This is a genomic window from Enterobacter sp. B79-1 (genome assembly GCF_057444735.1).
Genome location: NZ_JBYAZJ010000005.1, coordinates 227433 through 341344 on the forward strand (window position 1 = coordinate 227433; position 113912 = coordinate 341344).

General features: G+C 54.9%; 112 protein-coding genes, 1 tRNA gene, 1 other RNA gene and 1 pseudogene (2 of these 115 cut by a window edge). 48 read left to right on the plus strand and 67 right to left on the minus strand.

The window, feature by feature from the left end; genetic code table 11:
• From recC to rppH, 9 genes are all read right to left on the minus strand, one after another.
• Positions 1–671 carry the start of an exodeoxyribonuclease V subunit gamma gene (gene recC / locus AC2T6E_RS15845; RefSeq protein WP_454539403.1) on the minus strand. The gene continues 2704 nt to the left of window position 1, outside the view, so 671 of the gene's 3375 nt are visible here — the first part of the coding sequence; its start codon is at positions 669–671; its stop codon lies off the left edge, out of view.
• A gap of 12 nt (positions 672–683) precedes the next feature.
• Positions 684–1007, minus strand: coding sequence for a prepilin-type N-terminal cleavage/methylation domain-containing protein (locus AC2T6E_RS15850; RefSeq protein ID WP_126815952.1), 324 nt, complete (start codon positions 1005–1007; stop codon positions 684–686).
• Positions 992–1393 carry a DUF2509 family protein gene (locus AC2T6E_RS15855; RefSeq protein ID WP_416719616.1) on the minus strand — a complete coding sequence of 134 codons (402 nt, stop codon included), beginning with the start codon at positions 1391–1393 and terminating at the stop codon, positions 992–994. The genes AC2T6E_RS15850 and AC2T6E_RS15855 overlap by 16 nt, the downstream gene beginning before the upstream one ends.
• On the minus strand, positions 1390–1950 hold the full coding sequence (locus AC2T6E_RS15860; protein WP_174340188.1) for a prepilin peptidase-dependent protein: 561 nt from the start codon (positions 1948–1950) through the stop codon (positions 1390–1392). Before AC2T6E_RS15860 ends, AC2T6E_RS15855 begins: the two co-directional genes overlap by 4 nt.
• On the minus strand, positions 1941–2405 hold the full coding sequence (locus AC2T6E_RS15865) for a prepilin peptidase-dependent protein (protein WP_348572956.1): 465 nt from the start codon (positions 2403–2405) through the stop codon (positions 1941–1943). The genes AC2T6E_RS15860 and AC2T6E_RS15865 overlap by 10 nt, the downstream gene beginning before the upstream one ends.
• 184 nt (positions 2406–2589) lie before the next feature.
• Positions 2590–3384, minus strand: coding sequence for a thymidylate synthase (thyA, locus tag AC2T6E_RS15870; RefSeq protein ID WP_316467901.1), 795 nt, complete (start codon positions 3382–3384; stop codon positions 2590–2592).
• A 6-nt stretch (positions 3385–3390) separates the two neighbouring features.
• Positions 3391–4266: a prolipoprotein diacylglyceryl transferase gene (gene lgt / locus AC2T6E_RS15875; RefSeq protein WP_010435139.1), complete on the minus strand. Its 876-nt coding sequence runs from the start codon at positions 4264–4266 to the stop codon at positions 3391–3393.
• Positions 4267–4471: 205 nt separating this feature from the next.
• On the minus strand, positions 4472–6718 hold the full coding sequence (gene ptsP / locus AC2T6E_RS15880; protein WP_211450014.1) for a phosphoenolpyruvate--protein phosphotransferase: 2247 nt from the start codon (positions 6716–6718) through the stop codon (positions 4472–4474).
• Positions 6719–6730: 12 nt separating this feature from the next.
• Positions 6731–7261, minus strand: a complete 531-nt coding sequence (gene rppH / locus AC2T6E_RS15885) for an RNA pyrophosphohydrolase (protein ID WP_089601146.1) — start codon at positions 7259–7261, stop codon at positions 6731–6733.
• Between the two features lie 454 nt (positions 7262–7715).
• Here rppH and AC2T6E_RS15890 point away from each other — a divergent pair.
• From AC2T6E_RS15890 to AC2T6E_RS15905, 4 genes and pseudogenes are all read left to right on the plus strand, one after another.
• Positions 7716–7790, plus strand: a pseudogene (locus tag AC2T6E_RS15890) (hypothetical protein); the annotation flags it as partial.
• A gap of 154 nt (positions 7791–7944) precedes the next feature.
• Positions 7945–8637, plus strand: coding sequence for a DNA mismatch repair endonuclease MutH (gene mutH / locus AC2T6E_RS15895; RefSeq protein ID WP_486692449.1), 693 nt, complete (start codon positions 7945–7947; stop codon positions 8635–8637).
• 129 nt (positions 8638–8766) lie between these two features.
• Complete coding sequence (locus AC2T6E_RS15900; protein ID WP_010435144.1) at positions 8767–8985, plus strand: YgdI/YgdR family lipoprotein; 219 nt, start codon at positions 8767–8769, stop codon at positions 8983–8985.
• 132 nt (positions 8986–9117) lie between these two features.
• A complete protein-coding gene (locus AC2T6E_RS15905; RefSeq protein ID WP_148400634.1) occupies positions 9118–10158 on the plus strand; it encodes an NADP(H)-dependent aldo-keto reductase in 1041 nt (346 codons plus the stop codon).
• A 95-nt stretch (positions 10159–10253) separates the two neighbouring features.
• On the opposite strand, the gene lplT is transcribed toward AC2T6E_RS15905, so the two are convergent.
• Together lplT and aas are read right to left on the minus strand one after the other, a co-directional pair.
• Positions 10254–11447, minus strand: a complete 1194-nt coding sequence (gene lplT, locus AC2T6E_RS15910) for a lysophospholipid transporter LplT (RefSeq protein ID WP_108416345.1) — start codon at positions 11445–11447, stop codon at positions 10254–10256.
• Positions 11440–13599 (minus strand): bifunctional acyl-ACP--phospholipid O-acyltransferase/long-chain-fatty-acid--ACP ligase, encoded by a 2160-nt coding sequence (gene aas / locus AC2T6E_RS15915; RefSeq protein ID WP_486692452.1) that lies wholly within the window; start codon positions 13597–13599, stop codon positions 11440–11442. Before aas ends, lplT begins: the two co-directional genes overlap by 8 nt.
• Before the next feature lie 623 nt (positions 13600–14222).
• Between aas and galR the strand changes: the two genes are divergently transcribed.
• Positions 14223–15239: an HTH-type transcriptional regulator GalR gene (gene galR / locus AC2T6E_RS15920; protein WP_010435148.1), complete on the plus strand. Its 1017-nt coding sequence runs from the start codon at positions 14223–14225 to the stop codon at positions 15237–15239.
• On the opposite strand, the gene AC2T6E_RS15925 is transcribed toward galR, so the two are convergent.
• From AC2T6E_RS15925 to AC2T6E_RS15940, 4 genes are all read right to left on the minus strand, one after another.
• Positions 15200–15676, minus strand: a complete 477-nt coding sequence (locus tag AC2T6E_RS15925; protein ID WP_454539404.1) for a GNAT family N-acetyltransferase — start codon at positions 15674–15676, stop codon at positions 15200–15202. The genes galR and AC2T6E_RS15925 overlap by 40 nt on opposite strands.
• On the minus strand, positions 15673–16446 hold the full coding sequence (locus AC2T6E_RS15930) for a GntR family transcriptional regulator (protein WP_010435154.1): 774 nt from the start codon (positions 16444–16446) through the stop codon (positions 15673–15675). Before AC2T6E_RS15930 ends, AC2T6E_RS15925 begins: the two co-directional genes overlap by 4 nt.
• A gap of 77 nt (positions 16447–16523) precedes the next feature.
• The gene (locus AC2T6E_RS15935; protein ID WP_454539405.1) at positions 16524–17951 is read right to left on the minus strand and encodes a glycoside hydrolase family 1 protein; all 1428 of its coding nucleotides are present in this window, start codon (positions 17949–17951) and stop codon (positions 16524–16526) included.
• 7 nt (positions 17952–17958) lie between these two features.
• Positions 17959–19284, minus strand: a complete 1326-nt coding sequence (locus AC2T6E_RS15940; protein WP_454539406.1) for a PTS sugar transporter subunit IIC — start codon at positions 19282–19284, stop codon at positions 17959–17961.
• 300 nt (positions 19285–19584) lie between these two features.
• On the opposite strand from AC2T6E_RS15940, the gene AC2T6E_RS15945 reads away from it, so the two are divergent.
• Complete coding sequence (locus tag AC2T6E_RS15945) at positions 19585–20622, plus strand: LacI family DNA-binding transcriptional regulator (RefSeq protein WP_089601134.1); 1038 nt, start codon at positions 19585–19587, stop codon at positions 20620–20622.
• On the opposite strand, the gene lysA is transcribed toward AC2T6E_RS15945, so the two are convergent.
• Entirely contained in the window at positions 20592–21854 is a 1263-nt protein-coding gene (gene lysA, locus AC2T6E_RS15950) for a diaminopimelate decarboxylase (protein WP_214594581.1), read from the minus strand. The genes AC2T6E_RS15945 and lysA overlap by 31 nt on opposite strands.
• Before the next feature lie 125 nt (positions 21855–21979).
• Here lysA and AC2T6E_RS15955 point away from each other — a divergent pair, with 125 nt between their 5' ends.
• Positions 21980–22906: a LysR family transcriptional regulator gene (locus AC2T6E_RS15955; RefSeq protein WP_108416340.1), complete on the plus strand. Its 927-nt coding sequence runs from the start codon at positions 21980–21982 to the stop codon at positions 22904–22906.
• Here the strand turns inward: AC2T6E_RS15955 and AC2T6E_RS15960 are convergent.
• Complete coding sequence (locus tag AC2T6E_RS15960; RefSeq protein ID WP_010435169.1) at positions 22901–23593, minus strand: aspartate/glutamate racemase; 693 nt, start codon at positions 23591–23593, stop codon at positions 22901–22903. The two genes, AC2T6E_RS15955 and AC2T6E_RS15960, sit on opposite strands and share 6 nt — an antisense overlap.
• 137 nt (positions 23594–23730) lie before the next feature.
• On the opposite strand from AC2T6E_RS15960, the gene AC2T6E_RS15965 reads away from it, so the two are divergent.
• Positions 23731–24054, plus strand: a complete 324-nt coding sequence (locus AC2T6E_RS15965; RefSeq protein ID WP_108416339.1) for a cupin domain-containing protein — start codon at positions 23731–23733, stop codon at positions 24052–24054.
• Positions 24055–24091: 37 nt separating this feature from the next.
• On the opposite strand, the gene wzz(fepE) is transcribed toward AC2T6E_RS15965, so the two are convergent.
• Entirely contained in the window at positions 24092–25234 is a 1143-nt protein-coding gene (gene wzz(fepE) / locus AC2T6E_RS15970) for an LPS O-antigen length regulator Wzz(fepE) (protein WP_108416338.1), read from the minus strand.
• A gap of 539 nt (positions 25235–25773) precedes the next feature.
• On the opposite strand from wzz(fepE), the gene AC2T6E_RS15975 reads away from it, so the two are divergent.
• From AC2T6E_RS15975 to AC2T6E_RS15990, 4 genes are read left to right on the plus strand one after another with little or no spacing between them, the layout of a single operon-like run.
• Positions 25774–26664 (plus strand): carbohydrate ABC transporter permease, encoded by an 891-nt coding sequence (locus tag AC2T6E_RS15975; RefSeq protein WP_486692459.1) that lies wholly within the window; start codon positions 25774–25776, stop codon positions 26662–26664.
• The gene (locus AC2T6E_RS15980; RefSeq protein WP_089601124.1) at positions 26657–27559 is read left to right on the plus strand and encodes a carbohydrate ABC transporter permease; all 903 of its coding nucleotides are present in this window, start codon (positions 26657–26659) and stop codon (positions 27557–27559) included. The genes AC2T6E_RS15975 and AC2T6E_RS15980 overlap by 8 nt, the downstream gene beginning before the upstream one ends.
• Positions 27560–27571: 12 nt before the next feature.
• Entirely contained in the window at positions 27572–28690 is a 1119-nt protein-coding gene (locus tag AC2T6E_RS15985; protein WP_460212700.1) for an ABC transporter ATP-binding protein, read from the plus strand.
• Between the two features lie 13 nt (positions 28691–28703).
• The gene (locus tag AC2T6E_RS15990; RefSeq protein ID WP_010435180.1) at positions 28704–29990 is read left to right on the plus strand and encodes an ABC transporter substrate-binding protein; all 1287 of its coding nucleotides are present in this window, start codon (positions 28704–28706) and stop codon (positions 29988–29990) included.
• 85 nt (positions 29991–30075) lie between these two features.
• On the opposite strand, the gene AC2T6E_RS15995 is transcribed toward AC2T6E_RS15990, so the two are convergent.
• Together AC2T6E_RS15995 and AC2T6E_RS16000 are read right to left on the minus strand one after the other, a co-directional pair.
• The gene (locus tag AC2T6E_RS15995; RefSeq protein WP_416719608.1) at positions 30076–31509 is read right to left on the minus strand and encodes a glycoside hydrolase family 32 protein; all 1434 of its coding nucleotides are present in this window, start codon (positions 31507–31509) and stop codon (positions 30076–30078) included.
• Between the two features lie 19 nt (positions 31510–31528).
• Positions 31529–32770 carry an MFS transporter gene (locus AC2T6E_RS16000; RefSeq protein WP_010435183.1) on the minus strand — a complete coding sequence of 414 codons (1242 nt, stop codon included), beginning with the start codon at positions 32768–32770 and terminating at the stop codon, positions 31529–31531.
• A gap of 221 nt (positions 32771–32991) precedes the next feature.
• Here AC2T6E_RS16000 and AC2T6E_RS16005 point away from each other — a divergent pair, with 221 nt between their 5' ends.
• On the plus strand, positions 32992–33987 hold the full coding sequence (locus AC2T6E_RS16005) for a LacI family DNA-binding transcriptional regulator (RefSeq protein WP_010435186.1): 996 nt from the start codon (positions 32992–32994) through the stop codon (positions 33985–33987).
• On the opposite strand, the gene araE is transcribed toward AC2T6E_RS16005, so the two are convergent.
• From araE to kduI, 3 genes are all read right to left on the minus strand, one after another.
• Entirely contained in the window at positions 33988–35403 is a 1416-nt protein-coding gene (araE, locus tag AC2T6E_RS16010; RefSeq protein WP_108416333.1) for an arabinose-proton symporter AraE, read from the minus strand.
• A 313-nt stretch (positions 35404–35716) separates the two neighbouring features.
• Positions 35717–36478 (minus strand): 2-dehydro-3-deoxy-D-gluconate 5-dehydrogenase KduD, encoded by a 762-nt coding sequence (gene kduD, locus AC2T6E_RS16015; RefSeq protein ID WP_042717044.1) that lies wholly within the window; start codon positions 36476–36478, stop codon positions 35717–35719.
• Positions 36479–36541: 63 nt separating this feature from the next.
• Positions 36542–37378 (minus strand): 5-dehydro-4-deoxy-D-glucuronate isomerase, encoded by an 837-nt coding sequence (gene kduI, locus AC2T6E_RS16020; RefSeq protein ID WP_211446541.1) that lies wholly within the window; start codon positions 37376–37378, stop codon positions 36542–36544.
• Between the two features lie 297 nt (positions 37379–37675).
• On the opposite strand from kduI, the gene AC2T6E_RS16025 reads away from it, so the two are divergent.
• Positions 37676–38851 carry an oligogalacturonate lyase family protein gene (locus AC2T6E_RS16025; RefSeq protein ID WP_148400627.1) on the plus strand — a complete coding sequence of 392 codons (1176 nt, stop codon included), beginning with the start codon at positions 37676–37678 and terminating at the stop codon, positions 38849–38851.
• Between the two features lie 185 nt (positions 38852–39036).
• On the opposite strand, the gene AC2T6E_RS16030 is transcribed toward AC2T6E_RS16025, so the two are convergent.
• The 3 genes from AC2T6E_RS16030 to AC2T6E_RS16040 all read right to left on the minus strand — a co-directional run bounded on the left by AC2T6E_RS16030 (position 39037) and on the right by AC2T6E_RS16040 (position 42176).
• Complete coding sequence (locus tag AC2T6E_RS16030) at positions 39037–39720, minus strand: oligogalacturonate-specific porin KdgM family protein (protein WP_010435198.1); 684 nt, start codon at positions 39718–39720, stop codon at positions 39037–39039.
• A gap of 317 nt (positions 39721–40037) precedes the next feature.
• Positions 40038–41216, minus strand: a complete 1179-nt coding sequence (locus tag AC2T6E_RS16035; RefSeq protein WP_089600353.1) for an acetyl-CoA C-acetyltransferase — start codon at positions 41214–41216, stop codon at positions 40038–40040.
• Positions 41217–41309: 93 nt separating this feature from the next.
• Positions 41310–42176: a LysR family transcriptional regulator gene (locus AC2T6E_RS16040; RefSeq protein ID WP_042718446.1), complete on the minus strand. Its 867-nt coding sequence runs from the start codon at positions 42174–42176 to the stop codon at positions 41310–41312.
• Between the two features lie 101 nt (positions 42177–42277).
• Here AC2T6E_RS16040 and AC2T6E_RS16045 point away from each other — a divergent pair, with 101 nt between their 5' ends.
• Together AC2T6E_RS16045 and AC2T6E_RS16050 are read left to right on the plus strand one after the other, a co-directional pair.
• On the plus strand, positions 42278–42739 hold the full coding sequence (locus tag AC2T6E_RS16045; RefSeq protein WP_042718447.1) for a multidrug/biocide efflux PACE transporter: 462 nt from the start codon (positions 42278–42280) through the stop codon (positions 42737–42739).
• 119 nt (positions 42740–42858) lie between these two features.
• On the plus strand, positions 42859–44088 hold the full coding sequence (locus AC2T6E_RS16050; RefSeq protein WP_010435209.1) for an amino acid permease: 1230 nt from the start codon (positions 42859–42861) through the stop codon (positions 44086–44088).
• 35 nt (positions 44089–44123) lie between these two features.
• Here the strand turns inward: AC2T6E_RS16050 and AC2T6E_RS16055 are convergent, their stop codons facing one another.
• The 6 genes from AC2T6E_RS16055 to AC2T6E_RS16080 form a co-directional block, all read right to left on the minus strand.
• A complete protein-coding gene (locus AC2T6E_RS16055; protein WP_010435212.1) occupies positions 44124–44396 on the minus strand; it encodes a GNAT family N-acetyltransferase in 273 nt (90 codons plus the stop codon).
• Positions 44397–44406: 10 nt separating this feature from the next.
• A complete protein-coding gene (yjdI, locus tag AC2T6E_RS16060; protein WP_010435213.1) occupies positions 44407–44637 on the minus strand; it encodes a 4Fe-4S mono-cluster protein YjdI in 231 nt (76 codons plus the stop codon).
• 62 nt (positions 44638–44699) lie between these two features.
• The gene (locus AC2T6E_RS16065; protein WP_089600363.1) at positions 44700–45368 is read right to left on the minus strand and encodes a methionine ABC transporter permease; all 669 of its coding nucleotides are present in this window, start codon (positions 45366–45368) and stop codon (positions 44700–44702) included.
• Positions 45356–46144 (minus strand): methionine ABC transporter ATP-binding protein, encoded by a 789-nt coding sequence (locus AC2T6E_RS16070; protein ID WP_120158710.1) that lies wholly within the window; start codon positions 46142–46144, stop codon positions 45356–45358. Before AC2T6E_RS16070 ends, AC2T6E_RS16065 begins: the two co-directional genes overlap by 13 nt.
• Positions 46137–46940 (minus strand): MetQ/NlpA family ABC transporter substrate-binding protein, encoded by an 804-nt coding sequence (locus tag AC2T6E_RS16075; RefSeq protein ID WP_407718927.1) that lies wholly within the window; start codon positions 46938–46940, stop codon positions 46137–46139. The genes AC2T6E_RS16070 and AC2T6E_RS16075 overlap by 8 nt, the downstream gene beginning before the upstream one ends.
• 24 nt (positions 46941–46964) lie before the next feature.
• Positions 46965–47993, minus strand: coding sequence for an isopenicillin N synthase family dioxygenase (locus tag AC2T6E_RS16080; RefSeq protein ID WP_486692470.1), 1029 nt, complete (start codon positions 47991–47993; stop codon positions 46965–46967).
• Positions 47994–48552: 559 nt separating this feature from the next.
• Here AC2T6E_RS16080 and AC2T6E_RS16085 point away from each other — a divergent pair.
• From AC2T6E_RS16085 to AC2T6E_RS16115, 7 genes are all read left to right on the plus strand, one after another.
• Positions 48553–48738 (plus strand): con-10 family general stress protein, encoded by a 186-nt coding sequence (locus AC2T6E_RS16085; RefSeq protein ID WP_004136767.1) that lies wholly within the window; start codon positions 48553–48555, stop codon positions 48736–48738.
• A gap of 89 nt (positions 48739–48827) precedes the next feature.
• Positions 48828–49325, plus strand: coding sequence for a YciE/YciF ferroxidase family protein (locus AC2T6E_RS16090; protein ID WP_108416327.1), 498 nt, complete (start codon positions 48828–48830; stop codon positions 49323–49325).
• Between the two features lie 59 nt (positions 49326–49384).
• On the plus strand, positions 49385–49891 hold the full coding sequence (locus tag AC2T6E_RS16095; protein ID WP_214605867.1) for a ferritin-like domain-containing protein: 507 nt from the start codon (positions 49385–49387) through the stop codon (positions 49889–49891).
• Between the two features lie 17 nt (positions 49892–49908).
• Positions 49909–50781: a manganese catalase family protein gene (locus tag AC2T6E_RS16100; RefSeq protein WP_010435239.1), complete on the plus strand. Its 873-nt coding sequence runs from the start codon at positions 49909–49911 to the stop codon at positions 50779–50781.
• 69 nt (positions 50782–50850) lie between these two features.
• Positions 50851–52254 (plus strand): cytochrome ubiquinol oxidase subunit I, encoded by a 1404-nt coding sequence (locus AC2T6E_RS16105; RefSeq protein ID WP_010435240.1) that lies wholly within the window; start codon positions 50851–50853, stop codon positions 52252–52254.
• Positions 52254–53264: a cytochrome d ubiquinol oxidase subunit II gene (cydB, locus tag AC2T6E_RS16110; protein WP_108416326.1), complete on the plus strand. Its 1011-nt coding sequence runs from the start codon at positions 52254–52256 to the stop codon at positions 53262–53264. Before AC2T6E_RS16105 ends, cydB begins: the two co-directional genes overlap by 1 nt.
• Before the next feature lie 8 nt (positions 53265–53272).
• A complete protein-coding gene (locus tag AC2T6E_RS16115; RefSeq protein ID WP_486692477.1) occupies positions 53273–54898 on the plus strand; it encodes an alpha-amylase family protein in 1626 nt (541 codons plus the stop codon).
• Here AC2T6E_RS16115 and AC2T6E_RS16120 read toward each other — a convergent pair whose 3' ends face one another.
• From AC2T6E_RS16120 to AC2T6E_RS16135, 4 genes are read right to left on the minus strand one after another with little or no spacing between them, the layout of a single operon-like run.
• Positions 54899–55885 (minus strand): SDR family oxidoreductase, encoded by a 987-nt coding sequence (locus tag AC2T6E_RS16120; protein WP_486692479.1) that lies wholly within the window; start codon positions 55883–55885, stop codon positions 54899–54901.
• Positions 55886–55898: 13 nt separating this feature from the next.
• Positions 55899–56411, minus strand: a complete 513-nt coding sequence (locus AC2T6E_RS16125) for a 2-oxo-tetronate isomerase (protein ID WP_126815930.1) — start codon at positions 56409–56411, stop codon at positions 55899–55901.
• Between the two features lie 11 nt (positions 56412–56422).
• Positions 56423–56869, minus strand: coding sequence for a DUF421 domain-containing protein (locus AC2T6E_RS16130; RefSeq protein ID WP_174340172.1), 447 nt, complete (start codon positions 56867–56869; stop codon positions 56423–56425).
• Between the two features lie 9 nt (positions 56870–56878).
• On the minus strand, positions 56879–57382 hold the full coding sequence (locus tag AC2T6E_RS16135; protein WP_174340212.1) for a hypothetical protein: 504 nt from the start codon (positions 57380–57382) through the stop codon (positions 56879–56881).
• 139 nt (positions 57383–57521) lie between these two features.
• Here AC2T6E_RS16135 and AC2T6E_RS16140 point away from each other — a divergent pair, with 139 nt between their 5' ends.
• Both AC2T6E_RS16140 and AC2T6E_RS16145 read left to right on the plus strand, forming a co-directional pair.
• Positions 57522–57911 (plus strand): YdeI family stress tolerance OB fold protein, encoded by a 390-nt coding sequence (locus AC2T6E_RS16140; RefSeq protein ID WP_042714533.1) that lies wholly within the window; start codon positions 57522–57524, stop codon positions 57909–57911.
• 67 nt (positions 57912–57978) lie between these two features.
• Positions 57979–58863 carry an SDR family oxidoreductase gene (locus tag AC2T6E_RS16145; RefSeq protein ID WP_108416320.1) on the plus strand — a complete coding sequence of 295 codons (885 nt, stop codon included), beginning with the start codon at positions 57979–57981 and terminating at the stop codon, positions 58861–58863.
• 35 nt (positions 58864–58898) lie between these two features.
• Here the strand turns inward: AC2T6E_RS16145 and AC2T6E_RS16150 are convergent, their stop codons facing one another.
• Positions 58899–60881, minus strand: coding sequence for an alkyl/aryl-sulfatase (locus AC2T6E_RS16150; RefSeq protein WP_486692483.1), 1983 nt, complete (start codon positions 60879–60881; stop codon positions 58899–58901).
• Positions 60882–61052: 171 nt separating this feature from the next.
• On the opposite strand from AC2T6E_RS16150, the gene AC2T6E_RS16155 reads away from it, so the two are divergent.
• The gene (locus tag AC2T6E_RS16155; RefSeq protein WP_486692485.1) at positions 61053–61451 is read left to right on the plus strand and encodes a hypothetical protein; all 399 of its coding nucleotides are present in this window, start codon (positions 61053–61055) and stop codon (positions 61449–61451) included.
• A 61-nt stretch (positions 61452–61512) separates the two neighbouring features.
• Here the strand turns inward: AC2T6E_RS16155 and AC2T6E_RS16160 are convergent, their stop codons facing one another.
• The 3 genes from AC2T6E_RS16160 to AC2T6E_RS16170 form a co-directional block, all read right to left on the minus strand.
• On the minus strand, positions 61513–62127 hold the full coding sequence (locus tag AC2T6E_RS16160; protein ID WP_316383099.1) for an outer membrane beta-barrel protein: 615 nt from the start codon (positions 62125–62127) through the stop codon (positions 61513–61515).
• Between the two features lie 100 nt (positions 62128–62227).
• Complete coding sequence (locus tag AC2T6E_RS16165; RefSeq protein WP_089600329.1) at positions 62228–62857, minus strand: winged helix-turn-helix transcriptional regulator; 630 nt, start codon at positions 62855–62857, stop codon at positions 62228–62230.
• Positions 62858–62920: 63 nt separating this feature from the next.
• Positions 62921–64096 carry an OmpP1/FadL family transporter gene (locus AC2T6E_RS16170; RefSeq protein ID WP_486692488.1) on the minus strand — a complete coding sequence of 392 codons (1176 nt, stop codon included), beginning with the start codon at positions 64094–64096 and terminating at the stop codon, positions 62921–62923.
• 549 nt (positions 64097–64645) lie between these two features.
• Here AC2T6E_RS16170 and AC2T6E_RS16175 point away from each other — a divergent pair.
• The 8 genes from AC2T6E_RS16175 to AC2T6E_RS16210 all read left to right on the plus strand — a co-directional run bounded on the left by AC2T6E_RS16175 (position 64646) and on the right by AC2T6E_RS16210 (position 72938).
• On the plus strand, positions 64646–65206 hold the full coding sequence (locus AC2T6E_RS16175) for a fimbrial protein (protein WP_042714551.1): 561 nt from the start codon (positions 64646–64648) through the stop codon (positions 65204–65206).
• 38 nt (positions 65207–65244) lie between these two features.
• Positions 65245–65952: a fimbrial biogenesis chaperone gene (locus AC2T6E_RS16180; RefSeq protein ID WP_267477438.1), complete on the plus strand. Its 708-nt coding sequence runs from the start codon at positions 65245–65247 to the stop codon at positions 65950–65952.
• 32 nt (positions 65953–65984) lie between these two features.
• A complete protein-coding gene (locus tag AC2T6E_RS16185) occupies positions 65985–68489 on the plus strand; it encodes a fimbria/pilus outer membrane usher protein (RefSeq protein WP_228864692.1) in 2505 nt (834 codons plus the stop codon).
• 24 nt (positions 68490–68513) lie between these two features.
• Positions 68514–69686 carry a fimbrial protein gene (locus tag AC2T6E_RS16190; RefSeq protein ID WP_330753088.1) on the plus strand — a complete coding sequence of 391 codons (1173 nt, stop codon included), beginning with the start codon at positions 68514–68516 and terminating at the stop codon, positions 69684–69686.
• A gap of 54 nt (positions 69687–69740) precedes the next feature.
• A complete protein-coding gene (locus AC2T6E_RS16195; RefSeq protein WP_174340163.1) occupies positions 69741–70928 on the plus strand; it encodes an HD-GYP domain-containing protein in 1188 nt (395 codons plus the stop codon).
• A 17-nt stretch (positions 70929–70945) separates the two neighbouring features.
• A complete protein-coding gene (locus tag AC2T6E_RS16200) occupies positions 70946–71725 on the plus strand; it encodes a winged helix-turn-helix domain-containing protein (protein ID WP_108416309.1) in 780 nt (259 codons plus the stop codon).
• Positions 71722–72201, plus strand: a complete 480-nt coding sequence (locus tag AC2T6E_RS16205; protein WP_108416308.1) for a hypothetical protein — start codon at positions 71722–71724, stop codon at positions 72199–72201. The genes AC2T6E_RS16200 and AC2T6E_RS16205 overlap by 4 nt, the downstream gene beginning before the upstream one ends.
• A 107-nt stretch (positions 72202–72308) precedes the next feature.
• Complete coding sequence (locus AC2T6E_RS16210; protein ID WP_260662614.1) at positions 72309–72938, plus strand: Crp/Fnr family transcriptional regulator; 630 nt, start codon at positions 72309–72311, stop codon at positions 72936–72938.
• Here AC2T6E_RS16210 and AC2T6E_RS16215 read toward each other — a convergent pair.
• Positions 72905–72978 (minus strand) — tRNA-Gly (locus AC2T6E_RS16215). The genes AC2T6E_RS16210 and AC2T6E_RS16215 overlap by 34 nt on opposite strands.
• An 80-nt stretch (positions 72979–73058) precedes the next feature.
• Positions 73059–73784, minus strand: coding sequence for an amidase activator ActS (gene actS / locus AC2T6E_RS16220; protein ID WP_262182630.1), 726 nt, complete (start codon positions 73782–73784; stop codon positions 73059–73061).
• A 160-nt stretch (positions 73785–73944) separates the two neighbouring features.
• Here actS and idi point away from each other — a divergent pair, with 160 nt between their 5' ends.
• Complete coding sequence (idi, locus tag AC2T6E_RS16225; RefSeq protein ID WP_148400612.1) at positions 73945–74487, plus strand: isopentenyl-diphosphate Delta-isomerase; 543 nt, start codon at positions 73945–73947, stop codon at positions 74485–74487.
• 38 nt (positions 74488–74525) lie between these two features.
• On the opposite strand, the gene lysS is transcribed toward idi, so the two are convergent.
• The 5 genes from lysS to xerD all read right to left on the minus strand — a co-directional run bounded on the left by lysS (position 74526) and on the right by xerD (position 80618).
• Positions 74526–76043, minus strand: coding sequence for a lysine--tRNA ligase (lysS, locus tag AC2T6E_RS16230; RefSeq protein ID WP_010435299.1), 1518 nt, complete (start codon positions 76041–76043; stop codon positions 74526–74528).
• A gap of 9 nt (positions 76044–76052) precedes the next feature.
• Positions 76053–77151, minus strand: a protein-coding gene (gene prfB, locus AC2T6E_RS16235) for a peptide chain release factor 2 (protein WP_108416304.1) whose coding sequence is annotated in 2 segments (ribosomal slippage) — positions 76053–77075 and positions 77077–77151 — 1098 coding nt in all. Because the reading frame shifts where the segments join, the coding sequence is not laid out codon by codon here.
• 89 nt (positions 77152–77240) lie between these two features.
• Positions 77241–78974 (minus strand): single-stranded-DNA-specific exonuclease RecJ, encoded by a 1734-nt coding sequence (recJ, locus tag AC2T6E_RS16240; protein WP_486692495.1) that lies wholly within the window; start codon positions 78972–78974, stop codon positions 77241–77243.
• 5 nt (positions 78975–78979) lie between these two features.
• On the minus strand, positions 78980–79693 hold the full coding sequence (gene dsbC, locus AC2T6E_RS16245) for a bifunctional protein-disulfide isomerase/oxidoreductase DsbC (RefSeq protein ID WP_010435313.1): 714 nt from the start codon (positions 79691–79693) through the stop codon (positions 78980–78982).
• Between the two features lie 28 nt (positions 79694–79721).
• A complete protein-coding gene (xerD, locus tag AC2T6E_RS16250; protein ID WP_089600303.1) occupies positions 79722–80618 on the minus strand; it encodes a site-specific tyrosine recombinase XerD in 897 nt (298 codons plus the stop codon).
• 101 nt (positions 80619–80719) lie between these two features.
• On the opposite strand from xerD, the gene fldB reads away from it, so the two are divergent.
• On the plus strand, positions 80720–81241 hold the full coding sequence (fldB, locus tag AC2T6E_RS16255; protein ID WP_042716099.1) for a flavodoxin FldB: 522 nt from the start codon (positions 80720–80722) through the stop codon (positions 81239–81241).
• Positions 81242–81248: 7 nt separating this feature from the next.
• Here fldB and AC2T6E_RS16260 read toward each other — a convergent pair whose 3' ends face one another.
• Together AC2T6E_RS16260 and sdhE are read right to left on the minus strand one after the other, a co-directional pair.
• The gene (locus tag AC2T6E_RS16260; protein WP_010435320.1) at positions 81249–81659 is read right to left on the minus strand and encodes a protein YgfX; all 411 of its coding nucleotides are present in this window, start codon (positions 81657–81659) and stop codon (positions 81249–81251) included.
• The gene (gene sdhE, locus AC2T6E_RS16265) at positions 81640–81906 is read right to left on the minus strand and encodes an FAD assembly factor SdhE (protein WP_010435322.1); all 267 of its coding nucleotides are present in this window, start codon (positions 81904–81906) and stop codon (positions 81640–81642) included. The genes AC2T6E_RS16260 and sdhE overlap by 20 nt, the downstream gene beginning before the upstream one ends.
• Before the next feature lie 294 nt (positions 81907–82200).
• On the opposite strand from sdhE, the gene ygfZ reads away from it, so the two are divergent.
• Positions 82201–83181: a tRNA-modifying protein YgfZ gene (gene ygfZ / locus AC2T6E_RS16270; RefSeq protein WP_108416301.1), complete on the plus strand. Its 981-nt coding sequence runs from the start codon at positions 82201–82203 to the stop codon at positions 83179–83181.
• Positions 83182–83265: 84 nt separating this feature from the next.
• Here ygfZ and trhA read toward each other — a convergent pair whose 3' ends face one another.
• A complete protein-coding gene (gene trhA / locus AC2T6E_RS16275; RefSeq protein ID WP_108416300.1) occupies positions 83266–83925 on the minus strand; it encodes a PAQR family membrane homeostasis protein TrhA in 660 nt (219 codons plus the stop codon).
• 265 nt (positions 83926–84190) lie between these two features.
• On the opposite strand from trhA, the gene AC2T6E_RS16280 reads away from it, so the two are divergent.
• The 6 genes from AC2T6E_RS16280 (at position 84191) to AC2T6E_RS16305 (ending at position 90110) form a co-directional block, all read left to right on the plus strand.
• Positions 84191–84922, plus strand: coding sequence for a MurR/RpiR family transcriptional regulator (locus AC2T6E_RS16280; protein WP_010435329.1), 732 nt, complete (start codon positions 84191–84193; stop codon positions 84920–84922).
• A gap of 117 nt (positions 84923–85039) precedes the next feature.
• A complete protein-coding gene (gene bglA / locus AC2T6E_RS16285) occupies positions 85040–86473 on the plus strand; it encodes a 6-phospho-beta-glucosidase BglA (protein ID WP_120158687.1) in 1434 nt (477 codons plus the stop codon).
• A gap of 125 nt (positions 86474–86598) precedes the next feature.
• On the plus strand, positions 86599–86958 hold the full coding sequence (locus AC2T6E_RS16290) for a hypothetical protein (RefSeq protein ID WP_010435334.1): 360 nt from the start codon (positions 86599–86601) through the stop codon (positions 86956–86958).
• 48 nt (positions 86959–87006) lie between these two features.
• Positions 87007–89016 (plus strand): protein-disulfide reductase DsbD family protein, encoded by a 2010-nt coding sequence (locus tag AC2T6E_RS16295; RefSeq protein ID WP_486692501.1) that lies wholly within the window; start codon positions 87007–87009, stop codon positions 89014–89016.
• A 1-nt stretch (position 89017) separates the two neighbouring features.
• Positions 89018–89620 carry a DsbA family protein gene (locus AC2T6E_RS16300; protein ID WP_486692503.1) on the plus strand — a complete coding sequence of 201 codons (603 nt, stop codon included), beginning with the start codon at positions 89018–89020 and terminating at the stop codon, positions 89618–89620.
• Positions 89610–90110 (plus strand): protein disulfide oxidoreductase, encoded by a 501-nt coding sequence (locus AC2T6E_RS16305; protein WP_214594598.1) that lies wholly within the window; start codon positions 89610–89612, stop codon positions 90108–90110. The genes AC2T6E_RS16300 and AC2T6E_RS16305 overlap by 11 nt, the downstream gene beginning before the upstream one ends.
• Positions 90111–90113: 3 nt before the next feature.
• On the opposite strand, the gene AC2T6E_RS16310 is transcribed toward AC2T6E_RS16305, so the two are convergent.
• The 8 genes from AC2T6E_RS16310 to AC2T6E_RS16345 form a co-directional block, all read right to left on the minus strand.
• Positions 90114–90857, minus strand: coding sequence for an SDR family oxidoreductase (locus tag AC2T6E_RS16310; protein ID WP_120158683.1), 744 nt, complete (start codon positions 90855–90857; stop codon positions 90114–90116).
• A gap of 70 nt (positions 90858–90927) precedes the next feature.
• Complete coding sequence (gene gcvP / locus AC2T6E_RS16315; RefSeq protein WP_486692505.1) at positions 90928–93801, minus strand: aminomethyl-transferring glycine dehydrogenase; 2874 nt, start codon at positions 93799–93801, stop codon at positions 90928–90930.
• Positions 93802–93925: 124 nt separating this feature from the next.
• Complete coding sequence (gene gcvH / locus AC2T6E_RS16320) at positions 93926–94315, minus strand: glycine cleavage system protein GcvH (protein ID WP_008499718.1); 390 nt, start codon at positions 94313–94315, stop codon at positions 93926–93928.
• Positions 94316–94338: 23 nt separating this feature from the next.
• Positions 94339–95433, minus strand: a complete 1095-nt coding sequence (gene gcvT, locus AC2T6E_RS16325) for a glycine cleavage system aminomethyltransferase GcvT (RefSeq protein WP_182401440.1) — start codon at positions 95431–95433, stop codon at positions 94339–94341.
• 397 nt (positions 95434–95830) lie between these two features.
• Positions 95831–97033 carry an FAD-dependent 2-octaprenylphenol hydroxylase gene (ubiI, locus tag AC2T6E_RS16330; RefSeq protein ID WP_253179009.1) on the minus strand — a complete coding sequence of 401 codons (1203 nt, stop codon included), beginning with the start codon at positions 97031–97033 and terminating at the stop codon, positions 95831–95833.
• A gap of 12 nt (positions 97034–97045) precedes the next feature.
• Positions 97046–98224, minus strand: a complete 1179-nt coding sequence (ubiH, locus tag AC2T6E_RS16335) for a 2-octaprenyl-6-methoxyphenyl hydroxylase (protein WP_348553252.1) — start codon at positions 98222–98224, stop codon at positions 97046–97048.
• Positions 98221–99534 (minus strand): Xaa-Pro aminopeptidase, encoded by a 1314-nt coding sequence (gene pepP, locus AC2T6E_RS16340; RefSeq protein WP_348553283.1) that lies wholly within the window; start codon positions 99532–99534, stop codon positions 98221–98223. Before pepP ends, ubiH begins: the two co-directional genes overlap by 4 nt.
• Positions 99535–99565: 31 nt before the next feature.
• Entirely contained in the window at positions 99566–100144 is a 579-nt protein-coding gene (locus tag AC2T6E_RS16345) for a YecA/YgfB family protein (RefSeq protein WP_125914856.1), read from the minus strand.
• A 166-nt stretch (positions 100145–100310) separates the two neighbouring features.
• Here AC2T6E_RS16345 and zapA point away from each other — a divergent pair, with 166 nt between their 5' ends.
• The 3 genes from zapA to AC2T6E_RS16360 all read left to right on the plus strand — a co-directional run bounded on the left by zapA (position 100311) and on the right by AC2T6E_RS16360 (position 101486).
• Complete coding sequence (gene zapA / locus AC2T6E_RS16350; RefSeq protein ID WP_006811891.1) at positions 100311–100640, plus strand: cell division protein ZapA; 330 nt, start codon at positions 100311–100313, stop codon at positions 100638–100640.
• Between the two features lie 41 nt (positions 100641–100681).
• Positions 100682–100865: non-coding RNA, 6S RNA (gene ssrS / locus AC2T6E_RS16355), on the plus strand.
• A gap of 24 nt (positions 100866–100889) precedes the next feature.
• Positions 100890–101486 carry a 5-formyltetrahydrofolate cyclo-ligase gene (locus tag AC2T6E_RS16360; RefSeq protein WP_486692510.1) on the plus strand — a complete coding sequence of 199 codons (597 nt, stop codon included), beginning with the start codon at positions 100890–100892 and terminating at the stop codon, positions 101484–101486.
• Between the two features lie 95 nt (positions 101487–101581).
• On the opposite strand, the gene serA is transcribed toward AC2T6E_RS16360, so the two are convergent.
• Positions 101582–102814: a phosphoglycerate dehydrogenase gene (serA, locus tag AC2T6E_RS16365; protein WP_010435363.1), complete on the minus strand. Its 1233-nt coding sequence runs from the start codon at positions 102812–102814 to the stop codon at positions 101582–101584.
• A gap of 266 nt (positions 102815–103080) precedes the next feature.
• Complete coding sequence (rpiA, locus tag AC2T6E_RS16370; protein WP_108416289.1) at positions 103081–103740, minus strand: ribose-5-phosphate isomerase RpiA; 660 nt, start codon at positions 103738–103740, stop codon at positions 103081–103083.
• A gap of 127 nt (positions 103741–103867) precedes the next feature.
• Here rpiA and argP point away from each other — a divergent pair, with 127 nt between their 5' ends.
• Positions 103868–104761: a DNA-binding transcriptional regulator ArgP gene (argP, locus tag AC2T6E_RS16375; RefSeq protein WP_006178395.1), complete on the plus strand. Its 894-nt coding sequence runs from the start codon at positions 103868–103870 to the stop codon at positions 104759–104761.
• A gap of 41 nt (positions 104762–104802) precedes the next feature.
• On the opposite strand, the gene AC2T6E_RS16380 is transcribed toward argP, so the two are convergent.
• The 7 genes from AC2T6E_RS16380 to tkt all read right to left on the minus strand — a co-directional run bounded on the left by AC2T6E_RS16380 (position 104803) and on the right by tkt (position 113171).
• A complete protein-coding gene (locus AC2T6E_RS16380) occupies positions 104803–105534 on the minus strand; it encodes an oxidative stress defense protein (protein WP_108416288.1) in 732 nt (243 codons plus the stop codon).
• Between the two features lie 93 nt (positions 105535–105627).
• A complete protein-coding gene (gene argO, locus AC2T6E_RS16385; RefSeq protein ID WP_486692513.1) occupies positions 105628–106263 on the minus strand; it encodes an arginine exporter ArgO in 636 nt (211 codons plus the stop codon).
• A gap of 145 nt (positions 106264–106408) precedes the next feature.
• Positions 106409–107263, minus strand: coding sequence for a small-conductance mechanosensitive channel MscS (locus AC2T6E_RS16390; protein ID WP_010435377.1), 855 nt, complete (start codon positions 107261–107263; stop codon positions 106409–106411).
• A gap of 186 nt (positions 107264–107449) precedes the next feature.
• The gene (fbaA, locus tag AC2T6E_RS16395) at positions 107450–108529 is read right to left on the minus strand and encodes a class II fructose-bisphosphate aldolase (protein ID WP_010435379.1); all 1080 of its coding nucleotides are present in this window, start codon (positions 108527–108529) and stop codon (positions 107450–107452) included.
• 92 nt (positions 108530–108621) lie between these two features.
• Positions 108622–109785 (minus strand): phosphoglycerate kinase, encoded by a 1164-nt coding sequence (gene pgk / locus AC2T6E_RS16400; RefSeq protein ID WP_253179012.1) that lies wholly within the window; start codon positions 109783–109785, stop codon positions 108622–108624.
• Between the two features lie 49 nt (positions 109786–109834).
• A complete protein-coding gene (epd, locus tag AC2T6E_RS16405) occupies positions 109835–110854 on the minus strand; it encodes an erythrose-4-phosphate dehydrogenase (RefSeq protein WP_010435383.1) in 1020 nt (339 codons plus the stop codon).
• A 325-nt stretch (positions 110855–111179) separates the two neighbouring features.
• On the minus strand, positions 111180–113171 hold the full coding sequence (gene tkt / locus AC2T6E_RS16410; protein WP_486692517.1) for a transketolase: 1992 nt from the start codon (positions 113169–113171) through the stop codon (positions 111180–111182).
• A gap of 272 nt (positions 113172–113443) precedes the next feature.
• Between tkt and loiP the strand changes: the two genes are divergently transcribed.
• On the plus strand, positions 113444–113912 hold the 5' portion of the coding sequence (gene loiP / locus AC2T6E_RS16415) for a metalloprotease LoiP (RefSeq protein ID WP_010435388.1). 290 nt of this gene lie beyond the right edge of the window; only the first 469 of its 759 coding nucleotides appear in the window; its start codon is at positions 113444–113446; its stop codon lies off the right edge, out of view.

A 113912-nucleotide genomic window follows, 5' to 3' on the forward strand; every position in this document is an offset into this window, starting at 1 on the left:
AGATAGACCGGCGGCAAAGCCGAAATACCGCAGATAAACACGCGTGACGGCAGACGAGCCGGTCGCTCCGACGCATTTTCGAGTATCGAGATAAACCGTTGGTAGAGGTTTGCACGGTGCCACTTTGGTTGACCGAGCGCCTCAGTATGTTCCACCAGTGCTTTCCATAACGGTGCCTGCCAGACTTGTGCTTCCGGCAAGCCCTCCACCCGTTCACCCGCTTCCCAGGCTGTCAGCCATTCAGGCCGGTACACTAAATACTGGTCGTAGAGATCGGCCGTGCGCGACGCCAGCTGGAACAGCTTGCGCTTATCGGTATCGTCATTAAGGTAGTGGCGCAGCATGGCGAACGCATCGCCTGACAGCATATCGGGCAGCAGGGCCATCAGCTTCCAGCTCATGCTCTGCTTGTTGAAGGCGCTCTGTTCAGGGATGTCGGGCAGTACGCGCACAAACATCTCCCAGATAAAACTCGCGGGCAGCGGGAAATCAATGTTTGCCGCTATGCCAAATTTCCGGGAAAGCGACATTTGCAGCCACTGCGCCATACCGGTGCTCTGCACCAGCACCATTTCAGGCTCAAAAGGATCGTCAAGCCGCTCGCGCTCAACGATAAATTCCATCAGTGCTTCCAGCACATCCAGACGATTTGAGTGGTAGACCCTTAACATAGACGCTCCCGACTACTGGCTAACCGGGCAATGCAGACGCGTCATCGCGCCGCGCCGCCCCAGAGGAGAAATAAGTGTAACCGTGATGCTGACACATCTGGCGTGCGTTGTCTGCACCCGACTGGCCTGCCAGCCTTCGGGGAGTATGGGTGTTGAGAGCTGAGCCTGATTCCAGGCATGATGCCAGAGCTGACGATACTGGTTAAACAGGATAAATCGCGCCGCCAGTGCCCGATGATAACCCGACAGTGCCGTGACGATTATCACCAGCAGCATCATCGCAAGTAGAACCTCAACCAGGCTAAATCCTTTTTCTCTGTTTACGGCAACTGGCATAGCGCCTTCTCCTTAAGTGGACAAAAATCACTCCAGCCGTGTGGCAAAAAGTGAATCTTCCCATCGACGATCTCTCCTGCGCGCCAGAGCAAAAGGTCATTGTTTCCGGCAATGAGCAAAACACGCGACTCGCTCAGCCGCCGCAAGCATGCTCGCCACGTCGACACCTTTTTGCATTGAACCCCTGGGGAGACCAGCCAATCCTGAACGCGCCCCCACTCAAGCGCTGATTGCACAGATGCCTGCTGCTGGAGTGAACGGCTCTCGCCGCCAACGAGTGCGCTAAATGTAGTCAGTTGCTGATTAAGTCCCGTGAGGATCAGCGTGCCTAACACCAGTAAAAGCAGTACCAGCGCCAGCGAAGATATCCCGCGCTGACGGTTCACAAGTTATACCCCGTGACGCCATAAACAGCCTGGAAGGGCTCACCCTTTTCACCCTGGCGAATGGCGGCCAGTTCGATATTCAGCTCAGGCGCGAAACCGGCGTGTTCCACCTTATCCACCCTAAAGTGCTGGATCACCAGCCTGTTCGGGTCAGTGAGCTTTTCCCATCCTTTTCCTTCACAGGATGTCGCCCCACGCAGCGTTTCTAGCGCACCAGACTCAAGACGAAACCCTGTGCTGTCGTTTTCTGCTGCAGAGGCATCCCAGATGCCGTTACTGTTTGCATCCCACTGCACAATGACGCAGCTCCCCTGCCTTGCCGTCACCAGACCTTGCCCTGGACAGTTACCCGCGCAATATCCCGCTCTCTGCAGCTGTTTGCCGAGGGCAAAAAGCCTTTGCCAGACCTCTTCTTCCACCTCCCGCTGACCGGACTGCAGTAATACCGCCCGCTGTAAACCCGGTAAAAAACGCGATGCGCTTATGAGCAAAAGGCTACTGATAGCCGTGGCAATCAAGACCTCTGTAAGTGAGAAACCGTGCTGGTTCATTGACATCCCCCTCCCTCTGAGGCATTGCACATCCTGATGCGCCCTCCATTTGAGACAATAATCAGCCATTCTCCTGCACGGCTTTTCACACGTATCCGCCCTGCCCACGCTGTATCTCTTAATCCATAGAACCCTAATGAGGGTGTTAACTCACTTATGGTGACGTCAGCCCAAAGCGGAATCAGCACAAAGTCACTCTCCTTCACACAACCTTGTACGACAGAACTCAACAGACAGACGCCAGCTTCATCTCGCTGAAGCGTGATGTGGTGGTCGCGATTGTGCCGATTCGCATCGTTGCGAAGAAACACCAGGTAGTCGCGTATCTGTAGGGCGGTTTGCCAGAGCCGCTGCTGTCGTTGCCAACTGTCCCAGCCGTATAAACCCGTTGTGCTCAGGATCACGACCAGCGAAATGGCCACCAGGGTTTCGATAAGCGTAAAGCCATTCTCTTTTTTCATGCCGGGAGTGTGGCGAAATGCGGGAAAAGCAGCGAGGGGCAAATCAGGTTTTTACGAGCCGTCATCCAGTGAATGTCGACTGTTGCAGGACGTTGCAGCGTCTCTGGAAAACGGCTCGTAAAACAAATCGAGAACGAAAAAAAACCGGCGCTAAAAAGCACCGGTTGTGTGAGTATCTGCCGTATCAGATAGCGACGGGTGCTTTGATGCCGGGATGCGGGTCGTAACCCTCAATCTCAAAATCATCAAAGCGGTAATCGAAGATCGAGTCTGGTTTACGTTTGATAATCAGCTTCGGCAACGCACGCGGTTCGCGAGTCAGCTGGAGCTCCGTCTGCTCCATGTGGTTGCTGTAGAGATGGGTATCCCCACCCGTCCAGACGAAATCGCCCACGTCGAGATCGCACTGCTGCGCCATCATGTGAACTAACAGCGCATAGCTGGCGATGTTAAACGGCAGACCGAGGAACACGTCGCAAGAACGCTGATAAAGCTGGCAGGAGAGCTTGCCATCCGCCACATAGAACTGGAAGAACGCGTGGCAGGGTGCCAGCGCCATTTTGTCCAGTTCACCCACGTTCCAGGCGGAAACGATGATTCGGCGCGAATCCGGGTCGTTTTTCAGCTGGTTCATCACGGTGCTGATCTGGTCAATATGGCGACCGTCAGGCGTTGGCCATGCACGCCACTGCTTACCATAAACCGGGCCCAGGTTGCCGTTTTCATCTGCCCATTCGTCCCAGATAGAGACGTTGTTTTCATGCAGATAGGCAACGTTGGTATCGCCTTGCAGGAACCAGAGCAGTTCATGAATGATCGAGCGCAGATGGCAGCGCTTCGTCGTCACCAGAGGGAAGCCTTCTTGCAGATTAAAGCGCATCTGGTGGCCAAAAATGGAGAGCGTACCGGTACCGGTGCGGTCATTTTTCGGCGTGCCCTCATCGAGCACTTTTTTCATCAATTCAAGATACTGTTTCATGGTTCCTCAGGAAATTTGTTGCTGTGGACGACGACGATACGCCCAAATCATCATAATGGCACCCGCGACAATCATCGGAATGGAGAGGATCTGCCCCATGCTGATGTACTGCACCCACTCGCCGGTGAACTGTGCATCCGGCTGACGGAAGAATTCAACGATGATGCGGAACGCACCGTAGCCGATCAGGAACAGACCGGAGACAGCCCCCATAGGACGCGGCTTGCGGATGAAGAGGTTCAGGATGATAAACAGCACCACACCTTCCAGCGCCAGCTCATAAAGCTGGGACATATGGCGCGGAAGAACGCCGTAGGTATCGAAAATGGATTGCCACTCCGGATGCGATGGCAGCAGCGCGATATCCTCTGCACGAGAGCCGGGGAAGAGCATCGTATACGGCACGCTCGGGTCAACGCGGCCCCACAGTTCGCCGTTAATAAAGTTACCCAGACGCCCCGCTCCCAGCCCGAATGGGATCAGTGGAGCAATAAAATCAGCCACCTGGAAGAAGTTGCGTTTGGTGCGTTTGGCGAAGATCACCATCACCAGGATCACACCAATCAGGCCACCGTGGAAGGACATTCCCCCATCCCAGACGCGGAACAGATAGAGCGGATCGTTGAGGAATACCGGGAAGTTATAGAACAGGACATAGCCAATACGCCCGCCCAGGAATACACCGAGGAAGCCAGCATACAGCAGGTTCTCAACTTCGTTCTTCGTCCAGCCACTGCCGGGACGCCCCGCGCGACGGCCCGCAAGCCACATCGCAAAAATGAAGCCCACCAGGTACATCAAACCGTACCAGTGCAGCGCGACAGGTCCTACTGAGAAAATAACCGGATCAAATTCCGGAAAATGCAGATAACCACTGTTCATCTGTCACCACAAGATGTTGTTATTCCGCTGAAAGTGGACAGCGGTAGAAATGCGCTTCTGCGTGTCGCAGAGGCTCCAAAGTTGCGAATCATAGCATAAGGCAGGCATGGAGGATGCGCCTGAGATGTAAAAGATGTGTATAGGGTATTGTGCGCGTAGATGCCCTCACCCCGGCCCTCTCCCACAGGGAGAGGGGGAAAAGGCTTCAGCGGCCGCCGCGGATTAGGCCACCCATGCCGCGTCGTTCCATAAACGCCGCAACCTGATGCCGTACTTCGGTTGCCATCTGTGCGTCCAGACTGCGTTCCGCCAACTCGCGGGCATCTTCTATTTCAATATGACGTAACAGATACTTCACGCGCGCGACAGAACGGCCGTTCATGGACAGGTGACGGAAGCCCAGGCCAATCAGGATGGCGACGCACATCGAATCGCCCGCCATTTCACCACACAGACGCAAATCAAGACCGTGCTGCTCCGCTTCACGGGCAATCATGGCGAGTGCCCGGAGCATTGCCGGATGCAGGCTGTCATAGATACTCGCGACGCGCGTGTTATTTCGATCAACGGCCAGTATGTACTGCGTTAAATCGTTGGTCCCGACGGAGATAAAATCAACGCGGTTTGCCAGCTGCGGCAGCATAAAGACCATCGACGGCACTTCGAGCATCACGCCAATACGTGGTTTAGGGATCGCATAGCCGATCATCTCTTCCACTTCGCGGCCCGCACGTTCGATCAAGCGTTTTGCTTCGTCGATCTCGTCAATACTGGTGACCATCGGCAATAAAATGCTGAGGTTGCCCGTTGCCGCATTTGCACGCAGCATGGCACGAACCTGGATCAGGAAGATCTCCGGTTGGTCGAGCGTGATGCGGATCCCGCGCCAGCCCAGACACGGGTTTTCTTCACTGATTGGCATGTACGGCAGCTGTTTATCCGCCCCGACGTCCAGCGTGCGCAGCGTGACCGGTTTGTCATTAAACATCTGCAGCATCCCCTGATACTGCGCCACCTGCTCCTCTTCTGACGGGAAGCCGCTTTGCAGCATGAACGGGATTTCAGTGCGGTATAAGCCGATACCGTCGATGCGGCTGCCGAGCTTCTCTTCGTGCTCGGGGCTTAATCCGGCGTTGAGCATGACTTTGATCCGCTCACCGCTTTTGAGCTGCGCGGGCAGGTTGACGTCATCTTCTGCCAGCTTACTTAATTCATTCTCTTCACTAATGAGACGCTGGTATTCCTGCAACAGTACGGGCTCAGGATCGACCAGCAGTTCACCGCGATAGCCATCCACCACCAGCGTGCGGCGGTGTAGCACCGAGGGCTGGATATCGGCCCCCATGACAGTTGGAATACCGAGCGCGCGCACCATGATCGCAGCATGGGAGTTGGCGGCACCATCGCGCACCACTACCCCGGCGAGCCTGTCCTGCGGTAGCTCTGCCAGCGTCGTCGCTGAAAGTTCATCTGCTACCAGCACAAACCGTTTTGGCCAGGCATTCGCGCCCTGAATGGTGTCATCAAGATGGAACAGCAAACGCTGCCCCAGCGCGCGTAAATCCCCGGCACGCTCCTTCAAATAACCATCGGTCAGTGCCGCAAACTGCTCGGCAAATTTTTCAATGACTTTTTTAACGGCCCATTCGGCCACCGAACCTTTATCCACTTCCGCGAAAAGCTCACGGCGCAGACGCGCATCAGAAAGCAGGTGTGAATAGAGGTCAAAGATCGCCGCCGTCTCTTTTTGCGCACCCGCAGCAAAGCGTTTGCTGTAACGGCGAAATTCGTTGGAAGCCTCTTCCAGTGCAGCGGTAAGACGCTCGCGCTCGAGCGCTTCATCAAGCGTCGAGGCCTCGTAAACCTGCTCCATCAGCGGCAACGTGGCATCCATCCAGCCTTCGGCGATTGCCACACCCGGTGACGCCGGGAGCGCACGAATGCGCGTGTGACGATACTGGCCAAACAGGGCGGCAAGCTGAGACTGAGAGAGGATGGCGGCCATCTGCGTGGCAAGCGTCACAAGGAATGACTCTTCGCTTTCATCGTACTGGCGCAGTTCCCGCTGCTGAACAACGAGAACGCCAAGCAGCTGACGACGCTGGATAATCGGCACGCCCAGGAAGGCGCGGAAGCGTTCTTCTTTTACGGAAGGAATATATTTGAAGCTAGGGTGTTTTTGCGCATCAGCAAGGTTAATGGGTTCGGCCAGACGACCAACCAGCCCAACAATACCTTCATCAAAAGCGAGCGTAACGGTGCGGCCTCGTGGTTTTTTCAAACCACGAGTCGCCATCAGGTAATAGCAACGCCGGTCATGGTCGGCCAGATACACCGAACAAACTTCGGTTTCCATCGCCAGACAGATATCAGTCACCAGAATATTCAGCGCCTCGTTCAGGCGAGGCGCACTGGCGACCTTCTCGACTATTTCGCGCAAGCGGGTGAGCATGATTTGCGTAGCTTAACCTCTTTTACGTCGCCAGGCAGGTGCGCTTTGCGGCTTAGGCGGGATCTCCTGAAGCTGCATGACAACACTTGCGAACTCTTTCATCACCCTACGGTAAACATCGCGCTTAAATGACACGACCTGACGAACAGGATACCAATAGCTCACCCAACGCCAGCCATCAAACTCCGGCGTACTGCTGGTTTGCATATTGATATCTGAATCGTTGCCCACCAACTGCAGAAGAAACCACTTCTGTTTCTGGCCGATACAAACCGGCTTTGTGTCCCAACGCACCAAACGTTTCGGTAACTTGTAACGCAACCAGTTGCGGGTCGAAGCCAGGATGCGAACATCTTTTCGGCTTAAACCGACCTCTTCAAACAGCTCCCGGTACATCGCTTGTTCTGGGGACTCTCCTGGATTGATCCCGCCTTGCGGGAATTGCCAGGAGTGCTGACCATATCGACGGGCCCACATGACCTGACCCAGACGATTACAAATTACTATTCCTACGTTCGGGCGGTAGCCATCGTCATCAATCACCGGACTACCCCAAACTAAACCTTATATATGAATGATTGTTTCACACTACAGGGAGGCGGTAAACCACTCTCTTACGGGCTTGCAACCTAATAACATTTGAATAACTCACAAATATGTGGGGAGTTATAAACAGATGAAGGACCGTAAGGGCAATTTTATTCACCTTTTCTGTGGATATAGTTGTGAAGAAGTATGGAATTACCGATGAACAACCTGAATCGTCGTTTAGAGCCGCTTACACCGCTCATTATAAAAAATGCTATATTTCATTAGGTTATACCTTTAATTATTGATACCAGACCTGATAACGTGACGATCATCACATCAGCGATCGTTGTACTGATGAAAGATCGAACAGCGTCGGTTTTATCCACAGATTGTGCCAATAAGTTAGGCACAATTTGTCTGAAAATTCGATTTTCGTCGCACGTCAAGGCTGTAAATCGAAACAGTAGTGTGGGTTATTCCCAGTTATCCCACTTTTCTGTGGATAACAGGGTGTAAGATCCTGTTTATTGTCAGTGACCAGATTTGAACAACCTGTTTTTAGCCGCAGACATAATAATTTTTCAGTTGTAAAAAAACCTATAAATCATACACATGGATTATCCGTACAGAAAACGGTAGACTCTATCCACAAGGGATAATTTCTTAGTTTATTTTTTAATCAAAAGGTTACCGTCATGCTTCCGCTTGCTCCCTTGCTTACTCCCCCTTCCAGCGAAACCGAGTTGCTGACTCAGGCGCAGCGCCTGGCAGGCTATGCACTTGGCGATCTGGCGGCAATGGCGGGTCTACCGATCCCTGACGATCTGAAAAGAGACAAGGGCTGGATCGGCATGCTGCTGGAACTGTGGTTAGGTGCCAGCGCGGGCAGTAAGCCAGAACAAGATTTCGCCGCACTGGGCGTGGAGTTAAAAACGATCCCCATCGACAGGCAGGGAAGACCGCTGGAAACCACGTTTGTCTGCGTGGCGCCGTTGACCGGCAATACCGGCGTAACCTGGGAAACCAGCCACGTACGTCATAAACTGAAACGCGTACTGTGGGTTCCGGTGGAAGGTGAACGGCAGATCCCGCTAGCCGAACGGCGGGTGGGCGCGCCGCTGCTCTGGAGCCCTGATGAAGACGAAGAGCAGCAGTTGCGTCTGGACTGGGAAGAGTTAATGGACATGATCGTCCTTGGGCAGGTTGAGCGTATCACCGCCCGTCATGGTGAGGTGTTGCAGCTGCGTCCAAAGGCGGCCAACAGCAAGGCCCTTACCGAAGCGATCGGCGCTCATGGCGAGCCGATCCTGACGTTGCCTCGCGGCTTTTATCTCAAAAAGAATTTCACTGGCACGCTGCTCGCACGCCATTTCTTACTAAAAACGTAGGTTTTTAACGAATTTTGCGAGCTAACAAACATAATCACCTGGTTTTTAAGATTTTACTACTTCCTGCTTTCGTCATATCAGGTTATTACTACACTATGATTTAATACAAGCCAGGTGAGGACGATAACGATGAAAAAATGGGCAGTGTTAATTTCTGCAGTCGGGTTGGCGTTTGCGGTATCGGGCTGTAGCAGTGATTATGTTATGTCTACAAAAGATGGTCGGATGATCCTGACCGATGGTAAACCCGAAGTCGACGACGATACCGGGCTGGTGAGTTACCGCGACCCGGCAGGGAATAAAATGCAGATTAACCGCGACGAAGTCTCGCAAATTATCGAGCGCTAAACCCGTTAAAGGTCAGTCGCTTGCTGGCCTTTTTGATTTTTCCCTTCCCCTTTTGCTTCCCCTCTGCCATGTTTATATTCCTTTGTCGGGAAGTTCCTGACGCGTCTGTATGTTTAATGAAGGAAGCCGGCTATGCATTATCACCGTATCCCCCATAGCGCTCTGGAGATAAGCCAACTGGGGTTGGGCACGATGACATTTGGTGAACAAAACAGCGAAGCCGATGCCCATGCACAACTCGATTACGCCGTCAGCCAGGGTATTAACCTGATTGACGTCGCAGAGATGTACCCTGTTCCTCCCCGCCCGGAAACGCAGGGGCTGACTGAAACTTATGTCGGAAACTGGCTGGCAAAACGCGGCAATCGCGAAAAGCTCGTTATCGCCTCAAAAGTCAGCGGCCCCTCACGTAATAACGATGCCGGGATCCGCCCAAACCAGATCCTCGATCGTAAGAATATTCGCGCCGCGCTGGATGCCAGCCTGAAGCGTCTGCAAACCGACTATCTCGATCTCTACCAGGTACACTGGCCGCAGCGTCCGACTAACTGCTTTGGCAAGCTCGGCTACAGCTGGAACGAGAGCGCGCCCGCCGTTACGCTGCTGGAAACGCTGGAAGCGCTGACCGAGTGCCAGCGCGCGGGGAAAATCCGCTACATCGGCGTGTCTAACGAAACGGCATTTGGCGTGATGCGTTATCTGCACCTTGCCGATAAACACGATCTCCCGCGCATCGTCACCATCCAGAACCCGTACAGCCTGCTTAACCGCAGCTATGAGGTCGGTCTGGCGGAAGTGACGCAGTATGAAGAGGTGGAGCTGCTGGCCTATTCCTGTCTCGGCTTTGGCACGCTGACGGGCAAATACCTGAACGGCGCGAAGCCTGCCGGGGCGCGTAACACGCTCTTTAGCCGCTTTACCCGCTACAGCGGTGAGCAAACGCAGAAAGCCGTTGCGGCCTATGTGGATATCGCGAAGCGTCACGGTCTTGACCCTGCCCAGATGGCGCTGGCCTTCGTGCGACGTCAGCCGTTTGTTGCCAGCACCCTGCTGGGCGCGACCACGATGGAACAGTTGAAAACCAATATTGAGAGTTTCAATCTGAACCTGAGTGACGAGGTGTTAGCGGAGATTGAAGCGGTGCATCAGGTTTATACTTATCCTGCACCGTAGCCTGATGCTTTTTGCCCGGTGGCGCTACGCTTACCGGGCCTACAGGTACTCAAACGTAGGCCGGGTCAGGCGAAGCCGCCACCCGGCTATACTTATCAACGCCGACGTTGCCAGACCCATAGCCCGGTAATCGCCAGCGCAAACAGCGCGCCAAACCCGACGCCAATGGCCACCACCGGTACACCCACTTTGACCGCCAGCGAATAAAGGCCCAGCATCAGCAGCATCGCCACGTTTTCGCCAAGGTTTTGCACGGCAATGGCATTTCCGGCCCCCACGGTCTGCTTTCCGCGCTCCTGCAAAAGCGCATTCAGCGGCACCACAAAGAAACCACCCAGTATACCAATCAGGATAAGCAGCACGTACGCTGGCAACAACGCATGCTGAAGCGAGAAGAACAGCACGCCGACACCGATTAAAATCCCTGCAGGCATACAGCGCGCAACGGTCTCAAGCGTGACCAGTTTCGCCGCCGCCCCTGCCCCGACGACAATCCCAACGGCGACCATTGCATTCAGGTAGGTTGGCGTTGCGTTGTCGGTGATCCCCAGCGCCATCGGTACCCACAGCACCAGCAGGAAACGTAGCGTGACGCCCGCCCCCCAGAACATGCTGGTTCCCATCAATGAGAAACGCGTTTCACCGTTGCGCCACAGTACGCGGCAGGCGTTAAAGAAGCTGCCGGTCATCGGCCCGAAACGCCAGGACTGACCCGGACGCGCCACCGGCAGTCTGGGAATAAACAGGTTCGCGACAACCGCCCCGCCGTACACCACCGCACAAACGCCCAGAGCCGCCAGCACATGCCAGTCCGCCAGTACACCGCCCGCCACGGACCCGAGCAAAATCGCCGCGATGGTAGAGGACTCCATCAGACCGTTGGCTTTCACCAGCTTATCGCCCGTCGTCAGCTCGCCCAGGATGCCATACTTCGCCGGAGAGTAAGATGCCGCGCCAATGCCTACCAGCGTATAGCCGATAAACGGGTTGATACCAAAGCAGATGCTTGCCGCACCCAACAGCTTCAGGCCGTTGGCGAACATCATCACCCTACCTTTAGGGAAGCTGTCCGCCACCTGCCCCACAAACGGCGCGAAAATAATGTAAGCACCCACAAACACCATCTGCAGGATCGGCTGGCTCCAGTCGGGGTAAAACTCGGCCTTGAGCAACGCCAGCGTGGCAAACAGCAGCGCGTTATCACCGAACGCAGAAAGAAACTGCGCGGCGATAACCGCCATCATGCCCTTCGACCGGAGTGAGTTGTTAGCCTGTGCTGACTCATGCATTTTGCTGTTCCGCCTCTTCCACCATGCCCTTGAGGGTCACGAAATCGGGCTTACCGCTGCCCAGCACCGGAAGCTGTTTGAGGTAGCGAATATCACGCGGCACGGCCAGTTCAGGGATACCATGCTCGCGCGCATGCTTAAGCAACGCGTCACGCTTAAGCTCACTGTCCGTGGTGAAGAGCACCAGCGCCTCACCTTTATTCGCATCGCTCTTCACAACCGTGGCGTGCAGTTTGTCAGCGGAAACCGCTGTTGCCAGCATCTCCACCATTTCAAGGGAGACCATTTCGCCCGCAATTTTAGCGAAGCGTTTTGCACGTCCCTGGATCTGCACAAAGCCCTGCTCGTCGAAGCGAACAATATCACCCGTGTCGTACCAGCCGGTCTCAACGTCCCCGTTGACGTTTTCCGCCGTTGGCGCTTCGAGCACGCCTGGGTTTTCTACGCGAAGATAGCCGTTCATCACGTTGGGTCCTTTCAGCTGCAGGCGCCCCCCCTCTTCAATCCCCGGTACGGCCAGCAGGCGCGCATCCATCCCCGGCAGAATGCGGCCAACCGTCCCCGGTTTCGCCGCCATCGGCACGTTGATAGAGACCACCGGCGCGCACTCCGTGACGCCGTAGCCTTCCAGAATGCGCAGGCCAAACTTGTCCTGCCAAATCTGCCGCGTGCTGTCCTGCAGTTTTTCCGCACCGGCAACCACATAGCGCACGCGGAAGAAATCATACGGATTGGCAAAGCGCGCATAGTTGCCAAGGAACGTTGAAGTGCCGAACAGCACGGTACAGTTACGGTCATAAACCAGCTCCGGCACAATGCGGTAGTGCAGCGGGCTTGGGTAGAGGAATACTTCAGCACCGGTGAGCAGCGGCGTAAAGAGACCGACGGTCAGGCCGAAAGAGTGGAACAGCGGCAGCGCGGACATAAAGCGATCGTTAGCGGTAAAGTCGGCAATCGTTTTGATCTGCTCAACGTTCGCCAGAATGCTTTTGTGGCTGTGGACGACGCCTTTCGGGTTGCCCTCAGATCCAGAGGTGAAAAGGATAATCGCATCATCTTCCGGCTGCTGTTTGACCTGCGCCAGGCGAGGCGCGAGCAGGTGAGCAAAAATCCATAGCTTGTCGAGCGTCGTGACGTCCGCTTTCAGATCTTCCAGGAAGACCCAGCGTACCTGGGTAAGCTGCTCCGGCAGGTGCCAGAGCTTGCCTTTTTCCAGGAACTGACGGGAAGTAAAGACGGTATTAATCTGGGCGGCAGTGATGGCGCTGGTAAGCCCTTTCACACCCGCCGTGTAGTTCATCATCGCCGGAATACGCCCGCGAGAAACGGCACCAAAAATCACCGCCGCGCTGATCCCGGCGTTAGGCAGCATCAGGCCAATTTTTTCGCCCCGCTTGCTGTACTTCTCAAGAATACGGCCCACGAACAGGGTTTTGGTCAGCAGTTTGCGATAGGTGTCCGGGGTGAAGTTGATGTCTTCAATGCAGTTTTTCTTCGCGCCGTAGCGGTACTGCGCCGACAGCAGAGATTCGTACAACGTCTCGCGCGGACGGACGGCCATGCGCGCTTCCATCATTATCTGATGGAGCATTTCACCGGCGATTTTACGACGATCGCGCGCGCGCGGCGCTTCCGGCATAGGGAGCGTTGTGGGCGGCAGAATATGCAGGGTAATTTTGGGGAACAGGCGCTGCTTCACTAACCCTTTCAGGCGGCTGAAATAGGTCAGTTCTGCTCCATCAATGCGCAGCGGCACCACGGTGGCCAGTGACTTCGCCGCGACAAAACCGGCCCCGTCATAAATTTTCATCAGCGAACCGGTCACGGAAATTCTCCCCTCGGGGAAAATGACCACCGGACGCCCCTGCTCAACCAGACGCACCAGATGTTTGATCATCATCGGTTTTGTTGGGTCGAGCGGGACAAAATCAATCAGCGGCGCCAGCCAGCGCATGTACCATTTTTGGCTGATGGAGCTATAGACCGCAAAGACTGGCCGCACGGGTAAAAACAGCGCCAGCAATATGCCATCAAGAAAAGAAACGTGGTTCGGCGTGATAAGAACACGTTCGCCATAAAGTGCCTGCGCATCGCCCGTGACGCGGAGACGGAAGAGAATACGGAACAGTGTGCGGAAGAACCCAAAAAGCATTTCAACTCCCTTTGCCAGCCAGAATGAAGGGTTGATAGTAAATGGTGGCAGATTACACGAGAAGTGGGGAGGGAGCGACAGCAAAAACGGAGGCGAAAAAAAACCTGCGCATCCGCGCAGGTTGGTGCAAGAGATGAGTACGAAACCGTACTAAGAATTCTCACCAATCAATACCTCTGGGATCTTGATTGTGGCTGTTCACCCGGCGCTTCGCCAGTGAGAAAACGCAAGTGAATGAGCCTAAGTGCAACCAGGTGTGTATATTCTCTTTTGCTGTTACAGGTTGAACTTACAGGCAAAAAAAACCTGCGTATAAACGCAGGTTGGTGTAAATCGTGTTAATCAACCGGAGTTGATTCCACCTATCAATACCTCTGGGATCTCGACTCTATCAACCCCGACATTGTCCTCGCTACCGGACAATCGCAACAGCCTGAGGCAAAGTGTAACTAAAGGTTCGGATTAACATTATTTTGACACGTCTTCCCGTGTAACGATTACACGACCAGGGGTGTTCTGCGTCACGTTTGGCGAGGGTGTTACCCCGCTCCCCTTGAATGCGTGCCGCTTTTCCGTAACACTAGTTAGTGTGTAAACGCTTACCCCTAATAAGAAGGTAATAAATGGCGACAATTAAGGATGTGGCTCGTCTGGCTGGTGTTTCTGTCGCGACCGTCTCCCGCGTGATCAATAACTCTCCTAAAGCCAGTGACGCATCACGCCAGGCCGTGCAGGACGCCATGGAAAACCTGAATTATCACCCCAACGCCAATGCGCGCGCCCTTGCGCAGCAATCTACCGAAACCATCGGGCTGGTCGTGGGCGATGTGTCCGATCCGTTTTTCGGGGCGATGGTTAAAGCAGTTGAGCAGGTTTCTTACCAGACGGGTAATTTTCTGCTGATCGGCAACGGCTATCATAATGAACTCAAAGAGCGCCAGGCCATTGAACAGCTGATTCGTCACCGCTGTGCCGCCCTGGTGGTTCACGCGAAAATGATCCCCGATGCCGAACTCATTCATTTGATGAAGCAAATGCCCGGTATGGTGATCATCAACCGCATCATTCCCGGTTTCGAAAAGCGCTGCGTGGCGCTGGATGACCGCTACGGCGCCTGGCTTGCCACGCGACACCTGATTCAGCAAGGTCATACCCGAATTGGCTACCTGTGCTCAAACCACCCTATTTCCGACGCGGAAGATCGTTTGCAGGGCTATTACGACGCGCTACGTGAAAATGGTTTGCCGTGTAACGACCGGCTGGTGGCGTATGGTGAACCCGATGAAAGCGGTGGCGAGCAGGCCATGACGGAACTGTTAGGTCGCGGACGAAATTTCACGGCGGTGGCCAGCTATAACGACTCGATGGCCGCAGGGGCAATGGGCGTGTTAAATGACAACGGCATCGAGGTTCCGGCAGAAATTTCGCTGATTGGCTTCGATGATGTGCTGGTGTCTCGCTACGTGCGCCCGCGTCTGACGACAGTGCGTTACCCCATTATCACCATGGCGACGCAGGCCGCCGAGCTGGCGTTAGCGCTGGCTGAACAGCGCCAGCCGCCGGATATTACGCATCTGTTCAGCCCGACGCTGGTGCGCCGTCATTCCGTTGCGTCTCTTGCAGAAGCACAGAGCGAATAACGGTAGAGGTGAACCTGCGTATTCGGGTATTCCAGCCCATCGCCAATGTACTGCCAGCCGAAGCGTTCGTAGAAGTCGCGGCATGCAGACCACAGATGTAGCTCGGTGTACCCGGCCTGCGCGGCATACGCAATAACATGCTCCTGAAGCTTCCCCGCGAGTCCTTTTCCTCGCGCCGCCTCATCCACGTACAGCGCCGCCAGCCAGGGATAAAGATCCTGACGCGTGATGAGATCGCAGCGCCATAATCCGACGGTGCCCAGAAGCCGTTCATCCTCAACGGCAATAAACGTCAGCGGCAGCGCGCCGGGTGTCTGGCTGTGATCGATAACGCTCTGGAAAAATTCACGCGGCAGGCCGTCACCGAAGGCCCGCCAAATCCAGTCGATCGCCTGCTCCGCAAACTGCGGCGCGGCGTACAGCGGCAGGATCGTCATACCAGTTTCCCCTGGAACAGCGGAACAGATTCAAACAAATAGCCGTCGAAATCCGGCGCATCTTCATCCGACAGCTCCAGCAAACTCTTTTTCACGTTTTCCAGATGCTGGAACATGGCCTGCCACGCGCCCATGACGTCGCGACGGCGCAGGGCTGCAAGGATGGTCTGCCGGTCGCCCAGCCATTTAAGGCGATACGCGCGGCTGGCGATGTGGACGTTAAACTGCTGCCACAGCGGGCTGCTGTCCATGTGATGCCAGATGCTCTCGACGGTCGCCAGCAGCATCTGGTTTTGCGTCGCCCCTGCCAGTACCAGGTGGAACATCTTGTTGTTGTCCTGGCTGCGATCGTCCGCGGCGATGGCCCGCTGCTCCTGCTCGATAATGCGGCGCAGGTTATCGATATCCGCGCGCGTTGCCATTTTGGCGGCAAAGGCGGCGATGTTGCTTTCGAGGAGCTGGCGCGCCTGTAAGATCTCAAACGGGCCAACGTCGCTATTGAGGAAGCGTTCTTCCTCGTTTTCATGTTCTTCAGGAATACGCATCACGTAGACGCCGGACCCCTGGCGAATATCCACCGTGCCCTGTAACTCCAGCATCAGCAGCGCCTCACGCACGATAGTGCGGCTTACGCCGTAGGTCTCGGCAATGTTGCGCTCCGGCGGCAGGCGCGACCCAACGGGATAATGCCCCTGGATAATTTGCGCCCGTAAATCCTCGCCAATTTCCTGGTACTGTTTTTTTTCCGGCAGGATGACAGCCTTATCCACGTTTTCACCTGTGTTTTTCAGTTAAGCGCAGGCCGGGCGTCCTCCCGGCCAGTTTGTGCGCTATTTTATCAGAATGCCTACTTCCATTCATCGTCAACGCTGAGCGTCAGCACGCGCTCATCGCGCAGCTGACGGAACCAGGTGGCCGATGTTTTCGCGCGGCGGGCGCGGTTGTTTTCGAGGTCGATTTCAATTAACCCATAGCGGTTTTTGAAGGCGTTCATCGGCGAGACGTTATCGGTAAAGGCCCAGAGCATATAGCCGTGGCAGTTTGCCCCCTCCTCGCGCGCCAGCAGCGCGTAGTAGAGGTGCTCGCTGATAAAATCGATGCGGTACGTATCGTCGATAACGCCGTCACGATTGCGGAACTGGGCTTCGTTTTCAACCCCCATACCGCTCTCCGCCACGAACCAGTCGATATTGCGGTACTCCTTTTTAATCCGCATCGCCATGTCATAGATAATGCGCGGATAAATCTCCCAGCCGCGGGATCTGTTCATCCGCCGCCCCGGCAGCTCGAACGGCTCGTAGTAGTACGCCGGGTGGAACGGCGTCTCCGGGTGCCAGGCGCGGGAAGGCGCTTTCACCCGGTGCGGGTAATAGAGGTTGATGCCCAGCTCGTCCACGGTGTTGTCAGCAATCAGCGCCAGCTCTTCCGCCGTGTAGTCCCATTCAACCTGATGCTGCTCAAGCAGGGTAACGAGTTCCTGCGGGTAGCGGCCGTGCACCAGCGGGTCGAGGAACACGCGGTTATAAAACAGATCGTAGATCTCCGCCGCCCGCACGTCGTGTGGCGCGCGGGAACGCGGGTAGGTCACTTCCGGGTTGAGAATACAGCCGACGGAGCCGTCATATCCCTTTTCCCGGAATAGCTTCACGACCTTCGCCGTCGCCAGCACCTTGTGGTGATTCCACTGCATCCACGTACCGGTGTTCTGCTCGTACGGCCAGCGCAGCGCGTCCAGGTAAACGCGGGTCTGCACCACGATCGGCTCGTTGAAGCTAAACCAGCGGGTGACTTTGCCGTGGTAGCGGTCAAACACCTTTTCCGCGTAGCGGACAAACAGCTCAACCACATGCTTCGACGCCCAGCCGCCGTATTTTTCAAGCAGCGCGCCAGGGAGCTCGTAATGCTCCAGGCAGATCATCGGTTCGATGCCCTGACGAAGCATCTCATCGAACAGCGCGTCGTAATACGCGGCGTACTCTTCATCCACCGTCGCGTTTTCATAGTCGGTCAAAAAACGCGACCAGTTGATGGAGGTGCGGTAGTGCGTCAGCCCCGCCTGCTTCATCAGGGCCACGTCCTCGCGAAAGCGGTTGATAAAATCGGTCGCCACCGCCGGGCCGTAGCCGTTATGCCAGACGTGACGATCGTTCTTGTACCAGAGATCGATCCACGAATCCTGACCCGGTTTTTTACCGCTCCAGCCCTCGGTTTGCCAGGCTGATGCCGCTGCGCCCAGAATGAAATCCTGCGGTATCGTAATCTGTTTTGTGCTCATCACGTCCTCATACGTTATCGGTGGCTTGCTTCAACGCGGACTGCTCCGCACGGCGTGAGGCAATTTTCACAAACGGCAGATAGATAATCACCGCCGTCACAATGCAGATAAGCTGGGTGATCACCGCCCCCATCGAGCCTGCAGTAGAGAGCCAGGCGTTAATCAGCGGCGGCGTGGTCCACGGCACCATCACCACGGCTTTGCCGGCAAAACCGGTTACCGTCGCAAAGTAACCGATGGAGCCCGTCACCAGCGGGGTAATAATGAACGGAATGGCAAGGATCGGGTTGAGCATGATTGGCATACCGAAAATCACCGGCTCGTTGATGTTAAACAGGCCAGGACCGATGGAAAGCTTGGCGATCTCCTTCATCTCTTTGCGTTTGGTGGCAATCATCACCGCGATCAGCAGACCGATAGTGAGCCCTGAACCGCCAATGCTCATATACACATCCCAGAACGGCATGGTGATGATGTTTGGCACCTCTTTGCCCTGCTCGAACGCGCTCATGTTGACAGTGATCGCCCCCAGCAGCAGCGGCTCGCGGATCGGCTTGATCATCTGGTTGCCGTGAATGCCGATCACCCAGAACAGCTGGGCGACAAACATCAGCAGCAGAATGCCCGGCAGGCTTTGCACAACGCGCTCAAGCGGCTGCTGCACCACCTGATAAACCGCGTCGTAGAGGTACATGCCGGTAAGCTGGTGGAATACGAAGCCAAAGGTGGCAATGGCGGTGGTGGTGATAATGGCTGGGATCAGCGCGGAGAACGACGCCGCCACGTTAGGCGGCACGGTGTCCGGCATTCTGATTTTCAGCCCCTTACGGTTCTCCAGCCAGCAGTAAATCTCAACCGACAGAATGGCGATAAACATGCCGAGGAACAGGCTGCGCGTATCGGAGAACTGGCGCAGCAGCACGTCTTTCACCACATGCATTTCGCCGTCCACCAGCATCTCTACGGTGGTCGGCGTGACGCAGATAAAGCAAATCACCGCCAGCAGGCCGGGGAACAGCGATTTAATGCCGTTAATGCGCCCCAGCTCAATACCAATCAGGAACACTGCGCCGATATTGAGGAAGTTCAGCGTGGCGTAATTGAGCGCGCTGGTAATCGGTTTTAGCGCAGCGAGAAATGACAAAGACTCAAAGCTCGCCAGGCCATTTTTCGGATCCAGCACCATGTTGGAAATAAGCACAGAAAATGCCCCAACGATGATGACCGGCATTAAGGTAATAAAGGCAGACTTGATCGCCATGATATAGCGATAGCTGTTGAATTTGGTGGCAAAACTGCCCAGAGCGTCAATCAGTTTTTCCTGTAATGCCATAGGGTAATACCTCAGTAAAAGGGCTTTTATTGAATAAGGTGTACAGCCGGATACTATTGGCATACCAAAAATAGCTTCACGCCCCGATTTGTTCTGTGATTAAGCTCTCAACGCGACGTCCGGTATTCCAGATTATGATTTATGACTGATTTGGCATACCACTTACAGCCATTTGTCCTGACCTGATGGATCGTTACTGAAAAGCGTGATCCTGGTGGGCGTTTTGCCCTTCCCGCGTCGCTTATGCGCCGGATGGTCTGTGTTAAACTGCATGCCATTACGTGGAAGCAGGAATTTCGAATGGCAACAATGCTGGATGTCTCACTGCGTGCGGGCGTGTCAAAGGCCACCGTCTCGCGCGTGCTGAACGGCACGGGTCAGGTTAAAGAGAGTACGCGTCAGCAGGTGTTCGCGGCGATGGAAGAGCTGGGCTATCGCCCAAACTTTCTCGCGCGTTCGCTCGCCAACCAGACCAGCAACAGCATTGGTCTGGTGGTCTCCACCTTCGACGGATTTTACTTCGGCCGCCTGCTGCAGCAGGCCTCCCGACAAACAGAAACGCACGGTAAACAGCTGATCGTGACCGACGGTCACGACGCGCCGGAGCAGGAAGAGCAGGCGGTACAGATGCTGGCGGATCGCCAGTGCGATGCCATCGTGCTGTACACCCGCTACATGAGCGAAAAGGCGATCATCAAGCTGATGAACAGAGTGCAGACCCCGCTGGTGGTAATCAACCGGGAGGTCAGCCAGGCGGCGGATCGCTGCGTCTTCTTCGAACAACAGGATGCGGCATTCAAAGCGGTAGATTACCTGATAAGCCAGGGCCACCGGGAGATCGCCTGCATCACCGTTCCTATCCACACCCCAACCGGAAAAGCGCGTCTGATGGGCTACCGCAAGGCGCTGGAAAAGCACGGTATTCGGCTGGACGAGCGGCGGATTAAATACGGCGATGCGGGAATGACGCGCGGATATGAGCTGTGCAAAGCGTTGATTGAGGAAAAGGTACCGTTCAGTGCGCTGTTTGCCTGTAACGATGATATGGCACTGGGCGCGTCCAAAGCATTACACCAGGCCGGGCTGAAGATCCCGCAGGATATTTCGCTGTTTGGGTTTGACGATGCGCCAAGTGCAAAATGGCTGGAGCCTGCGCTCTCATCGGTGTATCTGCCGATTGACAACATGATCGTCACGGCCATCGATCAGGCGATCCGGCTGGCAAAAAACCAGCCGGTCGAAGCGATCCCGCCGTTTACCGGCACGCTGGTATTGCGGGACTCGGTGACAACGGGGCCGTATTTTACTCAGACGAGTTCTAACGCCAGCAGTTCCTGAATGGTCTGGCGGCGGCGAATCAGTCGCGCCACGCCGTTATCAAACAGCACTTCCGGCAGCAGCGGGCGGCTGTTGTAGTTTGAGGACATCGACGCGCCGTACGCCCCGGTGTCGTGCAGCACCAGATAATCACCCGGCTTCACTTCTGGCAGCGCGCGCGTTTCCACTTTGCCGCCCTCCTGCTGGGTAAACACGTCGCCGGATTCGCACAGCGGTCCCGCCACGACGGTGTCTACGCGCGGCGCGTTAATCAGATCGCGACCGTCCGCAGCGAGCGCCGTGATGTGGTGATAGCTGCCGTACATAGACGGACGCATCAGATCGTTAAAGCCTGCATCAATCAGCACAAAGTGACGGCTTCCCATCTCTTTCACGCTACGCACCTGTGCCACCAGCACACCGGCTTCCGCCACCAGGAAACGCCCCGGTTCGATCTCCAGTTTTACCGGATGGCCCAGATGGGCAGCAATTTTGTCGCGCGCCGCACTCCACAGTCCGTAATAGTGATCGGTATCGATCGCCTCTTCCCCTTCACGGTAAGGAATGGACAACCCGCCGCCTGCGGAGATCGCCTCCAGATCCTGCCCGAAGTCGAGCACCTGGCGCACCATCGCACCGCACACCTGCTCAAGGTGACCATAATCCACGCCTGACCCAATGTGCATATGGATCCCCACCAGCTTCAGGTTATAACGCTGCAATACCTCCAGCGCGGCAGGCATATCGGCATACCAGATGCCGTGCTTGCTGTTTTCGCCGCCGGTATTGGTTTTTTGGCTATGACCGTGGCCAAAACCGGGGTTCACGCGCAGCCAGACGCGGTGGCCGGGAGACACCTGACCCAACTGTTCCAGCATATCCACAGAACCGGCGTTGACCGGGATCTGCAGCTCATGCACGCGCGCAAGCGTCGCGTCGTCGATCACGTCGGCGGTAAAGACAATTGCGTCACCGTCGGCTTTCGGATCAAACCCGGCCGCCAGCGCGCGCTCAATTTCGCCAAGAGAAACGGAGTCAACCTTTACCCCCAGCTCGCGCATCAGGCGCAGAATATGAATATTCGAGCAGGCTTTCTGGGCAAAACGCACCACGTCGAACTGATGCAGCGCGGCGATCTTCTCGCGAACGATCTGCGCGTCGTAGACCCACACCGGGCAGCCGAATTCGGCAGGCAGGCGCAGCAGGTTATCGGCGTTCAAATCAGTGTCTGTCTGGTTCAGCGGGCGTGGCATGGTTATCTCCGGGGTATGAATCAATTTTTATGATTACGCCACAAAACGAAGGGAATAAAAAATATCGTTTTATCCCGACTCTATGCAAAAATGATATGGAACCCTCACCCGCTTTCAGGTGCCCTATGCCCGCCGTTAACCTACGCCACATCGAGATTTTTCACGCCGTGATGACCGCCGGTAATCTCACGGAAGCCGCACAGATGCTGCACACTTCGCAGCCAACGGTCAGCCGTGAGCTGGCGCGTTTTGAAAAGGTGCTGGGGCTTAAGCTTTTTGAACGCGCGCGCGGCAGGCTCCACCCGACGGTGCAGGGATTACGTCTGTTCGAAGAAGTCCAGCGCTCGTGGTACGGGCTGGACAGGATCGTCAGCGCGGCGGAGAGTTTGCGGGAGTTTCGTCAGGGCGAGCTTTCCATCGTCTGCCTGCCCGTCTTTTCCCAGTCGTTTCTGCCGACGCTGCTGCAGCCGTTTCTGGCCCGCTATCCTGAGGTCAATCTCACCATTGTTCCGCAGGAGTCACCCCTGCTTGAAGAGTGGCTTTCCGCCCAGCGCCACGATTTGGGCCTGACGGAAACGCTCGCCACACCCGCAGGCACCGAGCGCACGGAGCTGCTCTCGCTGGATGAAGTTTGCGTCTTGCCCGCCGGGCATCGGCTCGCCTGTAAGGCCGTGCTGACGCCTGCAGATTTTCACGGGGAAAACTACATCAGCCTGTCCCAGACCGACAGCTACCGTCAGCTGTTGGATACGCTGTTTGCCGAACATCAGGTGAAACGGCGGATGGTAGTGGAAACGCACAGCGCGGCGTCAATATGCGCCATGGTGCGCGCGGGCGTGGGCGTAGCGGTCGTCAATCCCCTCACGGCGCTGGACTATGCCGGAAGCGGGATCGTCATCCGCCGGTTTAGCGTGTCGGTTCCCTTCACCGTGAGCCTTATTCGCCCCCTGCATCGTCCGGCTTCGGCGCTGGTGGACGCTTTCACCGGGCATTTGACCGAGCACGCGCGTCAGGTGGCGCTTCGCTTACCTGACCTACAAAACGCCCTATGACAGCATAAACTCGACGGCATCGGCGGCGTGAATGGCCGCGGTGTCGAACACCGGAATGGCGCTACGCTCGGCCGGCACCAGCAAACCGATTTCCGTGCAGCCGAAGATCACCCCTTCCGCTCCCTGCTGCGCAAGCCTCTCGATGACGCTGAGGTAGTACGCGCGGGACGCTTCGCTGAAGGTGCCGAGACATAGCTCGTCGAAGATGATCTGATTGATGCGCGCCCGGTCAGCCTCGTCCGGGATCAGGCTTTCAATGCCGAACTCACTGCTCAGACGGCCGCGATAAAAATCCTGCTCCATCGTATAGCGTGTGCCCAGCAGCGCCACGCGCGACATCCCGGATGCACGAATCGCGCGCCCGGTCGCATCCGCGATATGCAGGAACGGCAGCGAACTGCGGTCTTCGATATGAGATGCCACTTTATGCATGGTGTTGGTACAGAGCAAAATGCCTTCCGCCCCCGCACGCTCCAGCCCCAGCGCCGCCTGCGCCAGGATCTCCCCGGCTTTATCCCACTCGCCGCTCGACTGGCAGGCTTCGATTTCATGGAAATCGACGCTGTGCAGCAGCAGGCTCGCGGAGTGCAGGCCACCCAGACGCTGTTTCACCCCTTCATTAATCAGGCGGTAATAGGGGATGGTCGATTCCCAGCTCATCCCACCCAACAGGCCGATCGTTTTCATGCATCCCTCCTAATGTGTTTCTGCCAGTGAAGCAAACTTGTGATCCTCTTTCCACTTCTTTGTCGCGTCATTTCTTTTTATCGCAGGGTGAGATAAGTTAAATGAAACATTGTTTCATTACATAACGGAGCGGAGAGATGTTTATTTTCCACAAAGAGACCACGCTTGAGGATCTGGGCAATGGCGTGACGCGGCGTATTCTGGCGCACGATGGAAAGATGATGGCGGTGGAGGTCAATTTTGAGCAGGGTGCGATTGGCCCGATGCACAATCACCCGCATGAACAGCTTACCTATGTGCTCTCCGGGGAGTTCGAGTTTACGATAGGTGCAGAAAAGCAGATCGTGACGGCGGGCGATACGCTCTATAAAGCGCCGCACGTGATGCACGGCTGCGTTTGCCTGAAGCCCGGTACCCTTCTGGATACCTTTACGCCGGTGCGCGACGATTTCCTGAAATAAAAAAAGGCGCTGAATCAGCGCCTTTTTAATATCGTCGTTACTCTGTTGCTGGCGTTACGGCCGTTATCGGTTCTGGCAGCGGATTACGCGAGAGCATTGCCTCACGCAGCAGCACGCTGCCGCAGGCAAACAGGCCGCCCAGAATCCCTGCCAGCAGCACAATCAGGGCTTTGCCCGGACCGTCTTTTTTCACCGGCAGTGACGGTGAAAGCTGATACCTGAAGGGCTCGAGCTTCACGTCTTCCACTGACAGTTTTTGCAGCTGAGCCAGATAAAATTCACGGTTCTGGAAATCCGCATTCAGCTCGGCCACGTCCTTCAGATTCTTTTCAATCTGCAGCTTTTGCGCAATGCCGTCAGCCCCCAGCGCCACGGAGTAGTCAGGATCGTCTTTTACCGCCTGCCCGTTGCTGTAAACCGGCTTCTTAATGCCTGCCGCGTTTGCCACTTCCAGCGAATAGTTAAGGCGCTGCAGGTTGGTGTTGTGGATATTGGTCAGACGCACGCGATCCAGCTCCAGCTGCTGCTGAACGACTTTCGTTTTCAGCGTGATCTGGTTACGGATATTTTCCATGGTCTCCTGCTCAACGATGCGGGAGATATAGTTGATGTAACCTTCCAGAACCGTCTGCGCGTCTCCCGCCGTCGGGGCGGTAAAGCTCAGCGTCCATGAGGTGTACGGCGCTTTGTCTGCGTCTTTAACCTGCGTGTTATCTGTCGCTTTCATTTTCTCAGCAATATTCACCACCGCGCGATGCAGCTCCAGCGGGTCTACCTCGGTGCCTTCCAGCTGAGACATCACGTACGGGGAGGTTTTCATGTACTCTTCGAGCAGCGACTGCGACTGAAACTTTTTGATGAACAGGTTAAACACGTCTCCATGGCTCACCTTCGCGTCGACGTCCAGCACCTGCAGCGTCACCATCATCTGGCGCAGCGTGTTCCACTGCGTCTGCTCGGCCGGCGTGATCACGGCTTTACTGGTCCATTTTTGCGGGATTAAAAACGCAATGGCCAACCCTACCACGGCGAACGCCAGGACGATCGTCACAATACGTTTTTTGGCTGCCAGAAGTACGTCTAACAACCCCAGGAGATCTATCTCTTTAGTGCTTACCGCCGGAGTGGCATAACGGGGAAAATCGAGGTCCGTGTTTTTCTTGAAATCCATCGCTGACATAACCGTTCTTCTTTTTGGAGTGCAGTAAATTTCTGCCTGATTGGTTGCAGTGGTCGGATGATACAAGAAAGTAAGAATAATCTGAACGCCAGATTGATCTATCTGTAGACCGACTATCAGATTTAGTAGGAAGTTTCTAAGCGGTATTGTTCTTATTAATCATTCGGTTTCTTCCCCCTCCTTTCCTTACTGTCGGGTGCGATTGTGTGAAATAGCGCAAAAATGCCACTCTCATCACCTTATTGAAACAGCGTTTCGACGCCGATCACATTTCCATCATTAAGCGAATGACGCAGAAATAAATAGCAATAATATAAAATAAAACGTTGTTTTAGTATTCAAGAACACCGGTTCGTAAGTTTTGAAACCTGACCGTGACGCATTAAGGCAATGCCCATAAAAGGCTTAAAAAACATAATGTAAAAAGAAAAGACCAACACATCACCTGACATATTTCCTCTCATGCTGAGCAGGGCAAGCGCGAGAAAGTTGTAACAAACCAGATTCCGTTTTAACCATTGATCGCCAGGTAGGTATGTATGAATGAAAACAAGCTGCTGGGGTTAGCGTGGATATCTCCCTACATCATCGGGTTGATACTCTTTACCGCCTTCCCCTTTGTTTCATCGTTTTTCCTCAGTTTTACGGATTACGATTTAATGAGTCCGCCGGTGTTTAACGGCATTGAGAACTATCGCTACATGTTTACCGAAGACACGCTCTTCTGGACATCCATGGGCGTGACCTTTGCTTACGTATTTTTGACCATCCCGTTAAAGCTCGCGTTCGCATTAGGGATTGCGTTTGTTCTGAACTTTAAATTACGCGGCATCGGCTTCTTCCGTACGGCCTACTATATTCCGTCCATCCTCGGCAGCTCCGTGGCTATTGCCGTTCTGTGGCGCGCGCTGTTTGCCATTGATGGCCTGCTGAACAGCTTTATCGGCGTGTTTGGTTTCGACCCGGTGAACTGGCTCGGCGAGCCGTCGCTGGCGCTGATGTCCGTTACCCTGCTGCGCGTCTGGCAGTTCGGCTCTGCGATGGTCATCTTCCTGGCCGCGCTGCAAAACGTTCCGCAGTCGCAGTATGAAGCGGCGATGATCGACGGTGCATCCAAATGGCAAATGTTCACAAAAGTGACGGTGCCGCTGATTACGCCGGTGATCTTCTTCAACTTCATCATGCAGACCACCCAGGCGTTCCAGGAATTTACCGGACCGTACGTGATCACCGGCGGCGGGCCAACCTACTCGACCTATCTGTTCTCGCTCTACATCTACGACACCGCGTTCAAATACTTCGATATGGGCTATGGCGCGGCGCTGGCGTGGATCCTGTTCCTGGTGGTGGCCGTCTTTGCCAGTATCGCCTTTAAGTCGTCGAAATACTGGGTGTTCTACTCCGCCGATAAAGGAGGCAAAAATGGCTGATATTCAGGAACTCTCCACGGCAAGAAGCGTTGCAGAGCGCGAAGTCGCCCGTACGCTGCGCAGAGAGAAAATCAACGCCAGCATTCGCTACGCGATCCTGCTGATTGTCGGCCTGCTGATGCTCTACCCGCTGGTGTGGATGTTCTCGGCCTCGTTCAAACCGAACCACGAGATCTTCACCACCCTGAGCCTGTGGCCTGCCCATGCCACCTGGGACGGCTTTGTGAACGGCTGGAAAACCGGGACCGAATACAACTTCGGCCATTACATGCTCAACACCTTTAAGTATGTGATCCCGAAAGTGATCCTGACCATTATCTCGTCTACCATCGTGGCGTACGGTTTTGCCCGCTTCGAGATCCCGTGGAAGAAATTCTGGTTCGCCACGCTCATCACCACCATGCTGCTGCCCAGCACCGTGCTGCTGATCCCGCAGTACCTGATGTTCCGTGAAATGGGCATGCTTAACAGCTATATGCCGCTGTACTTGCCGCTGGCCTTCGCCACGCAGGGGTTCTTCGTCTTTATGCTGATCCAGTTCCTGCGCGGCGTGCCGCGTGACATGGAGGAAGCGGCGCAAATTGACGGCTGTAACTCCTTCCAGGTGCTGTGGTACGTGGTGGTGCCGATCCTGAAACCGGCCATTATCTCCGTCGCCCTGTTCCAGTTCATGTGGTCGATGAACGACTTTATTGGGCCGCTGATTTACGTCTACAGCGTGGATAAATACCCGATTGCACTGGCGCTGAAAATGTCCATCGACGTCACCGAAGGTGCGCCGTGGAACGAAATTCTGGCAATGGCGAGCATCTCCATTCTGCCATCCATCATTGTCTTCTTCCTGGCACAGCGCTACTTCGTACAGGGCGTCACCAGCAGCGGAATTAAAGGTTAAGAGGGAAATATCATGGCTGAAGTAATCTTCAACAAACTGGAAAAGGTCTACTCCAACGGCTTCAAAGCGGTACATGCTATCGACCTTTCCATCTCCGAAGGGGAGTTTATGGTGATTGTCGGGCCGTCCGGCTGCGCCAAATCCACTACCCTGCGCATGCTGGCCGGACTGGAAACCATCAGCGGCGGCGAAGTGCGTATTGGCAATAAGATTGTGAACAACCTCGCGCCAAAGGAGCGCGGGATTGCGATGGTGTTCCAGAACTACGCGCTCTATCCGCACATGACGGTGCGCGAGAACCTGGCCTTCGGCCTGAAGCTGAGCAAGCTGCCGAAAGATCAGATTGAGTCTCAGGTGAACGAAGCGGCGAAAATCCTGGAGCTGGAAGAGCTGCTCGACCGCCTGCCGCGCCAGCTTTCCGGCGGCCAGGCGCAGCGCGTGGCGGTAGGCCGCGCGATTGTGAAAAAGCCGGACGTGTTCCTGTTCGACGAGCCGTTATCCAACCTCGACGCCAAGCTTCGCGCCTCAATGCGCATCCGTATTTCTGACCTGCACAAGCAGCTGAAAGCCTCCGGCAAACCGGCCACCACCGTCTACGTCACCCACGACCAGACCGAAGCCATGACCATGGGCGACCGCATCTGCGTGATGAAGCTCGGCCACATCATGCAGGTGGATACGCCGGATAACCTCTACCACAAGCCGAAGAACATGTTCGTGGCGGGCTTTATCGGCGCGCCTGAAATGAACATTCGTAAAAGCCTGCTGGTAGAAAAAGCAGGGAAGCTACACATCGCCATCGGCAATGAAACCATGCCGCTGAACGCGGAAAAGCAGGAGAAGGTTTCCGCTTACGCCGGTCAGGAGGTCTTCTACGGCGTGCGCCCGGAGTTCGTGTCCCTCTCTGACGAGCCCGGCGGCTGCAGCGGCGAGATGGTGCGCGTCGAGAACATGGGCCACGAATTCTTTGTATATCTGAAAGTCGCGGACTACGAACTGACCGCCCGAATTCCTTCCGATGAAGCTAAACCTATGATTGATAAAGGCCTTCACCGTAAGGTGTATTTCACGTTTGATATGAACAAGTGTCATATTTTTGACGCAAAAACTGAACAGAACCTCTCTCTCTGATGGAGTGATAAAAATGAAAAAAGTGCTTTTAAGCGCAGCAATCTCCGCGACTCTGGGCCTTACCGCTTTGCCATCGATGGCGCAAGATGTTGATTTACGTATGTCCTGGTGGGGCGGCAACGGTCGTCACCAGGTCACCCTGAAAGCCCTGGAGGCGTTCCACAAGCAGAACCCGGACATCAACGTGAAGGCGGAGTACACCGGCTGGGACGGTCATCTCTCCCGCCTGACCACCCAGATTGCGGGCGGTACCGAGCCGGACGTGATGCAGACCAACTGGAACTGGCTGCCGATCTTCTCCAAAACCGGCGACGGCTTTTACGATCTGAATAAGATGAAGGACGTCATCGACTTAACGCAGTTCGATCCGAAAGAGCTGCAGTCCACCACCGTTAACGGCAAGCTGAACGGCATTCCGATTTCCGTAACCGCGCGCGTGTTCTACTTCAACGACGAGACCTGGAAAAAAGCAGGCGTTGAATACCCGAAAACCTGGGACGAGCTGATGGCGGCGGGCAAGACATTCGAGAGCAAGCTCGGCAAGCAGTATTACCCGGTCGTGCTGGAGCATCAGGACACGCTGGCGCTGCTGAACTCGTACATGATCCAGAAATACAACATCCCTGCGGTGGACGAGAAAACCAAAAAATTCAGCTACTCCAAAGAGCAGTGGGTGGAGTTCTTCCAGACCTACAAAAAGCTGGTGGATAGCCACGTGATGCCGGATACCAAATACTACGCGTCGTTTGGTAAGAGCAACATGTATGAGATGAAGCCGTGGATCCAGGGCGAATGGGGCGGCACTTACATGTGGAACTCGACCATCAACAAGTATTCCGACAACCTGAAGCCACCGGCGAAGCTGGAACTGGGCAGCTACCCTATGCTGCCGGGCGCCACCGATGCGGGACTGTTCTTCAAACCGGCGCAGATGCTGTCGATTGGTAAATCCACCAAAAACCCGGAAGCGGCGGCGAAGCTGATTAACTTCCTGCTGAACAGCAAAGAGGGAGTGGATACGCTGGGTCTGGAGCGCGGCGTGCCGCTGAGCAAAGCGGCGGTGCAGTTCCTGACCGAAGACGGCACCATCAAGGAGAACGACCCGTCCGTTGCGGGCCTGCGCCTGGCGCAGTCGCTGCCAGCGAAGCTTACCGTGTCGCCTTACTTTGATGACCCGCAGATTGTGGCCCAGTTCGGGACCTCGCTGCAGTATATCGATTACGGTCAGAAAACCGTGGAAGAGACGGCGGCTGACTTCCAGCGTCAGGCAGAGCGTATTTTGAAACGCGCGATGCGGTAATAGTCTCCTCCCTGCCCGTCCTGCGCTTAGCAGGGCGGCAAACTGTGCCTTTCCGCGATCCGGAAAGGCACAGCGGTAGTAGAGATTACTCAAGTTGCCAGGCACCAGCCTCGGTTAAAACGGCCAAACCACTCCAGGCGAATAACGCTAAATCCCTATGGTCGGCATCCGGATAAATACGGCTGCTCAGGCAAGCCTCACCGTCGTTAACAAAAACTTCCACTGACGAACTATCGAAGAACAGCCGTAGCCTCAGCGCCTTCCCGGCGGTTAATGGCACGCTGCGCACGCCGCACAGTCCATACTGCGGATAATGACGCTCCAGCACCAGCCGCTGCATCTGCGCATCAATATACACGCGCAGGCCATTACCGAAACGGAGTCCATACTGTTCTGCACTGCTGTTTGCGCAGTCCCAGTGAAGGATAACCTCCAGCGCCTCGCCGTTTTCCATCATAACGCTTTGCTGGTTTTTAACGGTGGTGATCGGCCATGGGAACCAGGCCCCGCGCATTCCCTCAACCTCTTTGGCTGGACGCATTTGCAGGCGATTGTCCGCACTCAGACTCAGCTCGCGCGGCAGTGAAAGCATGCCCGACCACCCGTCCCGTTGCTCCGGCAATGGCGATTCCCACATGTCCAGCCAGCCAATGACAATGCGTCGGCCATCTGGCGTCAGGAAACTTTGCGGCGCATAAAAGTCGTGACCGTGATCCATTTCAACAAAGTCGTCCTCGCGGGCAAACGCCTGCCCTGGCTGCCATTCGCCGAGCAGATACCCGCTCTGAAAAAGATTGCGGTTCTGGTAGCCGTTTGCCTCCAGTCCCTGGGGAGAGAACATCAGAACGCGCTTGCCGTTGAGGGTGAAAAAATCCGGGCACTCCCACATATAACCCATCTCTTTTTCCGCTTCATCAAGCACACCCGCGTCCTGCCACTGGCGGAGATCGGCCGATCGATATAGCCGCACCTGCCCGGTATCACCGTCGCGAGCGCCAACGATCATGTACCAGTCATCCCCTTCACGCCACACTTTCGGATCGCGGAAATGATGTATCCCTGCCGGGGTGTCCACCACAATACCCTGACGTTCAAAGTGAATACCGTCGCGGCTGGTCGCCAGACACTGGACCTGATAGAGGTTAGACTCATCACTGGGATCGCCATGAAATTTATGCCCGGTGTAAATCAGCGCCAGCGTATCGCCATCGACCACCGCCGAACCGGAGAAGCAACCGTCTTTGTCCTCCGGGCCTTCCGGGGCCAGCGCCACCGGCAAATGTTCCCAGTGCACCAGATCTTTACTGCGCGCATGCCCCCAATGCATTGGTCCCCATTCGGTTGAATACGGGTGATGCTGGTAAAACGCGTGGTACCAGCCATCGAACCAAACCAGCCCATTCGGGTCATTCATCCAGCCCGCACGGGCGGCCAGGTGGTAGCGCGGATACCAGCGCAGGTTCAGCGCCTCGCGTTTAGCCTGGAGTTCCTGTTCTGCGTTAGAAATGGTGTACATCATAGTCTTCACTCTTTTTGATTCAGATAGCGGAGGGTTGCGAGACCAGCGGGTCTGAGGACGACCGCGAGGAGCGCAGCAAGAAAATGGAGATAAAGGTGGTACTAAACACCAGCAGCCCCATAATCAGATAGGACTGGGCGAAGCCGTACTTCTCGTAGCTATAGCCTGCCAGCGGCGAAAGTACCGTGGCGATGACCGAACTGGTGCACGCAAAGCCCACCAGATACAGCGTGGATGAAAGTCGTTTATCGAAGTTAAGGCTGTTGTATTTGAAGATGGCCACCAGCAGAACCGGCAACTCTAGCGCGTGCAGCAGCTTGGTGATAGAGATAAGCAGCGGGCCTTCCACCAGCCCGGAGGCGACCATGCGGCTCGCCATTACCATTCCGGCGAAGATGAGGCCGTTTTTCGCGCCGATGCGGTTAACCAGCCATGGCGCGCAAAACATGCCAGCCGCCTCAAGGAAAACCTGGAATGAGTTCAGATAGCCATACATGGCGTTCCCTTCCTGGAGGGTCGGGAACTGAGAAGAGAAGTAAACCGGAAACTGCTGGTCGTAAACGCCGTAAATGCAAGTGCCGATCACGAAGAACACGAGCGCCCAAAAGCGCGGTAGGGTGAGCAGGCGCAGCGCATCTTCCAGCGTCACCTTACCGCCCGCCACCGCTTCTTCCATCGCCTGCGAGGCGGAGAAAACCCGCAGCCGCGCCAGCAAAATGAAAAATACCAGCCCTGAGCAACTGGCCACCGCAAAGTTGAGTTTTGGGTTGATGTTGAAGAGTAAACCGGCAAAGAACGTCGCGACTGCCCAGCCCAGCGAGCCCCACATCCGCGCCTTGCCAAATTCAAACTGGCTCTGTCGTGCCACACGCTCGGTATAGGACTCTAAAACACCGATACCGCCGTTAAAGGTCAAGCCGATGTAAATCCCACCGAAAATGCTGCCAAGCAATACGTTAATCTTCAGCAGATAGCCAAACAGTAAAAAGGCCGGGCCAGAGAGGATCAGCAGTACGGTGATGTACCAGAGTAGATTTTTACGCAGGCCGAGCTTGTCCTGAATAAAACCGTAGCAGACCTGTGCAAACAGCGCGGAGACGGAGAGCACCGCGTAGATAATGCCGGTATCCCCCGGCTTGAGCCCTACCTCCTGGTGCAGCCAGATAGAAAGCAGCGATCCGGAAGAGGACCAGCAGACAAAAAAGAAAAACAGTAACGCACTGAGTAACGGGTAGCTGTGAGAGTGATGTTTCTTCATCATGACATTCTCATCGTGGAGGAATGTCGAAAATGGTAACGTTAACAAATGGGGTAACTCATGTCATTTTGCTGAGATTCATGATGTTAATCACAAAAGTTAACGTTAACATTAATGGAGTGCGATCGCGATCAACTATTTCTTACCTGCGCGCGCGTCACGCGTAAGATAGAATATCGAACGATCTTTTACATCAGCAGCTTAGCAAGGGCGGAGTAATCAACATGGCATCGCTTAAGGATGTGGCAAAGCTGGCCAATGTGTCACTGATGACGGTATCCCGCGCGCTAAACAGCCCGGAAAGGCTAAAACCGGAGACGCTGGCCCGGGTTCAGGCCGCTATTGAACAGACCCATTACGTGCCCGACCTGTCAGCGAAAAAAATTCGCGGGGCTCACGCCATGCCGAACACCATCGGGGTGCTGGCGCTGGATACGGTGACCACGCCCTTTTCGGTAGACATCACGCTGTCGATTGAAGAAACCGCGCGGGCGCACGGCTGGAACAGCTTTGTGGTTAACATGTTTACCGACGATAGCCCTGAGACCATGGTAGACCTTCTGCTCTCTCATCGCCCGGACGGGATCATCTACACGACCATGGGGCTGCGCAAGGTGCCGCTCCCGTCCAAGCTGCTCACCCTTCCCTGCGTGCTGGCAAACTGCGAAAGTTTGCACGATCCGGTGGCCAGCTACATACCCGATGACGAGCAGGGCCAGTTCTCTGCGGTTCAGGCTCTGCTGGCTGCGGGCTACCGCCGCCCCCTTTGCCTGCATCTGCCAGCTAACCATCTGGCTACCCTTCGCCGTCGCCAGGGGCTGGAGCGCGCCTGTCGGGAAGCGGGAATCGACCCAAATACCCTGGTTCACTGCTATATGGAATATGGCGATGAGCACTATCGCGATATTCCGGCACGCGTTCTGGCGCATATTCAGCAGCAAACGCCGCTGTTCGACTCCGTGATTTGCGGCAACGACCGCATTGCGTTTATGGTTTATCAAACGCTGCTGGGACATGGGTTGCGCATTCCGCAGGATGTGGCCGTGGTGGGGTACGATAACATGGTGGGGATCGGCGATTTGTTCTTACCGCCCCTCTCAACGGTGCAGTTACCTCATTATGAAATCGGGCGCCTGAGCGCCCTGCATATTATCAACGGTGACAGCCATCGTGAGACGGTTCGGGTCGCCAGCCCGTGGCTCCCCCGAGAGTCGCTATAATTAGATGCCGATGTTCCGCAATTTCTCCCCCGCCATCAGCTTGCGTTCAATATGCTCCAGCGTCACGCCTTTGGTTTCAGGGATCAGCCAGAAGGTGACACCGATAAACGCCACGTTCAGCACCGTATAGAGCCAGAAGGTTCCCGCTGCGCCAATCGCATCCAGCAGTGTCAGGAAGGTCGCGCCGATGATCATGTTTGACACCCAGTTGGTGGTGGTGGAACAGGTGATACCAAAGTCACGGCACTTCAGCGGCTGAATTTCAGAGCACAGGATCCACACCACCGGTGCGGCGCTCATCGCATAACCGGCGATGCACATCATGGTCATGCCGACGGAGAGCCAGGACAACCCGCTTGAGGCCGTGCCGTTATCAAACTGCATCAGGCAGTAGCCGAGGATCAGCGTACCGAGGGCCATCACGCTAAAGCCAATCTTCAGCGCCGGTTTACGTCCGGCTTTATCCACGGTGAATACCGCAATAAAAGTCGCGAACATAAAGGTCAGCCCCACCACCAGCGTGGCAATCATCTGCTGTTCAGTGGTCGTGAACCCGGCCATTTTGAAAATGCGCGGCGCGTAATACATGATGATGTTCATCCCGGTGAACTGCTGCATCGCCTGGAGCAGCATGCCGAGAAACACCGCGCGGCGCACGTTGCGGTTAACCTTAAACAGCGCCCAGCCGCCCTGCTTCAGCTTCAGGCTTTCGCGGATTTCATTCAGCTCTTCACGCGCTTTTTCCGAGGTGTCGCGCAGCATACGCAGCACCTCTTCCGCCTCCACGTGACGCCCTTTTTGCGCCAGCCAGCGCGGGCTGTTCGGCAGGAAAATCACCAGCACGATCAGCAGCAGCGCAGGCATTGCCAGTACGCCCAGCATCGCGCGCCAGTTTCCGCTGTAGCTGAAGTACGTATCGGACAGGAACGCCAGCACGATGCCGAGCGTCACCATCAGCTGGTACATGCTGATCATCTTCCCGCGCACGTTCTCGCTCGCCATTTCGGAGAGGTACAGCGGCGCGGTATAAGACGCAATCCCCACCGCCACGCCCAGCAGCACGCGGGAGAGCAGCAGCACCTCCACGTTCGTGGCAAACGCCGAGCCAATCGACCCCGCGACGAACAGGATCGCCCCGACCATCAGGCTGTATTTGCGCCCGAGGCGGAACGAGAGCCAGCCGTTAAACAGCGCCCCGATAGCCGCGCCGAGCATCATGCTGCTCACCACCCACTCCTGCAGGCGGTTACTCAGCGTAAAGTGATCGGTAATAAACGGCAGCGCCCCGGCAATGACGCCGATATCCAGACCAAACAGCAAACCGGCCACCGCTGCCGCAATAGAGACGAACTGATTCATGCGTCGGGTATCGCGCAACGCGGCGGGCATCAGGGTAGAGTCATTTATAGATGTCATATTTTTCCTGCCTCAACAGCAAAATTCGTTAAGTGAAATTACGAGATAGTGAAGAAAAGTGTCAGGCGGGAATTCGTGAAGATATGGATTATTTCGCTATGGCATAGCGTTCTGTGATGGACATTACAATTTCAACTAATGCTGAAATAGCACCGTTTTTTATTAATCACCTAATATTTAAGCAATAAAACTGTGATGCGCATCATTTATGAATTTTCAGTATGGATTTTTCATCTTATGCCATATGGATAATGGCAATTTTTAGCCAAAAAAAACCTCCACCCGGGGGCAGAGGTTCGTCATGCAGGCGGAATTAACGCGCCAGCCAGCCGCCGTCAACGGCCACGGTGTAGCCGTTGATATAGTCAGAAGCCGGGGATGCCAGGAACACAATCGGCCCCATCAGATCGCTCGGCAGACCCCAACGTCCCGCAGGGATACGCTCCAGGATTGCCGCGCTGCGCTCTTCATCCGCACGCAGCTGCTGGGTGTTATTGGTAGCCATGTAGCCTGGCGCAATCGCGTTAACGTTGATGTTATGCTGCGCCCACTCGTTGGCCAGCAGACGGGTAACGCCCATCACCGCACTTTTCGACGCGGTATAAGACGGCACGCGGATACCGCCCTGGAAGGAGAGCATGGAGGCGATGTTGATGATCTTGCCGCCTTTGCCCTGGGCGATAAAGTGCTTCGCCGCTGCCTGAGACATAAAGAACACGCTCTTAATGTTCAGGTTCATTACGTCGTCCCAGTCGCGCTCGCTGAAGTTGATCGCGTCTTCACGACGGATCAGACCCGCGTTGTTCACCAGGATATCGATATGACCGAATTCCGCCACCGCGCGATCCAGCAGTTCAGGGATCGCGTCGATTTTACGCAGGTCGGCGGTCAGGCTCAGGAATCGGCGGCCCAGCGCGGTGACGCGCTCGATGGTTTCGGTAGGCTCAACAATGTTGATACCGACAATGTCGCAGCCCGCTTCCGCCAGACCCAGAGCCATACCCTGACCCAGCCCGGTGTCACACCCGGAAACCACAGCCACTTTACCCTGCAGAGAAAATGCATCCAGAATCATGTTTGTTCCTTAATCGTTCAGCGCCTGTCACCAACAGGCAGGTTTATGCTTCACTGCCTGCGACTAGCGCAGATCCTTAACAGCGACATGGTCCATGTCATCAAAGACCTGGTTTTCACCGACCATTCCCCAGATGAAGGTATAGGCTTTCGTCCCCACGCCTGAGTGAATGGACCAGCTTGGCGAAATCACCGCCTGCTCGTTGTGCATCACGATATGGCGGGTTTCCTGAGGCTGTCCCATCATGTGGAATACGCAGGCGTCTTCATCCATGTTGAAGTAGAAATAGACTTCCATGCGGCGCTCGTGGGTATGGCACGGCATGGTGTTCCACAGGTTGCCCGGCGCGAGCTCGGTCAGCCCCATGCTGAGCTGGCAGGTTTCCAGCACGTCCGGAACGAAGTATTTGTTGATGGTGCGGCGGTTGCTGGTGAGGTTATCGCCCAGCGTGACCGGCGCGACGTCCGCTGGCGTCACTTTTTTGGTTGGGTAGGAGGTATGCGCCGGGGCGCAGTTGTAGTAGAACTTCGCTGGCTTACCGCCGTCAATGCTGGCAAAGACCACCTCTTTCGCCCCTTTTCCGACGTACAGCGCGTCGCGGTGGCCAATCTCATAGCACTGGCCGTCGACGGTAACGGTGCCCGGCCCGCCGATGTTGATCACGCCCAGCTCACGACGCTCAAGGAAATAGCTCACGCCCAGCTGTTTACCCACTTCTCCACCCACGGAGACGGTTTTCGCCACGGGCATAATCCCACCCACAATGATGCGGTCGATGTGGCTGTAGACCATGGTGTACTTGTCGGCTTCAAAAACCTGTTCCACCAAAAATTCATTACGCAATCCCTGCGTATCCAGCGCCTTAGCATGCGCACTGTGGATGCTTTGTCTGATGTCCACGTTGACCTCCAGAAATGATCGTGCCCAAGGGCAAAGATGATTAACGAAACGACGTTCCGTTTTCTTGATGAGCACATAGTATCCGCTGAGATTTGGCTTTTCAATTGCATTTAAAACAACGTTTCACTTTTTCTGCATCTTAATACCGAAAATGATGTTTCGATCACGATAATGTCAGAACATCCTTATCTATCCCGATGATTCTTACGAATTGCGCCACCAGTCACACATAATGAAACAACGTTTTGATAATTTAACACCCAGTTTTTAACTCAACCTCATTCAAAGGAGTGCATTATGGCTAAAGGTATGCGGGTCAAGCTGAACTACGAGGTCAGCCGCGATCCGGATACAGGCGTGGAAGTCACCCGCCTGACCCCCCCGGAAGTCACCTGTCATCGCAACTACTTTTACCAGAAGTGCTTCTTTAACGACGGCAGCCATCTGCTGTTTGCAGGGGCGTTCGACGGTCACTGGAACTACTACCTGCTGGATCTGAAAAAGGCTGAAGCGGTGCAGCTGACGGAAGGCGCGGGGGATAACACCTTTGGTGGTTTCCTTTCGCCGGATGACAGCGCTTTCTACTATGTGAAGAACGATCGCACCCTGCTGGAAGTGGATTTGCAGACGCTGGAAGAACGCGAAGTGTATCGCGTCTCTGACGACTGGGTCGGTTACGGCACCTGGGTTGCCAACAGCGACTGCACCAAACTGGTGGGTATTGAGATCGCCAAAAGCGACTGGACGCCGCTGAACGACTGGAAGATTTTCCACGATTTCTTCCACAAGGGGCCGCACTGCCGCCTGCTGCGCGTGGATCTGAAAACGGGCGCAAGCGCCACTATCCTTGAAGAGAAGAACTGGCTGGGCCATCCTATTTACCGTCCGTTCGACGACAACACGGTGGCCTTCTGCCACGAAGGCCCGCACGACCTGGTCGACGCGCGTATGTGGCTGGTTAACGAAGACGGCAGCAACGTGCGTAAGGTGAAAACGCATGCAGAAGGCGAAAGCTGCACGCACGAATTCTGGGTGCCGAACGGATCTGCGCTGGTGTACGTCTCGTATCTGAAGGGTCAGCAGGGTCGCACCATCTCCCGTTTTAACCCGGAAACCGGCGTTAACGAGGCAGTGATGCAGATGCCCGCCTGCTCGCATCTGATGAGTAATTTTGACGGCACGCTGCTGGTAGGCGACGGTTCCGGCACGCCGGTCGACGTGAAGGACACGGGGGGTTACACCATCGATAACGACCCGTACCTGTATGCCTTCGACGTCGCGAAAAAAGCGTATTTCCGCGTCGCGCGTCACGACACCTCCTGGGCGACGGTGGCAAACAGCCGCCAGGTCACCCACCCGCATCCATCCTTTACCCCGGATGATAAAGCGGTGCTGTACAGTTCCGATAAAGACGGCAAACCGGCGCTCTATATCGCGAAACTCCCCGAGCAACCTGAAATGTTGCATGCATGATTTGAGTTAGTGTTTCTGTAACTGGCCTTGCCCTCCCCTAAGGAGGGCTTTTTTTTGGGCCTGGTGCGCGCGTTTTGCCCGGTGGCGCTAACGCTTACCGGGCCTACAGAGTGAAATGGGAGGGATCAAAGTAGGCCGGGTCAGCGCAGCGCCACCCGGCGGTTTTTAGAAAAGGAGCAGGATTATCAGAAGGAGTACGCCACGCCTAAACGGAAGCGGGTCTGGCGCTCGTCGGTGTCTTTTACGCCCACGTTGCCCACCTCAACATACGGTGCCCAGTTTTGATCCCATTTATAGGCCAGCTTGGCGTTATATTCGTTAGAATAATCTTTATTATTATTACGAATCATACCCTCGGTGCTTTTCGCATAAACGTAATTCAGCTCGGTACGCCAGTCTCCCATGACCCAACCCACCCAGGCATCGCCACGGTTAACTTTATCATCGTCTTTATTTGAGCTGGATGGATAACGGGTATATTCGTAGCGGTAACGTGCCGCCACGTAAAAACCATTATCGAAGCTGTATTGCAGGTGCAGGTTCGGTTTATAAATGGTACGGCTGTCATTACTCTCAATGGTGAATGCAGGCGTCAGCGCAATATTGTCGGTTGCTTTCCAGCGCCAGCTAATTTGGTCTTCATGACCGTTACCCACAACATCGGCAAACGGCTGGTCGGCCTTGTCGCCACCGGATTTCCATTTCGCTTCAACAGAGAAGCCGAAGCCGTTAGCAAAGCGATGCGAGACCGCAACCCGGTCTGCGTTCGCGCCGTTATCAATATATTCATGGCGCAGATCGACGGTAACCGCCTGAGCCGCAAAAGACGCACCAATAAGAGAGGCAAGGACCAGAGATTTATTAAACATGAAAAAACCCTCAAATAAAATAGCGTTTCGTTTTTATGGAACTGCAGTTTATTTTTTAATAAACGTTATTTTAGTGATCGGGATCGTAATTATTTGTTTCATTTTTTTTGGCAAAGATGGACGTGATGTCAGTCAACAAAAGGGGATTATTAACCTTAAATTTCAGGGGAGAGATCACAGTAAGACCTTAGCGGGGAGAATAATACAGCGCGTAATTATTCCACTCTGCATTGAGATTGAACTGATAATCGTAAAAACGTCACGCTATGTGTAAAAAAAACCTCCCAAGGGGAGGTTTGCTTTTTGAAAGGAAAGGATCACCGCTCAATCGCCAGCGCCACCCCTTGCCCACCGCCAATACAGAGCGTGGCAATGCCTTTACGGGCGTTACGCTTTTTCATTTCATGCACTAAGGAGACCAGTATACGGCAGCCGGACGCGCCGATAGGGTGGCCCAGCGCGATAGCGCCACCGTTGACGTTGACCCGCAGCGGATCCCACTCCAGCATTTTGCCCACCGAGATCGCCTGCGCGGCAAAGGCTTCGTTGACTTCAATCAGATCCACGTCGCTAAGCTGCCAGCCTGCGCGCTCCAGACAGCGGCGTGTCGCATAGACGGGGGCGATCCCCATCAACGCCGGATCCACCCCCACGCTGGCAAAGGCTTTAATACGTGCGAGCACGGGAAGATCCAGCTCCTGCGCTTTGCTTTCGCTCATCATCATCACGGCCGCAGCGCCATCGTTAATGGAAGAGGCATTCCCTGCGGTCACCGACCCCAGCGTTTCAAAGGCCGGGTTAAGCTTCGCCAGCCCTTCTGCGCTGGCATCGGTGCGCGGCTGCTCGTCGGTATCCACCATCACGGCTTCACCGTTCTGACGCTGGGTGCTGACCGGGACGATCTCATCGCGAAACCGTCCGGAATCAATTGCGGCGCGGGCTTTTTGCTGCGAGCTCAGCGCGTAGGCGTCCTGAAGCTCGCGGCTGATGCCATATTCACGCGCCAGGTTTTCCGCCGTGACGCCCATATGATAATCGTTGAACGCATCCCACAGGCCGTCATGCACCAGGCTGTCGAGCAACTGGCTGTTTCCAAGCTGCGCGCCGGTACGGCTGTCGGTCAGAACGTGTGGCGCGCGACTCATGTTCTCCTGCCCACCGGCAATCACCACATCCGCCTCACCGCACTGAATAGCCTGGGTGGCGAGATGCAGCGCTTTTAAACCGGAACCACAGACGTCGTTGATGGTAATGGCGGAAACCGTGTTTGGCAGCCCGCCTTTCAGCGCCGCCTGTCGGGCAGGGTTTTGCCCGGCTCCGGCGGTCAGCACCTGGCCGAGGATCACCTCATCGACTTCATGGGCGGCAATCCCGCTGCGTTCCACCAGCGCTTTCACCACCACGCTACCCAGATCGACAGCCGAGTGGCGCGCTAATGCCCCCTGAAAACAGCCGATAGCTGTACGCAACGCACCCACTATAACGACATCTTTCATCACGACCTCAGTGTTAAATGACCTGACGATAGTAGAGTATTGTTATCAACAATTATCGCGATTGTTTAAAATTAGTGAGTTAAATCACAAGGATCAGCGCGCGTCCTGCAAATACTGTCGCAGCCAGCTTCCGGCGACGCCAGGGGGAGATCGTTTGTTCCAGAGCAGATCGACACCAATCGCGCGTGGCCAGCCGGGGACATTGAGTTGCACCAGCGATTTCGCCGCCGCAAATTCATCGACCAGCGCACAGGGCAGTACACACCAGCCAAATCCCTGAACCGCCATACTCAAGAGTAACAGGTAATTCGGTGCTGACCAGACCGGTCCCCGGGCAAGGGTGGCTTCGCGTTCGAGATAGGTGCTCAGGCGCAGCTCGCGCCAACCCTGTAGCTCATCAGCCCTGGTTTCGTGTTGCCCGGCAAGCGGGTGTTCCGCGCTGACGTAAATCGCCATCCGGGTCTGCAGGGGAAGCCGGGTCACGCCGATATCGGTAGGATAACTGCCGCGCGCTTCCGTCAGGCCAATTTGCGCCCTCTCCTTCTGCAGCAGATCGATGACATCCTCTTCTTCGCCAATCAGACATTCGAATTCCGTATGTGGAAAACGCTGGTCGAACTGTTTCATCAGGTTTTCAAGCACGTCCGGGTTGAGCGTATCGGAGAGCACAAACGTCAGCCGCGCCTCGGTCTGCGCGGTTAACGACACCGCCAGTTCGTCCAGCCGCGCGCTGGCGGCCAGGATCGACTGCACATAGCCCAGCACCTGCTCGCCCTGGACGGTTAACACCGGCTGACGCGCCGAGCGGTCAAACAGATCAAACCCGAGATCGGCTTCCAGGTTGGCAATGGACGTGCTGATCGTGGACTGGCTTTTACGCAGGCGGCGGGCGGCGGCGGAAAAGGAACCTGCGGCAACGGTCTCGACAAACGCGGTGAGGGCTTCAGGGGAATAGCGCATGAACTATCTACTTTATCGATGGATACTATCTTTAATATATCAGCTTTAGCGATAAAAATAGGCCACATCGACGCCCATCCTGGCGAATGAATGAGGTCACTATGCAACATCAAGATGCACTCCACCGTAAACTGCCGGAGCGGATCTTCCATGCCGTCTGCTTTGAAGGGATTGCCACGGCGATCCTCGCCCCAACTGCAGCCTGGCTTATGCAGCGCTCCGTGGTGGAAATGGGGGGGTTAACCATTATCCTGGCGACCACGGCGATGCTGTGGAACATTATCTATAACTTTGGCTTTGACCGTTTCTGGCCCGTTCAGCGGGTCAAACGCACGGCAAAAGTGCGCGCCCTGCACGCCCTGGGCTTCGAATGCGGGTTTATTGTGATTGGCGTGTCGATTGTCGCCGCCGTTCTCGGCGTGACGTTGCTTCAGGCATTCACGCTGGAAATAGGTTTCTTCCTGTTCTTCCTGCCGTACACCATGTTCTATAACTGGGCGTACGATACCCTGCGCGAAAAATTCCTTAAGCGTCGCCAGCAACGACGCGCCCTGGCTGGTTAAACGCCCTCTGGCCGGACGCCCGTTCCGGCCAAACTCCTTCGAAGCAACTGCGCCCTCCACGCATAATTATGGTAAATTGCACGCCATTCTGATGGTTTGATAGTTGAAACGTTGCTCTAATGTCGAAAATTTGGTCAAAAGATGAGACTCTCTGGAGTTTCGCTCTCTATGGCACGGCCGTGGGCGCAGGAACGCTGTTCTTGCCCATTCAGCTGGGCTCCGCAGGCGCCATTGTCCTGTTTATTACCGCCCTCGTGGCCTACCCATTAACCTACTGGCCGCACAGAGCGCTGGCGCAGTTTATTCTGTCATCGAAGACAAAAGGTAATGAGGGGATCACCGGTGCCGTTTCCCACTACTACGGCAGAAAGATTGGGAATCTGATCACCACGCTCTATTTCATCGCCTTTTTTGTGGTGGTGCAGATTTATGCCGTGGCTATCACCAACTCGTTAACCGAGCAGCTGGCAAAACAGATGACCGTGGATACCGCCGTTCGCGTGCTGGTCAGTTTTGGCGTGGTGCTGGTACTGAATCTGATCTTCCTGATGGGACGGCACATCACCATCAAAGTGATGGGATTCCTTGTGTTCCCGCTGATTGCCTATTTTCTGTTTGTCTCGCTGTACCTGACGGGAAGCTGGCAGCCCTCGCTGCTCACCAGCCAGATGGCGTTCGATCGGCATACGTTGCATCAGGTGTGGATCTCGATCCCGGTGATGGTTTTCGCCTTTAGCCATACCCCGATTATCTCGACGTTCGCGGTTGATCGTCGTGAGAAGTTCGGTGATGAGGCCATGGGTAAATGCAAGAAAATCATGAAGGTAGCGTATCTGATTATCTGCCTGAGCGTGCTGTTCTTCGTGTTTAGCTGCCTGCTCTCTATCCCGCCGTCGTACATTGTGTCGGCGAAAGAGCAAGGAGTCACGATCCTGTCAGCACTGTCGATGATGCCCTCTTCACCTGCATGGTTGGGCATTTCCGGGATTATTGTGGCCATTATCGCGATGTCGAAATCGTTCCTCGGCACCTATTTCGGGGTGATTGAAGGGGCGACGGAGATTGTCAAATCGTCGCTGAATCAGGTGGGGGTTAAAAAGAGCCGCGCCTTTAACCGCGCGATTTCAATTCTTGGCGTGTCATTGATCACCTTCGCGGTCTGCTGCATCAATCCGAACGCCATTTCGATGATTTATGCCATTAGCGGCCCGCTTATCGCGATGATCCTGTTTATTATGCCGACGCTGTCGACGTACCTGATCCCGTCGTTGAAGCAGTATCGTTCCATCGGCAACCTGCTGACGCTAATCGTCGGCGTGCTGTGCGTGTCGGTGATGTTTGTAGGATAAGCCCGCGGTGCCCGGCGCAATGCCGGGCACCTCTCTCACGCCCGAATATCGTCATATTCCCGCGTATTATCAAATTCATGTTTGGCAAACGGGCACAGCGGGATAATTTTACGGTTTTCACCGCGCATCTTCTCCACCACTTTCGCCACCAGCTGCTTACCCACGCCCTGCCCTTTCAGGCTCTCGTCCACGTCGGTATGTTCAATAATGCTGAGGTGTTCACCGGTCGGAACAAAGACAATCTCCGCCACCTGGTTCCCGTCTGCATCATTCACATAAAATTTGTTATGGCCTTCCAGAATATCCATGGTTCCTCGCTTATTTTTGGCGATACTTCAGCGCGCCGCTCGGGCAGGTATCAATCACGCGTATGACGGTCTCAACATCGACTTCATCCGGTACGATCCACGGTTTACGTTTCAGGTTGAACAGCTTCGCGCTGCCGCGTACGCAGTTTCCTGAATGTTTGCAGATCCCGGTATTGAAGTAGACGTCGATCTTCTCACCGGTGTAGGCCCGGTATCCCGCTTCCAGTAGCTCTTTATCCACGACATAGCCTCTGTTGTTATTATGTTGGTGAATGGGTTATAGCACAGGAAAGCGGGAGGCGGTTAGCGTCGGTAAGCGAGCGATCGTACCAGTCTGTCGCCGAGTTTCTGGATAGTCTGCACCAGCAGCAGTAATACGATGACCGTGCCGGCAATCAGGGTGTTATCGAAGCGTTGATAGCCATAGCGAATGGCCAGGTCTCCCAACCCGCCGCCGCCGACGACGCCCGCCATGGCGGAAAAGCCGATCAACATCACAATGGTCAGCGTAATTCCCGCCACCAGCGCGGGCAGCGCTTCGGGCAAGAGCACCCGGCTAACAATATGCCAGTGGCTGCCCCCCATCGACTCCACCGCCTCAATGCGCCCCCTATCCACCTCATCCAGCGCGCTTTCAACAATGCGTGCGAAAAAGGGAAAGGCACCAAGCGTAATGGGTACCACGGCGGCGGTGCTGCCAAGCGTGGTGCCGACAATCCACCGGGTGACCGGAATAAGGGCAATGAGCAAAATAACAAAGGGCAAGGCTCGACCAATATTCACGAGGCTATTGAGCACGACAGCCACCGCCCGGTTGGGTAACACACCGTCTTTACGCGTGATAAACAGCAGCACGCCAACGGGTAATCCAATGGCTACCGTAAAGAGCGTCGCCAGCGCCACCATGTAGAGGGTTTCCAGGGTGGCGTTAATCATTAAGTCCTGAAAGCGATCCCAGTTCACGCTACGCATCTCGCCCCCGTCTCTGACGCATATTTTGCCAGGAAAGCACGATCGGTTTCGCCATCCTGCAGCAGCATTTGACGCAGCCGCCCTTCCCGACGCGACATAATTTGCGAAAGCGACCCGCTCTCAATGAGCGCCCCCTGCTCCAGCAGGGCCGCTGCATGGCAGATCTGCTTCACGACCGTCATTTCGTGGGTGATTAGCACAATGGTGATATTGAGCTGCTGTTGAATATCAGCCAGCAGATCGAGAATAGCGCGAGTCGTTTCCGGGTCGAGCGCGCTGGTCGCTTCATCGCACAGCAGGTAGCGAGGCTGTACCGCCAGCGCACGGGCAATGCCCACCCGCTGCTTCTGACCACCTGAGAGCTGCGAGGGCCACGCGTGACCAAAATTTCCCAGCCCCACCAGTTCGAGCAGGGCGGCAACCCGCTGCTGACGCAACGGGCGCGGGACACCGGCAATCTCCAGCGGCAGATCGATATTGTCGTTGACGGTACGCGAGTGCAGCAGATTGAAGTGCTGGAAGATCATGCCCATCTGCTGACGCTGCTGGCGAAGCTGCGCCACGCCCAGCGTGGCGATATCCTGGCCATCGATGAGTACGCGACCCGACGTCGGCTGTTCAAGGCGATTCAGACAGCGCAGCAGGGTGCTTTTTCCCGCCCCGCTGCGCCCGAGAATGCCAAAGATCGTTCCTTCTTCTATCGACAGCGAAATGTCCGTCAAGGCCGGCGCGGTTGCGCCGGGATACTGTTTACTGATGTGCTCGAGTTTAATCATGCTGTGGCGCCGTAATGGGGATCACCGAGCCGTTGTATTTCTCGCGGATAAAGGCTGCCACCTTCGGGGAGGTTAAGTCTTTCGCGAGTTCGGCAATACGCGGGTCCTTCAGCAATTCAGGCGTGGTGACCAGCAGGTTGGCATAAGGATTGTTGCTGGCGGATTCCAGCCCTAAAGCGTCTTTCGCCGGAACCAGCCCCGCCTCAAGGGCATAGTTGCCGTTGATCACCGCAGCGTCCACATCGTCTAACGCACGCGGGATTTGCGGCGATTCAATCTCCACTATCTTGATTTTCTTCGGGTTGTCGCTGATGTCAGCAGGCGTCACCAGCGTAGAGGCCGCGTCGCCGCTGGCCTTCAGTTTCAGCACGCCTTTGCTCTGCAACAGCCACAATGAACGGCTGAGGTTAGTGGCGTTATTCGGCACGGCAATGCTTGCCCCTTCCGGTAATTCATCCAGTGATTTCACCTTACGGGAATAGATACCCAGGGGTTCAATATGAACTTCAGCAGCCACGCTGAAGGTTTTTCCCAGCGCCTTCTCCTGATCTTTCAGGTACGGCAGATGCTGGAAATAGTTGGCATCCACCTCTCCGGAAGCCAGTAACTCATTTGGGTTTATCCCGCCGCTGCTCATCTCGATAATTTTCAGATCGAGTTTAGGATCGATTTTTTTCACATACTCCAGGATTTCCGCATGGGGAATAGGATCGGCGGCGATACGTAACGGTGCGGCGTGCAGCGTTTGTGAAACCAGTAAAGCGAGCCCAGCCAGCGTAAAGAATGCAGATTTCATCATCGTCTTATCTCTTATTGTTTATTAAAACTGTGGTTCGCTGTTGAGGTGATCCGCGTAAAAACGGTTTGCCACATCAGGATGTGAACGCAGTCGGCCTTTCAAATAATTCCAGCCCACTTCGCGTAACAGGGGGTTAAGCGGATCGCTGGTGGGTCCGTGTGCCAACCGCGCGAGGGAGTCGGGCAGTTGAAAGACCGGCACGACCGCATTCAGCTGTGCGCCGAGGAAGAAAGCGTATGACAGGCGCTCCCGGCCAGCCTGCGGGGAGACGACGCGGTGTACGGTAGCGCGCAGATAGCCATTGGTTGCCAGTTCGAGCAGTTCGCCGATATTAACCACGAATGCGCCAGGCAGCGGCACCGCGTCCACCCATTCATTCGGCGAGACCTCAACCTGCAAACCGCCCTGCTCGTCCTGCAATAACAACGTCAGGAAACCCGAATCTTTATGCGCGCCAACGCCCTGGCGGGATTCATTTTCACTGCGCCCCGGATAGCGGATCAGCTTGATGTGCTCGTTGGGATAGTCGCCGTAAAGGTCATCGAAGGCGTTTCTCGGCAGGGACAGCGCTTCGGCAAAAGCCCGCAGAAGTTCAAGCGCCACGTCGGTCATTTTCTGCTGCCAGAGGGTGATCACATCACGCATTTCCGGCAGCGCTTCGGGCCACTGATTGGGTCCCTGCATGCGTTGCCATACCGGGCCAGTGCTGCTTTCGATGGCAGAGCGTTCAGCGCCAATATCAAATTGCTCGCGGTAGTCCGGCTGGCTGCGGGTAATTTCCGATCCCGCGCGGTTATAGCCGCGAAAATGCGGTGAATTGGCCATCCTGACCTTCAGCTTCTCCTGCTCCGGGAGGGCAAAAAATTCACGCGAGACGCGCTGTACGTCGTCCAACAACGCCTGAGAAATACCGTGCCCGGTAAGATAAAAAAAACCCACCTCGCGGGCTGCTTTCCCCAGGTCTTCAAGAAAGGCTTTACGCTGTTGAGGATCGCCCTGCAACCGGGAGAGTTCAATAACAGGTAAGGAGAGTTTATGCGCTGTGCTCATCGTTTTTTTCCAGCTTATGACAATGCGCTCACCTTGCCATTTCGCCACATAGTGCACTACGAAGTTTTCTGTCTATCGATATCAAAAAGCCAGCAATGGGCTTGCAAGAATAAGGGTTAAATTTTATTTCACTGGTTCTTTCATCAATGACCAATTTTATTTATAAATAACGCACGCACCTACCCCCAAATTATTACCTCCATATATTTATCACCTTGAGACTATTCTCATTGCGCACGTTGCCGTTTCATTCTCTTTCACGCAATTTGTAAACTCATGTAATTCATTTCCGCGGCGGATTTACGGTAAAAAAACCTGCACCTTGCGGCAGGCACCGAAGAATCGAACCTGTAAGCAACAGATATCGTAACCATTTATAGGCACAGACCTGTAAAATAACGAAGCGGTATATTTCTCAGCGGCAACCACCTCGTCCCCAAATAAAGCAAAACTGTAATTTGACTCTTCCAGCATAACGACTAATGTTAATTGCTGAACGACAAATGATACGAATTAAAAATCGTATCTCCTGACATAAACGCAACAAGAGGGTTGATATATGGCAGAACATCGTGGTGGTTCCGGTAATTTCGCTGAAGACCGTGATAAAGCATCAGAAGCTGGACGTAAAGGCGGCCAGCACAGCGGTGGTAATTTCAAAAACGATCCGCAACGCGCGTCTGAAGCAGGTAAGAAAGGGGGACAGAACAGTCACGGCGGAGGCCGTAAATCTGATAATTCCTGATCTTATTTAAGTCTCTTATAAATAACCGAGAGCATGCTGCGGGTCTGGTGGCTCGCAGTACCCTTTACTTATTTAACGGGAACATAAATATGAACATGAAAAGTATCGAAGACGTCTTTATTCACCTCCTGTCGGATACCTACAGCGCTGAGAAGCAGCTGACTCGTGCGCTAAGCAAACTTTCCCGCGCAGCATCAAGCGAACAGCTCAGCGCCGCATTTACGGCACACCTTGAAGAGACGCAGGGACAAATTGAGCGTATAGACCAAATTATTGAGCAGGAATCCGGCATTAAATTAAAGCGCATGAAATGCGTGGCAATGGAAGGCCTGATTGAAGAAGCAAACGAAGTCATTGAGAGCACAGAGAAAAATGAAGTGCGCGATGCGGCATTAATCGCTGCTGCGCAAAAAGTCGAGCATTATGAAATAGCGAGCTACGGTACCCTGGCGACATTAGCAGAACAGCTTGGCTATAAAAAAGCCGTTAAACTTCTCGCCGAAACACTGGAAGAAGAGAAAGAAACCGATCTTAAATTAACCGATCTGGCCGTTGGTAATATTAATCAAAAAGCCCAAAAAGGTTAACCCCGGGAATAAATGAGCATCAGCATTTAATTAAATCAAATAACTCACAGGAGTTTATTATGAATCATGTAGAACACTACCATGATTGGCTGCGCGATGCCCATGCAATGGAAAAGCAAGCCGAATCGATGCTGGAATCCATGGCCAGCCGTATTGAAAACTATCCCGATTTACGCGCTCGTATCGAACAACATAGTAATGAGACAAAACGCCAAATCACATTGCTGGAAGAAATTCTCGATCGCAATGATATTTCACGTTCGGTTTTAAAAGATTCAATGAGCAAAATGGCGGCCCTGGGGCAGTCCATTGGCGGCATGTTCCCCTCCGATGAGATCGTAAAAGGCTCAATCAGCGGCTACGTTTTCGAGCAGTTTGAAATTGCCTGTTATACCTCCCTGCTGGCAGCCGCCAAAAAAGCGGGTGATACCGCCTCGATACCCGCCATTGAGACCATCCTGGCGGAAGAGCGCGAAATGGCCGACTGGCTGATTCGCCATATTCCGCAAACGACGGAACAGTTCCTGCTGCGCTCGGACGCGGACGGCGTTGAAGCGAAAAAATAACTGGAGAGGGAGAGTCTATGTTCCGACACGTAAAACAGCTGCAGTATACGGTTCGCGTGGCCGAACCCAATCCGGGCCTGGCCAATCTGTTACTGGAACAGTTTGGCGGGCCGCAGGGCGAACTTGCCGCCGCCTGTCGCTACTTCACTCAGGGACTGAGCGATGACGATCCTGGCCGCAAAGATATGCTGATGGATATCGCGACCGAGGAGCTGAGCCACCTCGAAATTATCGGCACCCTGGTCGGTATGCTTAACAAAGGGGCCAAAGGCGAGCTGGCGGAAGGTGTTGAAAGTGAAGCGGAACTGTATCGGTCAATGACCGAAAACGGCAACGACAGCCACATCACGTCGCTGCTATACGGCGGGGGTACGCCGCTGACCAACTCGGCGGGCGTGCCGTGGACTGCAGCCTACATTGACACCATCGGCGAACCCACCGCCGACCTGCGTTCAAACGTGGCGGCGGAAGCCAGAGCCAAGATCATTTATGAACGGCTGATCAACGTGACGGACGATCCGGGGGTTAAGGATGCGCTGGCGTTTCTGATGACGCGTGAGGCGGCGCACCAGCTCTCCTTTGAAAAGGCGCTGCAGTCCATCCGCAATAATTTTCCGCCCGGAAAATTGCCGCCAATCGAGGAGTACACCAACAAGTACTACAATATGTCTGAAGGTGGAGAAGTTCGCGGAAGCTGGAACAGCGATAAGCATTTCGACTACGTGGAATCTCCCCAGCCAGCGGTTGATGGAGGAGACGGCAGTGCAAGCGTAACGCTAACGACCGAGCAGGCCACGCTGGTCAAAGCTATGTCTGCACGCACGAAGTCCGATCCAAACGCCGATCCGCTAACCGGCGCCGAGCTTGGCGCAGGGAAGAAAAAACCGTAATCGGTTTTGCCAGGTAGCCTGAGGCTGCCTGGCAATTCTCGTTAGCCCTCCGTTACAGAGGTACGGCCCATGTTCGAACTCGATGCGTTTCATCTGGCCAGAATACAATTCGCCTTTACCGTCTCGTTTCACATCCTTTTTCCCGCCATCACCATCGGGCTTGCCAGCTATCTGGTGGTGCTCGAAGGCATGTGGCTGCGCACCAAAAACGACGTCTGGCGTTCGCTGTACCATTTCTGGCTAAAGATTTTTGCCGTCAACTTTGGCATGGGCGTGGTGTCCGGTCTGGTGATGGCTTACCAGTTCGGTACTAACTGGAGCGGCTTTTCCCAGTTTGCAGGCAGTATCACCGGCCCGCTACTCACCTATGAGGTGCTCACCGCCTTCTTCCTCGAAGCCGGTTTTTTGGGCGTGATGCTGTTCGGCTGGAACAAGGTCGGCCCTGGCCTGCACTTCTTCGCGACCTGCATGGTGGCGCTGGGGACGTTAATGTCCACCTTCTGGATCCTCGCCTCCAACAGCTGGATGCACACCCCGCAGGGCTTCAGTATTCAGAACGGCCAGGTGATCCCCGAGGACTGGCTGGCCATTATCTTTAACCCCTCCTTCCCGTATCGGCTGATCCACATGTCCATCGCCGCCTTCCTGAGCAGCGCGCTGTTTGTGGGCGCGTCGGGCGCGTGGCACCTGCTGCGCGGCAACGACACGCCCGCCGTGCGCAAAATGTTCTCAATGGCGATGTGGATGGCGCTGCTGGTCGCCCCCATCCAGGCGGTGGTCGGCGATATGCACGGCCTGAACACGCTGGAGCACCAGCCCGCCAAGATTGCGGCCATCGAAGGGCACTGGGAGAACCCGCCGGGCGAAGCGACGCCGCTGCTGCTGTTTGGCGTGCCTGATATGGACGAGGAGCGTACCAAATACGGGCTGGAGATCCCCGCGCTCGGCAGCCTGATCCTGACCCACAGCCTGGATAAACAGGTTCCCGCCCTGAAGGACTTCCCGAAAGAAGATCGTCCGAACTCCCTGATTGTCTTCTGGTCGTTCCGCGTCATGGTCGGGATGGGGCTGCTGATGATTGCGCTCGGCGCGCTCAGCGTCTGGCTGCGCTACCGGCACCGGCTATACCACTCGCGTCCGTTTCACTGGTTTGCCCTCTGCATGGGGCCCGCCGGGCTGCTCGCACTGCTGGCCGGCTGGGTGACCACCGAAGTGGGCCGCCAGCCGTGGGTAGTCTACGGCTACCTGCGCACCATCGACGCGGTATCGCTGCACAGCACGCTGCAGATGAGCATCAGCCTGCTGGCCTTTATCGTGGTCTACTGTTCGGTATTTGGCGTGGGCTATGTCTATCTCGTTCGGCTAATTAAGAAAGGGCCGCAGCCTGTTGGCACGCTAACCTCTAACACCTCGGGCACCCCTGCCCGTCCGCTGTCTGCCGCTGAATCTGTTCCTGAAGAGGAGAGAAGCTGATGGGCGTTGATATCTCGGTTATCTGGTTTGCAATCATCGTCTTCGCCACGCTGATGTACATCATCATGGACGGCTTCGATCTCGGAATTGGGATGCTCTTCACCTTTGTGGGTGATGCCAAAGAGCGCGACGTGATGGTAAACAGCGTGGCCCCGGTCTGGGACGGAAATGAAACCTGGCTGGTGCTGGGCGGTGCGGGGCTGTTTGGTGCGTTTCCCCTGGCCTATGCGGTGATCATTGATGCGCTGACCATTCCGCTTACCGCCATGCTGATTGGCCTGATCTTTCGCGGCGTGGCGTTCGAATTTCGCTTCAAGGCGACGCCGTCGCACCGCAAATTCTGGGACTACTCCTTTGCGGGCGGATCCTTGCTCGCCACGTTCAGTCAGGGGATCGTCGTCGGGGCGATGATCAACGGCTTCGAGGTGGAAGGACGACGCTTTGTCGGCTCATCGCTGGACTGGCTGACGCCGTTCAACCTGTTCTGCGGGCTGGGGCTGATCGTCGCTTATACCCTGCTGGCGACGACCTGGCTCATCATGAAAAGCGAGGGCGCGCTGCAAACCCGCATGCGCGAGTTGACCCGCCACGTGCTGCTGGCGCTGATGGTGGTTATCGCGGTGGTCAGCATCTGGACGCCCCTTGGCTGGCAGTACGTGGCCGACCGCTGGTTCACCCTGCCGAATTTCTTCTGGTTCCTGCCGGTCCCCCTTCTGGTGGCGGTGTTTAGCCTGCTGATCTGGCGGCTAACCCGTAATCCAGGCAGCCATGCCCGCCCGTTCCTGCTGACGCTCGGGTTGATCTTTCTCGGCTTTAGCGGGCTGGGCATCAGCCTGTGGCCGCACATTATTCCGCCGCGTATTACCCTGTGGGAGGCCGCCGCGCCGCCTGCCAGCCAGCTGTTTATGCTGGTCGGGACGCTGCTGATTATTCCGGTGATTCTGGTGTACACCGCCTGGAGCTACTACGTCTTCCGGGGCAAAGTGTCTGATACGGAAGGCTATCACTGAGGGACGCTATGGCTGGCTGGCATACACGAGCGATTATCTACCAGATTGATACCGCCCTGTTTTACGATCTAAACGGCGATGGCTGCGGGGACATCGCCGGAATTGGGGCCAAGCTGCGCTACATCCGCCGGATGGGGGCAACGGTTATCTGGATCACCCCGTTTTATCTGACGCCGTTTCTGGATGAAGGCTACGACGTAAGCGACCACCTGCAGGTCGACCCACGCTTTGGAAAACTGAAGGATATCATCGCCTTTATTGAGCAGGCCCGCGAGCTGGGCATGCAGGTGATTATCGAGCTGCTGATCCAGCACACCTCGGACGCGCATCCCTGGTTTCAACAGGCGCGCCGCAACCCGCAGTCCCCCTTTCGCGATTATTACCTGTGGTCCGATAACGACGATGACGACACGCCGCCCATGTTTCCCGGCGTGGAGAAAAGCATCTGGTCATGGGACGAGGAAGCCGGACAATACTACCGGCATATGTTCTATCGCCATGAGCCGGATCTGAATCTGGCCTCGCCTGCCGTACTCAAAGAGATCGACAACATCATCCTCTTCTGGCTCAAGCTCGGCGTGTCGGGCTTTCGCCTGGATGCGGCGTCTCATCTGACAAAACAGGCCGGGCGTGGGGATGAGAAAAAGGGGCTGTGGATCCTCGAACATATGCGTCAACTGATTGAGCAACACAACCCGGAGGCGATCCTGCTCGGGGAAGTGGACGTCGAGGTCGAGGAATATAAAGACTACTTTGGTGATAACGATCGCCTGAATCTGGTGCTGAACTTCTGGCTCAACAAGTATTTTTACGTCAGCCTGGCCGAGAAAAGCGCCCGCCCGCTGCGCAAGGCGGTGAAGAAAATGATCGTGCCGCCGGATTCCTGCTGTTTCGCCAACTGGCTGCGCAATCATGACGAGCTGGATCTGGAGGGGATCGGCAAAAAAGAGAAGCAGACCGTTCTTAATACCTTTGCCCCGGATGACGACATGAACGTGTACCAGCGCGGCATTCGCCGCCGCCTGGCGCCGATGCTGAATGGCGATCAAAAACGGCTGGCGTTCTGTCATGCAGTGCTGTTCTCTCTGCCGGGCGTACCGGTGATGCGCTACGGGGATGAAATCGGCATGGGTGACGATCTGGCGCTGGAAGAACGTTACGCCGTCCGCACCCCCATGCAGTGGGCGGGCTCGCAGGGCGGCGGTTTTTCGGATGCCGACCCCGACACCTTTATCGCCCCTGTCATCGGTCGCGGTCCTTTCCGCTATCAAAAAATCAACGTGGCGGATTCCCTTCTGCACCGCAACTCGCTTCTGCATCGCATCATTGATATTGCCAATACGCGTTCAGAGTTCCCGGAAATAGGCATGGCACCGTTTCGACTCATCAACATCGACAACGATGCAGTCCTGGGGCTCTATTATGAAACCGACGAGCGCAGCATTCTGACCTTCGTGAACTTCAGCGACAAGGCGGTTCAGCTCACCGCGAAAGGGATCCGCCACGCCACCTGGACCGCCTGTCTGGCAGACAAACGGTACGAGGATGCGCTACTGCCCGGTAAAACGGTGGAGCTCAATATCGGCGGATACGGCTACCGCTGGTTCTGGACCAACCGCACCGCGCTGCGCTGACTATTTTTTCCGGGTCGACAGCAGGCGAGCCACGACCAGCCCCGCGACCGCGAGCGAACCGAGCAACACTTTCCCCGGCATGCCGGAGGAGACGGTCGTGGCACGATCCTTCGCTTCGGCAGAAAAGCGTCCATGGATTTTGTGCAGATCGTTGACCGGTTGATCCAGATAGTCCCGGCGGTCTTCGGCGTTCAGCTTATCGGTCATCTGCCCTTCCCACGCCTTTTTTACCATCAGCCTGTCAAGAAAACCGGGGAAGAGAAACTGCCCGACAATCGACTGAATGGTACTGCTGCCCACCCAGAGTTCACGCACCGGTTTCTGCGCGACCTTAAAAATGGCGCTGGCCGCCACGTCGGGCTGGAAGACGGGCGGAACGGGGCGCATCGCCCAGGCAAATTTGTTTCTCGCCCAGTCAAACTGCGGCGTATTGAGACCCGGCATCTGCACCATTGAAAGCTGAACCCGGCTATTTTCGTGTATCAGTTCGGTTCGCACCGCGTCGGTAAACCCGCGGATCGCCGCTTTTGCGCCGCAGTAGGCAGACTGCAGTGGGATGGATCGATAGGCCAGCGCGGAGCCAACCTGAACGATCGTCCCGCGATCGCGGGGCACCATCAGCTCCAGCGCGGCGCGGGTGCCGTTCACGTAGCCCAGATAGGTGACCTCCGTAACGCGGCGAAATTCATCGGGCGTCATCGTGCGAAACGGTGCCAGCACGGCCCCCATCGCGTTATTAACCCACACATCGATTGCACCCAGGCGGTACTCAATCTCGTTGGCGGCATCGACGACGGCCTGGCTGTCCGCCACGTCGGCCTGCACGGCGTACGCATTGACGCCAAAACGGCGTAGCTCCTCTTGCGTGGAGTGCAGGCTCTCTTCCTCGCGGGCAATAATTCCCACATCGTAGCCCGCTTTCGCAAAGTGCAGCGCCGTCGCTTTCCCCACGCCCGCCGTCCCGCCGGTAATGACAATTACAGCCATACAACCTCCGCCTTTATTTCAAGCCTGATAGCTTCTCGATCAGTTCAGATAAGGCATAACGGACCGCTTTTTCCACCACATCCTGACATTCACCGGAAAAGTGCACGGTACTCGTTTCCGTACGCTCGCCTAAATTCCAGGCGAAGCAGACGGTTCCGGCTGCCGTACCGTCATCCCCGCCTTCTGGCCCCGCATATCCGCTGATAGCGATACTGATATCGGCCTGCGCAATATCGCGAATTTTCGCTGCCATTTCGGTGACCGTTTGTTCACTGACGGCGGTGAAGCGCGCGAGGGTTTCATGACGAACGCCCAGGATCCTCTCTTTCGCCTCATCGCTGAACACCACCATCCCGACATCATAGAATTCTGCCGTGTTCTCCTCGGCACAGAGCGCAACCGCCAGATTGCCGCCCGTGCAGGATTCCGCCGTGGTCAAACGCAGCCCTAAATCCGTGAGTTTTGTCGCCAGCTTTTTCGTTAATTCCCCGACGGTTTCATTTTTATCATGCTCCAGATTATGCATACCGGTGCCTCTTAATTTTCAAAAGGAATGATGGAAATATGACCATTCCTTTCCAGAATAGCGTATTTGATTTCTTTCAACTCCGTCACGCCGTTATTTTGACGTGCTGAAACCAGAATATCATCGCAAGAAACATCCACTTTCTTAAGTTTATCCATGAGTGGAATACCGTTTTCCACTAATATTACCGGCGTGCCGTCCAGAATATTCTCAACGGGAGAGAAATACTTTTTCATTAAGCCAAATATAATGTCTACCACCACCAGCGTGGCGATCGTAATCATCGCACCGGTGACCGAAAAATCTTGTCCCAACAGCGCCTGTTGCGTTGCTTCACTGATGATGAGCAGCAGGATCAGGTCGAAACTGGTCATTTGCAGCAGCGCGCGCCGTCCAGCCACTTTGAATACCACGACCAGAAAAAGATAAATGGCCAAGGCTCGAAAGACCATATCCATATTCGTCTCCTAAGGGTAAATGAACTGCCAGAAGCGAATTTCTGGCTCGTTGTTTACACGAATTGCATTTGCCCACTTCCCCGCCTTCGATGGCGTCAGAAATAGTCTGACGGTGAATTTTTCATTATATTTTAGGTTGTTATAGACGAAAAACAGCGTATCTCCCCGGCTGTACATGCTGTCAGGCTGCGGCCAGATGCTGCCCGGCTCATAGACATCACCGCTCTCGCTCGCCATGCTGATGACATATTCCCCCTGGGTTTTTACCGGGAAGGCGATCTGCAGCGGAAACTCTGTTTCCCGGCGACCAAAACGCTCATAGTTGAGAGTAAGCGTTTTTGCCGAATTGATTTTCTCAGTATCACTGACCGCCCCGCTCGAAAACAGACCGGCAATTGCCGCGATAATAATAGCCAGCAACAGGATAAAACCGACCTGCCGAAATGCATACTCGAACGACAGCAAACGATAACTTTCATTTATCCCGGGCAGCTTTTCATTTTTACGATTCATCGTCGCCCTCACCGCTTCGCTTATTTGTCGAAATTTATGATTTCTATAAGCAAATGCTTTTAGGACTTATCACATTTGCCACATAAAGGAATAGCAACAATACTTAATAAGTCAAGACAGCCAAAATGAAGGATATCGGATGAAATTATCAGTCATTTCAGCCTTATTAATATTACTGGTTCCCGCCGCTTGGGCAGATAATAACGGCGGGTTACAAAAAGGCGAAGCGCCTCCTCCGCCTCATGCGCTGGACGACGGTTATCGGGGCACGGATGACGCGCGGATTATGACCATTAACCAGGCAAAAGGAATGCATGACGGCGCAACCATCTCACTGCGCGGAAACCTGATTGACGGAAGCGGCGACAAATATGTTTTCCAGGATAAAACGGGAAAAATAGACGTCATTATCCCTAAAGCGGTGTTTGACGACAGAACCGTCAAACCCGATCAGATGATCAGTATTAACGGCTCACTGGATAAGAAATCATCACCTCCTGTCGTACGCGTCGATCATCTGCAGAAATAAATTCAGCGAAGCGTTAACGCTGTCACTATCCATCAAATCTCACCCCTTGGCCTGTAAGGAGTCAGCAATGAGTGATACCACACAACGTACCAACGCTTTCCCAAAACCGCCATTCCCTGAGCAGCCGCAAACGCCGCCGGGTCTGGCGTCCGAGATGCAACCCGTGCCCGATCACGGGGAAAAGAGCTATAAAGGGCATGGCCGACTGGCCGGTAAGAAGGCGTTGATCACCGGCGGTGATTCAGGGATTGGCCGCGCCGTGGCGATTGCCTATGCCCGCGAAGGCGCCGATGTCGCCATCAACTATCTGCCCGAAGAGGAGCAGGACGCCGCTGAGGTGATTGCGCTGATCGAAGCCGAGGGACGGAAAGCTGTCGCGCTTCCCGGCGACGTGCGTGATGAGACCTTTTGCCAGAACCTGGTGGAAGAGGCGGTAGCAAAACTTGGCGGGCTGGATATTCTGGTCAATAACGCCGGTCGCCAGCAGTATCGCGAGACGCTGGAAGAACTCACCACCGAAGATTTTGACGCCACCTTCAAAACCAACGTCTACGCGCCCTTCTGGATCACCAAAGCGGCGCTGCGCCACCTGAAAGAGCCTGCATCGATCATCAATACCTCCTCCGTGCAGGCGGTACAGCCGAGCGCCGTGCTGCTCGATTACGCGCAGACGAAAGCCTGTCTGGCGGTATTTACCAAAGCCTTAGCGAAACAGCTGGGACCTAAAGGGATCCGCGTCAACGCCGTTGCGCCGGGGCCTTACTGGACGGTTCTTCAGTCGAGCGGCGGGCAGCCGATGGAGAAAGTGAAACACTTTGGCGAGAGTTCCCCGCTGGGACGTCCGGGCCAGCCCGTTGAAATCGCGCCGCTGTACGTGACGTTAGCCTCTGACGAATGTTCGTTTACCTCCGGGCAAGTGTGGTGCTCGGACGGGGGCGACGGGACTATCTAAAAATAAAAAGGCTGCGTGAGCAGCCTTTTTTTCGTCTACGGGGTAACGATGTTGAACCAGAAATCAAAGCTATCCATATAGCTCAGCAGCTCATCAAGCTTCGCCTGATTGCCTGTCACCGTCACATCCCCCTTCTCCTGCGCCTGTCTCAGCGTGGTCTCCTTGAGGATGATTTTGTTCAGCGTATCGCGGCTGAGTGTGATTGAGGCATCCGCCTCTTTTGCGACCGCATTCGCGCTGTGATTCAGCACGCCGTTCTCAAGCTCCAGCTTGTACTGACCGCCATCTTTACCCAGGTCAACGTTGAACACCGCTTTTGCATTCGCCGCTCTCACGCCGTTGATGTGCACCCCGAGGAAATCAAAGAACATCTCCGGGGACATGGCGCGAACCGTATCCGGGCTGGCGGTATTCGGCGTCGGCAATTTCTGTACGCCGTTACGAAGTTCCTGCGCGCCGGTCAGATAGAAGTTACGCCATGGGCCCGACTCCGCCTGATAGCCCAGCTGTTCGAGCGCGTCCGCTTCCAGATTACGCGCCGCTTTGTTTGATGGATCGGCAAACACAACCTTACTTACCACCTGCGCGACCCAGCGGTAGTTACCCTGAGCATAATCGGCTTTGGCTTTTTCAAGGATGGCGCTGGCACCGCCCATATAATGGACATATTTCTTCGCGGCGTCGACCGGCGGAAGTTCGTCGAGCGTTGCCGGATTACCGTTGAACCAGCCAAGGTAAAACACATAGGTCGCTTTCACGTCATGGCTTACCGAGCCGTAATAGCCGCGGCCCGCCCAGGATTTGGCTAATCCGTCCGGCAGCGCAAAATTGGCCGCGATTTCATCTCGCGTCAGCCCTTTGTTCGCCAGTCTCAGCGTCTGGTCATTGATATAACGGTACATATCGCGCTGGCTTTTCATCAGCTTCACCACGTTGTCGTTGCCCCACGTCGGCCAGTGGTGCTGCGCCATAATGATTTCAGCCTTATCACCCCAACGCTCAATGGCGCTGTTGATGTATTTCGACCAGGCCAGCGGGTCGCGGATCTTCGCCCCGCGTAATGAGTAGGTGTTATGCAGCGTGTGGGTCACATCTTCCGCCGCCTCAATCATCTTCTTCTCTTCAACGTACCACAGCATTTCAGACGGCGCTTCTGACCCCGGCGCCATCATAAAGTCATACGTCAGACCGTCGATAACCTCTTTCTGACCATCTTCGGTGATGTAATGAGTCGGCTCGATCAGCGTCACCGTCCCGGCAGACGTGGTCGTCCCGAGACCCGCGCCAACCTGGCCTTTTGCGTCCGGCTTCAGCAGGTTGCCGTACATGTAGCTGGCCCGGCGGCTCATCGCATTCCCGGCCATGATGTTCTCGGAGACCGCTTCTTTCATAAAGCCTGCCGGGGCATAGACTTTCACTTTGCCCGATTTCACATCGGCTTCATCCACCACGCCGCGCACGCCGCCATAGTGGTCAACGTGGCTATGGGTATAAATCACCGCCACCACCGGACGTTTACCGCGGTTTTTATAATAGAGATCCATCCCCACTTTGGCGGTTTCGGCAGAGACCAGCGGATCGATAACCGTGATCCCCTCTTTGCCTTCCATGATGGTCATGTTTGACAGGTCGAGGTTACGGATCTGGTAAACGCCGTCCATCACTTCAAACAGGCCGCTGATGTTAATCAGCTGCGCCTGTCGCCACAGGCTTGGGTTTACCGTATCCGGCGCTTTTTGCCCTTCTTTGATAAACGCGTACTGCTGCGGGTTCCAGATAACATTGCCCTTTTCACCCTTAATAACATCCTGTGGCAGCGGAGCAATAAAGCCTTTATGGGCGTTGCTAAAATCGGTTTTATCAAAAAACGGCAGCTGGCCATACAGCGCATCATTATTTGCTTTGGTATGGGTGGTCGCTTCTTTTGCCGTTGACTGCGCCATGGCAGGAGCGGCCACCAGCGAGGTGGATACCAGACCGGCAACGGTCATTGCGTTAACGAGAGTTTTCAGTTTCATAAATCCCCTACACGTCATCATTACGTTCGGATATGTGTTTAGGAAATAAGGTTACCAGCCAATTATTTCTTTCCCCATTCAAATAACGTTTAAAAATAAACAAACTTAACCTGTTGTCGTCATTGCCAGTCAGGATAATGTTCACTCCATTTATTCACTCCAGGATAACCAATGAAGATAACGCCATTTTTTATCGTTATATTTAGCCTGAGCACCTTAACCGCCTGTCGCTCTGCTCCACCCGATAAAGTCGAACAGATTAACCATTTGCAGGTTCCTTTAATTTTACCCGGTGAGAAACCACCCGCAGTACAAACGTCACATATTGCGTCGCTCTACCAGGAGAATAAACACCAAATTGATTCATTAACACGCAGTCTTAAATCACAGTATCTTCAGGATGCCTCGGCAAAAGATATCTTTAAAGAAGACAGTCCCGTCCAATCCGTCTACGCCTCCCTCACCAGGCTGGAACAGTTAGATATGGTGAACCAGCAATACCTGAAAGATAAAAATGAAGCTGGCCTGAGAAATATCAATCTCGTCCTGAAACTCTTAATAACGGGTTAAACGATAAAAAGCCCGGCTACAGGGTAGCCGGGCTTTTTTATCATCGAAAAGAACACAGGGACTAATCGTGTTGACCAAAGCGGTAGGTCAACCCCGCCGTAACGGAGCTAATATCGCTGCTGACGCCAATCTGGTTGGCATTACCCACGTTGCTGACCCACTGGTACTCCATGCGGCCAGCCCAGTTTTTATTGAATGCGTATTCCGTACCGACTGCGGCAAGCGGGCGTACACCGGTTTCAAAACGATTGTGACCACTTACATCAGATTCAGCACGGTAACCCATCGCACCCGCACGGCCATAGATATCCCAGTTGTTCGTCAGGGCATAGCTGGCTTTTAAAGACATCTGCAGGCCCTGGGCTTTCATTTGTCCACCCGCGCTATGCTGGCCTTTTATCTGCATATTGCCCAGATAATCATAACCGCCTTCAACCGCAAGCCATGGCGTAATTTGGTAACCCGTATAGATACCGCCGCCGACATTATCGTGGTCGATATCAAAATGGTTAGAGCTGTTATTACTCTCGAGTGCTTTAGAGCCTGTATTGGTGTCAAAATAATGTGACCAGCCAAATTTCGCCCCACTATACCAGGTGCCTGCATCTGCGGCGGCAAAAGCGGTCGTGGCGGTACATACATTTACCAGAATTAAAGCTACCAATGTCTTTTTCATACGTATCCTGTTTGCTTCGTCAAAATTCATTTCGGTGAGCAAACAATAAACAAAAACGAGAATATCGTTAATTCGTTTTTAGTTTAATTTTAAACTTACATTAAAATGACTCTGGTAAATTTCTGATTTCAAGGAGATACCCACCTCTTTTGAACGAGATATATTCACCTTGCTTAAGGGCCGATAATACGTTGAGAATACTGCTGCGCGACAACAGCGTGCGGTCCTGGATATATTCGAGGATCGTCGTGCGCATTCGTGCTTCCTCAGGTAATAAGATCATCTCCTGAAGATGGTTGCGAATGACGGAATAAGTCCGTTGCTGCAGAACCTGGGCATCACGATAAATTAAATAGGCAGTATGATAGGAGAGAAGTGCGGCCACCTCTTCCCATACCCCCTGCTCGCGGAACAGTTCCGCCGCACGTTCGGCATCCACCCGTAAAAGCGTCGACTCGGTTTCCACTCGCAGAATATGCCCCTGCGTCGGCTGGATCATTTCTGCAATACCAAAGAGATGGGGTTCGTAAACCGTGACCAGCAGCAGGCCGTCGGACGCGCGCAGCAGGGACAATCCGCCCTCTAAAAAGAGATACATTTGCTGCCGACCTTTATGTTTCCACGTCACGCGCTTGCGCGGCACAACTTTCATTTTCTCCGCTATCGGCTCAAGGATCGCGGTCAGTCGTTCAATCGATTGTTCAGGACGAACAGGCGGTAAAATATGCATGGCACAACCTTATTACATCGGGTAACTGCCAGTATAGACCCTATAATTTAAGCAGTTACCAAATTAAAACTGATAGCTATAGTTTACGCTGGCAAACCAAAGATGGGGGGTATCATAGCTTCCCGCAAAGACAGCGGGTGATTTCACATGCGATGACTGCATGTGAAGATACTCGACGGCAACACCAATATTGCTGGCTGGCGTGATCTGATACTGCGCGCCTGTACCGAACCGCCATTCGTCGCCGGTCGGTAAGGTTATCGCCACATCACTCTGGCTCTGGTACGGCGAGCTATCAAAGGCGACACCGGCATTCAATCGCCACTGTTCTGTTGGGCGATACTGCACGCCGAGCGCACCATGCCAGGTATCTTTCATGCGGCTGACGTTGTTAAGCGTCTGCCCGCTCACCGTGATTTGCGGCGCACCGAACTGGCTCCAGTCCTGCCAGCCGAGATCGCCCATCACCGACCATTGCTGGTTAACATCATGCACAACGCTGAGCATAATTTGCTGTGGCGCACTCACCTGTGCCGTCACCGGCAGATCGTATGCGCCACTCGGCAAACGTGCTTTGCCGTCGATACTGTAGTGATAGTCCGTCCTGCTGTTCCAGGTGATACCGGCTCGCGTCTGTTCGGTCAACTTCATCAACAGCCCCAGCCGGTAGCTCATCGCCCAGTCATGGTCATGCTGCTGGCGGTCGTCGTCATTCACATTGCGGGTCAATGAAAAATAGCCGTAGTTAACGTTGGCGGAAGCCCCGATTGAGAGGCGATCGTTAAGTTTGTACGCCACGGACGGACTGAGCGTCATCGCTACCATGGTGCTCTTTTTGAACAGCCGGTCGCCCGCCCAGTTACCGTAATCGATCCCCAGGCCATAATTGCCGTAAAGCCCAATACCGGCATACAGATCGTCGGTCATTTTCTGGCTATAGAAGGCACTGGCATTGGGAACGGTTTTCATCACATCGCCGGGGCTTCTCTGCGCATCGTTATTCAGCTGGTAGTCGATGGAGCCGTCCATCACCTGTAGCCCACCGGTGATCATACGATCGGGTAATCGCGTCATGCCTGCCGGGTTGGTCATTATTGTGGAGGCATCCTGCGCACGGGCTGCCTGCCCTGCGCCAGCAAGTGCGGCATCTTCGGTGCCTGCTTCATAAAAATAGAGGGCACTGGCGTGGGCGCAGGATGTTGCCAATAAGCCCGTGCACAGAAGGAGTCGTGTTTTCATCTGTCAGCCTGGTGAATAACGAATTTGCCGACAGGTATATCAACAGAAACAACAAGGGTAAAAAGAAAGGGTGTTTAATTTTAAATATTCCCGCACGCCTGTAGCAGAAAGTGAGCATGTGAATTTGGATGCCATGTCCGCAATTCGCGTTTTTTTCTACCCACCTTACCCACGAGCGCACGGCAATGAATGTATATCCAATGTTAAATATATTAATATTAAGCACTAAATTATTTAACAGCATGTTCAATTATCCCTCCATCGCACGCGTAAATTCCGTCAAATGACGATTTTGACGATAATTTTAAATAGCCATTCCTCTCTCCCTGCCACTACGCCAACACAACCAAGTAGCATATAAATCTATACATAAACTTAAATCTGGATATTTAAGTTTAAAAAATTCATTTAAACGATATTTACGTTTACCAAAACAACCAGCGATGGTCTTATATTCCAACCAAAGGCAAGAGGGGCGATACGTTGTTCTGCAACACATCGCTCAACCGCCTGGGAGACAAAATGATGATGAAAACGGGAAATAAAAGCATGTTCAATAAAACAGTTATCGCAGTCGCTATGATGTTTTCGGGCGCGGCAATGGCAGCGGAAAGCACCGGCGTTGCGGGTGGCACAATCACCTTCAATGGTTCTGTATCCGATACAACCTGTGACGTGACCACCAACAATGGTTCCGATTTTACGGTGAACCTGGCGCCTATATCACTGACGGATATGGGTACCACTACTGGCGTTGTCAGTGCCAACAATAAAGACTTCACCATGAGTCTGAAAAATTGCACTGCCGCCGACACCGCAACCAAAACGCTGAAAATCACCTTCTCAAGCAGCAACCTGTCTGATGACGGTAAATACCTGAAGAACTACAGCGAAAGCGGCGCTGAAGGGGTCGGTATTACCCTGACCAAGGATGGCACCACCGCCGTTCCGTTCGACACCGCGTTCAACACCGGTCTGACTTCTGATGATGTTTCCGGTACCGACGGCGTTACGCTGACCATGCACGCGAATTACTACAACTTCGGCGGTTCTGCCGTGACGACCGGTAAAGTCGTTACCGACGCAACTTACTCCTTTAGCTACGATTAATAGCCCAACCGGGGAGCAATCCCCGGTTTTTAATGACCATGAAAAAACATATTTTCTTTCTCTTCGTTGCGTTCGCTTCACACGTGGCTCAGGCCAGCGTGGTAATTAACCAGACGCGCGTGATTTATTCCAGCGAAGCAAAATTCGTTACCGTGCAATTAGTGAATGAGAGCGATAAAACTCACCTGGTACAGTCCTGGCTTGATCAAGGTGATGCTTCAGCCGCCCCGGAAAAGATTAAAGTTCCCTTTTCCGTCATGCCGCCGGTCGTCAAAATGGATGGCCACAGTGGTCAAACGCTGAAAATCGCCGCGACCAATACTTCCTCTCTGCCCTCAGAAAGAGAAAGCGTATTTTGGTTAAACGTGCTGGATGTTCCGCCAACGCCGGAAGGCAGCAACGATAATTATCTCCAGGTGGCGATCCGCAATCGCATTAAGCTGTTTTATCGCCCCGCCTCGTTGCAGGAACTGGACAGTAAAATTGTCGAAAAGGTCACTATTTCCACCTCAGGAAGTCAAACCTGTCTCAAAAACAGTTCCCCTTACTATTTAACCATTCCACAGGTTGTGACCTGGCAGGGCGGAAAATTGAAGCAGAATCGAGACGATAATTTACTGAGCGATACCGCTTTTATTCCGCCTTACGGTTGCGCGCTGGTTTCCAACAAAATCCAGGCCGGTTCTCAGTATCGTATTACATGGCTTGATGATTACGGCGCCAAAAGATTCAGCACCCTTCACTGATTATTTTTATGGCTATGCCTGGTTCAATTCTGATGAAGAACAGATCCCTGTTTCGTAAAAGCCTGTTGGTTCACTCCGTCAGCCTCGCCTTATGTTCCTTTGGGGCGAGCGGTGAGACATTTAATAGCAGCCTGCTGGTCGGTAATTCAGCCGATATGGACTGGAGCAATTCAAAACTGGTCATGACACCAGGCGCGTACGATCTCGACGTATATGTGAATAACGCCTGGCGCGGGAAATTCGACATGACGATTGCCAATGACGGTAAAGGGACGGTGCTTGTTCTGAAAGATGATGTGCCACTACTGGGTATTCGCGATCTCGACGATCTCGTCGCGAATAAATCAGACGGGCAAATCGACATCAGTACCCTGCTACACGGCGGAAAAAGCACGCTGGCGCCAGGAGAATTGCGTCTGGATTTAGAAGTACCCCAGGCCTTTGTGGTGACCGAAAAACAGAACTGGGTGGCCCCACAAAAATGGGACCAGGGGATTAATGGGGTATTTACCAATTACAACCTCAACTATTACAACTTTTATGGCCTGCGTGAAGGGTATACCAACAGCGATAATATCTATTTATCGCTAAACAGCGGTTTGAATATGTCTGGCTGGCATCTCCTCGATAACTCGACGTGGATGCGCTACAGCAATATGGGTAAAGGGTATTGGATTAACACCACACGCTATCTTGAAAAACCGATTGTCGGTATTGAGGCATTAATGCGCGTGGGGCGTACCTACACAACGTCCGATTATTTTGACACGATTCGTTTTCGCGGCCTGACGCTGAATAAAAGCCGTCAAATGCTGCCGGACAGCGAACGCGTGTATATGCCGGTCATCAGCGGAATTGCCACCAGTTCAGCCGTGGTCAGCGTTTACCAGGATGGACACATTATCCATCAGATTACCGTCCCCGCCGGGCCCTTTGCGATCCGCGATTTAATGCCCACCGGCTCGCGTGGGGATCTCTCTGTTGAGGTAAAGAACAGCGGCGGAACGATAGAGCGCTTTGCGGTTCCCTTTTCGTCTATCCCGGACATGCTGCGTCCCGGCACCAGCGACTACCAGTTTAACGTCGGTGAGGTGGACATGCGCGGCATCAATGACCATAGCCAGTTTGCGCAGTTCAGCTACTCTCGCGGAATGAATAACTATGTAACCGCCACCGCCGGGAGTATCTGGAGCGCGGACTATTTCTCCTTTTTGCTCGGCGGTGCTCTTTCTGTTCCCTATGCGGGATCGCTATCAGCGTCGCTTGAACAAGCGCAGTATCGCTTGCCGGGCGATAATCGACGCCGGGGAGAAAAATACGCGCTCTCATGGAGTAAATCCTTCCCGACGCAAACTAACCTGACGCTGGCGTCGTATTACTATCGCACGCAGGATTACGCATCGTTTAACGATTATGTGTTGGCGAAGTCCAATATTCAGGATTATGGCGGCACCGGCACGTCAACCATTAACAGCAAGCAGGCGTTTAGCGCCAACCTCAACCAGCCGCTGGGCGATGGGTTTGGTCGACTTTCCCTGACGGCGTACTGGCGCGATTACTGGCGCGGCCAAAAGACCAGCCGCCAGTATAATCTGACCTGGAGCAACGCGTATAACAGCGTGAATTATGCGGTATCACTGCGCCGCTCTGAAGTCACTCAGTCGTACTACAACTATGAAACAGATTACGAAGGTGATGTTGTTACGTCGCTGCGCACCCGTGGGAAGACGGAAAATAATCTTTATTTCTCCGTCAATGTTCCGATGTCACTCTTCGGCAGTCCGGGAAGCGTTGCTTCGCATGCGACGGTTCAGCAGGGGAAATACGCTTCATCAGATATAAGCATGAGCGGCAGCGCCCAGGATGTCGATTACAGCCTTATGCTGGCGCATGACAGTGAGGGTAATTCCCGCTCCGCCGATCTCTATACCAACTGGAAAAACAGCGTCACCAGCCTGAACAGCGGGCTGACGCTTTCGCGCGAGTATCGTCAGGCCAGCCTCGGCGCAAGCGGCAATATTCTCGCATGGCGTGGCGGGGTCATTACCTCACCAAACAATGGCCGAAACTTTGTCATTCTTGAGGCCCCTGGCGTCGAAAACGCCGTGGTCAATGGGGATACCTCTACGCGCACGAATCGCAACGGTATTGCCCTTATCGCCAGCGCAACGCCTTACCGGCTGAATAACTTCCATCTGGAACAGGATGGTTCAAAAAGCAGCGACGTCGATTTACAGGGGAATTTACTTAATATTGCCCCTTACGAAGGCAGCATAACGTATCTGAAGTACAAGACCGATACGCGCAAGGTTTATACCTTCGACGTGCTTGACAGCGAGGGCAATCAACTCCCCTTCGGCGCATTGGTTTCAGATAGCCATCATCAGGAACTGGGTTACGTCGCCCAGGGGAGCCAAATCTTTGTAAAGTCTGACGCACAGCCAGAGGCAATTCGCATTAATACCAGTAAAGGCAAAATCAAAAAATCCTGTGTTATTACGCAGCCGACAGAGCATGCCGTCAATATCTGCCGGTAACCGACCACGAGTATGAAATCGATCATGAGCAAATCTTTATTTTTCATCTTTGCCGTATTCAGCCTGATAGCGATCCCTGGCTTTTCAGCCCAGGCGGCACCACAGGCCCGAGGCGTGACGGGGGATACCTGCCGTAATAGCGGCATTATATTTAAAAGCGTGGCGGAAGCGGATAAATCGCTTAATTTATCGTCTGCATTTATCACCTCGACGGTGGTTGAAAAGACATATACCACCAGCTGGTCGGGGAGTATGACCTGTACCTATGGCAACGTGGGTATTGGGGGAGTATTTCAGGATCACCTCTACTATTTCACTGGGTTTAATAACAACCCGGTGTATTTGAATTTTAACAGTGCTGATGGTGAAAGCAGTTACTGGATTAAGGTGACCTCTGAAATAACCGGCAGCAGTAAAGTCACGGTGAGCGGTATTGTGGGGATACACTCGCTCTCCTACCAGACGCAATATACCTTGCGAGCAGAGTTACTTTCCTCTGCGCCTGTTGGGGTGTCGACCTATACCAAAACCACCACCAGCGGTGCGCTGAGCGTCATTCCTGCCGTGATGAGTGGTACCGGCTCGGGATCCGACTCGCCCCTGCTCTCCTCTAAAACGTATGCGACCAGGGCATGGAATAACATGATGTCAGATACCGCGCGCAAAAGCTGGGATACCGATTATTTCCTCGCGTACGAGAAAATGACCATTCAATTCGAGCCGAAAGAAACCACCTGCAATATGACGCGTGACATGACGGTAAAACTTCCGCCTGCGCCGCTGAAAGAACTTAAAACGTACGGCAGAACCAATGGGGCGGATTTCACCATTCCCATTAAATGCGGAAACCTTGCCGGCGTAAAAACATCTACGCGGAATATTAAGGCCTGGCTTTCCAGCAATGATGTGATCGCTACGGACGGCAGTTCGCAAACGATGGTAAATGATGAAACAACCGCGGGCGGGGTCGGTATTGCTATTCGTAGTCGATCTTTTATGGGGGATTTCGAAGAGGTCAAACTCTCCAGCAGCACAAGCATGGGAAATGCCACTCAGATCCTTGATATTGTTAAAGACGATGACATTCAGGATACGCAATATATTCTTCTGCATGCTTACTACAGAGTGTATGACGCCTCCGCCTTATCGACCGGCACGGTGGTCGCGACCGCACAAATCATGTTCGGCTATGACTAATTCTCTCACGTAAACAATGACTTTCTTTTTTAAGACCTCTGCCAATTAAACGCCATGAAAATATCTGTTCAAACCGTGCTTAACTTATTACATAACATTATTCATCCGGTCTCTGCCGATCTGGTTAATCATTTACAACGCACGGCCATCATCACCTGGTATTTAAGCCAGCGCATTGGGCTGGATAAAACCGGGATCGGCAACGCTTTTCTGGCTGGCATGCTGCACGACATTGGTACGCTGAGTAAAGACCGCGAACACCTTTCTCCCGGCAGCGAGGGGTTTCTTGATGGGCATGAACAACTGGCGGGCTCAATGACGGCGGGGATCCGTTTCCTGCAACCCGTCACGCCGATCCTTGAAAACCATCATACCGCATGGTCTTCCTCGGGCTCGGACGATCTTCCTGTGGTACATCATTTGGTTAATATGGCGGATACCTTTGAGCTCTTTTTACGCGGGATTGACGGGGATTTTATTACCCAACGTGAAAGGGTCATTTCGGATTTCTTTGCCCACCCCATTCAGTGGCCCGCCCCTCTGGAGCAGGCGCTGCGAGAATCTACCCGTCAGGATGGCTTTTGGTTTCGCCTCGGCAATCCTTCGCTTTCCCAGGTGTTGAACGCCATCAGCCCGCTACACGACCACATGCTCGACCATCATGATTTTCTCGAAGTGTGCCAGCTCATCTCAAAAATCGTCGATAAGTACAGCAGCTTCACCCGCACCCATAGCGCCAGCGTAGCGCATGTTGCGGCCCGCCTGGCTGAACTCTACGGTTATGATGTCGATATGCAAGAAAAGATCTGTATTGCAGGCTATCTGCATGATATCGGCAAGCTTTTTACGCCGCTCCATATCCTGGAAAAGCATGGCAAGCTCGAATCCTTTGAGTACGCCACGATGAAGCAGCACAGCTACAAAACGCTGGTGATGCTGCATCCTATCTCTGAACTGGGGGATATTATCCGTTGGGCCGCCAACCATCACGAGCGGCTGGACGGCAGTGGATATCCGTTCAGGTTAGGCGCCGCCTCACTTGATATTCCGTCTCGCATCCTTGCGGTGGCGGATGTGTTTACTGCCATGACGGAAAACCGTCCCTACAGACAAGGGATGGAGAGCGCTAAGGCGATGGCTATACTCCACGAAGAAGTAAGAAATTACAGACTGGACAGGGACATCGTAACATTGCTGGACCATAATATTGGCAGTGTAAAAGCGCTTGTCGCGATGTGTTAACGTCCAAAGAACAGCTAATGAAATATTTGATTGCCAGCAAAGTTATTTACGATACAGAGAGCGGGGAATTCACTCTTCCCGGGGCAGAGCGCCTTGAGGCTCAAAAACTGACGAATACGGCCAACCGTATTCTGTCGCTGCTTATTGCTTCCCCGGGCACAGTGCTTGAGCGTCAATATCTGCTGGAACACGTTTGGGAATCCGCAGGGCATACCGGGTCTAGCTCTTCGCTCAACCAATATATTAGTATTTTACGCAAGACGTTAACCTCACTGACCGATATTGAAGAGTCGATCATCGTTGTCCCCAAAGTCGGGTTTTACTTTTCCGCCGATATTGACGTACAGCTTCTGGATGAGCCCTGTGCGCCAGCGCCCGGGAATGATAACGTTGCGGCAAAGAAGAAAATACCGTCGTTGCCGCTTAAATACAGTATCCCGGCGCTTCTTATTTTGGCGTTGATTGCGGCCAATTTATGGGTCTGGAGTCAGCCAAAAGCCAATGAACGCTATTCCAGAGTCAATGAGATAGGCAAGCTCGAAAAATGTACCCTCACCACCTATGAACATCTTTCTGCCGATGAACGGCAGCGGTTACATGAGGTATTGCTGTCGGCACAGCCGCAGCTTGCAGAAAAATGTGCAAACCATTTAGCACTGTTAACGGTAAACGTTCAGCCCAGCGTGTTTTATGGCAGCAGCGGACGCATTTTTTACTCTTTTTGTCCTTTAGATTCTGAAAACGAAACGCTAGCGTACTGTGAAAATCACTACGCCTTTAACTGGAAAATGAAATGAAGATTGCGCTAACGCTTTCTGCGACTGTCCTGATCCTGACAGGTGCGCTTATCTGGGGAATGGTTAACCGCACCTCAGCGTATATCGACGATCGGTGCTTTGCCAATTTTACCTATACCGATAACACAAATGAAAAGGCATTCAATTTCAAAGGAAACATATTCTTTGAATTTTCAAAGAACAAAACCGGACAATTTAATTTATCCGGTGACGTTTCCTATCAGGGACAAAACTACACGTTCTCGCGCTATGTAAAGTTTAACTATGTCAATATTAAAAATAATGCCTACAGAATAAAAATCATTTCGCACGAAACCATGGCGCATGACAATGTCCCAGCAGCCATCTCACCTCTTGCCATTAAGATATTATTTCTTACCGGCGAATATTCTATGTACCTGCACAAGCATGATAATAACTTTATTACGATTGGAAATTCACTTTCACCGTTGATGAATTGCGTTATACAGTCCTGACGTTTTGGTAAGAACCCGATGTTATGAAGAAGAATAATTGTGTCAGCTGTGCAAAATGTGGGTTTGCTGAGGTATGCCAGTCGTATCTTTTCGACCATCAGGAACCCATGTTTATTAAAGATTTCGCGCGTAAAAAACGTATTGCTAAAAATGAATTTATCTACCGGCACGGAACGACAGTAAAAGCATTGTATGCGCTCAGGCGTGGGGTGGCGAAGATTTATGATGCTCAGCAAACACTTCAGGGAATTGTCTTTCCCGGTCAGGTTATCGGGGCAGAGGAGCTCTTTAGCGAGCATTATCAGTACAGCGTGCAGGCGGCCACCGAGGTAGAAATTTGTGAGTTACAAAATACCCATTTCTATCATCTGAGCCAGATAACCAGCAGCTTCACCCATTTTATCATTGCTATCCTCTCCCGCTCCGCGAGTGAAAAACAGCAGTTTATCAGCGTGCTGGTGAATCATGACGGCGTGCAAAAAGTGCGTGGATTTATTCAACTTATGGTGGATATCAACAGGGAGTATGGCTTCGAGCATAACATTCTTGAACTGCCGCTCAGCAAAAAAGAGCTGGCGCAGCTGCTGGGTATTTCTCAATCAACGCTGTCTCGCGCATTCGATACGCTGGCGGCGCAGCGTAAACTGTCGATCAATAAAAAAGAGATTGTCGTGCTTGATGGACCGGATGATGAAGCAGGGACTGGAGCGGGCGAAGGGAATCGAACCCTCGTATAGAGCTTGGGAAGCTCTCGTTCTACCATTGAACTACGCCCGCTTTGAGGTGCGTAAGGCATTATAGACCTTACGCTTTTTCATACAAGTGTCAGCATCACCAAGTGGCGATTAAATGACCACTTAGCACTTCGGTTTGCTGCCCTGAGCCGGGAGATAGCGCTGCGGATCGATAGCCGTCGCCTTATAGCGGATCTGGAAATGCAGCTTCACCGAGTCCGTCCCGGTATTGCCCATGGTGGCTATCTTCTGCCCCGCCTTCACGTTTTGTCCGTTATTGACCAGCATCGTGTCATTATGCGCATAAGCGGTGATGTAATCTTCGCCGTGCTTAATCATGATCAGATTCCCGTATCCACGCAGCTGGTTGCCGACGTAGACCACCTTCCCGGCGCCGGAGGCGTAGACCGGCGTGCCGCGCGCAGCAGCAATATCAATACCTTTGTTACCGCCCTCAGAAAGTGAATAAGGCACCACAACTTTACCGCTGGCGGGCCAAACCCAGCAGCGCTGCCCGACCGGTGGCCAGGAAGACTTCGGCACCTGGTACGACGGCGTCACTTTGGCCGTTTTGCCTTTTGAAGAGGCTTTTTTGGCTGAAGAGGAGCCGCCATTGACCTTCAGTTTCTGCCCCACCTCAATGGTATAGGGGGGAGAGATGTTATTCAGACGCGCGAGATCCTTTACGCTGGTTCCCGTTGCACGTGAAATGCGATACAGGGTATCCCCGCGCTTAACGGTATAGACCGCACCGGAATAGCTGCCCATATCCGACGATTTGCTTCCCGAGCATCCCGCCAGAAGTAGCGTCAGCGTCAGGCAAAAAATGGCAGTGATGGGGTTTCTCATCAGGCTTCCTGCAAACAAAACAGATCCTCGGTCAGCGTAAATGGCGCACTATGATAGCAGCCAAAACGAACAGGGGTCATGCCCTTTTCCGCTCCTGGTGCCAAACCGTTCGTATAAGAATGCCGTATAATGATCCGGCTGATCTGGTACCGGAGCATCAATGAGTATTCAAGAACACGTTATTTTGGTAAATGACCAGGGAAAGGTGATTGGCACTCAGGAAAAATATGCCGCGCACACCTCGCATACCCCGTTGCATCTGGCCTTCTCTTCCTGGCTTTTTAATGCCCGCGGCGAATGTCTGATTACCCGACGCGCCTTAAGCAAAAAAGCCTGGCCCGGCGTCTGGACCAACTCGGTCTGCGGCCACCCTCAGTCAGGTGAAGAGATGGAACAGGCAATAATCCGCCGCTGCCGCTTTGAAGTGGGCGCAGAACTGGCCGATATCACCGCCGTCGCCCCTGAGTTTCGCTATCGGGAAGCCGACCCGTCCGGGATCGTGGAAAATGAAATTTGCCCGGTATTCGCTGCCCGCATCACCAATGACGTGACGATAAACGAAAATGAAGTGATGGACTATCAGTGGGTTGAGCTGGACACATTATTCCGCGCGCTGGACGCGACGCCCTGGGCCTTTAGCCCGTGGATGATCATGGAAGCGACAACCGCCCGCGATAAACTCAAAGCCTTCGCGGCGCAATAAAAAAGCCCCTTTCGGGGCTTTTTTTACATCTTAACGCCTTATTTCACCGGGCGCATCGCCGGGAACAGGATCACGTCACGGATGGTATGGCTGTTGGTGAACAGCATCACCATACGGTCGATACCAATCCCCAGACCCGCCGTTGGTGGCAGGCCGTGCTCCAGCGCGGTCACGTAGTCTTCGTCGAAGAACATCGCTTCGTCGTCGCCTGCCGCTTTCGCATCTACCTGGTCCTGGAAACGCTGCGCCTGATCTTCTGCATCGTTCAGCTCGCTGAAGCCGTTGCCGATTTCGCGGCCACCGATGAAGAATTCGAAGCGATCGGTGATTTCCGGGTTCACGTCATTACGACGCGCCAGCGGAGAGACTTCTGCCGGGTATTCGGTGATGAAGGTCGGCTGAATCAGGTGCGCTTCGGCCACTTCTTCGAAGATCTCGGTCACGATACGGCCCAGACCCCAGCTCTTCTCAACCTTGATACCGATGCTTTCCGCAATGGCTTTCGCTGAGTCGAAGTTATCCAGATCGGCCATCTCGGTTTCCGGACGGTATTTCTTGATCGCTTCGCGCATGGTCAGCTTGACGAACGGTTTGCCGAAGTCGAAGACTTCTTCACCGTAAGGTACTTCGGTGGTACCCAGAATGTCCTGCGCCAGGGTACGGAACAGGGATTCGGTCAGCTCGATCAGATCTTTGTAATCCGCATACGCCATATAGAGTTCCATCATGGTGAACTCTGGGTTATGGCGCACGGAGATGCCTTCGTTACGGAAGTTACGGTTGATTTCGAACACGCGGTCGAAGCCACCGACCACCAGACGCTTCAGGTACAGTTCCGGCGCGATACGCAGGTACATGTCCAGGTCCAGGGCGTTGTGATGGGTGATGAACGGACGCGCAGACGCACCGCCAGGGATCACCTGCATCATTGGGGTTTCTACTTCCATAAAATCGCGGTTGACCATGAACTGGCGGATACCGGCCATGATCTGAGAGCGAATTTTGAAGGTCTTGCGGGATTCATCGTTAGAGATGAGATCCAGATAACGCTGACGGTAGCGCGCTTCCTGATCCTGCAGGCCGTGGAATTTGTCCGGCAGCGGGCGCAGGGCTTTGGTCAACAGACGCAGCTCGGTGCAGTGGATAGAGAGTTCACCGGTCTTGGTTTTGAACAGTTTACCTTTCGCGCCCAGGATATCGCCCAGGTCCCACTTCTTGAACTGCTCGTTGTAGATGCCTTCCGGCAGGTCGTCACGGGAAACGTACAGCTGAATACGGCCGCCAACGTCCTGCAGCGTCACGAAGGACGCTTTACCCATGATACGACGGGTCATCATACGGCCAGCCACAGACACTTCGATGTTCAGCGCTTCCAGCTCTTCGTTCTCTTTACCGTCGAAGTCTGCGTGCAGTTGGTCTGAGGTGTGGTCACGACGAAAATCGTTCGGGAACGGCACGCCCTGCTCGCGCAGCGCTGCCAGCTTCTCGCGGCGGGTTTTCAGTTCGTTGTTAAGATCGACTACCGCGTCAGCGCCCTGTGCTTGTTGTTCAGACATGTTGGTTCCTCATAACCCTGCTTTCAAACTTGCTTCGATAAATTGATCCAGGCTGCCGTCCAGCACCGCCTGCGTGTTGCGGGTTTCAACCCCGGTACGCAGGTCTTTGATGCGGGAGTCATCAAGGACGTAAGAACGGATCTGGCTGCCCCAGCCGATGTCGGACTTGTTGTCTTCCATCGCCTGTTTCTCAGCATTTTTCTTCTGCATTTCCAGTTCATAAAGCTTCGCTTTCATCTGCTTCATGGCCTGGTCTTTGTTCTTATGCTGGGAACGGTCATTCTGGCACTGCGTTACCGTGTTGGTTGGAATGTGGGTAATACGCACCGCCGATTCCGTACGGTTAACGTGCTGACCACCCGCACCGGATGCGCGGTAAACGTCGATTCGCAGATCGGCCGGGTTGATTTCGATATCGATATCGTCTTTCACTTCCGGGTAAACAAACGCGGAGCTGAAGGAGGTATGACGGCGTCCGCCAGAATCGAACGGGCTCTTACGTACCAGGCGATGAACGCCGGTTTCAGTACGCAGCCAGCCGTAGGCGTAATCACCAATAATCTTAATAGTGATGGATTTCAGACCCGCGACTTCACCTTCAGATTCTTCGATAATTTCGGTTTTGAAACCGCGCGCTTCTGCCCAACGCAAATACATACGCGCCAGCATGCTCGCCCAGTCCTGCGCTTCTGTACCGCCAGAACCGGCCTGAATATCGAGATAGCAGTCGGCGCTGTCGTATTCGCCGGAGAACATACGACGGAATTCGAGCTGTGCCAGCTTCTCTTCCAGAACGTCGAGTTCTGCCACGGCTTCGTTAAAGGTTTCTTCGTCGTCGGCTTCTACAGCCAGTTCCAACAGACCAGAGACATCTTCCAGCCCCTGAGACATTTGGTCCAGGGTATCGACAATCGCTTCGAGAGAGGAACGCTCTTTACCCAGCGCCTGCGCGCGTTCAGGTTCGTTCCAGACGTCCGGCTGTTCCAGCTCGGCGTTTACTTCTTCAAGACGCTCTTTCTTGGCATCATAGTCAAAGATACCCCCTAAGAACGTCAGAGCGCTCCGTGAGGTCCTGAATGCGGTTTTTTACCGGATTAATTTCAAACATGGTCTGTTTTCTTTTATGGGCTTGTCAAAATGCGGTGATAAGAGCGGGATTGTACCGAATCCACGCCCTTTTTTGTAGCTTTACTGACGCTAAATTGGCCAGATATTGTCGATGATGATCTGAAGGGAGCGGTTACCGCGAAACTCGTTGATATCAAGCTTATAGGCCAGCTCAACCTCCCGCACGCCGTTGTCCGGCCAAATGGAGGTGTCAACGTTGAAGGCGATGCCGTCCAGCAGCGGGCCGCCACCGGCTGGCTCGACCATCACTTTGAGGTGACGTTCGCCAACAATTCGCTGTTGCAGCAGACGGAAACGGCCATCGAACAGCGGTTCCGGGAACATCTGCCCCCACGGCCCCGCGTCACGCAGCATCTGGGCCACCTCCATGGTCATTTCAGCCGGTGAAAGTTCGCCGTCGGAGACCACTTCGCCCTGTAACAGTGCAGGGTCAATCCAGTCTGTCACCAGCTCGCCAAACAGCCGCTGAAACTCGTCGAACTTCGCCTCTTCCAGCGACAGGCCTGCCGCCATCGCGTGACCGCCAAACTTGATCATCAGACCCGGGTAAAGCGTATCCAGGCGCTCCAGCGCATCGCGCATGTGCAGCCCCTGAATTGAACGACCGGAGCCTTTCAGCGTGCCGTCGCCCGCAGGGGCAAACGCAATCACCGGACGGTGGAAGCGCTCTTTGATGCGCGACGCCAGGATACCGACCACGCCCTGATGCCACTCGGGATGGTACATCGCCAGGCCGCCCGGCAGCGTTTCGCCGCTGCGTTCCAGCTTTTCACACAGGGTCAGCGCTTCGGCCTGCATCCCCTGCTCGATCTCTTTACGGGTCTGGTTCAGGGCGTCCAGCTCGTTCGCCAGCACGCGCGCCTCGCCGATGTTGTCGCACAGCAGCAGCGCGACGCCGACGGACATATCGTCCAGCCTTCCGGCGGCGTTAAGACGCGGCCCGAGGGCAAAGCCGAGATCGCTTGCCGCCAGCTTGAGCGGATCGCGGTTTGAAATTTCCAGCAGCGCCTTAATCCCCGGACGGCACTTGCCCGCCCGGATGCGGCTTAAGCCCTGCCAGGTCAAAATACGGTTGTTGGTATCGAGAGGCACCACGTCCGCCACGGTACCCAGCGCCACCAGGTCGAGATATTCGGCCAGGTTCGGCACGGCAATCCCGCGCAACTCAAACCAGCCCTTATCACGCAGCAGCGTTCGCAGCGCCAGCATCAGATAAAACGCCACGCCGACACCGGCCAGGGATTTCGACGGGAAATCGCAGTCGCGCAGATTAGGGTTAATGATGGCTTCGGCGGCAGGCAGGGTTTCGCCCGGCAGGTGGTGATCGGTAACCAGCACCGGGATCCCCAGCGCATGCGCATGATCGACACCCGCATGGGAGGAGATCCCGTTATCCACGGTCAGGATCATCTGCGCACCGCGCGCGTGAGCCTGATCGACCACTTCCGGGCTAAGACCGTAACCGTCTTCAAAGCGGTTTGGCACCAGATAGGTGACGTTATCGCAGCCCAGCGCGCGCAGGCTGAGCACGCTCAGTGCGGTACTGGTTGCGCCGTCGGCATCGAAATCGCCCACCACCACAATCCGCGTCCCTTCCCGGAACGCGTTGTAGAGCATTTCAGTGGCCTTTTCGACGCCGCTTAGCTGCTGCCAGGGCAGCATACCTTTGACGCTACGCTCAAGATCGTCCGCCGTTCGCACGCCGCGGCTGGCATAGAGCCGCTTCAGCAGCGGCGAAAGATCGTCAGGTAAATCAGCCGTGTCAGCCGCTTCGCGGCGGCGCAGTTTTATCGGAGCTTTCACGCGGATTATTTACCCGCAGTCTGTTTCTGGTGCGCGTCGAGGAACTCTTTCATCTCTTTTGGTCCCTGATAGCCCGGCACCACGTAGCCGTTGCTCAGCACGATGGCTGGGGTACCGGTCACGCCAAACTGCACGCCCAGCGCATAGTGATTTGCGATATCAATGTCGCAGGAAGCAGGCTTAACGCCTTTGCCGTTCATGGCATCATCAAAGGCCTTGTTGCGGTCTTTCGCACACCAGATAGCCTTCATGTCCTGCTCTGGCTGGCTCTGCACGCCTGCGCGCGGGAAGGCCAGGTAACGCACGGTAATACCCAGCGCGTTGTAGTCTTTCATCTCTTCATGCAGCTTGTGGCAGTAGCCGCAGGTGATGTCGGTGAAGACGGTAATCACGTGTTTTTCCTGCGCCGCTTTATAAACGATCATCTCTTTTTCAAGCGCATTCAGGTTTTTCATCAGCAGCTGGTTGGTCACGTTGACCGGCTGCGCGCCGCTCACGTCATACATCGGCCCCTGAATGATGTGCTTTCCGTCTTCGGTCACGTACAGCACACCACTGTTGGTTAAGACGGTTTTCATTCCCGCAACGGGCGCGGGCTGAATGTCGCTGCTGGTGACGCCCAGTTTCGTCAGAGACTGTTTGATGGCGGCGTCGTCAGCATGAGCAAAACCGGTAAATGAGGCTGCCAGCAGGGTGAACAGCGCAAAAGACTTTTTCATATTTAATCCTGTAACAATTCGTCGGCACTCACGCGCGTGGGTGGTGCTGTTGGTGTAGCTGCCGCAGGCGTTCCGTCGCGACATGGGTATAAATTTGCGTTGTTGAGAGATCGCTGTGTCCCAACAGCATCTGCACCACGCGCAAATCAGCGCCGTGGTTTAGCAGATGCGTCGCAAAGGCATGACGCAAAACGTGCGGCGACAGCTTTTCACTGTCAATGCCTGCCAGTGTGGCGTAATGCTTGATACGATGCCAGAAGGTTTGTCGCGTCATCTGCTGCGCGCGCTGGCTGGGGAACAGCACATCGATAGAAACGCCATTCAGAAGCCACGGTCTGCCGTGCTCCAGATACGTCTCCAGCCAGTACACCGCCTCTTCACCCAGCGGGACGAGCCGTTCTTTGTTCCCTTTACCTATCACGCGAACCACGCCCTGACGCAGGCTGATATCGCTCATCGTCAGGCCAACCAGTTCCGAAACGCGCAAACCGGTAGCATACAATAGTTCAAGCATCGCTTTATCGCGTAACTCCAGCGGCAGGTCAACAGCGGGTGATTGTAATAATCTCTCAACTTGCGCTTCGCTAAGATCTTTCGGCAGCCGCTGCGGAAGTTTAGGCGATGCCAGCAGCGCACTGGGATCGTCCGCCCGGATCTTCTCTCGGTAGAGATGCTGGAACAGACGACGCATTGCGCTAAGCAGGCGTGCGGAGCTGGTGGCCTTGTAGCCACCGTCCATCCGCTCACCCAGCAGCGCCTGCAGGTCATCGCGTTGGACACTCTCAAGCGTCAGTTCCCGGTGTGCCAGCCATTCCACCAGCATGGTGAGATCGCGCCGATAGGCACTGAGCGTGTTTTCGGCCAGGTTTTTCTCCAGCCACAGCGCGTCGAGAAACTGTTCGATGAGTGCGAGATCCTTTTCCACATCAACCTCTTTGATTCTGCAATCCGGGCATTATGCCTGATTGCCATCGGTTTCTGGTACACTACGCGCAAAGTCAGAGTAAGAATTGAGAACGTTACGCGATGAATATTGGTCTTTTCTATGGTTCCAGCACCTGCTATACCGAAATGGCAGCGGAAAAAATTCGCGACATCATCGGCCCGGAGCTGGTGACGTTGCATAACCTGAAAGATGACGCCGTCGCGCTGATGGAACAGTACGACGTGCTGATCCTCGGCATCCCGACCTGGGACTTTGGCGAGATACAGGAAGACTGGGAAGCCATCTGGGATCAGCTCGATTCGCTCAACCTCGACGGCAAAATCATTGCGATGTACGGCATGGGCGACCAGCTTGGCTACGGCGAGTGGTTCCTGGATGCGCTCGGCATGCTGCACGATAAACTGGCACCGAAAGGCGCGACGTTTATCGGCTACTGGCCAACAGAAGGCTATGAGTTCACCAGCAAAAAACCGATTATCGCGGATGGCCAGCTGTTTGTCGGGCTTGCCCTGGATGAAACCAACCAGTACGACCTCAGCGACGAACGCCTGGAAAACTGGTGCGAACAGATTCTGGGTGAAATGGCCGAGAAGTTCAGCTAACGCGAACTTAGTCCTGCGTCGGTTGTTGCAACATCATCCGGCGCAGATCTCGCCACTCCGCAGCATCCATACTGTCGGCAGCCAGCCACAGGTGCTGGCGACGACCACCTTCAGGCTGACGCAGTCTCAGCATCATGCCAACGCTGAGCATCCACGGTGTACCGACGATCTCCCACTCTTTCCCCTGCCAGCGCAGACGGGAATCCATCAGCAGTTTGATTTCACCCTGACGGGCGTTGATCCGGCGCTGGCTGCGCACGCTATCAAAAACCACAAACGACAGCAGCAATAACCACAGAGGCGTATAGCTTAGCGGCCACGGCATCAGTAAAACAAAGGCCGCAACCAGGCCGTGGAGCAGTAATGACATCCACTGCGAGCGCCATGAGACGCGAAGATCAGATTGCCACAGGACCACGTTCCCGATTCCGTGTTTGAATTAATTGCACCATCCGTTGCAACTCGGTGTCGGCGGGTTTGCCGTGATTCATCAGCCAGTTGAATAAATCCGGATCGTCAGACTCAAGAAGGCGAACAAACAGGCGCTTATCGTCATCGCTTAAGCTGTCATACTCATATTCAAAGAACGGCATGATGGAGATATCAAGTTCGCGCATGCCGCGACGGCACGCCCAGTGAATACGGGCCTTGTTGTTAATATCCATGTTCTGTTTCCTGCATTACGTTTGGCACAGTCGGTATCCCGTTAGGTATTCATTATTTCTTTCCGGGAACAGTTGCTAGTGTAACGTGTTTTTGGCCGTTTCTTTACTGGAATATTGCAATCGCCGAGCCGGATTCCAGAATAACCACTCTAAAGACAGTGAATTACATTATTTTGCGTGACGCTGCGCATAACCGCACGATGGCACGAATGGCGTGCTGAAAGCGCTTGCAATGGCTGTAGTCTCTTTTACCATTAGGCATTATCAAAGCGTTAAGCAATTCAGGATATCACTATGGCATTTACTCCATTTACTCCTCGCCAGCCCGCCGCCTCTGCGCGTCTGCCGCTGACGCTGATGACTCTTGATGACTGGGCGCTGGCGACGCTTACCGGTGCCGACGCCGAAAAATACCTGCAGGGGCAGGTGACGGCAGACGTTGCGCAGCTGACTGAACACCAGCACCTGCTGGCAGCGCACTGCGATCCAAAAGGAAAAATGTGGAGCAATCTGCGCCTGTTCCGCCGCCAGGATGGGTTTGCCTTAATTGAACGCCGCAGCCTGCGTGATGCCCAGCTGACCGAACTGAAAAAATATGCGGTGTTTTCCAAAGTCACCATCGCGCCGGACGACGAGCATGTTTTGCTGGGTGTGGCAGGTTTCCAGGCGCGTGCAGCGCTCAACAATCTCTTCAGCGAACTGCCGGATGCGGAAAAACAGGTGGTCAGCGAAGGTGAAACCTCTATTTTGTGGTTTGAGCATCCTGCCGAGCGTTTCCTGCTGGTGACGGATGCTGCTACCGCTGAACGCGTGACCGAGGCCCTGCGCGGTGAAGCGCAGTTGAATAACAGCCAACAGTGGCTGGCGCTGAACATTGAAGCGGGTTTGCCCGTCATTGACGCGGTGAACAGCGCACAGTTTATTCCGCAGGCGACAAACATCCAGGCGTTGGGTGGCATCAGCTTTAAGAAAGGCTGTTACACCGGTCAGGAGATGGTGGCACGTGCAAAATTCCGCGGTGCCAACAAACGCGCCCTGTGGACACTGGCGGGCCGCGCCAGCCGCGTTCCGGAAGCAGGTGAAGATCTCGAGTTGAAAATGGGTGAAAACTGGCGCCGTACCGGCACGGTACTCGCCGCCGTTCAGCTGGATGATGGTCGTCTGCTGGTGCAGGTCGTCATGAATAACGATATGGAAGCCGACAGCGTATTCCGCGTGCGCGACGATGCCAATACGTTGAGCATTGAACCGCTGCCGTATTCACTGGAAGAGTGATGCTGTATCGCCCGGTGGCGCTGCGCTTACCGGGCCTACTGATCCCGTAGGTCGGGTAAGGCGAAGCCGCCACCCGACAACAAACTACACCTGCCCCACATACAAATAAATCGCCAGGAAATGGCACACGCTGCCGCCCAGCACAAAGCCGTGCCAGATAGCGTGGTTATACGGAATGCGCTTGCAGACGTAGAAAATCACGCCCAGCGAGTAGACCACACCGCCCACTGCCAGAAGCGTTACGCCCCCAACCGCCAGCTTAATCGCCAGTTGATATACCACAATCAGCGACAGCCAGCCCATTGTCAGATAGGTCACCAGCGACAGCACCTTAAAACGGTGTGCAATGGTCAGCTTAAACAGGATCCCCAGCAGCGCCAGGCTCCAGATTATAATCATCAGGCCACGCGACAGCGGCGAGTTTAATCCCACCAGCAAAAACGGCGTGTAGGTACCTGCAATAAGAAGATAGATAGCGCAGTGGTCAAATTTTTTGAGCCAGATCTTAGCCCGTTGATGGGGAATAGCGTGATACAGCGTTGAGGCCAGGAAGAGCAGGATCATACTCCCGCCATACAAGCTGTAGCTGGTAATAGCCATCGCGCTGGCGTTGGTGTCCACCGCCTGCACCAGCAGTAATACTAAACCGACAATCCCAAAAACCAGGCCTATGCCGTGGCTTATGCTGTTGGCTACTTCCTCAGCCAGCGAATATCCCTGTGCGATTAATGGTCTGCTTACCATACTTAACTCCGGGAATACAAAAGATGATTATTCATCGCCTGACTATGCTAACTGAGAATGATTCCAGTGAACACCTGTTAGCTAAAATAAATCCACATTCAAGATTTATCCTTACAAATCAAAATAATGTAAAAATAATCCGCCGCACAGATGTAAATGATTTTATTAACACCTGAGTAATCAAGGAGATAAAACCGTCTCTCGCCCTTCATCGACATGGTATGATTATGAATAGTGTCCGACAGCGAGTTTAGCCATTGTGAGTATGTTCACCCATTCCGCCGTTGCCAGTCTCAACAATCTTGAGATGATGGTCTACAACTACGTCATAAAGAACCGTGACAAAGTGATGTACATGACCATCCGCGAACTGGCGGACGCGGCTGGCGTCTCCACCACCACTATCCTGCGCTTTTGCCGCAAGCTGAACTGCGACGGTTACTCTGAATTCCGCGTGCGCTTTAAGCTCTATTTAGAGCAAAATGAACCTCAGCAGGCCAATTTTGGTGCCAGTGAAATTATCAGCTTCTTTAAAAGCGTCAACAATGAAGAGTTTGATGCGTTATTAGATGACGCTGTAGATATTATTTTATCTTCAGAACGCATTATATTTGTCGGAGCGGGCACGTCCGGTTCACTGGCAAAATATGGCGCACGTTTTTTTTCAAATATCGGAAAATTCAGCAACCATATCGACGATCCTTATTTTCCCGTCACCAATGACATGGCAAAAAATGCGCTGGCTATCGTGCTTTCCGTCTCGGGTGAAACCGAGGAGATCCTGCGCTTTGCCAGCCAGTTCAGCCTGCACCATTGCAAGGTGCTCTCTATTACCAGTCACGAACACTCACGCCTGGCAAAGCTGGCGGACTTTAACCTCTCCTGGCATGTGCCTCAAACGCGTATTGCCGGCGTGTACGATATTACCACCCAAATTCCCGTCATCTATATTCTGGAATCGCTTGGGCGTAAGCTGGCGAAGAAATTAGCAGAATAAAACACCCTGTTTTTTTGATGTAACAAATCACATTGCGCACAAATTGTTATATCGTGACATTTAATTTCGCTTTGCTAGACTCGATTTCAATGAGTCCTGAATTGAGAAATAGCAAAGATGAAAAAACTGACCTTACCGAAAGATTTTTTATGGGGCGGCGCGGTGGCGGCTCACCAGGTTGAAGGCGGCTGGAATAAAGGCGGCAAAGGGCCAAGCATTTGCGACGTCCTGACCGGCGGTGCGCACGGCGTACCGCGTGAAATCACCCAGGAGGTGGTGCCGGGTAAATACTACCCAAACCACGACGCGGTAGATTTCCACGGCCACTACAAAGAAGACATCAAGCTGTTTGCCGAGATGGGCTTCAAGTGCTTCCGCACCTCCATCGCCTGGACGCGCATCTTCCCGAAAGGTGATGAAACGCAGCCAAACGAAGAAGGGCTAAAGTTCTACGACGACATGTTCGACGAGCTGCTGAAGTACAACATCGAGCCGGTCATCACCCTCTCCCACTTCGAAATGCCGCTGCACCTGGTGCAGGAGTACGGCGGCTGGACCAACCGCAAAGTGGTCGATTTCTTTGTGCGCTTCTCCGAAGTCGTGTTTGAGCGCTACAAAAATAAGGTCAAATACTGGATGACCTTCAACGAAATTAACAACCAGCGTAACTGGCGTGCGCCGCTGTTCGGCTACTGCTGCTCCGGCGTGGTCTATACCGAACACGACAATCCGGAAGAGACCATGTACCAGGTGCTGCACCACCAGTTCGTGGCCAGCGCGCTGGCGGTGAAAGCTGCCCGTCGTATCAACCCGGAGATGAAAGTCGGCTGCATGCTGGCGATGGTGGCCCTCTATCCGTTCTCCTGTAAACCAGAAGACGTGATGTTCGCCCAGGAATCCATGCGCGAGCGCTACGTCTTTACCGACGTCCAGCTGCGCGGCTATTACCCGTCCTACGTGCTGAACGAGTGGGAGCGCCGCGGTTTCTCCATCAAAATGGAGGCGGGGGACGAGCAGATCCTGCGTGATGGGACGTGCGACTACCTGGGCTTCAGCTATTACATGACCAACGCGGTCAAAGCGGAAGGCGGCACCGGCGATGCGATTTCCGGCTTCGAAGGCAGCGTGCCGAATCCGCACGTCAAAGCCTCCGACTGGGGCTGGCAGATTGACCCGGTGGGCCTGCGCTATGCGCTGTGCGAACTGTACGAGCGCTATCAGAAGCCGCTGTTTATCGTGGAAAACGGTTTCGGCGCCTACGACAAAGTGGAAGAAGACGGCAGCATCAACGATGACTACCGCATCGACTACCTGCGCGCCCACGTGGAAGAGATGATGAAGGCCGTGACGTACGACGGCGTGGATCTGATGGGCTACACCCCGTGGGGCTGCATCGACTGCGTCTCCTTTACCACCGGTCAGTACAGCAAGCGCTATGGCTTTATCTACGTGAACAAGCACGACGACGGCACCGGTGACATGTCCCGTTCCCGTAAGAAGAGCTTCGAATGGTATAAAACCGTGATTGCCAGCAACGGCGAAACGCTGTAATACATCGCCCTCTCCTCGCACAGGAGAGGGCAAACCTCTTATCTCCCAGACACTTCTTTACAGCTTTAGCGTTGCCAAAAAACCTGCGCCCTATAAGATAAGCCTCGTGAATATTTGAGGCAAAGATGATCAAACGACAACGCAACGCTATCCTGCTTGTTGCCCTGGCCTGTCTGGTGGTGCTGATATGCACCGCCCAGCGGATGGCCGGGATGCACGCGCTTGTCATGAACGTCACCGCCGTAAGCCAGCCTGTCCAGCAGGGGCAGGAGAGCATCGACGCACCGGTGACGCCCTGTGAACTCAGCGCGAAATCGCTGATGGCCGTTCCGCCAATACTGTTTGAAGGTGCTCTCTTTGCCGTCACCCTGCTTCTTGCGCTACTGGCCGCTAATCCGCCACGCCGCGAGCGGCTGTGGCCTCCCCGCGTGATCTCCCCGCCCCGATTACGGGTACATCTAAGACTCTGCGTCTTCCGTGAATGAGCATTCGCCTGACACATCAGGTTAATTCATCATTTACGGAGAAAATTTATGTTTACTGTATTCAGGCGACTGCTGGTCTGCCTGCTTTGGCTATGGCTGCCCCTCAGCCAGGCCGCCGACAGCGGCTGGCTGCGTGCCGCCGATAATCAGCACGCCAGCGTCAGGCTGCGCGCGCAGCCTGACAATAATGGCGATACCCGCCTGCTGCTGGATGTCGCCCTTGAAAAAGGGTGGAAAACCTACTGGCGCTCGCCGGGAGAAGGGGGCGTTGCCCCTGCCATTCTCTGGCATCAACCGGTTGATGCCACCTGGCGCTGGCCTACGCCCGAGCGTTTCGACGTCGCTGGCATCACCACGCAGGGTTATCACGGCGATGTGAGTTTTCCCATTACGGTGCGTGGCGAGTCGCCAAAAACCCTGAGCGGCGTGCTGACGCTGTCTACCTGCAGCAACGTCTGTATTCTCACCGACTACCCGTTCTCACTGGATCTGACGACCAGCGCGGGCGGCGACTTTGATTACGATTACAGTCGGGCGATGGGCACGCTACCGCTCAGTAGCGGATTGACGTCAGCGATTAGCGCCAGCTACACCTCCGGGAAGCTGACCGTAACGGCACAACGTGACGCAGGCTGGCAGCAGCCCTCGCTGTTTATCGACAGCATGGACGATGTTGATTTCGGCAAGCCAACCTTTTCCGTGCGCAGCGGGTCGCTTGTCGCCACCATCCCGGTGACGGACAGCTGGGGCGACGCGGCACCTGACATCAGCGGCAAAACGCTGTCAGTCGTTCTCGCGGATAGCGGCCAGGCGCAGGCGTCCAGTATGAATATCGGGAAAGGCACCCTCACGCCAGCGTTCTCGTTAGGCTGGGTGCTGCTGATGGCGCTGGCTGGCGGCCTGATCCTGAACGTCATGCCCTGCGTGCTGCCCGTTCTGGCCATGAAGCTCGGCACGCTGATGCAAACCGAACGTCAGGCGCGCGGCCAGATACGCAGGCAGTTTCTTGCCGCGGTAGGCGGGATCGTAATCTCGTTCCTTGCGCTGGCGCTAATGATGACGGTGCTGCGTTTAGGTAATCAGGCGCTCGGCTGGGGGATCCAGTTCCAGAACCCGTGGTTTATCACTGCAATGGCGCTGGTAATGGTGCTGTTCAGTGCCAGCCTGCTGGGATTGTTTGAGATCCGCCTCCCCTCCTCTGCCAGCACCTTCCTTGCCACGCGCGGCGGCAACGGGCTCGCGGGCCATTTCTGGCAAGGCGCGTTTGCCACCCTGCTGGCAACGCCCTGCACCGCGCCGTTCCTGGGTACTGCCGTGTCGGTTGCGCTGGCGGCACCGCTCCCGCTGCTGTGGGGCATCTTCTTTGCGATGGGTGTCGGCATGAGCCTTCCCTGGCTGCTGGTGGCGGCCTGGCCGGGGCTGGCACAGAGGCTGCCTCGTCCGGGGCGCTGGATGAACGTGGTGCGAGTGGTATTGGGAGTGATGATGCTCGGCTCGTCCCTGTGGCTGCTGAGCCTGCTGGTGGTGCATATCGGCACGCTGCCCGTCATCACGCTGGGTGTGACGCTGATCCTTATCCTGCTGCTGGTTACTGCCTGGCGCTACCGCTGGCAAACCGCGCTGCGTGCCGGTGCCTTTGCCCTGGTCGTTGCCGCCGCAGCGGCGTTCATGACCGCCCCCGGCGGGGAGAACGGCCGTCGCGATCGGGTGAACTGGCAGCCGCTGAGTGAAGAGGCGATTGCCCGCGCGCTGGCTGACAACAAGCGGGTGTTTGTTGACGTGACCGCCGACTGGTGCGTGACCTGTAAAGCCAATAAATACAACGTTCTGCTGCGCGACGACGTGCAGGATGCGCTTTCCGCACCGGATATTGTCGCCCTGCGCGGAGACTGGAGCCGTCCTTCCGCCAGCATTAGCCAGTTCTTAACCACGCGCGGCAGCGCCGCCGTGCCGTTTAACCAGATTTACGGACCGGGATTACCGCAGGGCCACGTGCTACCTGCGTTATTAAGCCGCGACGCGGTGCTTACCACCCTGTCCGATGCGAAAGGAAAATAACATGAGAGCCTTTATTGCCTTGCTTCTGCTGTCTTTATCCACGTTCAGCGTCGCCGCGCCGTCGGATGACGCGTCCAGCGACCAGCTGGCTAAACTGCTGTTCAACGACCCCAATAGCCCGCGTACCGGCGCGAAAGCGCCAAAGCTGATTATTGTCTCTTTCACAGACTACAACTGCCCTTACTGCAAGCAGTTCGACCCCATGCTGGAGAAAATCGTGCATGACAACCCGGACGTGCAGCTCATCGTTAAGCTGTTACCGTTCAAGGGCCAAAGCTCGGTGAATGCGGCAAAAGCGGCGCTTTCGGTATGGCAACAACAGCCTGATAAATTCTGGGCGCTGCACCAGCGGTTGATGATGAAAAAAGGGTATCACGACGATGCCAGCATCGCAGCGGCTCAGACAAAGACCGGGACGGACAGCATTAAGGCGGAGGATAAAACCATGGACTCTCTGAAAATGAACCTGATCCTGTCGCAGGTGCTGAATATTCAGGGCACCCCGGCGACCATCATTGGCGACCAGATGGTCGCGGGAGCCATTCCTTATGAGGATCTGGAGGCGCTGGTGAAAGAACAGCTGACGCAAGCCCGTGGCCAGTAAGCTCCCGCGCCTGGTGCGCGAACTCGCAATGTGGCTGCTGATCGGCGTTGCCGTGAGCCTGGCGGTAGATTATTTCCGCCAGCCCGCGCTGCCGCAGAATTTCGCCTCAGCCGCGCTGCAAACGCTCGACGGTAAGCCCGTCGACCTTATCGCCATGAGTGAGGAACGTCCGCTGCTGGTGTATATCTGGGCTACCTGGTGTGGCGTATGCCGCTACACCACGCCATCCGTATCGGCACTTGCCGCAGAGGGCGGCAACGTGATGTCGGTTGCGCTGCGCTCCGGTGATAACGCCACGCTGGAAAGATGGCTGACGAAGAAGAAAATGACGCTGCCGACGGTCAACGACGCCAGCGGAAGCCTGTCTCGCCAGTGGGACGTGCAGGTTACGCCCACGCTGGTGGTGATCTCTCACGGCGAGGTGAAGTCGATCACCACCGGCTGGACCAGCAGCTGGGGCATGCGGCTGCGGCTGTGGCTTGCGTCGTAGTTGTTACTTTCCGCCCGCCAGCTCCAGGAAGCTGCCGGTCACGTAGGAGGCTTTGTCGCTCAGCAGCCAGGTAATGGCCTGAGCGACTTCCTCCGGCTGGCCGCCGCGCTGCATGGGCAGCATGGATTTCACCCGATCCACGCGCCCCGGCTCGCCGCCGGAGGCGTGGATATCGGTATAGATCAGCCCGGGGCGTACGCAGTTGACGCGAATGCCCTGTGCTGCCACCTCCAGCGATAATCCCGTCGTCAGCGAGTCCACCGCCCCTTTGGAGGCGGCGTAATCCACATATTCCCCCGGTGCGCCCAGACGGGAGGCGGCGGAAGAGACGTTCACTATCGCGCCTCCTTTACCACCATGCTTGAGCGACATACGCTTTACCGCTTCCCGACAGCAGAGAAAATAGCCCGTGACGTTGGTGGCCAGCACGCGGTTAATGCGCTCGGCTGAGAGACTTTCGATGGTCGACTGCTCAAACAGAATACCCGCGTTGTTCACCAGCGCCGTCAGCGGCTCGCCTTCACGATCGATACTGTCAAACATCGCCATAACCTGCGCTTCGTCGCTGATATCCGCGCGCACGGCAAACGCTTTACCGCCTGCCTCAACAATCTGATTGATCACGTCCGTCGCGGCCTTGATGTTATGGTGAAAATTCACCGCCACGGTGTAGCCTTCGCGTGCCAGCTGCAGCGCAGTGGCTTTCCCAATGCCCCGGCTCGCGCCGGTGACGAGTGCAATTGCCATTCGCTTCTCCCAATAAAAAAGCCGGGTGGCGGCTTCGCCTTACCCGGCCTACGTTACTACATCAGCATTATTACTGGTATTCGCTCATCGGCACGCAAGAGCAGAACAGGTTACGGTCGCCGTACACGTCATCAAGACGCTTCACGGTCGGCCAGTATTTGTTTGCCACACCTGCCGGGAAGACCGCAAGCTCGCGGGAATAACCGTGGTTCCACTCTGCGACCATCTCGTGCTGAGTGTGCGGTGCGTTGACCAGCGGGTTATCTTCCAGCATCCACTCACCGTCCTGCACGCGGTCGATCTCCATGCGGATCGCCAGCATCGCGTCGATAAAGCGGTCCAGCTCGGCTTTGCTTTCGGACTCCGTTGGCTCAACCATCAGCGTACCCGCCACCGGGAACGACATGGTTGGCGCATGGAAGCCGTAGTCGATCAGACGCTTGGCGATATCCAGTTCGCTAATACCGGTCTGCTCTTTCAGCGGACGAATATCAAGGATGCACTCGTGCGCCACGCGACCGTCGCGGCCGGTGTAGAGCACCGGGAAGGCAGACTTCAGGCGAGTCGCAATGTAGTTGGCGTTGAGGATCGCCACCTGGCTCGCCTGCTTCAGCCCTTCCGCGCCCATCATGCGGATGTACATCCAGCTGATTGGCAGGATAGAGGCGCTGCCGAACGGTGCCGCAGAGACCGCGCCCTGACGGGTCAGCATGCCTTCAATCTGCACCACGCTGTGGCCTGGCACAAACGGTGCCAGATGCGCTTTCACGCCGATTGGGCCCATACCCGGGCCGCCACCGCCGTGCGGGATGCAGAAGGTTTTGTGCAGGTTCAGGTGCGACACGTCCGCGCCGATAAAGCCCGGAGAGGTAATGCCCACCTGCGCGTTCATGTTCGCGCCGTCGAGGTAAACCTGACCGCCGAACTGGTGCACCACTTCACACACTTCACGGATGGTCTCTTCGTACACGCCGTGGGTTGACGGGTAGGTCACCATGATGCAGGAGAGCTTATCGCCCGCCTGCTCGGCTTTCGCACGCAGGTCAGCCAGATCGATGTTGCCGTTCTTATCGCACGCCACCACCACCACTTCCATGCCCGCCATCTGGGCAGACGCCGGGTTGGTACCGTGCGCGGAGCTTGGGATAAGGCAGATATCGCGATGCCCTTCGCTGCGGCTTTCGTGATAGTGACGGATCGCCAGCAGGCCCGCGTACTCGCCCTGCGCACCGGAGTTCGGCTGCATGCAGAGCGCGTCATAACCGGTCAGCTTCACCAGCCAGTCGGAAAGCTGGTTGATCATCATGTGATAACCTTCCGCCTGCTCTGGCGGGCAGAACGGGTGCAGCTCGGAGAATTCAGGCCAGGTGATTGGGATCATCTCTGCCGCGGCGTTCAGCTTCATGGTGCAGGATCCCAGCGGGATCATCGCCTGGTTCAGCGCCAGATCCTTGCGCTCCAGAGAGTGCATATAGCGCATCATCTCGGTTTCGCTGTGGTAGCGATTAAAGACCGGGTGCGTCAGGATCGCGTCATTGCGCAGCATGCTTTCCTGAATGGAGCGGCTGTCGAGCGCCACGTCTTTGTCCAGCGCGTCAACGTCCAGACCGTGCGCGTCACCCAGCAACACGCTGAACAGGTTCAGGATATCGTCACGGGTGGTGCTTTCATCCAGCGTAATGCCGACGGCGTTGTGAATGTCGCTGCGCAGGTTGATCTCTGCTGCATCCGCGCGCGCCAGCACTGCCGCTTTGTCCGCCACGTCCACGCACAGGGTGTCGAAGTAGTGAGCGTGGCGCAGCTTAAGGCCTTTCTGCTGCAGACCGCAGGCCAGAATATCGGCCAGGCGGTGAATGCGGCTGGCAATACGCTTCAGGCCAGCCGGGCCGTGGAACACGGCGTACAGGCTGGCGATGTTGGCCAGCAGCACCTGGGAGGTACAGATGTTGGAGTTCGCTTTCTCGCGGCGGATGTGCTGCTCGCGGGTCTGCATCGCCATGCGCAGCGCGGTGTTACCGGCAGCATCTTTTGAGACGCCGATAATACGGCCAGGCATTGAGCGTTTAAATTCATCTTTCGCGCCGAAGAACGCCGCATGCGGGCCGCCGTAGCCCATCGGCACGCCGAAGCGTTGCGCTGAACCGAAGACAATATCCGCGCCCTGTTTGCCCGGTGCCGTCAGCAGCACCAGCGCCATAAAATCGGCGGCAACGCTGACAACCACTTTGCGGGACTTCAGCTCGGCAATCAGCGCGCCGTAGTCGTGAACTTCGCCGGTGGTGCCTACCTGCTGCAGCAGCACGCCGAAGACGTCCTGGTGATCCAGCACTTTGTCAGCGTCGTCGACAATCACGTCAAAGCCGAAGGTTTCCGCACGGGTGCGCACCACATCCAGCGTCTGCGGATGCACGTCCGCCGCCACGAAGAAGCGGTTGGCATTTTTCAGCTTGCTGACGCGTTTTGCCATCGCCATTGCTTCGGCGGCGGCGGTCGCTTCATCCAGCAGCGAAGCGGAGGCGATATCCATCCCGGTCAGATCCAGCGTTACCTGCTGGAAGTTCAGCAGCGCTTCCAGACGGCCCTGAGACACTTCTGGCTGATACGGGGTGTAAGCGGTGTACCAGCCCGGGTTTTCCAGCATGTTGCGCAGGATAACCGGCGGCAACTGCACGTTGGTGTAGCCCATGCCAATGTAAGACTTATAGCGCTTGTTCAGGCCTGCGATAGCCTTCAGCTCCGCCAGCGCGGCGAATTCCGTGGTGGCTTCCCCCACCTGAGGCGGCGTGGCAAGCTGGATGTCTTTTGGCACAATCTGGCCGATCAGTGCGTTTAATGAATCCGCGCCAACTGTCTTCAGCATCTCCTGCTGTTGCTGAGCATCCGGCCCAATGTGACGTTCAATGAAGGCGCCACGGTTTTCAAGCTGGCTTAAAGTCTGTGTCATGAGCGATGGTTCCTGAAACGTGCAGTGAATTTAAGTTCCCTCTCCCTTTGGGAGAGGGTTAGGGTGAGGGGAAGATTGGCACCCTCACCCCTGTCCTCTCCCAAAGGGAGAGGGGGATTACTGATTACTCGTCTTCTAACAGGGCTTCGTATGCGGTCGCATCCAGCAGCGCGGCAACCTGAGATTCGTCGCTGGCTTTGATCTTGAAGATCCAGCCGCCTTCATACGGCTCGCTGTTCACCAGCTCTGGCGAATCGCTCAGCGCGTCGTTGACGGCAACGATTTCGCCGCTCACAGGGGCGTAGATGTCAGATGCCGCTTTTACGGACTCCGCTACGGCGCAGTCGTCGCCCGCGCTAACGGTCGTGCCCACGTCAGGCAGGTCAACAAACACCATGTCGCCCAGCAGCTCTTGCGCGTGCTCGGTGATCCCTACGGTGTAAGTGCCGTCCGCCTCTTTGCGCAGCCACTCGTGTTCTTTGCTGTATTTCAGTTCTGCTGGCACATTGCTCATTGAAGTTCTCCTGATAAAAATGATTAGGCGACCGGCTTACCGGCGCGAACAAAAATCGGTTTGGTTACGTTGACCGGCATTTCGCGGTTGCGGATTTGCACCACCGCCGTTTCGCCAATACCCGCCGGCACGCGTGCCAGTGCAATACTGTAGCCCAGCGTTGGGGAGAAGGTACCGCTGGTGATCACGCCTTCGCGATGATTGCCGTCGGCATCGGTGAAGCGCACCGGCAGTTCGCCGCGCAGCACGCCCTTCTCGGTCATCACCAGACCCACCAGCTGTTCAGTGCCCTTCTCGCGCTGCATCTCCAGCGCTTCACGGCCAATAAAGTCGCGGTCAGCCGGTTCCCATGCGATGGTCCAGCCCATGTTGGCGGCCAGCGGAGAGACGCCTTCGTCCATCTCCTGACCGTAGAGGTTCATCCCCGCTTCCAGACGCAGCGTATCGCGCGCGCCCAGACCCGCAGGCTTCACGCCCGCTTCCACCAGCGCGCGCCAGAAATCAGCGGCCTTCTCGTTTGGCATCGCAATTTCGTAGCCCGCTTCACCGGTGTAGCCGGTGGTGGCGATAAACAAATCACCCGCCTGCACGCCGAAGAACGGCTTCATGCCTTCGGTTGCTTTGCGCTGCTCGTCGGTAAACAGAGACGCGGCTTTCGCCTGCGCGTTCGGCCCCTGCACGGCGATCAGCGACAGATCGTCACGGACGGTGATATCGATGGCATAAGGTTCGGCGTGTTGGGTGATCCAGGAGAGGTCTTTTTCGCGGGTGGCGGAGTTTACAACGAGGCGGAAGAAATCTTCAGTGAAGTAATAGACGATAAGGTCATCAATCACGCCGCCCGAGGCATTCAGCATGCCGCTGTAGAGCGCTTTGCCCGGCGTCTTCAGTTTAGCGACGTCGTTTGCCAGCAGATAACGCAAGAACTCCCGGGTGCGGCTACCGCGCAGATCGACAATCGTCATGTGTGACACGTCGAACATACCGGCATCGGTGCGCACCGCGTGGTGCTCATCAATCTGCGAGCCGTAGTGCAGCGGCATCATCCAGCCGTGGAAGTCCACCATGCGGGCGCCGCATAACACGTGTTGTTCGTACAAAGGAGTCTGTTGAGCCATCTTGTCCTCGTTGAAAAATTCACCGTGAAACCCGGTATCGGCCTCGTTCCCGAATGCCGACGCAAACGTTCTCTTTTACCTGAACTTACCACCGAAACCGGCGGTTAACCATAAGGTAAAACGGGCCATCACATTAGCTTATGACCAAAAAACGCTGAAAAGCCTACAGAGTTATTCACTGGAAAAATGCGATTAACCCCGCACAAAATTAACAATGATCTAACAGGATTTAGCACATGGTGATATTTCATGCGGAAAAACGGGCCGAATTTCCGCACCGGAAAAAACGCGACATTAGTTAATCTAATGCGAAAAATGAGGTGGAATTAGATTATTTCAAACGAGGGAATTTCCCCGGCGCAGAGGCCGGGAAAATAAAGTGTGATGGGGATCTAAGTTAGCGCAGCCAGTCAGGGAGATCGTTAAGACCCATCGCCTGACGGAGAAGTTGAGGTTTGACGCCAGGAAGCGTATCGGCCAGTTTAAGACCGATATCGCGCAGCAGTTTTTTCGCCGGATTTGCCCCGGCAAACAGCTCGCGGAAACCCTGCATGCCTGCCAACATCATCGCCGCGCTGTGCTTGCGGCTGCGCTCGTAGCGACGCAGGTAGAGATGCTGACCGATATCTTTCCCTTCGCGATGCAGGCGACGCAGTTCTTCTACCAACTCCGCCGCGTCCATAAAGCCAAGATTAACGCCCTGTCCGGCCAGCGGATGAATGGTATGGGCCGCATCGCCCACCAGCGCCAGACGGTGCGCCGCAAACTGACGCGCGTAGCGGCCGGTTAACGGGAACACCTGACGCTCGCTTTCGAGCGTGCACAAGCCAAGGCGGTTATCAAACGCCATGCACAGCGCCTGGTTAAAGGCATCCGGCGTCGCCTCCTGCATCAGCTGCGCTTTTTCCGGCACCAGTGACCAGACGATAGAGCACAGGTGCGGATCGCTCAGCGGCAGGAACGCCAGAATGCCGTCGTTGTGGAAAATCTGCCGCGCCACGCCGCCGTGCGGCTCTTCGGTGCGGATCGTTGCCACCATCGCATGATGGCGGTAATCCCAGAAGGTCAGCGGGATATCGGCTTTGTTGCGCAGCCAGGAGTTCGCACCGTCGGCACCGACCACCAGACGCGCGGTCAGCATGTCGCCGCTTTGTAGGGTGATAAACGCCTCGTTTTCACCCCATGCCACCTGCTGGATCTGCGCGGGCGCAACCAGCGTCACGTCGCTGCACTGCTGCGCTTTCTGCCACAGCGCGTGGTGGATCACCGCGTTTTCGATGATATGACCCAGATGGCTATAGCCCATGCTTTCATCATCAAAGGCAATATGACCAAAGCTGTCTTTATCCCACACTTCCATGCCGTGATAGCAGCTGGCGCGCTGCGCCACAATATCTGCCCAGACGCCAAGGTGCGTCAGCAATTTCTCGCTGGCGGCATTGATCGCCGAGACGCGGAGTTCCGGCGGGGCATCCTGCGCGACGGGCTGCGGCGCTTTTTGCTCCAGCACGGCCACGCGAAGGCCGCTGCCCTGTAAACCGCAGGCCAGCGCCAGCCCGACCATACCGCCGCCAACAATGGCGACATCAACATTTTGCATGGTGATAACTCCTTAACGCGCGACCCAACCCAGGGTCCGCTGCGCCAGCACGTCACGTGCCGGAATGAACAGTTCCATCGCCATCAGCCCGAGGTTGCGACCCGCAACCAGCGGTGCCCAGCGATTGGCAAAGAGATGGACTAACCCATCGGTAACGCCGATTGTCGCCTCTTTATCGGCCTGGCGTCGCTTCTGGTAATGGCTAAGCACCGAATAAGCGCCACAATCTTTTTGCTCGCCCCATGCAAGCGCCAGCGATTCCGCCAGGCTCATGACATCACGCAGCCCAAGGTTAAATCCTTGTCCGGCAATCGGATGTAATGTCTGCGCGGCGTTGCCGACCAGCGCCACGCGGTGAGATACAGACTGTGATGCGGTGGTTAACGACAGCGGATAGACCGCACGTTTCCCCGCATGGGTAATACGCCCGAGTCGCCAGCCGAAGGCTTTCTGCAGCTCGGTACAAAAACGTTCGTCGGACCAGGCCTGAACCTCTTCAGCTTTATCCTGCGGATGACACCAGACAAGCGAACAGCGCCCATCCGACATCGGCAGCATCGCCAGCGGGCCGTGCTGCGTGAAGCGCTCAAACGCCCGGCCGTTGTGTTCTGCTGCGGTCGCGACGTTCGCAATGACCGCGACCTGCCCGTAAGGCTGCTGCCGCCACTCTACGCCGCACTGCGTGCCGAGCGCCGAACGCGAGCCGTCCGCCGCCACCAGAAGCTGGCCGTCGAGAACGGTGCCATTATCGAGCGCTACGCTCACCGCGTCTTCGCTGCGGCTAAAACTGGCGACGCGCGCCGGACAGTGTAGCGTGACGCCAGGCGCATCCTGTAACAAACGGAACAGACGCAGGCCAACGTCGTGGAGTTCAACAACCTGACCCAGCGCGTCAATACGGTAATCATGGGCATCCAGCGTCACAAAACCGGCATGCCCGCGATCGCTCACGTGCACGGTGTTAATTGCCGTGGCGCAATCGGCGATCGCCTGCCAGATGCCAATGCGGGATAGCTGCTGGCAGGTACCCTGCGCCAGGGCAATGGCGCGAGAATCAAAACCCGGATGATTCTTTGCCTGCGGCGCGACGGCTTCAACCAGATGTACCGGGAGCTGGCCCTTCGTCAAATGCGAAATGGCTAACGCCAGCGTGGCGCCGGTCATCCCACCGCCCACGATGATCACGCTCATGCGCGTGCCGCTGCCATCAGCGCCTCAATATCATCGGCGTTCTTCACGACGGCTGCGGTCAGGTTTTCATTGCCGTTTTCGGTGATCACGATGTCGTCTTCGATTCGAATGCCGATCCCGCGGTATTGTTCCGGCACGTCAGCATCCGGCGCGATGTACAGCCCCGGCTCAACGGTTAACACCATGCCTGGCTCCAGCACGCGTGAACGTTCAGGACCGTATGCGCCCACGTCATGTACATCCAGACCCAGCCAGTGGCTCAGGCCGTGCATAAAGTACGGACGGTGAGCATTCTCGGTAATCAGGGTATCGACGTCGCCCTTCAGAATGCCGAGTTTCACCAGACCCGTAATCATGATCCGCACCACTTCACCGGTGACATCCTGAATGGAGGTTCCCGGACGATATAACCTGAGCGCCGTTTCCAGGGATTCGAGCACGATGTCGTAAATTTCGCGCTGAGCAGGCGAGAATTTACCGTTCACCGGGAAGGTTCGGGTGATGTCGCCTGCGTAGCCCAGATACTCACACCCGGCGTCAATCAGCACCAGATCGCCGTCGCGCAGCGCGCTTTCGTTCTCGGTGTAGTGCAGAATGCAGCCGTTTTCCCCGCCGCCAACGATGGTGTTGTAGGACGGGAAGCGCGCGCCGTGGCGGTTAAATTCGTGGTGAATTTCGCCCTCAAGCTGGTATTCGAACATGCCGGGACGGCACTTTTCCATGGCGCGAGTGTGGGCCAGGGCGCTGATTTCGCCCGCGCGGCGCAGTACGTTGAGCTCTTCCTCAGACTTAAACAGACGCATCTCATGCACGACCGGGCGCCAGTCCGTGAGCGTGGCGGGGGCTGACAGGTTCTGCCGCGAACCTTTACGCAGCTTATCCAGCGCGGTGAAGACAATCTCATCCGCATACGCATATTCGCCCTGGGCGTGATACAGCACGTCCAGGCCGTTGAGCAGTTGGTAAAGCTGCTGGTTGATTTCGCTAAAGGCCAGCGCGCGGTCAACGCCCAGCTTCGCCGGGGCGGCCTCTTGCCCTAAGCGGCGGCCAAACCATATTTCGGCCGTCAGATCGCGCACGCGGTTAAAAATCACGCTGTGGTTGTGGGTGTCATTGCTCTTGATCAGCACCAGTACCGCTTCCGGCTCGTTAAACCCGGTGAAGTACCAAAAATCGCTGTTCTGGCGATAGGGGTATTCGCTGTCGGCACTGCGCGTCACTTCGGGCGCGGCAAAAATCAGGGCAGCGCTTCCTGGCTGCATGCTGGCTAACAGCGCCTGACGACGGCGCAAATACTCTTGATTCGAGATAACCATGACACCCTCCTGTGCGTTATTTTTCTTAATGTAAGGTTGGCTTGCGGACTTCCGGCGCGGTCGGCTGTGAACGCGTAAAGGTGTCGTGGCACAGCAGCGCCGCCACGCGCACGTATTCGATGATCTCTTCGAGTGACATTTCCAGCTCTTCCTGGTCTTCGTCCTCATCGTAGCCGAGCTGTGCAATATTACGCAGATCGTCGATCGCTTCACCCGCTTCGCCGGTCACTTTATCGAGCTTCGGCTGAGACACGCCCAGGCCCAGCAGATAATGGTTTACCCAACCCGCGAGCGCATCCGCGCGATCGAAGACGCTGACGTCGTCCCCATCAGGCAGATAAAGCTGAAAAAGGAAGCCATCGTCTTCCAGCGAATCACTGGTCGTTGCGTGCATTTTACGCAGCGCTTCTGCCAGTTCGTGACCAAACGCCAGCCCTTCGTTCGTGAGGTCGTGGATCAGCGGCTGCCAGGAGCTGTCGCTGTTTCCGCCGCACAGCATGCCACTGATCAGACCGTGCATTTCGGCAGGGGTTAAACCCACTCCCTGCTGGTTCAGTAACTGGTTTAAATCCTTGTAACCAGGCATTTCGTTCTGTATAGACATGCGCATTCGTCATCATTGGGGGATATTCATGATATGCTACCACTTTGGACCCTGGTGATACCAGAAAAGGGCTTGTATCTTCACATCAGGGTAGCTATAGTGTCGCCCCTTCGCAGCCCCCGGGGCAGTAAGCGAAGGCAGCGCAGTCAATCAGCAGGAAGGTGGCATGTCTGCACAACCCGTCGATCTCCAGATTTTTGGCCGTTCACTGCGAGTGAATTGTCCACCTGAACAAAGGGATGCTTTGAATCAGGCTGCGGACGATTTGAATCAGCGGTTGCAAGATCTAAAAGAACGCACTAGAGTCACAAATACTGAGCAGCTGGTTTTCATCGCCGCGTTGAACATCAGCTATGAACTGACTCAGGAAAAAGCGAAGACCCGCGACTACGCGGCAAGCATGGAGCAGCGCATTAAAATGCTCCAGCAGACCATAGAACAGGCATTGCTTGATCAAGGTCGCAATCCCGAAAGACCGGGACCAAAGTTTGAATAACACTTCTCAGTTGACTATGGTAGAGTAACTGTGAAGACAAAATTTCTCTGAGATGTTCGCAAGCGGGCCAGTCCCCTGAGCCGATATTTCATACCACAAGAATGTGGCGCTCCATGGTTGGTGAGCATGCTCGGTCCGTCCGAGAAGCCTTAAAACTATGACGACACATTCACCTTGAACCAAGGGTTCAAGGGTTACAGCCTGCGGCGGCATCTCGGAGATTCCCTCTCTTTTCTTCTACCGACTACCATGACTCAATTCCCCGAAGTTTCTGCTTCACGCCAGGATATCCGTCAGTTAATTCGTCAGCGCCGCCGTGCGTTAACCCCCGATCAGCAAGCGCATTTTGCCCAGCAGGCCGCCGCCCGTATGATGGCGTATCCCCCTGTCGTGATGGCGCACACCGTTGCGCTGTTTCTGTCGTTTGATGGAGAGCTGGATACCCAACCGCTGATAGAGCAGCTCTGGCGCGCCGGGAAGAAAGTCTATCTGCCGGTGCTGCACCCGTTCAGCGACGGTAATCTGCTGTTTCTACACTACCACCCGTACAGCGAGCTGGTGGTGAATCGCCTGAAAATCACCGAGCCGAAACTCGACGTGCGCGACGTGCTGCCACTCTCTGAGCTGGACGTGCTGATCGTGCCGCTGGTGGCATTTGATGAACAGGGCCAGCGTTTAGGGATGGGCGGCGGTTTTTATGACCGCACGCTGCAAAACTGGCAGCAGTACGGATTGCAGCCGGTGGGCTATGCGCATGATTGCCAGGGTGTGGAGGCATTGCCGGTGGAGAAATGGGATGTGCCGTTACCGGCGGTGGTAACGCCCAGCAAAACCTGGACCTGGTAGAATAAAGCCGGTTGGCGCTTACGCTTACCCGGCCTACAAAACCTCAACGTAGGTCGGGTAAGGCGCAGCCGCCACCCGACACCACAAACCGCCAATTAGTACAACAGACGCGCGCGAATCGTCCCCTGAATCGCCTTCATGCTCTGCAGCGCTTTCTCGGCCACATCGTCATCCGCTTCGATATCAATAACCACATAGCCCATCTGCGAGTTCGTCTGCAGATACTGCGCGGCAATGTTAACGCCCTGCTCGGCAAAGATCTGGTTGATGGCGGTCAGCACGCCTGGACGGTTTTCGTGGATGTGCAGCAGACGACGACCGCCGTGCAGCGGCAGAGACACTTCCGGGAAGTTCACGGCAGAGAGCGTAGAACCGTTGTCGGAGTATTTGCTCAGCTTACCCGCTACTTCCAGCCCGATATTCTCCTGCGCTTCCTGAGTCGAACCGCCGATGTGTGGCGTCAGAATAACGTTGTCGAACTCGCACAGCGGAGAGGTGAACGGATCGCTGTTGGTGGCGGGCTCCGTCGGGAACACGTCGATGGCCGCGCCCGCCAGATGCTTACGCTTCAACGCATCCGCCAGTGCCGGAATATCAACAACCGTGCCGCGCGCGGCGTTGATCAGCAGTGAGCCCGGTTTCATCAGCGCCAGCTCTTCCGCGCCCATCATGTTTTTGGTGGAGGCATTTTCCGGCACGTGCAGGCTTACCACGTCGCTCATGTTCAGCAGGTCAGACAGATGTTGAACCTGGGTCGCATTGCCCAGCGGCAGCTTGCTTTCGATATCGTAGAAGAACACGTGCATACCCAGGGATTCCGCCAGAATACCGAGCTGCGTACCAATGTGGCCGTAGCCGATAATTCCCAGCTTTTTACCACGCGCTTCGAAAGAGCCGGACGCCAGTTTGTTCCACACGCCGCGGTGCGCCTTGGCGTTCGCTTCAGGAATGCCGCGGAGCAGCAGCAGCAGTTCGCCAATCACCAACTCCGCCACGGAACGGGTGTTGGAGAACGGGGCGTTAAACACGGGAATACCGCGTTTGGCGGCAGCATTCAGGTCAACCTGGTTGGTACCGATACAGAAGCAGCCGATAGCCACCAGCTTTTCCGCCGCGGCAATAACGTCTTCAGTCAGATGAGTACGGGATCGCAGGCCAATGAAGTGGGCATCACGGATGGACGCTTTCAGCTCTTCGGTATCGAGCGCGCCTTTGTGAAATTCGATGTTGGTGTAACCTGCCGCACGAAGGCTATCGATTGCTTTTTGATGCACGCCCTCGACCAGCAGGAATTTAATCTTGTCTTTCTCCAGTGATACCTTTGCCATTTACCCGACCCTGTTTTTGTCTGAACTGATGTTGTGCTGGATATGAATCCGCTGTAGCCAACATATCAAAAAAAACTATTGCAGCAATATGAACGTTTGCGTCGGCACTCTGAAGAAAAGTCATCCAGGGCAAAATGTCAGAGGAAAATGCTATGGAAATTTACAAACGTGGCAGGATCGGCAAAAGAGGTTCAAAAACGTGATACAAGTCACCGAATTTAGCTTTTCAAAAATTTTTTAGCGGGGGGAGGACTCCCCCCGTCAGATCATTTTACGATGGTTTTCACGCCGTCAGCCGTGCCGATCAGCGCCACATCCGCGCCACGGTTGGCAAATAACCCTACGGTCACTACGCCTGGGATAGCGTTGATGGCATTTTCCAGTGCTACTGCGTCGAGGATTTCCAGACCGTGAACGTCGAGGATCACGTTACCGTTATCGGTGACTACGCCCTGACGATATTCCGGACGACCGCCCAGCTTCACCAACTGACGGGCAACTGCGCTACGGGCCATCGGGATCACTTCGACCGGCAGCGGGAAGTTCCCCAGGATGTCGACCTGCTTGGAGGCGTCCGCGATACAGATGAACTTGTCCGCTACAGAAGCGATGATCTTTTCACGCGTCAGCGCCGCGCCACCGCCCTTGATCATCTGCATATGGCCGTTGATCTCATCCGCGCCATCAACGTAAATGCCCAGACGATCCACGTCGTTGAGATCGAAAACGGTAATGCCGAGGCTTTTCAGCTTTTCCGTGGAAGCATCGGAGCTGGAAACCGCGCCCTCGATCTGCCCCTTCATCGTGCCCAGGGCATCGATAAAGTGTGCCGCCGTTGACCCCGTACCAACACCGACAATGGTACCCGGCTGTACGTACTGGAGAGCGGCCCATCCTACTGCTTTTTTCAGTTCATCCTGCGTCATGATCGTTTTGCCTGTGGTGTGAAAACTCAGGGCGCATTATAGAACACGTCGGATGGATTTCGTCTGCCACGAAGGGAAAATTGTGTCATAGTGCAGATTAAGCAAAATTAAGGAGTAAGCCAGAGCAATGAAACGTCCGGACTACAGAACACTACAGGCACTTGATGCGGTTATTCGTGAACGCGGTTTTGAGCGCGCGGCGCAGAAGTTGTGCATTACCCAGTCCGCCGTATCACAGCGTATCAAACAGCTTGAAAACATGTTCGGGCAACCCCTGCTTGTGCGTACCGTTCCGCCGCGTCCAACGGAGCAAGGGCAAAAGCTCCTCGCGCTGCTGCGTCAGGTTGAACTGCTGGAAGATGAGTGGCTGGGTGATGAACAAACGGGTTCCACGCCGCTGCTGCTGTCGCTGGCGGTGAACGCCGACAGTCTGGCAACCTGGCTGCTGCCTGCCCTTGCGCCAGTCCTGGCCGACTCCCCTATTCGACTGAATTTACAGGTAGAAGATGAAACCCGTACACAGGAGCGCCTGCGTCGTGGTGAAGTGGTTGGAGCGGTCAGTATCCAGCCTCAGGCACTGCCAAGCTGTCTTGTCGATCAGCTAGGTGCGCTGGACTACCTGTTTGTTGGTTCAAAAGCCTTTGCCGAGCGCTACTTCCCGAACGGCGTCACCCGCGCCGCGCTGCTAAAAGCCCCTGCCGTGGCGTTCGACCATCTGGATGATATGCACCAGGCGTTCCTGCAGCAAAACTTCGACCTCCCGCCGGGCAGCGTGCCGTGCCATATCGTGAACTCGTCCGAAGCCTTTGTGCAGCTTGCGCGTCAGGGCACCACCTGCTGCATGATCCCGCACCTGCAGATTGAGAGAGAGTTGAAAAGCGGTGAGCTGATTGACCTGACGCCGGGGCTGTATCAGCGCCGGATGCTCTACTGGCACCGTTTTGCGCCGGAAAGCCGCATGATGCGCAACGTCACCGACGCGCTGCTGGCGTTTGGGCATAAGGTGTTGAGGCAGGATTAAAAATAAGCCGGGTGGCGGCTTCGCCTTACCCGGCCTACAGATTACTGAGCCGGTTTCGGCTGTGCTGCAACAGGCTCCAGCTGGAACACCACATCCACCTGATCGTCGAACTGAATGGTTGGCTGCTCATAGGTTTCCTGAGCAGAAACCGGAGCTGCATCAGCCTTCATCATGCGTACCATCGGGCTTGGCTGGTAGTTAGAGACGTGGTAACGCACGCTGTAAACCGGGCCGAGCTTGCTCTTAAAGCCAGAAGCCAGCTGCTCCGCCTGATGGATTGCATCATCAATCGCGGCTTTACGCGCTTCGTCCTTGTATTTCTCCGGTTGCGCAACGCCCAACGAGACGGAACGAATTTCATTCAGCCCCGCTTTTAACGCGCCATCAAGCAGCGAGTTCAGCTTATCAAGCTGACGCACGGTCACTTCCACGGTACGTACGGCACGGTAGCCTTTGAGAATGCTTTTCCCGTTCTGGTAGTCGTAATCCGGTTGGGTACGCAGGTTAGCGGAACTGATATCCTTTTTACCTACGCCATTCTGCTCGAGGAAAGAGAGATATTGCGCAACACGATCGTCAGCCTGCTTTTTAGCGGAGGCGGCATCTTTCGCGGCCACGTTCACTTCAATTGCCAGGGTTGCAACATCCGGTACCGCGTCCACGCTTGCGGTGCCTGAAGTGACGATGTGCGGGCCATTTGGCAATTCATTTGCCTGCACCGACACCGCACCTAAACTCACTAATGCCGCCAGGGCCATCACTTTAAACTTCACTGTCATTCCTCCATGTTGCGAAGAGTGCCCCCACATCAGGGCGCATGCCAGCAAGCTTAGCGGGTCTTGTTCAGATGTCCATAAGACAAACGCTTAGTTGAACAATCCCTGTACATGATGAATGCCCTCTTTTGCCAGCTGGAAAGCAATAAACCACATCACCAGACCGACCAGCGTATTGATGATGCGCTGAGCTTTAGCGGTACGCAAACGCGGGGCCAACCATGCCGCCAGAATGGCGAGGCCAAAGAACCAGAGGAAGGAGGCGCTGACCGTACCGAGCGCAAACCAGCGCTTTGGCTCAACGTCCAGTTGTCCACCCAGGCTACCCAACACCACGAAAGTATCCAGATAAACATGCGGATTGAGCCAGGTCACCGCCAGCATGGTGACGATAATTTTCCAGCGGCCCTGCTTCATCACTTCGGCGCTCGCCAGCTCAAGGTTGCTGCTCGTCGCCGTTTTTAGCGCACCGAATCCGTACCACAGCAGGAATGCCACGCCGCCCCAGGTCACCAGCGCCAGCAGCCATGGAGACTGCATCAATAGCGCGCTGCCACCAAAAATCCCGGCGCAAATCAGCAGCAAGTCACTGACAGCACACAGCAACGCGATCATCAGATGATACTGGCGGCGGATGCCCTGGTTCATCACGAACGCATTTTGTGGACCGAGAGGGAGGATCATGGCCGCACCTAGTGCAAGGCCTTGAAAGTAATAGAATAACATGACGTAAATCTCTCAGAATTGTCTTTGGAGCAGACTATACTGTGAGAATACCATTAGAGGAAATTGATAATATTAATTGGGTATTAGCATGGCTAATAAAATAAAAGCCCGGCGGCGCTAGCGCTTACCGGGCCTACGGGAGACGTTATTCGGCTTCTTTTACTTTTTTGACGTTTACGTCCATCTGTGGGTACGGGAAGCTGATGCCGTTGGCGTCAAACTCGCGCTTAATGCGCTCCAGCACGTCCCAGTAGACATTTTGCAGATCGCTGCTTTTGCTCCAGATACGCACCACGAAGTTAATGGATGACGCGCCCAGCTCGTTGAGGCGAACCGTCTGCTCTTTATCTTTCAGAATACGATCGTCTGAAGCAATGATATTGCTAATCAGCGATTTGACCTGATCGATGTCGGAGTCATAGGCCACGCTAATAATCAGCTCATTACGACGCACCGGTTCACGGGAGAAATTAATGATGTTGCCCGCGATGATTTTCCCGTTCGGTACCACAACGATACGGCCATCGACGGTACGCAAGGTGGTTGAGAAAATCTGCACCTGCAGCACGGTTCCGGCAATGCCGCCAAGGTCAACGTATTCACCCGAGCGGAACGGACGGAAGGTGACCAGCAGAACGCCTGCCGCCAGGTTAGAAAGTGAGCCCTGCAGCGCCAGACCAATAGCCAGACCAGCCGCACCGAGCACGGCGATGACGGATGCCGTCTGCACGCCCACGCGACCCAGCGCCGCAATCAGCGTAAAGGCGATGATGCCATAACGCACCAGTGCGGAGAGAAAATCAGCCACCGTGGCGTCAATGTGACGGGCCAGCATCACGCGGTTGACCGCGTTCGATACGATACGCGCCACGATCATCCCGACGATGATGATGGCAATCGCCGCGACGATGTTCACGGCATAGCTCAGCAGCAGTGCCTGGTTGCGCACCAGCCAGTTACCGGCGTGATTGATGCTGTCTACAACATCGAGTTGTTCCATTTATTCTTCCTTTTGTTAAACCAAAACACAAAATCCATCCCCCATGGAGACAGGCAGGTCAGTAAAGGGTAAACAAAAAGCGCAAATATTGCCAAACAGATCACAAAAGCAGATGTTGCAGCATGTTGAAAACGCGAAAAAAAAGGCCCGCATTTGCGGGCCTTCTGATGCTGTTAGCAGCTCAAATTACAGAACGTCGATCGCGTTCAGTTCTTTGAATGCCTGCTCCAGACGGGTCACCATGGACGTCTGTGCAGCGCGCAGCCATACGCGTGGATCGTAGTATTTCTTGTTAGGCTGGTCTTCGCCTTTCGGGTTGCCCAGCTGACCCTGCAGGTAAGCTTCGTTGGTTTTGTAGTACTGCAGGATACCGTCCCATGTTGCCCACTGGGTGTCGGTATCGATGTTCATTTTCACTACGCCGTAGCTTACGGAATCTTTGATTTCCTGAGCAGAAGAACCGGAACCGCCGTGGAAGACGAAGTTCAGGCTGTTGTGCGGCAGGTTGTGTTTCTTGGAAACGTATTCCTGAGAATCACGCAGGATGGTTGGGGTCAGAACCACGTTACCTGGTTTGTAAACGCCGTGTACGTTACCGAAGGACGCTGCAATGGTGAAGCGTGGGCTGATTTTGCTCAGCTCGGTGTAAGCGTAATCAACGTCTTCTGGCTGGGTGTACAGTGCAGAAGCGTCCATGTGGCTGTTGTCCACGCCGTCTTCTTCACCACCGGTGCAACCCAGTTCGATTTCCAGGGTCATGTCCATTTTGGACATACGCGCCAGGTATTTGGAGCAGATTTCGATGTTTTCGTGCAGTGACTCTTCAGACAGGTCGATCATGTGAGAAGAGAACAGTGGCTTACCGGTTGCCGCGAAGTGTTTTTCACCTGCGTCCAGCAGACCGTCGATCCACGGCAGCAGTTTCTTCGCGCAGTGGTCAGTGTGCAGGATAACTGGAACACCGTAGTGTTCAGCCATCTGGTGTACGTGGTGCGCACCAGAGATAGCACCCAGGATTGCAGCACCCTGAGGAACATCAGTTTTCACGCCTTTACCTGCGATGAACGCTGCGCCACCGTTAGAGAACTGAACGATAACTGGAGCTTTAACTTTGGCTGCAGTTTCCAGTACGGCGTTGATGGAGTCGGTACCCACGCAGTTAACTGCTGGCAGAGCGAAGTTGTTTTCTTTAGCTACCTGGAACACTTTCTGTACGTCATCACCAGTGATAACGCCAGGTTTTACGAAATCAAAAATTTTAGACATGTTGCTTAGTCCTGTATCTTCGGCCGTTAGAAAAGGTGCGTGCTCTTATAAGCGCGCTGAAAATTGGGCAGGTTTCCCTGCCCTTGAATGGCTTACTTCTTAGCGCGCTCTTCGAGCATTGCTACTGCTGGCAGTACTTTGCCTTCCACGAATTCGAGGAATGCGCCGCCACCAGTGGAGATGTAGGAGATCTTGTCAGCGATACCGAACAGGTCGATTGCTGCCAGGGTGTCACCACCGCCTGCGATAGAGAACGCTTCGCTGTCTGCGATTGCGTTAGCAACGATCTCAGTACCTTTGCGGAAGTTCGGGAATTCGAACACGCCAACAGGACCGTTCCACAGGATAGTTTTTGCGTTTTTCAGGATTTCAGCCAGTTTCTGTGCAGAAACGTCGCCCAGGTCCAGAATCTGCTCATCATCTTTGATGTCATTTACAGATTTCAGGGTCGCGGTTGCGGTTTCGGAGAACTCGGTCGCTACGCGAACGTCAGTTGGAACCGGGATGTCACAGGTGGTCAGCAGGCGTTTAGCTTCGTCAACCAGGTCTGCTTCGTACAGGGATTTACCCACGTTGTGGCCCTGAGCGGCAACGAAGGTGTTCGCGATACCACCGCCAACGATCAGCTGGTCAGCAATTTTAGACAGGGAATCCAGAACGGTCAGTTTGGTAGAAACTTTAGAACCACCAACGATAGCCACCATTGGACGAGCAGGTTCTTTCAGTGCTTTACCCAGCGCTTCCAGTTCGTCAGCCAGCAGAGGGCCGGCACAGGCTACGTCCGCGAATTTACCGATACCGTGGGTTGACGCCTGCGCGCGGTGAGCCGTACCGAAGGCATCCATTACAAATACGTCGCACAGTGCAGCGTATTTTTTAGACAGTGCTTCGTCGTCTTTCTTTTCGCCTTTGTTGAAGCGAACGTTTTCCAGAACAACCAGTTCACCGGCAGCCACTTCAACGCCGTCCAGGTAATCTTTCACCAGGCGAACCGGGCTGGACAGTTTGTCTTTCAGGTAATTAACAACCGGCAGCAGAGAGAACTCTTCGTTGTACTCGCCTTCAGTTGGACGACCCAGGTGGGAAGTGACCATCACTTTAGCGCCCTGCTTCAGAGCCAGTTCGATGGTTGGCAGAGATGCACGGATACGCGCGTCGCTGGTCACTTTGCCATCTTTAACCGGTACGTTCAGATCGGCACGGATGAAAACGCGTTTACCAGCCAGATCCAGATCGGTCATCTTAATTACAGACATGGTGAATCCTCTCGTTGATTCTTAAAGTTTTGCAGACGCACGATGCGTCTTACCTGAAACCTTGAGCGGCCATTGCTAACGTGGTGTCGAGCATTCGGTTAGCAAAGCCCCATTCGTTATCACACCAGACCAGCGTCTTGATAAGGTGTGCCCCACTGACGCGCGTTTGTGTGCCATCGACGATAGCGCTGTGCGGGTCGTGGTTAAAATCTACTGAGACCAACGGTAATTCCGTATAGTCAACTATACCATGAAATGCACCCTGTGCCGCTTTTTGCAGCAACAGGTTGACTTCACAGGCTTTTACCGGTTTTTTCACCGTCACGCTGAGGTCGATTGCGGTCACGTTAATCGTCGGAACGCGCACGGCAATCGCTTCGAAACGGTCGTTAAACTGCGGGAAAATTCGGGTGATCCCTGCAGCCAGTTTCGTATCCACCGGGATGATTGACTGGCTCGCTGCGCGAGTGCGTCGTAAATCCGGATGGTAGGCGTCGATAACCTGCTGATCGTGCATGGCGGAGTGAATCGTGGTCACGGTGCCGGATTCAATGCCATACGCATCGTCTAACAGTTTGATGACCGGAATAATGCAGTTGGTGGTACAGGAGGCGTTGGAAACAATGCGGTGTTCGGCCTGCAGCTCATGCTGGTTAACGCCAAACACGACGGTCGCGTCGAGGTCGTTACTGCCGGGGTGAGAAAACAGGACTTTTTTTGCGCCTGCGGCCAGATGTGCTTCGCCATGTTCGCGGCTGCCGTAAACGCCGGTACAGTCAAGCACAATATCCACACCCAGTTCACGCCACGGTAGCCCGGCGATGCTGCTCTCATGCAGTACGCGGATGGCATCGTCGCCGACAAACAGCTGATCTCTTTCCTGGCGAACATCCCAGGCAAAGCGTCCGTGGCTGGTGTCATATTTCAACAAATGCGCCATGCCCGCAGCATCAGCCAGTTCGTTGATTGCTACCACGGTTATTTCCGCACGACGCCCGGATTCATATAAAGCACGAACCACGTTGCGCCCGATGCGACCGAAGCCATTAATCGCTACGCGTACGGTCATAGATCTCCTGCAAAGCTATCCCTGGGTTTGAGGTGGCTGAAAGAGTAATCCAGCGACGCCCGAAGGGGAATCCTTGCTGTCACAAACTGCGATTGATTGGTCAATTGTCGAACATTTAATCGACTGAAACGCTTCAGCAAGAATAAGCGAATTGGGGAATAAAAGGAATCTCTGTCCAGATGAATAAGCGGGCTATATGACTTGCATCACATTTTTGATGGAATAGTGCCGACAAAAAAGCCGGGTGACGCGCTAGCGCTTACCCGGCCTACTTTCGTGCCATTTGTAGGCCCGGTAAGCGCAGCGCCACCGGGCAAAACAGCAATTACAGCAGTTCTTTCGCCTTAGCGACAACGTTCTCAACGGTGAAGCCGAACTCTTCGAACAGCAGCTCTGCCGGAGCAGATTCACCGAAGGTGGTCATGCCGACGATAGCGCCGTTCAGGCCAACGTATTTGAACCAGTAGTCAGCGATACCCGCTTCCACTGCCACGCGAGCGGAAACCGCTTTAGGCAGCACGGATTCACGGTATGCAGCATCCTGCTTGTCGAACGCATCGGTAGACGGCATGGAAACCACGCGGGCTTTCACGCCTTCGGCAGTCAGTTTTTCCCAGGCTGCAACCACCAGTTCAACTTCAGAACCGGTGGCGATGAAGATCAGCTCAGGCTGGCCCGCGCAATCTTTCAGCACGTAACCACCGCGAGCGATGTTCGCCAACTGCTCAGGCGTACGCTCCTGCTGTGCCAGGTTCTGACGGGAGAGGATCAGCGCGGTTGGACCGTCCTGACGCTCAACGCCGTATTTCCACGCCACCGCGGATTCAACCTGGTCACATGGACGCCATGTGCTCATGTTCGGCGTCACGCGCAGGGAAGCCACCTGCTCTACCGGCTGGTGAGTTGGACCATCTTCGCCCAGACCGATGGAGTCGTGGGTGTAGACCATCACCTGACGCTGTTTCATCAGCGCAGCCATACGCACGGCGTTACGTGCATATTCAACGAACATCAGGAAGGTAGAGGTGTACGGCAGGAAACCACCGTGCAGGGAGATACCGTTGGCAATCGCAGTCATACCGAATTCACGTACACCGTAATGGATGTAGTTACCGGCAGTGTCTTCGTTGATCGCTTTAGAACCGGACCAGATAGTCAGGTTAGAAGGCGCCAGGTCAGCGGAGCCGCCCAGGAATTCAGGCAGCAGAGGACCGAACGCTTCAATCGCATTCTGAGACGCTTTACGGCTCGCGATTTTAGACGGGTTCGCCTGCAGCTTAGCAATGAATTCGTTCGCTTTCGCGTCGAAGTCAGACGGCATGTCACCTTTCATACGACGGGTGAATTCAGCCGCTTCCTGTGGGAACGCTTTCGCATAGGCAGCGAACTTCTCGTTCCAGGCCGCTTCTTTCGCCTGGCCCACTTCTTTTGCATCCCACTGAGCGTAGATCTCAGATGGGATTTCGAATGCAGGGTGTTTCCAGCCCAGAGCTTCACGGGTCAGTGCAATTTCCGCGTCACCCAGCGGTGCACCGTGGGAGTCGTGAGTACCCGCTTTGTTCGGCGAACCGAAGCCGATGATGGTTTTGCACATCAGCAGGGACGGTTTGTCCGTCACAGCGCGCGCTTCTTCTACTGCACGTTTAATCGAGTCAGCATCGTGGCCATCAACGCCACGCACAACGTGCCAGCCGTAGGCTTCGAAGCGTGCTGCGGTGTCATCAGTGAACCAGCCTTCAACGTGACCGTCGATGGAGATACCGTTGTCGTCATAGAACGCAACCAGTTTGCCCAGCTTCAGGGTACCTGCCAGGGAGCACACTTCGTGAGAAATGCCTTCCATCATGCAGCCGTCGCCCATGAACGCGTAGGTGAAGTGGTCAACGATGTCGTGACCAGGACGGTTGAACTGCGCCGCCAGCGTCTTCTCAGCAATCGCCATACCGACTGCGTTAGCAATACCCTGACCCAGCGGGCCGGTGGTGGTTTCTACGCCCGCGGTGTAACCTACTTCCGGGTGACCTGGCGTTTTGGAGTGCAGCTGGCGGAAGTTTTTCAGCTCTTCGATTGGCAGATCGTAGCCGGTGAGGTGCAGCAGGCTATAGATCAGCATAGAGCCGTGGCCGTTGGACAGCACGAAGCGGTCGCGGTCAGCCCATGACGGGTTCTGCGGGTTGTGGTTCAGGAAGTCACGCCACAGGACTTCGGCGATATCAGCCATACCCATAGGAGCCCCTGGGTGGCCAGATTTGGCTTTCTGTACTGCATCCATGCTCAGCGCACGAATAGCATTAGCAAGCTCTTTACGTGAGGACATTTTAACTCCAGATCGGACTGTTAAAGGCCATGCCCTTGACGACAGCGCGTTTTGGGCTACGCCGGAAAAAAGTGCCAACAATGTAACCCAAGCCGCAAGTCATGTACATGGAGCATTCTTTTGCTCGTTAAGAAATCTCTGGATCATGCTCGCATGTTGCGCAATCTCCTCGCCCGCCCCTGTCGATATTCCTTATACTTAGCCCGACACCGGCTTCGCTGACGGTGCACTTTTCGGATTTTATTCAGATTAACGAGTACGGAAGCAATCTCATGAAAATGCGTGCAATAGTGCTGGCCCTGGGTACGACGCTCCTGCTGAGCGGCTGTCAGAATATGGATTCTAACGGTCTGATGACCTCAGGCGCAGAAGCCTTTCAGGCCTATTCCCTGAGCGACGCGCAGGTAAAAGCGCTGAGCGATCAGGCGTGTAAAGATATGGACGGAAAAGCCACGCTTGCCCCGGCTAACAGTACCTACACGCAGCGTCTGAATAAGATTGCATCTGCGCTGGGCGACAACATCAACGGCCAGCCGGTGAACTACAAGGTTTACATGGCGAAAGACGTGAACGCCTTCGCCATGGCGAACGGTTGTATTCGCGTCTACAGCGGGCTGATGGACATGATGACCGACAACGAAGTGGAAGCGGTTATCGGCCACGAAATGGGCCACGTTGCGCTCGGCCACGTGAAGAAAGGGATGCAGGTTGCGTTAGGTACCAATGCCGTTCGTGCGGCGG

Coding starts and splice junctions, on each gene's coding strand:
- AC2T6E_RS15850 (WP_126815952.1), bottom strand. CDS start 1,007: ATGCCAGTTGCCGTAAACAGAGAAAAAGGATTTAGCCTGGTTGAGGTT.
- AC2T6E_RS15860 (WP_174340188.1), bottom strand. CDS start 1,950: ATGTCAATGAACCAGCACGGTTTCTCACTTACAGAGGTCTTGATTGCC.
- AC2T6E_RS15865 (WP_348572956.1), bottom strand. CDS start 2,405: ATGAAAAAAGAGAATGGCTTTACGCTTATCGAAACCCTGGTGGCCATT.
- thyA (WP_316467901.1), bottom strand. CDS start 3,384: ATGAAACAGTATCTTGAATTGATGAAAAAAGTGCTCGATGAGGGCACG.
- lgt (WP_010435139.1), bottom strand. CDS start 4,266: ATGAACAGTGGTTATCTGCATTTTCCGGAATTTGATCCGGTTATTTTC.
- ptsP (WP_211450014.1), bottom strand. CDS start 6,718: ATGCTCACCCGCTTGCGCGAAATAGTCGAGAAGGTCGCCAGTGCGCCT.
- mutH (WP_486692449.1), top strand. CDS start 7,945: ATGCTTCCGCTTGCTCCCTTGCTTACTCCCCCTTCCAGCGAAACCGAG.
- AC2T6E_RS15900 (WP_010435144.1), top strand. CDS start 8,767: ATGAAAAAATGGGCAGTGTTAATTTCTGCAGTCGGGTTGGCGTTTGCG.
- AC2T6E_RS15905 (WP_148400634.1), top strand. CDS start 9,118: ATGCATTATCACCGTATCCCCCATAGCGCTCTGGAGATAAGCCAACTG.
- lplT (WP_108416345.1), bottom strand. CDS start 11,447: ATGCATGAGTCAGCACAGGCTAACAACTCACTCCGGTCGAAGGGCATG.
- aas (WP_486692452.1), bottom strand. CDS start 13,599: ATGCTTTTTGGGTTCTTCCGCACACTGTTCCGTATTCTCTTCCGTCTC.
- galR (WP_010435148.1), top strand. CDS start 14,223: ATGGCGACAATTAAGGATGTGGCTCGTCTGGCTGGTGTTTCTGTCGCG.
- AC2T6E_RS15925 (WP_454539404.1), bottom strand. CDS start 15,676: ATGACGATCCTGCCGCTGTACGCCGCGCCGCAGTTTGCGGAGCAGGCG.
- AC2T6E_RS15935 (WP_454539405.1), bottom strand. CDS start 17,951: ATGAGCACAAAACAGATTACGATACCGCAGGATTTCATTCTGGGCGCA.
- AC2T6E_RS15940 (WP_454539406.1), bottom strand. CDS start 19,284: ATGGCATTACAGGAAAAACTGATTGACGCTCTGGGCAGTTTTGCCACC.
- AC2T6E_RS15945 (WP_089601134.1), top strand. CDS start 19,585: ATGGCAACAATGCTGGATGTCTCACTGCGTGCGGGCGTGTCAAAGGCC.
- lysA (WP_214594581.1), bottom strand. CDS start 21,854: ATGCCACGCCCGCTGAACCAGACAGACACTGATTTGAACGCCGATAAC.
- AC2T6E_RS15955 (WP_108416340.1), top strand. CDS start 21,980: ATGCCCGCCGTTAACCTACGCCACATCGAGATTTTTCACGCCGTGATG.
- AC2T6E_RS15960 (WP_010435169.1), bottom strand. CDS start 23,593: ATGAAAACGATCGGCCTGTTGGGTGGGATGAGCTGGGAATCGACCATC.
- AC2T6E_RS15965 (WP_108416339.1), top strand. CDS start 23,731: ATGTTTATTTTCCACAAAGAGACCACGCTTGAGGATCTGGGCAATGGC.
- AC2T6E_RS15975 (WP_486692459.1), top strand. CDS start 25,774: ATGAATGAAAACAAGCTGCTGGGGTTAGCGTGGATATCTCCCTACATC.
- AC2T6E_RS15980 (WP_089601124.1), top strand. CDS start 26,657: ATGGCTGATATTCAGGAACTCTCCACGGCAAGAAGCGTTGCAGAGCGC.
- AC2T6E_RS15985 (WP_460212700.1), top strand. CDS start 27,572: ATGGCTGAAGTAATCTTCAACAAACTGGAAAAGGTCTACTCCAACGGC.
- AC2T6E_RS15990 (WP_010435180.1), top strand. CDS start 28,704: ATGAAAAAAGTGCTTTTAAGCGCAGCAATCTCCGCGACTCTGGGCCTT.
- AC2T6E_RS15995 (WP_416719608.1), bottom strand. CDS start 31,509: ATGATGTACACCATTTCTAACGCAGAACAGGAACTCCAGGCTAAACGC.
- AC2T6E_RS16000 (WP_010435183.1), bottom strand. CDS start 32,770: ATGATGAAGAAACATCACTCTCACAGCTACCCGTTACTCAGTGCGTTA.
- AC2T6E_RS16005 (WP_010435186.1), top strand. CDS start 32,992: ATGGCATCGCTTAAGGATGTGGCAAAGCTGGCCAATGTGTCACTGATG.
- araE (WP_108416333.1), bottom strand. CDS start 35,403: ATGACATCTATAAATGACTCTACCCTGATGCCCGCCGCGTTGCGCGAT.
- kduD (WP_042717044.1), bottom strand. CDS start 36,478: ATGATTCTGGATGCATTTTCTCTGCAGGGTAAAGTGGCTGTGGTTTCC.
- AC2T6E_RS16025 (WP_148400627.1), top strand. CDS start 37,676: ATGGCTAAAGGTATGCGGGTCAAGCTGAACTACGAGGTCAGCCGCGAT.
- AC2T6E_RS16030 (WP_010435198.1), bottom strand. CDS start 39,720: ATGTTTAATAAATCTCTGGTCCTTGCCTCTCTTATTGGTGCGTCTTTT.
- AC2T6E_RS16035 (WP_089600353.1), bottom strand. CDS start 41,216: ATGAAAGATGTCGTTATAGTGGGTGCGTTGCGTACAGCTATCGGCTGT.
- AC2T6E_RS16040 (WP_042718446.1), bottom strand. CDS start 42,176: ATGCGCTATTCCCCTGAAGCCCTCACCGCGTTTGTCGAGACCGTTGCC.
- AC2T6E_RS16045 (WP_042718447.1), top strand. CDS start 42,278: ATGCAACATCAAGATGCACTCCACCGTAAACTGCCGGAGCGGATCTTC.
- AC2T6E_RS16050 (WP_010435209.1), top strand. CDS start 42,859: ATGTCGAAAATTTGGTCAAAAGATGAGACTCTCTGGAGTTTCGCTCTC.
- AC2T6E_RS16055 (WP_010435212.1), bottom strand. CDS start 44,396: ATGGATATTCTGGAAGGCCATAACAAATTTTATGTGAATGATGCAGAC.
- AC2T6E_RS16065 (WP_089600363.1), bottom strand. CDS start 45,368: ATGCGTAGCGTGAACTGGGATCGCTTTCAGGACTTAATGATTAACGCC.
- AC2T6E_RS16070 (WP_120158710.1), bottom strand. CDS start 46,144: ATGATTAAACTCGAGCACATCAGTAAACAGTATCCCGGCGCAACCGCG.
- AC2T6E_RS16075 (WP_407718927.1), bottom strand. CDS start 46,940: ATGAAATCTGCATTCTTTACGCTGGCTGGGCTCGCTTTACTGGTTTCA.
- AC2T6E_RS16080 (WP_486692470.1), bottom strand. CDS start 47,993: ATGAGCACAGCGCATAAACTCTCCTTACCTGTTATTGAACTCTCCCGG.
- AC2T6E_RS16085 (WP_004136767.1), top strand. CDS start 48,553: ATGGCAGAACATCGTGGTGGTTCCGGTAATTTCGCTGAAGACCGTGAT.
- AC2T6E_RS16090 (WP_108416327.1), top strand. CDS start 48,828: ATGAACATGAAAAGTATCGAAGACGTCTTTATTCACCTCCTGTCGGAT.
- AC2T6E_RS16095 (WP_214605867.1), top strand. CDS start 49,385: ATGAATCATGTAGAACACTACCATGATTGGCTGCGCGATGCCCATGCA.
- AC2T6E_RS16100 (WP_010435239.1), top strand. CDS start 49,909: ATGTTCCGACACGTAAAACAGCTGCAGTATACGGTTCGCGTGGCCGAA.
- AC2T6E_RS16105 (WP_010435240.1), top strand. CDS start 50,851: ATGTTCGAACTCGATGCGTTTCATCTGGCCAGAATACAATTCGCCTTT.
- cydB (WP_108416326.1), top strand. CDS start 52,254: ATGGGCGTTGATATCTCGGTTATCTGGTTTGCAATCATCGTCTTCGCC.
- AC2T6E_RS16115 (WP_486692477.1), top strand. CDS start 53,273: ATGGCTGGCTGGCATACACGAGCGATTATCTACCAGATTGATACCGCC.
- AC2T6E_RS16120 (WP_486692479.1), bottom strand. CDS start 55,885: ATGGCTGTAATTGTCATTACCGGCGGGACGGCGGGCGTGGGGAAAGCG.
- AC2T6E_RS16125 (WP_126815930.1), bottom strand. CDS start 56,411: ATGCATAATCTGGAGCATGATAAAAATGAAACCGTCGGGGAATTAACG.
- AC2T6E_RS16130 (WP_174340172.1), bottom strand. CDS start 56,869: ATGGATATGGTCTTTCGAGCCTTGGCCATTTATCTTTTTCTGGTCGTG.
- AC2T6E_RS16135 (WP_174340212.1), bottom strand. CDS start 57,382: ATGAATCGTAAAAATGAAAAGCTGCCCGGGATAAATGAAAGTTATCGT.
- AC2T6E_RS16140 (WP_042714533.1), top strand. CDS start 57,522: ATGAAATTATCAGTCATTTCAGCCTTATTAATATTACTGGTTCCCGCC.
- AC2T6E_RS16145 (WP_108416320.1), top strand. CDS start 57,979: ATGAGTGATACCACACAACGTACCAACGCTTTCCCAAAACCGCCATTC.
- AC2T6E_RS16150 (WP_486692483.1), bottom strand. CDS start 60,881: ATGAAACTGAAAACTCTCGTTAACGCAATGACCGTTGCCGGTCTGGTA.
- AC2T6E_RS16155 (WP_486692485.1), top strand. CDS start 61,053: ATGAAGATAACGCCATTTTTTATCGTTATATTTAGCCTGAGCACCTTA.
- AC2T6E_RS16160 (WP_316383099.1), bottom strand. CDS start 62,127: ATGAAAAAGACATTGGTAGCTTTAATTCTGGTAAATGTATGTACCGCC.
- AC2T6E_RS16165 (WP_089600329.1), bottom strand. CDS start 62,857: ATGCATATTTTACCGCCTGTTCGTCCTGAACAATCGATTGAACGACTG.
- AC2T6E_RS16170 (WP_486692488.1), bottom strand. CDS start 64,096: ATGAAAACACGACTCCTTCTGTGCACGGGCTTATTGGCAACATCCTGC.
- AC2T6E_RS16175 (WP_042714551.1), top strand. CDS start 64,646: ATGTTCAATAAAACAGTTATCGCAGTCGCTATGATGTTTTCGGGCGCG.
- AC2T6E_RS16180 (WP_267477438.1), top strand. CDS start 65,245: ATGAAAAAACATATTTTCTTTCTCTTCGTTGCGTTCGCTTCACACGTG.
- AC2T6E_RS16185 (WP_228864692.1), top strand. CDS start 65,985: ATGAAGAACAGATCCCTGTTTCGTAAAAGCCTGTTGGTTCACTCCGTC.
- AC2T6E_RS16190 (WP_330753088.1), top strand. CDS start 68,514: ATGAGCAAATCTTTATTTTTCATCTTTGCCGTATTCAGCCTGATAGCG.
- AC2T6E_RS16195 (WP_174340163.1), top strand. CDS start 69,741: ATGAAAATATCTGTTCAAACCGTGCTTAACTTATTACATAACATTATT.
- AC2T6E_RS16200 (WP_108416309.1), top strand. CDS start 70,946: ATGAAATATTTGATTGCCAGCAAAGTTATTTACGATACAGAGAGCGGG.
- AC2T6E_RS16205 (WP_108416308.1), top strand. CDS start 71,722: ATGAAGATTGCGCTAACGCTTTCTGCGACTGTCCTGATCCTGACAGGT.
- AC2T6E_RS16210 (WP_260662614.1), top strand. CDS start 72,309: ATGTTTATTAAAGATTTCGCGCGTAAAAAACGTATTGCTAAAAATGAA.
- actS (WP_262182630.1), bottom strand. CDS start 73,784: ATGAGAAACCCCATCACTGCCATTTTTTGCCTGACGCTGACGCTACTT.
- idi (WP_148400612.1), top strand. CDS start 73,945: ATGAGTATTCAAGAACACGTTATTTTGGTAAATGACCAGGGAAAGGTG.
- lysS (WP_010435299.1), bottom strand. CDS start 76,043: ATGTCTGAACAACAAGCACAGGGCGCTGACGCGGTAGTCGATCTTAAC.
- dsbC (WP_010435313.1), bottom strand. CDS start 79,693: ATGAAAAAGTCTTTTGCGCTGTTCACCCTGCTGGCAGCCTCATTTACC.
- fldB (WP_042716099.1), top strand. CDS start 80,720: ATGAATATTGGTCTTTTCTATGGTTCCAGCACCTGCTATACCGAAATG.
- sdhE (WP_010435322.1), bottom strand. CDS start 81,906: ATGGATATTAACAACAAGGCCCGTATTCACTGGGCGTGCCGTCGCGGC.
- ygfZ (WP_108416301.1), top strand. CDS start 82,201: ATGGCATTTACTCCATTTACTCCTCGCCAGCCCGCCGCCTCTGCGCGT.
- trhA (WP_108416300.1), bottom strand. CDS start 83,925: ATGGTAAGCAGACCATTAATCGCACAGGGATATTCGCTGGCTGAGGAA.
- AC2T6E_RS16280 (WP_010435329.1), top strand. CDS start 84,191: ATGTTCACCCATTCCGCCGTTGCCAGTCTCAACAATCTTGAGATGATG.
- bglA (WP_120158687.1), top strand. CDS start 85,040: ATGAAAAAACTGACCTTACCGAAAGATTTTTTATGGGGCGGCGCGGTG.
- AC2T6E_RS16290 (WP_010435334.1), top strand. CDS start 86,599: ATGATCAAACGACAACGCAACGCTATCCTGCTTGTTGCCCTGGCCTGT.
- AC2T6E_RS16295 (WP_486692501.1), top strand. CDS start 87,007: ATGTTTACTGTATTCAGGCGACTGCTGGTCTGCCTGCTTTGGCTATGG.
- AC2T6E_RS16300 (WP_486692503.1), top strand. CDS start 89,018: ATGAGAGCCTTTATTGCCTTGCTTCTGCTGTCTTTATCCACGTTCAGC.
- AC2T6E_RS16310 (WP_120158683.1), bottom strand. CDS start 90,857: ATGGCAATTGCACTCGTCACCGGCGCGAGCCGGGGCATTGGGAAAGCC.
- gcvP (WP_486692505.1), bottom strand. CDS start 93,801: ATGACACAGACTTTAAGCCAGCTTGAAAACCGTGGCGCCTTCATTGAA.
- gcvH (WP_008499718.1), bottom strand. CDS start 94,315: ATGAGCAATGTGCCAGCAGAACTGAAATACAGCAAAGAACACGAGTGG.
- gcvT (WP_182401440.1), bottom strand. CDS start 95,433: ATGGCTCAACAGACTCCTTTGTACGAACAACACGTGTTATGCGGCGCC.
- ubiI (WP_253179009.1), bottom strand. CDS start 97,033: ATGCAAAATGTTGATGTCGCCATTGTTGGCGGCGGTATGGTCGGGCTG.
- ubiH (WP_348553252.1), bottom strand. CDS start 98,224: ATGAGCGTGATCATCGTGGGCGGTGGGATGACCGGCGCCACGCTGGCG.
- AC2T6E_RS16345 (WP_125914856.1), bottom strand. CDS start 100,144: ATGTCTATACAGAACGAAATGCCTGGTTACAAGGATTTAAACCAGTTA.
- zapA (WP_006811891.1), top strand. CDS start 100,311: ATGTCTGCACAACCCGTCGATCTCCAGATTTTTGGCCGTTCACTGCGA.
- AC2T6E_RS16360 (WP_486692510.1), top strand. CDS start 100,890: ATGACTCAATTCCCCGAAGTTTCTGCTTCACGCCAGGATATCCGTCAG.
- serA (WP_010435363.1), bottom strand. CDS start 102,814: ATGGCAAAGGTATCACTGGAGAAAGACAAGATTAAATTCCTGCTGGTC.
- rpiA (WP_108416289.1), bottom strand. CDS start 103,740: ATGACGCAGGATGAACTGAAAAAAGCAGTAGGATGGGCCGCTCTCCAG.
- argP (WP_006178395.1), top strand. CDS start 103,868: ATGAAACGTCCGGACTACAGAACACTACAGGCACTTGATGCGGTTATT.
- argO (WP_486692513.1), bottom strand. CDS start 106,263: ATGTTATTCTATTACTTTCAAGGCCTTGCACTAGGTGCGGCCATGATC.
- AC2T6E_RS16390 (WP_010435377.1), bottom strand. CDS start 107,263: ATGGAACAACTCGATGTTGTAGACAGCATCAATCACGCCGGTAACTGG.
- fbaA (WP_010435379.1), bottom strand. CDS start 108,529: ATGTCTAAAATTTTTGATTTCGTAAAACCTGGCGTTATCACTGGTGAT.
- pgk (WP_253179012.1), bottom strand. CDS start 109,785: ATGTCTGTAATTAAGATGACCGATCTGGATCTGGCTGGTAAACGCGTT.
- epd (WP_010435383.1), bottom strand. CDS start 110,854: ATGACCGTACGCGTAGCGATTAATGGCTTCGGTCGCATCGGGCGCAAC.
- tkt (WP_486692517.1), bottom strand. CDS start 113,171: ATGTCCTCACGTAAAGAGCTTGCTAATGCTATTCGTGCGCTGAGCATG.